This is a genomic window from Galbibacter mesophilus (assembly GCF_023721415.1).
GTDB lineage: Bacteria > Bacteroidota > Bacteroidia > Flavobacteriales > Flavobacteriaceae > Galbibacter > Galbibacter mesophilus.
The window spans coordinates 749,729-865,071 of the sequence record NZ_JAMQVC010000001.1 but is presented as its reverse complement, the minus strand read 5'-3'; the positions used below and the strand labels follow the sequence as shown (position 1 = coordinate 865,071).

Here is a 115,343-nt window from a genome sequence, read left to right as displayed (position 1 = left end):
TTTCTGAAAGCTGAAGTATTTCATCATAATTTGGAGTTAGAACAGTTATGTTTTTCAGTATTTCTTCGGAAAGAAAAGCTTCATAATGAAAATTGTATCCACTACTCGATTTTAAAACTGGATCTAAAACAACAGGAGCGTTCGGGATATACGTTTTTAACAACTGAAGAATTTCGAGTAAAATGGTTTTGCTCTGAACAATACCAATTTTAACCGCTGAAATTTCATATCGTTCTAATAATGTTTTAAGTTGTTTTGAGATAAACGAATTATCTACCCAAAGGCATTCTAAAAAAGAATCCTCCGTTTGAATGGTATTGGCCGTTTGTACTGCCAATCCGTAGCAACCGTTGGCCTCAATAGTTTTGATATCGGCTAACAGTCCGGCGCCTCCGCTGGGATCAAAACCGGCGATAGTAAGTACAAATGGCTTTTCACTCATAAATTTTTTTATATTTTTCTTTCATCAACAAAAAGTTTTCTAGTGGGTTATCCGACTTCCAAATATGTCCCAAAACGGCGACACCGCTAAACCCAAGTTTTTTGACTTCGGTTATTTTAGAATTATCAATGCCTCCAAGCGCTACAATTTTTTGTTGCAAACCGTTTACGCTAAATTGCTTTCCTGCATAATTTTCTTTGGAAATGGAGTTGAAAATCGGACTCAAAAAACAGTAATCGTAAAGAGTTCCTTCCTGTTTCAATTCAGTAACTGTATGAAAACCCGTGCTCACCATTTTTCCTTCCTTCTGAAACTTTTCAATATAAACTTTACGGTTCTCCAGCGTGCTTCTTTGTTTTTTCGTTAAATGGACTCCTTTAATCTTAAAAGTTTCGCACAGTTCATGATGTTGATGCAGCATCATTTTTCGATGATGCATTTCACTGAAATTCAACAACCACTTTTCTAGATCAGTTTTGCTCATAAAAGGTTTACGAACATGAAGGGTTTGCAAGCCATTTTCAAAAAGCGACTTCAAAACAGTAACTTCATTTTCCGTGTTTTCTTCCTTAGTGATGATGATCAGCATGACCCACAAAAAATTTTACAAATACACTTCGCTTCCTTTTTCTTTAAATTCCTCTGCTTTTTTCTTCATACCCTCTTCAATTGCCTCATGGGAATCCAATCCGTTTTCTTTGGCGTAATTCCGCACATCCTGCGTAATTTTCATCGAACAGAAATTTGGACCACACATGGAGCAGAAATGGGCCACTTTTGCGTTGTCCGAAGGGAGTGTTTCGTCGTGGTAAGCACGCGCCGTATCAGGGTCAAGCGCCAAATTAAATTGATCTTCCCATCGGAATTCAAAACGTGCCTTACTCATAGCATTATCACGATGTTGAGCGCCTGGGTGTCCCTTCGCCAAATCGGCGGCGTGAGCGGCAATTTTATAAGTAATAACGCCTGTTTTTACATCTTCTTTGTTCGGTAAACCTAAATGTTCTTTTGGAGTTACATAGCAAAGCATGGCGCAACCGTACCAACCAATCATGGCGGCACCTATTCCGCTAGTAATATGGTCGTAGCCAGGGGCGATATCGGTGGTTAATGGCCCCAGGGTATAAAAAGGCGCTTCACCACATTCTTTCAATTGCTTGTCCATATTTTCCTTGATCATGTGCATGGGGATATGCCCTGGACCTTCGATAAATGTTTGTACGTCGTGTTTCCACGCAATTTTAGTGAGCTCACCCAAGGTTTCCAATTCTGCAAACTGCGCATAATCATTGGCATCGGCGATACTTCCTGGACGGAGCCCATCGCCTAGTGAAAAAGACACGTCGTAGGCTTTCATAATTTCGCAGATCTCTTCAAAATGCGTATATAAAAAGCTCTCTTTGTGATGTGCCAAACACCATTTTGCCATAATAGAACCGCCACGGGAAACAATTCCTGTAACACGTTTGGCGGTATGCGGTACGTATTGCAAGCGAACCCCAGCATGAATGGTAAAATAATCGACTCCCTGTTCGGCTTGCTCGATAAGTGTGTCCCTAAAAATTTCCCAAGTTAGGTCTTCGGCCTTCCCGTTTACTTTTTCCAACGCTTGATAAATGGGAACGGTACCAATGGGAACGGGTGAATTTCTTAAAATCCATTCGCGGGTTTCATGGATGTTTTTTCCTGTGGAAAGATCCATAATATTATCGGCGCCCCAACGGCAAGCCCAAACAGCCTTTTCAACTTCTTCTTCAATGGAAGAGGTGACCGCAGAATTCCCAATATTTGCATTGATTTTCACCAAAAAGTTGCGCCCAATTATCATGGGTTCGCTTTCGGGGTGATTGATATTGCACGGAATTACAGCGCGACCACTAGCCACTTCCTGTCGAACGAATTCAGGAGTAATTTCCTTCGGAATGGAAGCGCCAAAACTTTCACCCGCATGTTGGGGAGCAATTTCCTTTATCTGTTGCAACTTTTGATTTTCACGAATGGCAATAAATTCCATTTCCGGCGTGATAATCCCCTTTCGAGCGTAATGCATTTGGGTTACATTTTTACCCGCTTTGGCACGTATCGGATTTTTCGTATGCTTAAAACGTAATTCGTCCAGTTTTTTGTTATTTAATCGCTCGTTTCCGTACGCTGATGATAGTCCGCTTAATTGTTCTACATCGCCGCGCTCCTCAATCCATTTAGCACGAATGGGTTTTAATCCTTTTCGAACATCTATTTCGGCGTTCGGATCGGTGTAAGGGCCACTGGTATCATAAACGAGAACCGGTTCGTTTTTTTCAGTGGTGCCGTTAAATTTATCCACGGTATCGCTAAGCGTAATTTGGCGCATGGGCACTTTTACATCCTTGTGGATGTTTCCATAGACATAAATTTTGTTTGAATTTGGGAAAGGTTCCCTGCTGATGTGTTTGTTTGATGCAGAATTTTCAGTCTTCATAATTTGTATTGTTGTTAGATTCTTATTGCGTTAGGGATTGAAGCGGCATCCTTTTAAATTGTTATTCTGAATTTGCCTGCCTGCCATGGTATTTCGGGTAGGGCGAAGAACAATTTAAAAGATATAGCGTAAAGCCTGACCTGTGTCCCGACCTTTAGCGTCGGGATGAAGGGAACGCCCTTGTTATCCACCTTGGGTTGCTTTAATAATTAAAATGTTGGCATTGTTATCCAACGGTTCTTCCCATTTAGATTTGGGCAAAACGCTGTTATTAAGTGCAACGGCTACTCCGTTGGCAGAAATATTTAAATGTGCCAGCAGTTCTTTTGCATTCAATGCTTTTTCAAAAGTATGTTCGGTGTTGTTTACGTTTACAGTGGTCATTTTTTACAATGTTTTACTGCAAACTTTAGGAGTGACTCCTATAAAAGAAGATGACGGAAATTTAACGAACGAACATTAAAAATACCGTTTTATAGCTACTTTGCGAGTAGGCTATCAACTTTTCCCTTCGCACGTCTTAACGCGATCAGGTTCCAAGGGTTTTATCTCAGCCGGCTTTCACGGCACCCCTAAAGTTTACTTATGAAACTCAAAGGTAATGATTTACATTTCAAACGCACAAATATTCTTGCGATGATTTAAAAAACATCTAACCTTTTAAGTATTGATTTGAAGCAGGGATTACGTTATCTTTGAGGTGCGATTATACAGCATGCCCATGAATAAAACCCCAATAGACATACAACTGCAAACACTACCTGATGGGCCCGGGGTGTACCAATTTTTCAACAAAGACGGAAAAATAATTTACGTAGGGAAGGCTAAAAATTTGAAGAAAAGGGTGTCTTCATACTTCCATAAAAATCATGAATATGGAAAAACGAGAGTCCTTGTAAAAAAAATTGAATCCATTAAACACATCGTAGTTCCTACGGAAACAGATGCCTTGTTATTGGAAAATAACTTGATAAAAAAGTATCAGCCGAGGTATAATGTAATGTTGAAAGACGATAAGTCTTATCCATGGATTTGTATTAAGAATGAGCGTTTCCCAAGGGTGTTTCCTACCCGGAATTTAATCAAGGATGGTTCGGAGTATTTTGGTCCGTACACGAGTATGAAAACTGTACGGACGCTATTGGATCTCATCAAAGGGCTTTATTTGTTGCGCACTTGTAACTACGATCTTTCCAAAGAAAAAATAGAGGCGGGCAAGTATAAAGTGTGCTTGGAATATCATTTGGGCAATTGTAAAGGTCCGTGCGAAGACTACCAATCGCTGCAGGAGTACGACCGGCAGATTGAAGCCATAAGGGAAATAATAAAAGGAAATTTTAAAGACTCTTTAAATCAGTTTAAGGCGCAGATGAAATCCCTTGCGGAAGAAATGCGTTTTGAGGAAGCTCAAAAAATAAAAGAAAAAATAGACGTGCTTGAAAACTATCAAGCCAAATCTACCGTAGTTAATCCTAAGATTAGTAACGTTGATGTTTTTTCCATTGTTTCAGATGATAGCTTTGGGTATGTTAATTTTCTTCAGCTTTCGTATGGGTCAATTATTCGTGCGCATACCGTTGAAATGAAGAAGAAATTAGATGAAAGTGATGAAGAATTGCTGGAACTTGCAGTGGTAGAATTAAGAACCCGTTTTAATTCGCAATCGAAGGAAATTTACTTGCCTTTTAAAGTAGATGTTCCGGAGGGGGTGAAAATAACGATTCCGAAATTAGGAGATAAAAAACGAATTTTAGAACTTTCCGAAAGGAACGCTAAATTTTATCGACAAGAACGATTTAAACAAATTAAAATAGTAGATCCCGATAGGCATGTAAAGCGCATAATGGGACAAATGAAGAAAGATTTAAGGCTTTCGGAAGAGCCTAGGCATATTGAGTGTTTTGATAACTCCAACATTCAAGGAACCAATCCGGTAGCGGCTTGCGTGGTCTTTAAGGATGGGAAGCCGAGCAAAAAGGAGTATCGCCATTTTAATATTAAAACGGTTACAGGTCCAGACGATTTTGCATCTATGGAAGAGGTGGTGCATAGACGCTATAAAAGATTGCTGGCAGAAGACGAGCCTTTGCCGCAGCTTATTGTAATTGATGGTGGTAAAGGACAACTTTCTTCCGCTTTAAAAAGTTTGGACAGGTTGGGGTTACGAGGTAAAATTGCCATAATTGGTATTGCAAAACGGTTGGAAGAGATTTATTATCCTGGGGATTCAATCCCAATGTATTTGGATAAAAAGTCAGAAACTTTAAAAATTATTCAACATTTACGAAATGAGGCACACCGATTTGGTATTACCTTTCACCGTAACAAAAGAAGTAAGGCGGCCATTAGCTCTGAACTGGAAAATATTGAAGGGATTGGGGAAAAAACAGCAAACGACTTATTGAAAAAATTCAAATCGGTAAAAAGAATAAAAGAAGCATCCCTGGATGAAATAGAGGCTGTCATTGGAAAGTCCAAGGCTGAAAAAGTGTTTAGTGCTTTTCAAACAAAATAATATACATGAAGAATAGGTTACTGCTAATAATGTTACTAATGTTGGCTGCCGTTGGATTTGCGCAGCAAGAGGAGAAAGCAGACCCAAAAGTTGGGTTGGTATTAAGTGGAGGAGGCGCTAAAGGCTTGGCGCACATTGGCGCATTAAAAGCTATTGAAGAAGCCGGAGTTCGCGTTGATTATATTGGCGGAACCAGTATGGGTGCCATTATTGGTGCTTTATATGCTGCGGGGTATTCTGCGCATCAATTGGATTCTATTTTTAAAGAAACCAATTTTGATATCCTACTTCAGGATAAAATTCCGAGGTCGGCCATGTCTTTTTATGAGAAAAGTAGCTACGAAAAATATGCATTAACCTTGCCTTTTGATAAATTCAAGATTTCTTTTCCTACCTCATTATCCAAAGGTCAGAACCTTTATAATTTACTTTCTAGATTGCTTTTTAATGTAAATGACGTAGAAAACTTCAGCGATCTTCCTATTCCGTTTTTTTGTATGGCAACCGATGTTGAAACCGGAGAACAGGTAAAACTGGATGAAGGTTATTTGCCAAGGGCACTCTCAGCCAGTGCTGCCATCCCGTCTTTTTTTGAACCGGTTCCTTATGGCGATAGGTTGTTGGTAGATGGCGGTGTACAAAATAATTATCCAGTTGATGAAGTATTGGCGGAAGGTGCAGATATAATCATAGGGGTCGATGTGCAGGACCCGCTGTTGAAGCGTGACAAATTAAAATCGGCCACCGATGTTTTGGTACAGATCAATTACTACAACACGGTAAATGATATGAAAGATAAGTTGAAAAGAACCGATGTCCATATAAAACCCAATATTGAACCGTACAATATTCTGTCCTTCAATCAGGGTATGAAAATTATTGAAAGTGGGTATGAAGCTGGTCAAAACAAATTACTTTCGTTGGATAGCATTGCCAAATTGCAAAAGCGGCCACCCATAAAACAATATCCTGGAAAGGCGGTGGATACTTTTCTAATTGACAGATTGTCTTTTCAGGGAAATGATAGTTACACGCGAGCTTATTTGAAAGGAAAGTTGAGGTATAAAACAGAAGAATACACCGATTTCGACCAAATAGATCAAGGGATGAGCAATTTAGCGGCCACCAATAATTTTAATAGTGTTCGCTACGAAATCAGACCTAATGAAGAAGGCTATAAATTAACTGTTCCAATTATTGAAAGAAGTACGAATATGTTCCTAAAACTTGGTGTTCATTATGACGGTTTGTATAAAACTGCGGGGATCGTGAACATTACCAAGAAGAACCTCTTTTTTAAGGACGATAATGTGTATTTTGACTTTATCATAGGGGATTACATTCGGTATAACTTTGAATACTATTTGGATAAAGGTTTTTATTGGAGTTTTGGGGTTAAGTCCCGTTTCAACTCGTTTGCAAAGGGCGTGGAGTTCGATTTTGTGCAAGGCAATGTTACAGAAGAGTTGCCTGATGTTAACAAGTTGGATATAGAAATCTCCGATTTTACCAATCAGCTTTATGCACAAACGGTATGGAAAGAAGAGTTTACCTTTGGTTTGGGAATAGAACATAAGTATTTGAAAATTGAAAGTGAAACCATTGCCACAGACGATAAGGAAGGTATTGTTATTGAAAATGATAATTATTACAGTGGCTATGGCTATTTAAAATTCGATACGCTAGACGATAAATATTTCCCTTCTAAAGGATTGTTTTTTGATGGTGATTTTCACTTGTACCTTTTTTCCAGCGGTTTTGAGGAGAAATCAGATAAATTTTCAATTGCAAAGGCTAAAATGGGTTTTGCGGTTCCGTTTGCCAGAAATATGTCATTCGATTTTTTTACGGAAGGTGGATTTAAAATAGAAAACACCAACGTACAAGCATTTGATTTTGTGCTGGGTGGTTTCGGAAATGATTTCATAAATAACATTACACCGTTTTTAGGATACGATTTTCTTGGTTTTGGAGGCGATAGTTATGTAAAAGCTACTTTTAATGCCGACTGGGAATTTGTGCCCCAAAATCACATTAACATAACCGCTAATATAGCGAATGCAGACGATCGCATTTTTGAATCGGGAGAGTGGTTCAGCCTTCCAGATTATACTGGATATGCTATAGGTTATGGGTACGAGTCGATTATTGGTCCGCTCCAAGCGAAAGCCGCCTACTCCCCAGAAGCTGGTGACCTTTGGTTTTACGTTAGCATCGGTTTTTGGTTTTAAGGTATTCTGAAAACAGAAAAAAGAACTGCTTCGTTCTAATTAAAAGCTCAAAGATGGATTATATTATTTCTTTAAGAATTCATTAGCGGAAATCCACATAAATTATTACGATATTTGTAGTATTCAAACGTTTTCGTTATGCCATTTTATCATAAATTAGGAAAGATACCACACAAAAGACACACTATTTTTAAAAAGCCAGATGGAAGCCTTTATTATGAACAGTTGTTCGGTACCATTGGTTTCGACGGAATGTCTTCCAATCTTTATCACGTTCATAGGCCCACGCAAGTGAAGGAAATAAAATCCAAGTTGGATGTTTCTCCGAAAATTGCAGAGGGTAATAATATACAGTCTTACCGATTTCACGGGTTTAAAATTCAACCTGAAGAAGATTTTCTTGAAAGTAGAAAATCCATTTTAACCAACTCTGATTGTACCATTCAACTCGCGGCACCCAAAAGTTCTACGGAAGATTATTTTTATAAAAATGCTGATGCCGATGAAATGATTTTCATTCATAAAGGAAATGGAAAACTAAGAACGCACCTTGGGAATATCGATTTTAAATATGGAGATTATCTAATTATCCCGCGAGGCATTATCTACAAAATAGATTTTGAAACGGAAGACAACAGGCTCTTTATTGTAGAATCTCGTAGGCCAATCTACACCCCGAAAAAATACAGAAATTGGTTTGGGCAACTTTTGGAGCATTCTCCATTTTGCGAACGCGATATAAGAAGACCTTCTGAATTGGAGACCCACGATGAAAAAGGCGACTTCTTAATGAAAATTAAAAAGCAAAACGAAATTTTTGATATGATTTATGCTACCCATCCGTTTGACGTGGTGGGCTACGATGGTTTTAATTATCCTTACGCATTGAGCATTCATGATTTCGAGCCCATAACTGGTAGAATCCATCAACCGCCACCTGTACACCAAACATTTGAAACAGATGCCTTTGTGGTTTGTAGTTTTGTGCCGAGGTTGTATGATTATCATCCAGAAAGCATTCCGGCACCTTACAACCATAGTAACATAGATTCAGATGAGGTGCTCTATTACGTGGATGGTGATTTTATGAGCAGAAACGATATTGAAAAAGGCCATATTTCTTTGCATCCCGCTGGAATTCCCCACGGACCACACCCTGGTGCTGTAGAACGAAGCATTGGTAAGACAGAAACAGAAGAATTAGCTGTTATGGTAGATACTTTTAAGCCTTTGCAGTTAACAAAAGAGGCCATGGAAATAGCTGATGATACTTATTACCAATCGTGGTTGGAGTAATCAATTACTAACAAGAGATAAAAAATTTTGAAATTTATACTATGTCACACGATACTACATCATTAAAATTAAAAAAAGAAGTAGAAGCTGCAGAAGATTTTTTGCCATTGCTCGGCACCGATTATGTTGAGTTATATGTGGGAAATGCAAAGCAGGCAGCGCATTATTATCAATCTGCGTGGGGTTTTCAACCCGTGGCGTATGCCGGACTAGAAACAGGAAGAAAGGATAGTGTTTCTTATGTTCTTCAGCAGGATAAAATAAGAATTGTTCTTACGTCCCCTTTAAAAGAAGGAGGTGAAATCAATGAGCATATAGAAAAGCACGGAGATGGTGTGAAGGTCGTAGCACTTTGGGTAGATGATGCTGCTAAAAGTTATGAAGAAACCACCAAACGTGGTGCAAAAAGCTTTATGGAACCCAAAACGTTGGAAGATAAACACGGTAAAGTGGTTCTTTCGGGAATTCATACTTATGGGGAAACAGTCCATGTTTTTGTGGAGAGAGGAGATTATGAAGGTGCTTTTATGCCAGGTTTCAAAGTATGGAACCCAGAGTATAGGCCGGAACCGGTTGGTTTAAAATTCATAGACCATATGGTGGGTAATGTAGGTTGGAACGAAATGAGAAAATGGTGCGAGTTTTATGCGAAAGTGATGGGATTTGCTCAGCTAGTTTCTTTTGATGACAAAGACATTTCTACCGATTACACAGCCTTAATGAGTAAGGTGATGAGTAATGGTAACGGTAGGATTAAATTTCCTATAAATGAACCAGCGGAAGGAAAGAAAAAATCACAAATTGAAGAATATATTGAGTTTTATAATGGTGCGGGGGTGCAACATATTGCATTGGCAACGGATAACATTATTGAAACGGTCAGCCAATTAAAAAGCCGTGGTGTTGAATTTCTCCATGTGCCAGACACCTATTACGATACTGTACTTGATAGGGTTGGAAAGATAGATGAAGATTTGAAACCGCTACAGGAACTGGGAATTCTTATCGATAGGGACGATGAAGGCTATCTTTTACAATTGTTCACCAAGCCAGTGCTGGATAGGCCTACTATGTTCATTGAAATTATTCAAAGAAAGGGAGCGAAATCCTTTGGAAAAGGCAACTTTAAGGCGCTGTTTGAAGCTATTGAAAGAGAGCAGGAAATGCGAGGAACGCTATAAATCAATCATTTTTTTGTCAAATTATTAATTACACATACAACAATTTGCTTACTCAATGTTAAAAAAGTTAAACTTATTTATTATGCTTGCATAACATTTGTATTGTGCTAACTTTGCACTCGCAAAAGGGGTGGTGCCCTTTGCAGACTTTAAGTAAAGTTTTCATAATTTAAAGTTTTGGTTGGTTAATGAAAAAAACTCGGCTTCGGTCGAGTTTTTTGCTTTTATACTATTTGCCTATTCATATCATAATTACATTAGTGCGAATTTGATATTTAGTCCATTTGATACTTTTGGAATAATAATTGTTAATTATAACCATAGAGAATTATAATGTAATTGAATTTATTATTTTTACACCAATAACGCTGATTATGAAGAAGATTTTAATAGCCCTAACCTTATTTTGGTCCACAGCATTTGTGAATTATAGCCAAAATGAAGAATTTAAATCGGATTCCTTTCAGACAGGGGAATGGTTCAAATTCCGTATTCATTATGGAATATTCAACGCCAGTTATGCCACCCTTGAAGTGAAAAACGACTACATACAAGGTAGAGAGGTTTTTCACGTTGTAGGGAAAGGTCAAACTACTGGTTTGGCAAGTCTTTTCTTTAAAGTAGACGATAACTACGAAAGCTACTTCGATAAAGAAACCGGGCAGCCTTATAAATTCATTAGAAAGATAGACGAAGGTGGTCACACAAAAGATTTGGAGATAAACTTCGATTATACTACCAATAAAGCCATTTTAGAAGATCATAAGCACGATACGGAGCAAAGTTTCAAAATAAATAAGAATGTGCAAGATCTTATTTCGGCTTTTTATTACATGAGAAATAAGGTAGACAGGCATAATTTAACCAAAGGACAGGAATTCGTTTCCGATATTCTTTTTGATGATGACGGTCTGTTTAAATTCAAACTGAAGTATTTAGGTCACGAGACTTTAAACACAAAGTTTGGTAAAATTAAGTGCTTGAAGTTTAGACCATACGTTCAGTCAGGACGTATCTTCAAAGAAGAAGAAAGTTTAACACTTTGGGTTTCTGATGATGAAAATAAAATGCCTATTAGGATAAAAGCAGATATTTTGGTGGGTTCTATTAAAGCCGATTTGGAAGCTTTTAAAGGATTGAAGCATCAGTTTAAAATTATTATGGATTAAATAAATGAACATAAAGCCAGAAATTGAAGCACAAATTGCAAAGCTAGAAGAGAAGTATAAAAATTCTGGACAAGACCTTAGCTCTTATCTCGACGGACTGCTTTATGAAAAGTATTTAACGTATTGGGATTATATCCATCTAGACACTTTATTGAGCCTTCAAATTCCGCGAACTCATTTTCCAGATGAAGAAATCTTCATCATGTACCATCAAATCACAGAATTGTATTTTAAACTCATTATCCATGAGCAAAAGCAGTTGATTGATGACAAAGTGCAGAAAGCAGAATTTTTGATCACTAAAATAGAGCGCATCAATAATTATTATAAAATTTTAATCAATTCCTTTAATGTAATGATTAATGGAATGGATCGCTCGCAATTTTTAAAATACCGAATGGCACTGCTTCCGGCTAGTGGTTTTCAGTCGGCTCAATTCAGGATGATAGAGATTTATTCTACACCGCTTTACAATTTACTTCCGCAGAAAGCAAAAGAAGAGTTCACACCGGATGCCCCTCTAGAAGTGCTTTACGAAAATATTTATTGGAAAAAGGGGGCGGTAGATACTAAAACCAACGAAAAAACGCTTACCTTAAAACAGTTTGAATATAGGTACACCCCAAGATTTATGAGAATTGCAAATGAGGTGAAAGGGAGTACTATTTATGAAAAATTCTTACATTTGCCGCGAGAAGTTAAAAATAACCCGTTGTTAATCAGTGCAATGAAGGAGTTGGATGTGAACGCCAATGTTAATTGGAACTTGATGCACATGGGAGCAGCCTATAAACATTTAAGTAAAGCTGAACAGACCATAGACGCCACGGGTGGTACGAACTGGAAAGATTATTTACCTCCAAGTTTTCAGAAAATTATATTTTTCCCAGAAATTTGGAGTGAAACAGAGAAAGCCGACTGGGGAAAGCAGTGGGTGGAGCATATGTTTAACCCTCAAACAAATTAATTGTAAATGCCAAAGAATGTATTCGCACTATTATGTATGGCACTTTTGGCCGTAGTATCGTGCAAAGATGAGAAGAGAGAAAAGGTTGAAGAAGCTAATGTTGTAAAAGCAGAAGATTTAGAACCTATTGAAGTAAAGGAATTTGGTTATAACCTCAATCAATACCTTGTAGTAAGAGATACCGTTAAAGCAGGTGATAGCTTTGGTGAAATCTTACAACGAAATAATTTAGACTATCCTCAGATTTATAATATTGTAGAGGGAGCTAAGGATTCTTTTAATATTGCTAGTCTACAAGTCGGGAAACCCTATACCCTTCTCTGCACCAAAGAAGATTCCCTTCAGGTGCCTAAATGTTTTATCTATCAACCCAATAGTATCGATTATGTGGTGGTAGATTTTGCCGATTCTACATTGGTTAAAAAAGGGAAAAAGGAAGTAAAGCTAGTTGAGCGCGAAGCTACTGGCGTTATCAACAGTTCTTTATATCAAACTTTACAAGAACAAGGATTAAGTCCGATTGTTGCGTATAAAATGTCCGATATTTATGCTTGGACAGTAGACTTTTTCAGAATACAGAAAGGCGACAGGTTTAAGGTTATTTACACTGAAAAATATATCGATGATTCAATTTACGCAGGTGTAGATAAAATAAAAGCAGCGTATTTTGAGCATAAAGGGGAGCCTTTTTATTCCTTTAGGTTTGAAACCGATTCTACCAAGCACATTGTAGACTATTTTGATGACAAAGCAAAGAATTTAAGAAGGGCGTTTTTAAAGGCACCTGTTCAGTTTAGTAGAATATCTTCAAGGTATAACTTAAATCGAAGAATAGCCTATTATGGAAATAAAGTACGTCCTCACAAGGGAACTGATTTTGCAGCCCCCATCGGTACTCCAATTTTGTCAACAGCCAACGGAACTGTTGTGGAATCCGCAAGAAGAGGTGGGAATGGAAATTATGTGAAAGTAAAACATAACAGTACGTATAGCACGCAATACCTTCATATGAGTAAACGTAAAGTACGTGTTGGAGATTATGTAAAACAAGGCGATGTAATAGGCTGGATTGGAATGACAGGTAATACCAGCGGCCCACACGTTTGCTATCGTTTTTGGAAGAACGGCAGGCAAGTAGACCCTTTTAGACAAGATTTGCCAAAGGCTGAACCAATAGGTGATTCGCTTAAAGTAAAATACCTTGCCCATATCGAACCATTTAAAAAGCGATTGGATTCCTTGGTATTTCCGAGTGAAGAAACCACAAATGAAGAAGAATTTTTAACAGAACTAAATCAGAAGAATGCCACTAGCAGCAGTAAATCCAACTAACCTAGACGCTTGGAAAAAGCTACAAGAACACTACAATACATTTCAACATACATCCATGAAGCAGTTGTTTGCCGAAGATTCGCAAAGGGCAAACAAATACACAATTCAATGGAATGATTTTTACCTAGATTATTCAAAAAACAGAATAAACGACACCACACACAAGCTTTTATTACAGTTAGCCGAAGAGACAAAGCTTAAAGAGGCAATCGATAAGTATTTTTCGGGAGATCTTATAAATGAAACCGAAGGCAGGGCCGTTTTGCATACTGCGTTGAGAGCAAAAAGCCGTGATAAAATTTTGGTGGATGGCGAAAATGTTGTGCCAGAAGTTTATGAAGTAAAAGGAAAGATTAAAAAATTTACCGAAAGTATCATTTCTGGTGAAAAGAAGGGATATACAGGTAAGGCCTTCACCGATGTGGTAAATATTGGTATAGGTGGTTCCGACCTGGGTCCTGCGATGGTTACGGAAGCACTTCAGTATTACGAAAACCATCTAAATGTGCATTTTGTGAGCAATGTGGATGGGGATCATGTGCACGAAACAATCAAAAAATTAGACCCGGAAACCACTCTTTTTGTAATTGTTTCCAAAACGTTTACTACACAAGAAACGCTTAGCAATGCTACAACTTTAAAGAACTGGTTTTTAAAATCAGCTTCCCAAAAAGATATTGCTGCTCATTTTGTGGCGGTTTCTACGAATCTTGAAAAAATTGCCGAGTTTGGAATTGATTCAGAAAATGTTTTCCCGATGAAAGACTGGGTGGGCGGTCGTTTTTCTTTGTGGAGCGCGGTCGGACTTTCGATTGCACTTTCCGTTGGTTTTGAAAACTTTGATAAGTTATTGGCTGGTGCCAATGCTATGGACGAGCACTTTAAAGAAACCCCGTTTGAGAAAAACATTCCGGTTATTTTAGGACTTTTAAGCGTTTGGTACAATAATTTTTACGGAGCGGAAAGCGAAGCTTTAATCCCTTATTCGCAATACCTTCATAGATTGGCTGCCTATTTACAGCAGGGAACTATGGAGAGCAATGGAAAGAGCGTGGACAGAAGTGGAAATCCTGTGAACTATCAAACAGGCACAATTATTTGGGGAGAGCCAGGAACCAATTCCCAGCATGCTTTCTTTCAGTTGATCCACCAAGGAACAAAATTAATTCCAGCCGATTTTATTGGGTTTATAGAATCGTTGCACGGAGATAAAGACCACCACGATAAATTAATGGCAAACTACTTCGCCCAGACCGAGGCCTTACTAAATGGCAAAACTGAAGCAGAGGTAAGAGCGGAATTGGAAGGTAAAAACCTTTCAGATGAAGAAATTAACAGCTTGTTGCCTTTTAAATTATTTGAAGGTAACAGGCCTACCAACTCTATTTTGATTGATAAATTAACTCCGCAAGCTTTAGGCGAACTTATCGCTATGTACGAACATAAAATTTTTGTGCAAGGGGTTATTTGGAATATTTTTAGCTACGATCAATGGGGTGTAGAACTTGGAAAGCAACTTGCATCAACAATTCTAAGCGATATAAAATCCGACAAAATTAGTGCCCATGATAATTCAACGTTAAATCTCTTAACGTTCTATAAGAAAGGGTAACACTAACTTTAACTTTTCGTAAAACGCAACACTTTAATATGCATACTATCAAAGTGTTGCGTTTTTTATTTACATTTGTATACATGTTAAATTATTTAACAATGGCTTAATCCCTGAATCTATTTTATATGAGACTTTTGTACGGATAAAATAAATCAGACAACATGAAAACAACTTACAATTGGATTTTAACAGCATTGTTCATTTTCGTTTCGTTTTGGGGCTTTGCCCAAGGGGTTGTAACTGGTAAGGTTATAGACCAAGATTTAGGAGAGCCTTTACCTGGGGCCGATATAGTGGTTAAAGGTACGAGCATAGGAACCACTACAGGTTTTGATGGAAATTTTACGCTTAATGTTTCTTCAAATACGGGAAAATTAACCGTTTCCTATGTCGGGTATTCTTCAAAAGATGTAAGTTATGCACTTACGGGTAGTTCTTTAAATTTAGGGACTATTTCAATAGCTATTTCTTCGGAAGAATTAGAAGGAGTGATTATTACAGGGGTTCAGGATATTGCAAAGGACAGAAAAACGCCCGTAGCGGTATCTACTGTAAAAGCAGCGGAAATTCAAGAAAAATTGGGTTCTCAGGAATTTCCTGAAATATTGAATAATACACCTTCCATTTACGCAACTAAAACTGGAGGTGGTTTTGGAGATGCGAGGATTAATATTCGTGGTTTTGACACACAGAATTCTGCCGTAATGATTAACGGAGTTCCCGTTAATGATATGGAAAACGGACAAGTATATTGGAGTAACTGGGCTGGTTTAAGTGATGTTGCTTCTGCAATTCAGGTACAGCGTGGTTTGGGATCGTCCAAATTAGCCATTTCTTCGGTTGGGGGTACCATTAATGTAGTTACTAAAAGTTCTTTAAGAGCAGAGGGTGGTTTTATAGGAAGCACAATCGGTAACGATGGTTATGTGAAATCTATAGGCGCCTATTCCACAGGATTAATGGATAGCGGCTGGTCTGCTTCAGCGCTGTTCAGTCGTACCGGTGGAGCTATGTATGTGGACGGTAGTGATTTTGAGGGATACAATTATTTTTTCGCTCTAGGTTACAAGCCTTCAGATAGCCATCAATTGGAATTTACGGTTACAGGGGCTCCACAATGGCATCATCAGAGGGATTTTGCGCCAACAATACGCGATTACATTCAGTACGGAAATGGAACTGATCCAGATAGACGATACAACAGTGATTGGGGATATAAAAATGGAGAAGAATACAACTTCCGAAGAAATTTTTACCACAAACCTATTTTGAGTCTTAACTGGAGTTGGAATATCAATTCTGCAATGACTTTGGAAACATCAACCTATGCTTCCTTTGGTAGAGGAGGAGGAACTGGTGAGATAGGAGAAATAAACGGACAGCGTCAGTTTCAACTTCCAAGAACAAGCGACGGCTTGATAAGAGTAGACGATATTGTAAATTACAACAGCGGACAGTTAGTGCCTGATTTTAGTCCGCAACCAAGGCAACAAATCAACGGTTTGTATTTAAACAACAGTGATTTAAATCCGAATGAAAACAATACCAATGGTATTACAAGAAGAGCCTCTATCAATTCTCACAACTGGTATGGTATTTTGGCTAATTTGAATACGGAGATAAACGATCAACTAACCTTAGATTTCGGAATTGATTTAAGAAATTATAAAGGATATCACTACAGAAGAGTAAATGACCGTTTGGGTGGAGATGCGTATCAGCAGACAGATGACAGAAATAATCCTGTAAACGACCCAACACAATCTAATATTTTCTTTGAAACTTATGATGCTAATCAACCTTGGTGGGTTTTTGGAGACATAGATGATGAAGAAAAAATTGATTACTACAATATAGGATATGTAAATTGGTTTGGTGTTTTTGGTCAAATTGAGTATGAATTTACTGAAAATGTGACTGGATTTATTCAGGGAGCACTATCCAATCAAGGATTTGCCCGTGAAGAATTTTTCAGCGAGGTACCACCGGCCAAAACCGATTTTGAAAATATTTGGGGCGGTAACATAAAAGGAGGTGTTAACTGGAATATAGATTCACATAACAATGTATTTGTAAACGGTGGGTATTATTCCAAGCAGCCTTTGTTTGATGCAGTTTTCATTAACTTCTCCAATTCTGTAAATCCTAATCTTACAAATGAGAAAGTTACAGGTGTGGAGGTAGGTTATGGCTACAGAAGCTCTATGTTTAGAGCCAATGTAAACCTTTACAGAACAAGTTGGGCAGATCGTTTCGAATCGGTTACTGCTACTTTTAATGAAGGACAGCCAGATGAAATCAGAGGAACTGCCAACCTTTTAGGAATTACCCAAGTGCACATGGGAGCAGAATTTGATGGTAGATTACAACTTGATCAACTTGGTATTAATGGAATGTTTTCTATTGGAAACTGGGAGTATAAAGATGATGTAAGTGCGACTTATTTTGACAATGATCAAGATCCTATTATCATAAATGGACAGCCTGCTGAAGAGGTTTTGGAGTTAGACGGTGTTAAAGTGGGAGATGCGGCACAATTAACAGCATTTTTGGGAGCAGACTATAGATTGTTTGAGTTCTTGAGCATAGATGCTGGCTACCGTTTTGCTGATAATCTTTATGCAGATTTCGATGCAACTGATATTGACGACCAAGGTGCATTGCAATTGCCTTCTTATGGGCTTTTAGATGCTGGATTGTCTCTTAACTTTCCATTATTTAAGGATAGTACTACTATGAACTTTAGAGTAAATGTAAATAATGTTTTAGATGAAACCTATATAGCGGAATCAGACACTAATATATTTGCGCAACCAGGTGATGATACTTATCAAGGAATTTCAACATCCAATAGAGTATTCTTTGGTTTTGGTAGAACATGGAATGCTAGCCTTCGCTTTAATTTCTAAAAAGAAAGAACTATAATTTTGCAAATCCCGACTTGGTAAAACCATCGTCGGGATTTTTTTATTTCTTTCTGAAGCGAAATACCATTTCCCGTTTGAAATTACTTCTATAAAACGCCCTTTTTTCCTTTTCTATTTCAGAATAAAAAGAAAACGTAGCTATGGCTATGCTTTAGTTTTCTTCTTCTTATAAAGAAAAAAATAAACATTTTTCTTTTTCGGTAATTTCAAATAAGAACTGGTATAATCAAGCTTTAATTCTTATTTTTGAGGAACTAACAAACATTTATATTTCATGTATACTGCATTAAATCACTTGCATTCCTATTGGGCCTATTTTACACTCTTAGTATTGGCTATTGCATTCTTGAATGCCATGGTAGGATATTTTAAAAATAAAGATTTCAGCATGGCTAAAGACTTGCGAATAAGCTTGTTCGCTCTTATTTTTACACATATTCAATTGCTTATCGGACTCATTCTGTATTTCGTGTCACCTAGATTTTCTGCTTGGCAAGATGGCGGTGTAATGGGTAACGATTTACTTCGATTAATTTTAATAGAGCACCCTTTTACTAATATTATCGCAGTTGCTTTGATTACAATTGGATGGAGCAAGCATAAAAAAGAAGTAAGTTCTAAGCGAAAATTTGGCAAAATAGCATTGTTTTACGGGATAGGATTGTTTTTAATTCTTTTACGTATTCCTTACATGCTTTGGTTTGATTAATTCGGAAGAGAGAAGGGTGGTTCTTAAAAGCGTTACTTAACTTCTTTTACCAAATAGATATACACCGGAAAGTGGTCGGAATATCCAGCGGTATATGCACCAGCGGCATAACTGCGCCATGGATATCCCTTGTACTTTCCGGTTTTTGTTTTTAAGTAATCGGCATTAAAAACACCAGCTTTCCAAAATTGATAACCGGTCTGGTTGCGGGTTAAATTTTCAGTGAAAAAAAACTGGTCGAAAAGACTCCATTTATCACGATATGCAAGCGATCCAATTCCTATTTTGTAAAGCTTCTCCATAGGGTTGTAGAGATTTTCATTCTCCAGTTCTTCCCGATTCCCTTTAGTTCTAAGTATTTTTTTAAAGGAATCATCGGTGGGATCATCGTTAAAATCGCCCATGCTTATCAATTTTATTTCAGGATTTTTCCAAGTGACGGAATCTATTATTTTTTTGTTCAATCGTGCAGCGGCTTCCCTAAAAGGCTTGCTTCTTTGTTCGCCCCCACTTCGGGACGGCCAATGGTTTACTATGAAGCAGAAAAGTTCGCTATCTAAATACCCATCTACCACCAATTGATCTCTCGTGTAATCGCGGTAACCCTCTTCATTATAAATTATCAGTTTCCTAAAAACAGATTCGTTTGGGATAAAACGGTCTTTTTTGTAGATAAGTGCTACATCAATACCTCTTTCGTCCGGGGAATCCTGATGAATTATTCCGTAATCTAATGTTTGAAGTTTGGGATGGTTTATCAAGTCTCTTACGACATTTATGTTTTCAATTTCTGCCAAACCTATGATGTCTGGAGATGAACCTGTGGTGCTGGTTGTAGTGTTGGAAAGTGTAGTTGCTATCCTTTCAATTTTACTTTTGTAGCGTTCTTTAGTCCATTTATACTTCCCTCCCGGCGTTCGGTCGTCATCAAATACAAGGGTATCGTTTTTTGTATCATATAGATTTTCAACATTATAAAAAACAATGGATGTTACGAGATAGTCCTTTGATTGGCAAATCAATTCATTAACTGCCAAATTAGTGAACAGTAAAATTAACGCACTTATTTTGACTTTATTTTCTATCATAAGTAGTAAATATACTAATTTGTATTATATTTATAGACTACAATGCTGAAAATGAGTGCTAAGTGTTTATTTTTCTATATTCTAATTATTCAAATGTCCTTTGCCCAGACAAAGGAAATTGAGGGTTTTATTTTTGATGCACGTTCCAATCAACCAATTTTTGGTGTAAACGTTTCTGTCGAAAATACATTCTTAAAATCCAATACCCTAAAAGATGGTTCTTTTTATTTCACAGAAGTTGAAAATGGTGATAATATTTTGGTTCTAAGGAAAGAAGGTTATCAATCAAAAAAGCTGCCATTCACCAAAAAATTCGGTCAAAAAATAAATTTTGGAAAAATACTATTGGAGGCAGACGTTAAGGATCTTCAGCATGAAAATACCGTAACACTTACTGAAAATGATTTTGTAGATGATGTAGATGCCGATTTTTCTGGGGGAATGCTCCAAGCTACTAGGGATTTGTTTCTAACCCGCGCAGCATTCGACTTTAGTTCTTCCTTCTTTAAAGTCAAGGGGTACGATTCTAAATATGGGGATTTAATGATAAATGGTCTCCCGATGAATCGTGTTTTCAATGGTCGACCGCAATGGAAGAATTGGGGCGGATTGAATGATGTATTTCGAAATCAAGAATATTTCAATGAAATAAATGCTAATCCTTATAGTTTTGGTGGCATTTTGGGAACAACAAATATTACAACGGATCCCGCAGCAATGCGTCCCGGATTTAGAATTTCTTCTTCTTTTTCAAATAGAACATACACAGGCAGATTAATGGCCACCTACAATTCGGGCGTAGGGAAAAATGGACTCTCTTACTCACTATCTGCTTCCAAACGCTGGGCAGATGATGGTTATATTGATGGAACTCTTTACGATGCATACTCTGTATTTGCTTCCGTCGGGTATCAAATAAATAAAAGAAATAATATTTATGCGACTGCATTTTACACTCCGAATCGGCGTGGTAAATCTGCACCAATTACGGAGGAGGTATTTGACTTGGTAGGCAGAAAATACAATCCGTACTGGGGTTTTCAAGATGGAGAAAGAAGAAATTCTCGGGTGCGGAACATTCAAGAGCCTATTGTGATGTTCAATTACAATTATACAGGGAAACACTTTTTGCTAAAGTTGGGGATTGGCCACCAGTTTGGAACCTTTGCCAGCAGTCGTTTGGGATATTTCGATGCTCCTAGTCCGAATCCCGATTACTACCGATACCTTCCAAGCATTTACATCAATAATTCATTGGGGGCCAATTTTGAAAACGCCAATCTGGCTGAAGAAGGTTTTAAGAATAATCCTCAGCTTCATTGGAATTCCTTATACCGAGCCAATGCATCCGGATCGAAGGAAGGGAAAAGCTCGTATATACTTTACGATGATACCACCGACGAAAATCAATGGTTCTTCAACCTTACTTCAAGTTATACCCTATCTCCTTTTATAAAATTGGATGCTGGAATTAGGGGAAAAACAAGTTTTACCGATAATTACGGTTTGCTAAAAGATTTATTGGGGAGCGATTACCACGATGACATCGATCCGTTTTCCAACACAAGAAATAATTTTAATGATCCATCAGCAAAGGGAGTAAACGACAAAATAAGTTACCATTATGAAATGACTTCCAGTTTGTATGATGCGTTTTTGCAGGCCAATCTAGAATTTGAAAGGATGAGCTTCTTCGTGGCAGCGCAGCTTTCTCAAACCGATTATCAACGTAACGGAATATTTTTGAATGAACGTTTTCCTCTTACTTCAGAAGGGAACAGTGAACCGTTGTCGTTTACCAATTACGGAGTAAAGTCTGGGGTCACCTATAAGTTCAGTAATCGTCATGTTGTAAATATTCAAGGAACTTATTTCACCGATGCTCCTACCCTTCAAAATTCATTCGTGAACGCTCGGGAAAACAATAAAACAGTAGACAGTTTGTCGTCCATAACGGTGTATTCGGGAACATTGAATTATCAATTGAGACTGCCTAAGATTACCGCTAAACTCACTGGATATTATACGAATTTTTTGAACGATACAGACATTAATTACTTCTACGTAGACGCTGGAGTGGGAAGTGATTTTGTGCAAGAAGTAGTTACGGGAATAGGTAAAAGACACGTAGGCGGCGAACTGGGTTTTAGTTATCAGGCAACTTCAGAAATAAAACTTACCGCCGTGGCCGCTTATGGAGATTTCCGTTATACCGACAATGCCAATGTAACTATCAATTTTGATACCGCTGGAGCCGAAGATGAACTTATAAATCTAGCTGGAGAACTTGATTTGGGGAAAGCCCGCATTAAAGATTATAAAATTTCGGCTGGCCCGCAAAAAGCATATTCAGTTGGTGTAGAGTACAGAAGTAGAAAATATTGGTGGGTGGGACTTACCGCTAATTACATGGATGATAATTACGTTGATATTTCTGGAATTAAACGTACCGATAGCTTTTTGCAGAACCCCGAAGGAGGAACCTTTCCAAATGCAACAAATGAAGAAGTGCAGAGGTTGTTACATCAAGAAAAATTACCAGCGATTTATTTGTTAAACCTTACCGCAGGCAAATCATGGCTTATTAAAAAGAAATACGTCAGTCTATTCGGAAGTTTCAACAACCTTTTTGATGTAACCTACCGCACAGGTGGTTTTGAACAGAGTAGAAATGCAAATTTTGGTCAAGCGTATGACGATGATTTAAGAGGCGCACCTCTTTTTGGAAACAAATATTGGTATGGCTTCGGAAGGACTTTTTTCATAAACCTCGCAATAAGTTTTTAATGGATAGAATTACTTACATACCATTCTTACTCATCAGTTTGTTTCTATTGATGAATAGCTGCGCGGAAGACGATAACTATAAAACACCAAACGATATTTGTTTTGACGAAAATTTAGTAGCTAATGCCACTTTTGAAGATGTTAAGGATCTTTATCAAGGTGAGTTGCTTGAAGTTCAGGATGACTTTATTATTGAGGGTTATGTGGTGTCTTCTGATGAAGAAAATAATTTTTTTGGACGATTAGTCATTCAGAATTCAGAAGAAAACCCAAGTTCAGGTTTTGAATTGAACTTAGATTTTCGAGATCTCTATCTTTTTTATCCCATCGGACAAAAGATTTTAATTAAAACAAAAGGCTTGTTTTTAGATAATGAAAACGGGGTTTTTAAGTTGGGGGGCGTATTTTCAGCTTTTGGAACATCTCAAGTAGGGAGATTGCCAGCTGCCAAAATCAATGAGCATATTTTTGTTTCCTGCGAACCACTAAAGAGTATTCAGCCTAAAGAATTTACCTTATCGCAACTGGATTCTACTGCTATAAATACGCTGGTTACAATTACGGGTGTAGAAGTAACCCCAGAAGATCTTTGTAAGCCTTTTGCTGAGCCAGAAGAAACAACCATACGAACACTCACTAATTGCGGAGAGAACAAACTTCTCATGGAAAGTAGTGGCTATGCCAATTTTCAATCCGTACTTATGCCTTTGGGAAATGGAAGCATCACGGGAGTACTTACTAGAAATAAAAAAGAATATATTCTTACTATTCGTGAGCTGGAAGATGTCGCGATGAATAACGCTCGCTGCAACGATGTGGAATTTTATTGCGAAACTCCAACGGCAAATGCTACTATTTCAGAAATCAAAGAATTGCACGAAAGTGATGCCGTCAAGATCTCTGAAAATTTAATTTTCTCCGGAACTATTACGGCTAACGATGCTTCAGGTAATTTTTATAAGGAAATATATGTTCAGGATGAAAGTGGTGGGATTAAAATTCTAGTAGATGAAACCAATCTTTCTGAAAAAGGCTTTGGCATAGGAGAGAATTTCACGATTTCCACAAAAGGAATGCAAATTGATAAAGTTAAAGGAGAATTCGTTTTAGGTTTAATCCATGAAGAAAATGAATTGGAAGGAATAGAAGAAGAAGATTTTTATCGCTTTTTCTATGCTGAAAATACTTTGGGAACGGTCACACCAGAATTGGTTTCTATAACCGAGCTTTCAGAGGAACATATTGGAAAGCTTGTTCAGTTGAATGATGTACAATTTGCTTCGGAAGGTACTTTTGTTGAGAACAACCGGGATACAGAAGCAATATTGACGGATTGTTTGGCCAATGAAATTGTCATGAATACTTCACGACGATTTTCAAAAGGTGAAAATGTCTTGCCGACTACAAACGGTAGTATTATCGGTATTTTACAATATGATGAAGGCTACACGTTTCGTATCAGAAGTGAAGAGGATGTTATAGGTATGATTAACCAGCCATGCAATGTTTTGGAAAGTGCAAAACAGGTTGCCATAATCGATTTACCACTTTACGCAGAAAGCTCTAAAACAATTTTAGACAATATTAAAATAAAGGGGACTGTAATCTCTGATGCCGCTTCTGGAAACCTTTCAGAAGAAAAAATGATTCTTCAGGATGAAACAGGTGGGATAGAGATTCGTTTTGATGCATCACATGAAATTCCGTTAAATACTTCGGTGGAAATTGCTTTGAGGAATGTAATCTTAACCTATGATGAAAAGGGAATTTTGGTAACTGAAATTCCTACGGATCACATTTTGAAATCACAATCAGGTAGTTTTATAAATCCCATAAAAGTCAATTTAAATGGATTATCATCGTATAATTACAATAATACTTTGGTGTTGGTCGATGGCTTTCAGTTTGAGGACGAAAACGGAGTATATTCAGAAAATAATGTAATTGCTAATTGCAACGAAACATTTACCATTCCGTTACTGCCCAGTGCTAACTTTTTGGGTGATTCCGTAGAAAATGGAAACGGGAAAATTGTTTTAATCCCGCTACGCGACCGTTTGTACGTAAGAAATAAATCCGATTTTCAGTTTGATGAACCTTATGAGGACTGTTCGCTTCAAAATACCAGCGAATTCGTATTCATTTCAGAAATAGCTGATCCCGATAATAGTTCTACAGCAAGCAACATGCGATTTATTGAGCTGTACAATTCCGGTTCAAAAGAGGTAAATCTATCTGGTTGGCAATTACGCCGATACACAAATGCCAATATGGACTATACTGAGCGCAGTGTAATAGACCTTTCTGCCCATACCATCCCGCCACAAAGCACATTTGTTATCGCCGCAGATTCACTTGCTTTTGAATCGGTTTACGGTTTTAAACCAACTATGGAAGGAGGTACGGGGGGTGCAGCTGATTCCAACGGTGACGACAATATAGAATTGGTAGACGGCAATGGCAAAGTTGTCGATGTCTTTGGCGTGCCAGGTGAAGACGGTTCTGGTACTAACCACGAATTTGAAGATGGAAGGGCTCTTAGGGCCTCCAACATAACTACTAATAACCCTACTTACACTTTTGAAGAGTGGATTATATATAACGACACCGGAGGTTCCGGTACTACACGACAACCGCAAATGGCACCACAAGACTTTTCTGCGGGGGTTAGGTAAATGCCTTAATGTAATAACCATAAATTTTTAATCATGAGTAAAGAAAAGTATGAAAACAAGTTGCCTATTTTGAAGGAAATACCTTCATCTGAAGTTAAATTGCCCAACATGCCAATTGATGCTTTTTTACAAGAAGCAGAAGATTTATATGTTTGGGTTCAACAAGATAAACACGCTTTGGGTCGTGTGGGACTGCAATGGAAAAAATTTGTAGAAGACCTGCCCAATAGAACGGGAGCTCTTAGATATACCCAATCGTTATGGGTAAGTGAACGTTACGGGAGGGATGAAGCTCGAAGAGAATGGGACTTGCTAGCGCCGGGAGCGTACAAGTTAAGAGATGATTTACTGGATGCGTTTCGCTTTGCGTATCGCCAGCGTCAAGATGTTTTAAATCGGGTAAAGGAAATAGCAGAGGGAAATGGTCACCCGGATATGATTCAGGATTTGAGTGATTTAGCTTCCTTGGGGATGAAAAACCTACAGGAACTCCAAAAAATTAAGTTGGATATGATGTTGTTCAACAAAGCTGCAGCAACGGCAACGCACATGGCCGACCTCTTAGCCAAATCCAATGAAAGTACCGCCGATAATACCGAAGAAAAAGATATGCGGGATCGGGCGTACACCCACGCATACGAGGCAGTGTCTGAGATACGGGCCACGGGTAAATACGTTTTTAGGGATAACGAAATAAGAAGAAAGGGCTATTTAAATAAGTATATGAAACGATATCGGTTGAAGAAATAGTCCCGCAATACGATTTCCACTTCCCTACACGAGGGGAGGGTCATGTGCCCGAGGGGAAGCGTTTATATAGTGAGGGGAAGATGAAACGGCCGAGGGAATCATCGTGAGAAGCGAGGGGAAGGTCATTAGTTCGTGGGAAATGCCCATACACCCGTGGGGCGATACATAAGTTTCAGGGGAGTGCGTTACCGAGAGGTTTTATATTTAAACAACTTCGGAAAAGTAAAAGCCAACAAGCTGTTGCGGCCTGTTGGGTTTTTTTATGCCTTCAAATTTTTTAAAAATTGAGAAATAGCAAGTACCTTTAGGCTATGTCAAAATCACTTAAAATAGCCGCCATCCAAACTCCGTTGATTTGGGAGGATCCCCAAGCGAACCGAGAAATGCTTCAGCAAAAAATAAAAGAAATTGAGGGAGTAGATTTAATAGTTCTTCCTGAAATGTTTACCAGTGGGTTTACTATGAACGCCTCAGCAGTGGCCGAAGACAGCAACGGAAAAACACTGCCATGGTTAAAAAAACTTGCTTCTCAAAGGAATAGCGCTATTACCGGAAGCGTCGCTTTTAAGGAAGATGGAAAATACTTTAATCGAATGTTTTTTGTAACCCCTTCTTCGGAAGTATTTACGTATGACAAACGGCATACTTTTACCCTTGCGGGGGAAGATAAAGTATATACTGTAGGTAAGGAAAAAACGATTGTAAATTACAAGGGATGGGCATTGTGTTTGCAAGTGTGTTACGATCTTCGGTTTCCTGTATTTGCTAGAAATGTGGAAGATTATGACGCGTTAATCTACGTGGCCAATTGGCCAAACAAACGTGTAAACGCATGGGATGTTCTACTAAAAGCACGTGCAATTGAAAACATGAGCTATTGTATTGGGGTAAACCGAATTGGACTCGACGGAAATGATTTTGAGTATACTGGGCATTCTGCAATTTACGATCCATTGGGAGCAACCGTGGTGTATAGCGAACAAGAAGAAACCTTGTATGCAGAATTGGATAAAAACCTCATTGAGAAATACAGAAACGGACTCAAATTCTTATCCGACCGAGATGCATTTACGCTATTGGATTGATGTTTGTTGTAATGTAAATAAGTAAAAAGGGAAAGAGTGAAAAGAGGAAAAAGTTGATTTTTTGAACTGTTTATTCGGTGAATTGACTAATTTAAATTTTTCGAGCTTCTGTCTCCCTTCTTCTAGCTTCCAGCCTCTAGCTTCGATTGCTGATTTGTTAAGTTGATAAGTCGCAAAGTTGTTAGCTGCTCGATTTTCTTGAAGAGCCTGAAATCCCTGCCAACTGATTACTGACCATTGGCTTCTATTTCTAGCATCTAACACCTAAAACCCAGCACCCCAAAAAACTACTGCAAAATAAACGTTTGTTCAATCTCCCAGTTGGCACGTAATTCTACCGGGTCGGGGTAATAGCTTATACGCTCGGGCTGAATTTTTTTTAAGTAATTTCCAGTGTCCCATTTTCCGTTTCCGTTGCTGTCGTGAATAACGCGGATGAGATACGTAGCCGGATCAATATTTCTAAACTCGTAAGCATATTTCTGCTCTTTTATAAAAAGCTCCTGTTTTACTTCTCCTTTATCATCGGTAAGCTGAAGGATTATAGGGTACTTGTCGACATTTTTCAGGTTAACACGCATGCTTCCTAAATCAGCTAAACTTTTTGTCGATGTGTTATAAGTAAGAGTGTCATTTACATCTCCATAAAAATCGGTAATGGCTCCGGGCAATAACTTCAATTGATATTTTTGATTGGGTTCTGTAGCCCATTTAAAACTCAACATGTTGTCGGCTTTATTAAGGTTTGCCGTAAAATCCAATTGCACAGAATCTTGATTTATAACGGAAACAAACTCTTGGTTATACGTTTCCATTGGTGTTGATGCGTATAACTTTAAAGAATCATTTAGACTGAATTTCTTACTTGCTTGGGCTACCACTAAAGTATCGGCATATAATTCTTTTATCCGAACGGTAAAGGTGTCTAAAGCCTTTTCTTTTCCAACTTTAAAAACGAGGGAGTCGGCTTCAAAAGGAGTGAAAAAGTAATGAAGGGTATCCGTTTTCATATCCTTAAAAATCCTGTAATCGTAATCAGCAGGTTTTTCAGATAGCAACTCTATTTCCATTCCTTTTGGGTCGCCTTCATACCCAAAAAAGAGTTTATTTTTAGCAATAAGGGAAGGTCTGGCAGGTTTGTAATCAGGAACTTCTTTAAACAGATTTAACCCGTAAATAGAATCGTTTGGTATTTCAACAAAATGATCGATAAATCCAATTTTATCGGTTTTAGGATCGAATTTATAATTGTTCGCCTTGTCCTTAATAGCAACCATACGATAAAGACCTTCTTTTAAATTGGTCAGTCGAAAGTTCACCGAGCTGTCGAGTGTGTTGGTAATGTAATTCGGCGGTTTTTGAAAAATTACGGAGTCTGTGTACGCTGAATCCACTTCATACAACATCACCGAAATAAATGGATCTGGTTTCTTTTGAACAGCGTCGATAACAAAACCTTCTACTTCCAAAGAATCAATATAATCACCGGTTGAAAAAGCATAGGTGAAGAATGAATATGGATTTTCTTCCGTATTATCTACCACACTTTGACCGAAATTAAAAACGTAAGTCGTGTTCTCCTTTAGGGTGTCTAATAATTCAATTTCCAGATATTTGCTCGCTCCCGATTGCGGGAAAATAAAAGGTTGGTTTTTTAGTGGAGGGGAAACGATTAGTTGTTTTTGAAGATCTTTCAGCTTAATGTATTCATCAAACGTAATTCTAATTTTATCTTCATCAAAATTAGTAGTGTTGTTTTCTGGATCCGAAGAAATAATATACGGGGCGTCTACATCTTTTGGGCCACCTTGCGGGGTTCCCCTTCTAGCGCAGCTAATGATACTAAGTAGAATACAAACAAAGAAACTATAACCAAAAAAGCGAGTAGCGTTCATAAAACCCAATTAAAGCTGCAAATTAACGATTATTTTTAGTAACGTTGAAATTAAGATAGGATTATAAAATAAGGTGATAATTGAAAATCTTTTCTTTTTGAATAAACCTATTTAGACTCAAGTTTGGAAGTTAAATTGAATATAAACCTATAATCTAATTAAGCTGTAATCGCAATGGTAGCAATGCTTATTTTTATGTTCTTATTTTTTGAAAATGCCTTAATACAGCGCTCCATTGTTGCACCGGTGGTAATTACATCATCTACAATAAGAATGTGCTTCTCATTTAAATTGGTTTCAGTAGTAACTATGTAATTGGATTTTTTACCGAAATTTCTCGAAAGACGGTCTTTTAGTGTCTGACTTTTGGAATAGGAGGTGTTAATCAAAATTTCTTCGGAATAGGTTGCTCCCAATGCTTTAGCAATTTCCTCGCCGAACTTAGAAACTTGGTTGTAGCCACGACTTTTAAGTTTTTTGGGATGCAAAGGCACTGGAATTACTAAATCGATATCGTTAAATCTTTTTGAAGCAGCCAGCTCTTTACCCATCCATTTTCCAAAGAAAATACCAATTTCTTCATGACCTTTATATTTTAAATGATGAATAAGCTGTTGTACGATTCCTTTTTTGTAATATCGCAAGAAGGAAGCGCCGTTTTCAATTTTTACCCTTCCGTATAAAATTTTTTCGGTTGGGTTGTCGTTTTCATTAATATATTGAGTGAGTGGGAGCTCATGCCTACAGGAAACACAAATAGAACCCGCATGCGGAGGGATAATTTTTGTACACCCTAAACAAGTGGTGGGAAAAAATAAATTTTCAAGATCATTTATTATCTTTACCGCTTTAATCAATTCTAATAGTTGAAGTTATATTCAAATCTAACTAATTTAAATGAGTGCTCAAAAAAAGCAGCTTGGCCAAAAAATAATACTCGGAGTCCTATTACTATGTATAGCCGCCCTAACGGGTTTCTCTTACTTTAATTATGTGGAAAGTGAAGAGAAAGTTACTTTTTTAGAAAATGCCAAGGGTATGATTGTCGAGGACTTGGAGAGTATTCAAAACGATTTGAACGAATTGGCGAAAGAAAACGATTCGCACATTAAAGAAATTGATTATAGCCGAAAGCGCATCGCCATGTTGATGGATTCTATTGAATTGTTGGAAGTAGATTACCAAATTTTAGGTCGCTACCGCAGGGAGCTTGCTGAAATCCGAAAGGAAAATAAAGAACTTCATAAAATTACAGATTCCATAAAAAAACAAAATTTCCTGTTGTCTAGGGAAATTGATAGTACAAAACTTCGGTACATAGAATTGGAACGGTATTCAAATGCGTTGAAAAGCGCTAACGAAAACCTTACCCAATTTACGGATTCTTTAATTAACGAAAACATTGCGCTTTCCATGCAAATAGATAAAAATCCAGCATTGAAAGTATCCAACTTAGCCGGATTTGCTTATAAAGTAAGAAGCAATGGAAAAGTTATAGAAACCAACAGGGTTTCTAAAACAGAACGTTTGCGGGCGTGTTTCAATGTTGCTCCAGGAACCTTGTTAAAGCCAGGGGAAAAAGAATTTTATATTCAATTTATCGATCCGAATAACAACATTCTGGGCAGCCGAAGCGCAGTTAGCTTCAACAATAAAAAGCTTATCTACAGTAAGAAAATCGTTATCGATTATGAAAACAAACCGCTCGGGATTTGCGATTATATAATTGTAAATAACCTCGGCATGGAAGGTGATTACAGGGTAAATGTTTTCTACGAAGAAAATTTACTGGCTTCGTCGGTTTTTAAGCTGAAATAAAAATTCTAATTCTCCTAAAAAGTATATTTTTGCGACATGGCAAATCAAGATGATCAATTTAAGAAAGTAATTTCCCATGCTAAAGAGTATGGGTATATTTTTCCATCTAGTGAAATTTATGACGGTTTAAGTGCCGTGTATGACTATGCACAAAACGGTGCAGAACTTAAAAAAAATATCCGCGACTATTGGTGGAAAGCAATGGTGCAAATGCACGATAATATTGTAGGAATAGATGCCTCCATATTAATGCACCCAACCACTTGGAAAGCTTCTGGGCACGTTGATGCATTTAACGACCCTTTAATAGACAATAAAGATTCAAAAAAGAGATATCGCGCAGATGTTTTGGTAGAAGATTATGTTGCCAAAATAGAAGCTAAAATAGACAAGGAAGTTGCAAAAGCGGAAAAACGCTTTGGTGATGCCTTTGATAAAGAACAATTCGTGGCTACCAATCCGCGTGTGGTTAAATATACAGAGCAGGCTCAGGCAATTTTAAAACGTTTGGGTCAATCTTTGGAAAAAGAAGATTTGGCAGATGTAAAAGCACTTATTGAAGAGTTGGAAATAGCCGATCCCGATACAGGAAGTAAGAACTGGACAGAAGTAAAGCAGTTCAACCTTATGTTTGGCACGAAATTAGGAGCTTCAGCAGACTCTGCGATGGATTTATACTTACGCCCAGAAACAGCACAGGGTATTTTCGTGAATTTCCTGAATGTTCAAAAAACGGGTCGTATGAAAATTCCTTTTGGAATTGCCCAAACAGGAAAGGCTTTCAGAAATGAAATCGTAGCAAGGCAATTTATTTTCCGTATGCGTGAGTTCGAACAAATGGAAATGCAATTTTTCATTAAACCCGGAACGCAGAAAGAATGGTACGATTACTGGAAAGAAACCAGATTGAAGTGGCATTTGTCACTAGGAATGGGCGAAGACAATTACCGATTCCACGATCATGAAAAATTAGCTCATTATGCTGATGCTGCTTCTGATATTGAGTTTAAATTCCCATTCGGATTTAAAGAATTGGAAGGGATTCACTCCAGAACCGATTTCGATTTGGCACAACATGAAAAATTCAGCAATAAAAAATTGCAGTATTTCGATCCTGAAGAAAACAAAAGTTACGTTCCATATGTTTTGGAAACGTCTATTGGATTGGATAGAATGTTCTTGGCTGTTTTTTCTAACTCGTTACAGGAAGAAGAACTTGAAAATGGTTCCACACGTACCGTTTTAAAACTTCCTGCAGTATTAGCACCTACAAAAGTGGCTATTTTACCATTGGTGAAAAAAGACGGACTTCCAGAAGTGGCCAAAGAGATTTTTGAGGAATTGAAATGGGATTTCAATGTAACTTATGATGAAAAAGATGCCGTTGGAAGACGTTACCGTAGGCAGGATGCAGCGGGAACACCATTCTGTGTTACGGTAGATCATGATACCTTGGAAGATCAAACCGTGACGATAAGACACCGTGACACCATGGAGCAAAAAAGGGTAAAAATTACCGAGCTTCGTGATTTGGTGAAAGAGGAAGTAGATGTAAGAAACTGGTTGATGAAAGTTAAATAAAAAGATAGAATTAAATCCGACAGCTTTTGAGAGCTCGTCGGGTTTAAATTAAGTTTATCAAACCCCGAAGGTTTTTAAAACCTTTGGGGTTTTGTTTTTTAAATCAATGAAGTTTTAGGATAGCATTTATTAATGAGAGTAACATAAAGTTCTATAACGGGCTTCGACAAGCTCAGCCTGACAAAAGGATTTTCTTTACTAATATAATCATGAATGAATCATTTAAAATTATATTGGTATCACGTTGAATTAAACCTCTAAAAAGTTACCGTGGCACCTACTAAAAAGTTTATACCCGCTTGTGGATAATAACCCGCACCATCTAGAGTTGAGATTGAGTTATCATCGTTGGTCACGTCAAAGGTGTAGTAATAGCCGTTGGAGATGTAGTCCACATCAAAAATATTATTTACCAGTCCGCTAAAAACAATCGATTTAAAAAAACTGTTCGTTTTTAGAGTGTATTGGAGATTTAAATCATTTACAAAATAATCGCTCAATTTTGAACTTTCAGCATCGATGTTCCCTAAATATTGCTCGGAAACGTATTTGGAGAGAAACGATACCTGAAAGTTTTCAGTAGGCATGTAAGTAAAATTGTTGCCCGCAATAAAGTTCGGTGAATATGAGATGTTGGTGTTGCCCAATTCCTGCAACTCACCATCTATTTGGGTTACAAAATCAATATTTTTATTGGTGCTAAGAGCGAAATTAGGTTGTATAAAAAATTGGTCACCTAACAATAAAGTGGCATCTACTTCCAAACCGAGTCGGTAGCTGTCGCCCACATTTTCCCTTAGGGGAGCTCCTACATCGTTTAACTCACCAGTAAGCACCAATTGGTTTTTATAGCGCATGTAATACGTGTTGGCGTTGATTTTAACTTTTGGGGTTGCATAACGCCACCCCAATTCAAAATCGTTTAAGGTTTCCGGTTCTGGGTCGCCGCTTTCATAATCGTTCCTATTGGGCTCGCGGTTTGCTCGCGCGTATGAGAAATAGAGTCTGTTATCGTCGTTAAGGCGGAAGGTAACACCGGCTTTAGGGTTAAAAAAATTAAATTCGTCATCCACCAATCCTGTTTCGTTTCCATTGGCCTTGTAAGTTACGCGACGGTACTGTAAATCTCCGTAAAGACTCAGTTTTTCAGTAAAATCGTACGTAAGCTTGGCGTAGGTATTAAAGTCGGTTTTATTAGAGGTGTCGTCGTAATAACGATCTCTAATTTCGCTATCGGTGGCATAGCGTGCCCAAATAACTTCTCCAAAATGGTCTCCTTCATATTGGTTCCAAGCACCTCCGGCGATAAACTCCATGTTTTCTTTTTGGTATTCCACAGAAAAAGTAGTTCCGTAGAAATCATTGTCCAGCCAGCGTCTACGGATATAATCCATAGAAGAAATCTCTTCACCATTTAAAGTGAAATTGTCTAAGCCTAAGAAACTAAGTTGAGAGTCTCCGGAAAACAGGACATTTGTGTAATACCAATCATCTACATATTCCTCAAAAAAGCCTCTACCATGCGTGTAATGAATGGCCAAATTGGTACTCCAGTTATTGTTTAAGCGTTCGTTCCAATGCAATTGAAAATGGTCTTGTTTGTAATCGTCTACTTGATTATCATAAAATCCTTCAAAATTACCTTCATCATCATACTTGACACCCGCTATGTTGAATCTTCTGTTGGTTTCAATATTGCCATCAAAACCACTTGCAGCTATGGTGGCGGAATCAAAACCAAACCAAGACTGGTACGTAATTTCATGGCCGCCAAAAACCAATGCTTTAATAAGCGTGTTTTCATCGGTGTAGGCACCTTGTAAAAAATACGATTCCAAATCGGAGGAAGCCCTATCGATATAACCGTCGGATTTAATTCTAGACAATCGTCCAGAAACCTCAATATGGTCGTTTAGCATACCAGTGCTAAATTTTATATTTGCTCTACGCGTATCGAAACTCCCAATAGAGCTGGAAATTTCAGCATATGGGTCTTTGGAAACGGCATCGGTTAAAAGGTTTAAACTTGCTCCAAAAGCACCCGCCCCGTTGGTGGAAGTTCCTACACCTCTTTGCAATTGTAAACTTTCTGTTGAAGAAGCAAAATCGGGCATATTTACCCAGAAAGTCCCGTGGGATTCGGCATCATTATATGGAATTCCATTTATGGTTACATTAACACGCGTGGCATCGCTACCTCGAACGCGAATTCCGGTATATCCTACTCCCGCTCCAGCATCAGACGTAGTAACTACCGAGGGCATATAGTTCATTAAAATAGGAATATCTTGTCCTAAATTTCTTGGCGCCATTTCTTCCGCAGTAAGGTTAGAGAATGTTACGGGAGTATCGGCGTTTACCCGAATGGCAGAAACCAATACTTCATCGAGCATTACATCTTCTTCGGCAATTTGAACATTCAAAGTAGTGTTTTCGGTTACTTGAATGGTTTTTACGATGGGTTGCTGAGCGGAGAAGTTAAATGAAAGTGTTTGCTTTCCTTCGGGAACCATCAGTTCATAGTATCCATCGGCATCGGTTTGTGTGCCATTTCCGCTTTCTTTATGAAGGACGGTAGCGCCCGGCAGTGGAATGTTCTCTTGATCGGTGAATACACCGGAAACCTTAAATTCTTGAGCATTGATACTGCTCACAGAAAAAAGTAAAAAGCTAATAAATGCGAATAAAAACTTCATTCGTAATTGTTTTACGAATAAAAGGGGTCATTATTCTGGTTTATATACTTGTTAAAAATGTTTCTTACAAGAATTGATGTAAGAATTTTGCTACTCACCTTACGGCAAGTTTTTGCCCTTTCCTAAACAGCATTACCTGTTCAAGGTTCTATGGGTATAATCTCAGCCTTTTTCTTGTTTTTTTGATAATAATTGATACAAAATTGAAGGAAAAAAGCACCCCTTTTGAGATGCCGCAAAAATACAAAACAAAGAAGTTTTAATTGAATTATTTTGATAAAAGTTTACCCCACTTTAATTACCTTTAGAAATTGAAAAAACACCTTGGGTTTCAGTGGTTCGTCCCAAATAGAATTGCTCAAGCAAAACACAATTAATGAAAGAATCTAAAAATAGAATTCCCTTAAAAGTTTTTTTAAGCTATTTAGCATTGATGTCGCTGGTTGTTGTAGTTGGTTGGATGGTTTACAAGGAGTTAACATCTTTTACGCAAGCCCAACGGGACGAAACCCTTGAGAAAAACAAAATACTACACATTGGAAAACTGCTCACATTGCTTTACGAAAGTGAAAGTTTTGCACGTTCAGCGGTACAATCAAATAATGGAGAACCTTATTATAGCTTTCTTCGGAAGAATGATTCAATTTCCTCCCAAATAGATTCCATTAAACGGCTTATCGATCAGCCACATCAACTTAAGTTGTTGGATAGTGTTTCGTATTTGCTTCAGCAGAAAGTAAAGAACATTAATGAACTCAGGCAATTGCGACTTAATGATACTTCAGAAAAAAATATTGAAACGGCCATTGAAAAGTTATCGAATATTGAAGATCAGTTGGGGAGATTATCTTTAAAGGACTTTGTGCAAGATCCTGAGAGCTTAGATGAAGATACTAAAAGACTTTTGCTGGAGCGCATTGATATTTACAACCGCTATATTCCGCGTGATTCCAGTAATTCGGTAGACCAAGAAACGTTGGATTCTATTGTGACGGCTTCACGGGAAATGCTTCAGAATGTAAAAGAGGAAGCTTCTTCCCAAAAATTGTATTATGCTTTTAAGGAAAGGCAGTTGTTGAAAAACGATCTCACCACATCGCAACAATTGCGGCAGATTCTTACTGCATTTGAAAATGAATTTATCATCAATTCACAACAACTCAATGCCGAAAGGGATAAAGTGCTTCAGCGCAGTATTCGGGTGGTTTCCGTAGCAGCAATTATTGGTGCCGTGTTGGTGGTGCTATTTTCGTTGATAATTTTAAGGGATTCTTGGAAAAGTCAGCAATACAAAAGGCAAATAGAAAAATCCAATGAACATAATAAACTATTGCTGAAAAGTAGGGAACAGCTTATTTCTATGGTGAGCCACGACCTACGTACTCCGTTAAGTACCATTGTTGGTTACACCGAATTGCTGAAAGGGGAAGATTTAACCGAAAAAGAATCGCATTATACAGATAGCATAAAAAATGCATCCAAATACGTAACGCAGTTGGTAGAAGACTTGTTGGATTTCAGTAAATTGGAATCTGGAAAAATCAAAATAGAGCATGTTTCTTTCAACTTACGCACTTTGGTAAAGGAAACTGCAGAAAGCGTACAATCTATTTATGCTGCCAAAGATATAGCGCTGGTTATTGATATCGATCCCACAATAGACAAATTGTTGTTGGGAGATCCGTTCCGAGTAAAGCAAATTCTTTCCAACCTTATCGGGAATGCTTATAAATTTACCGAAGCGGGAAGCATTACTATTAAAGCCAGATTGAAAAGCACCAGCGAAGGAAAGCAACTACTTACATTGTCCGTCACCGATACAGGTATTGGCATTAAAAAAGAAAAGCAGGATATTATTTTTGAAGAGTTTACGCAAGCGGATAATGATACCGAAAAGAAATATGGTGGTAGCGGTTTAGGACTTACTATTTCCAGAAAGTTAGCTAAGTTATTGGGTGGGAACCTTTATTTGGAAAGTAAAGAAGGTAAAGGTTCTACTTTTTCTTTTGTGTTCCCGGCGGAATTCAGCACACAGGAAATTGTTGAACAAACGGAGGAAATTCATGAAATCCCCGCTAATGACAAGCAATACACTGCAATTGTAATTGACGATGACGAAACTTTATTGCAATTAAATAGGGAAGTGTTGGAGAATAACAACATGAAGGTGCATAGCTTTAACAGTGGGAAAAAGGCTTTGGAGGAAATTAAAAATATTGACTACGATTTTATTATTACTGATATTCAACTACCCTCCTTTAACGGATTTTTCTTTGCGGAAACGCTCCGCTCAGAAGAGCAATATCGTTACAACGGTCAGCCTATTATTGCCGTTACCGGAAGAAGGGATTTAAACAAGAAAAGTTATATTGAAGCTGGTTTTGCAGAGTTTTTATACAAACCCTACGAGCCTAATCAACTTTTAAAAAGGATTAGTATGGTTTTAAATGAAGAAAGTGAAACTCCGGAAGCCGAAGAGACATTTCCAGAGCAGAAAGGTGCCACAAGCGAATTGTTTGATCTTAGTTCGTTGAGCTCTTTTTTAAGTGATGCAGAAGCTGTGCGGGAGATTTTGGAAGTTTTTAAAGAAACAACCGATGAGGATATTAAAAAATTAAAGGGAAAGGTAAAAGCAAAAGACTACGACGGCATACGTGGTATTGCACATAAAATGCAAACAATGTTTAAGCAAATAGATGCGCAGACTGTAATTCCGTTATTGGATTTCTTAGAGCATTTTAAAGAAGAGGAAAAAGATCAAGTTCCAACGGCTTATAAAACATTGAAGAAAAACATTAAACTCACCTTTAAAGCTATTGAAAAACATTTAAAGACTTTGTAAAAAGAATTAGACGAGAATTGCCAGACTCTTGGGATTCCATAGAAGCCATTTACGCAAATCTTGAAACCTTGCTAGGCATCAATTTCGTATTCTTTAATTTTATTGTAAAGCGTTTTTCGGGTAATATTTAGCAAACGTGCCGCCTTAGATTTGTTATTTCCAACTTCGTTTAGCGCATTAATTATCAAATCACGCTCATTATCTTTTGTGGAAAACGACTTAACTTGAGTATTCTCCTTGGGAGGATTGGTAATTTCCATTGGGAGGACATTCTTTTCAATAAGATCGCCTTGAGTAAGAAGTGCAGAACGTTTAATTACGTTTGACATTTCACGCAGGTTTCCTGGCCATTTGTACTGTTGGAAAATGGTAATTACTTCATCAGAAAAGCCCAGCACATTTTTGTCTAATTGCTCGTTCGCCATTTTTAAAAAATGATCAGCGAATAAAAGCAAGTCCTCTTTTCGTTCGTACAAATTGGGGACTTTAATGGAAAATTCATTCAGTCGGTGGTATAAATCTTCACGAAATATTCCCTTTTCCACTGCCTGCAATAAATCTTCATTGGTAGCAGTAATTAGTCTAATGTCCACATCAATTTCTTGATTGCTTCCAATGGGTTTAATTTTACGCTCCTGCAATGCCCTCAACAGCTGAATCTGATTCTCGTAAGAAAGATTCCCAACTTCATCTAAAAAAATAGTACCGCCATTGGCCGCTTCAAAATGGCCTACTTTGTTATTTACCGCTCCGGTAAAAGAACCTTTTACGTGTCCGAAAAATTCACTGGCAGCAATTTCTTTTGGAATGGCACCACAGTCTACTGCAATAAAACTAAAATCTTTTCTTTTGCTATTATCGTGTATGCGTTTCGCTACAACCTCTTTTCCGGTACCGCTATCGCCGGTAATTAAAACCGACATGTTTGTTGGTGCTACCAGTTTTATATACTCATTAAGTTTTAAAGAAGAACTGCTAATCCCGGTAACCGGTTTTTTTGAAGTTTTAGAAATACTCTTTTCAGCGGATTTAGAAACCGTTTTTGCCTTTACGGTTTCGGTGGACGCTGCAGGTTTTGCATCGTCCTTAAGTGCGTTCTTTATTACAATAAGCACTTCGTCTTGGTTAAAAGGTTTAGAGATATAATCAAAAGCTCCTTTTTTCATAGCTTTTACCGCGGTGGAAACTTCCGCATATCCTGTCATTAAAATCACAGGAGTATTCGGGTGTTTTTCTTTTACTTTGGTAAGTATGGAAATGCCATCGTCGTCTGGTAGACGGAGATCCGTAAAAACTAAATCGTAAGAAGAACTTGAAAGCTTTTTTTGGGCCTCTTCAGATGAATAACTGGTTTCTACTGTAAAATCGTTTTTCTTTAAAAAACGCTCCAGCATTGCCGAAAACGTTACGTCATCTTCTATTAATAAGATCTTTGGCATTCTATAACTGAATTTGTACAAAAATAGAAAGTTATACAATGCTACTCGTAAAAAAAATCATAAAAAAAGGATGGCTTTCACCATCCCCAAACAAAATATGACTTTGTTTTATGTTCACATTCTTTAAACTAACTTATTTGTCTTGAACTGAAACAATTTTTATTTCTGAATCCATTCCCCATCGGCGGTCGCATACAGATTAGAGGTTTGTCCTCCTACGATTACTTGAATCTTATACTCGTCTGCATCGTTTTTAAATGCTTTTGAAACTTCTATTCCTGGGAAATCAGCTTCAAGAGCATCGGTGATAGCTGTTGGCAGCTCTGATGCGTCGATGGGAGTGTAATCATCCTGATCTGCATAAATCTCTTCTGCAATTCCGTCGTGAAATATTACTGGTGTAGATGCAAAGGATGCAAAACTACCCAATGCCATTGCTGATGCTAATACTAACTTTCTCATATCTTTTTCTTTTTATTTGTTTATTTAAACTTTGTTTGCTTAGTATAGAGCCAATTTTGTACCAACTTGAAAACAAAAAATGTAAATTATTGAAAATCAAATACTTATTTATTTTATCAGAAAATAACCCATTAGGAAAGTGTATAAAAACTGTGTAAAAGGCATACAGAATTGGGTAATTTGTATACTTTCAAGTCCGCCTTTTCTTGACATTCAATGTCATCAATGAAACGATTCTTTTTATTTCTGAATATCGGAACGGCTGTTAATGCAAAGTGACTTCCTTGACATTATGAATTTTATGATAATAGAATCTAGAATAATTAGAATGATGATTTAAGATAATATCCTTCCGAAGAAAATTCAACCAATAAAAAAGGCTTGCCGATTACCGACAAGCCTTTTTCTTCAAACGTAATTAAAATAAACGAAGCTTACTTTTATTATTTTTGTATCCACTCTCCGCTTTCGTTAGCATAAAGGGTGGTAGTTTCTTCTCCCACCATAACTTCTAATTTGTACTCAGAAGCCTCATTCTTGTATGCTTTGGAAATCTCAGCTCCAGGAAAATCTGCTGCCAATGCATCAGAAACGGCTTGGGGAACCTCTGCTACTTCAATTTCCTGATATTCATCCTGTGCTACTGTTACAACTTCATTGTTGTTTAAAATGGTTGGTGTAGCTGCGAATGCTGTAAAACTACCTAGTGCTAATGCGGATGCTAAAATTAACTTTTTCATGATTTCTATGTTTTTATGATTATTATTTGTTTTCTGATAAGTATAAAACCAATATCATTCCAAATCCTCATAATAAACGTTGATTGCGTATAAAAATCTAAAAATCAGAACATTATAAAATAATGTACTTTTTTAAATTTTGATGCATTTGTATAAAATAGTGTGTATCGGTTGAAAAAGTGTGTAATAAATACACAGAAATCGATGTGTAATGTTCGGAATTACAGCGTTTTAGTTTTTTTGAATGAAGTCGTTTTAAAAAAATCAGGCACATTTGAATTGAGTCGTACAAATGTGCCTGATAGTATATTATTTGGAAGTTAACTATTCTTCTGGAGTCTGATCATTTAAAGGATCGATAGGTACATTTCCAGCATCCATAATTGCAGAATCAATTTCTTCCATAGGATTAACGTTATCATCTATCGCTGGTTGCCCTTGCGGAACTTGATTAGGTTGAGCAGCTCCCGGCCTTTGATAGAAGTGACTAAATCTTTCTAAAAACTCGTTGAAAGTCTTAGTTTCCGGCAACGCAAATTCTTTGTTATCGTTGGCAACAACAATATCCAATAAGCTTCGATACCTTTCTACATCGCTTACAATATCAGAAGCGTAGTTGTATTGGGTGTCTATGTCTAAATTGCTGTAGTAATGCAAGCTTTCTTGATATTTTTTAGCGATATCCTTAAATAGATTGCGCGCTTTTTCAGTTTCTCCAACCTTATAATAACCTTCTACGTAAGGTTCTAAGAAAACATAATAACCAAAGTAACCGAAAGGCATTTTCTCCATGGCCAAGTCCAATACTTCTTTTGCCTTTTCCGTTTTATTGGTTCTTATAAGTTTCTCCGTTAGTCGGGCCAAGTTGCCTCGGTAAGAAATACTGTTCTTGCGGGTTTCCGGATCGTGATATATATCCGGTGATTCAGAATTACCCCAATCCCAGTCCATCACGATATTGTACATAAGGTCTTCGTCAATACGACCCATTTCGTATGGATTGTTTTTATCGATTGGCGTTTTAATTGGCACCAGCTTGTACACCAAGCCATCCAATTGCAGATAGTCTTTCATCCAAAGATATTCGGCAGGATCAAAACTTCCGCCTGTAAAGTAAATAGGTCGCTCCCAATTGTTGTTTGCCAAAATGTCGAGCATTAAAATTCTATTTTTTGGCAATGCGCTCTTCGGAAGATCAATATCAATGTAATCTACAATTTTTGCAGAATCCTTTTCTTTTACCAATCCTTTATTAAGAACAGTTTCCTTATTAACGGGAACCCGAATTTTGTTTGTTGGGTAAAAAGGAAGGTTTAGGTAGCTCTCTGGATATTGAGAGGTATCGCCTCCACGTTTTTTAATGAGGTTTCTTATGGTATTGTCGTCGTTGCTAATCCAATCTATAAACCTTTTAATGTCCCAACGTTCATCGGTGAGTTGTTGGTAGTAAACTGCATCTCGAACACCGTACGCATACTTGTCATGCGTAAGTTGAGAAGGGATTGGTTTGCTTTGGTATGCAGTGCGCTTCATTTGGTCGATATACCAATCGGTGGCAAATAAACTGGTGTTTATGGTTCTAACATCCGTTCGGTAGCCTTCAATTTCCTGTGCATACCACAATGAAAAAGTGTCGTTGTCTCCAATGGTAAAGAGCATGGCGTCCTTATCTTCTTCAATAGAGTCTAAATAAGATTTTGCCATGGACTGCGCTGTGTAGCGATCGGAACGGTCGTGATCATCCCAATTCTGGTATGCCATCACCGATGGAACCGCCAAAAAGCAAATTACCGTAATTGCCGGAGCAAGTACTTTTGGAGAAAGGTATTTTTTAAATTCATCAAAAAGTGCGTACACACCCATTCCTATCCACATAGAGAACACAAAGAACGATCCAACCAAAGCATAATCACGTTCACGTGGTTCAAAAGGACGTTCGTTTAGATATACTTTCAAGGCGAGTCCCATAAAGAGGAAAAGTGTGAATAGCACCCAGAATTGTTGTTTACTCGACTTCAGCATAAAGATAAATCCGATTAGTCCGAGAATCAGCGGTAAAAAGAAATAGGTATTTCGCGCTTTGTTGTTCAAAACATCCGAAGGAAGGTTGTCTTGAGAGCCCAGCCTCATTTCGTCTATAAACTTTATGCCACTAAGCCAATTTCCGTGGTTATCCAATTTCCCCTGAATATCATCTTGACGGCCTGTGAAGTTCCACATAAAATAGCGCCAGTACATATATCCCATTTGAAATTCGAACAGGTAATGCATGTTTTGCCAAAAGGTTGGCTTCTCAATAACTAAAAATTCATTGAACTGTTTAATGAAGTTGAGGTATTCTTCCTCGTCTATAACGCCATTTTCCAAATCCCTTTTAAACTGACTTACAGCCGAGGTAAGTTGTTGTTCGCTTCGGTATTGCGGTTTAACTTTTATATTTACGGGTCCCGTAATTTTCATGTAATTGGCAGCGTGTTCACTGCTCCACATTCTTGGTAAAAAACCTTCGTGAGCACTGTTTGGTGCTACTCTGGAGTTTTCGTAGTTGTTTACAATTACATATTTTCCCGTTTTATAATCCCTTTCATATTTAGGTTTATCGTCTTTGTACGGATTGTCCGGATCTTGGCCAGCAAAAGCATCCGTGTACATCGGTCCATAGAAGAGATGTGTTTCGGGGTATTGCTCTAAATTATAATAAGCAAGTAATTGACGCGCATCCGTCGGGCTGTTCTCATTAATAACCGTTCCAGCGTTCGCACGAATGGGGACCATCACCCAAGTAGAGAAGCCAATCAGGATGAACATAACGCTTAAAATAATCGTGTTTGCTAAGACTTGGCCTTTTTTTCGGGTATAATTTAATCCGAAGTAAAACAATGCAATTATTAATAATCCTACTATTATGGTGCCCGAATTAAATGGCAAGCCGATGCTGTTAACAAAGAAAACCTCCAAATAGGCAAAAAGCTTCATGACATTAGGAAGTAATAATTTGAAGATGAAGAGTAGTATAGCAATGGAAACTACATTGGCAATAATAAACGACTTAGCATTGTAGTTTTTATAATTTTTAAAATAATAAATCATTCCGAGGGAAGGAATAGTCAAAAGGGCCATAAAGTGAACCCCGAAAGAAAGACCAACAACCAAGGAAATTAAAATGAGCCAACGGTTACCACGTGGAGTGTGCATTTCGTCTGCCCATTTCAAGCCCAACCAAACCATTAAAGATGTAAGTAACATGGCCATGGCATATACTTCCGCTTCTACGGCATTAAACCAAAAGCTATCCGAAAAGGTAAAAGCTAATGCGCCTACAAATCCACTTCCCAAAATAGCAATATAATGACCTATGGTTAAGTTTTCTTCGGAAAGCTCTCCGTTTTTCAAGGCTAATTTTCTAGTTATATTGGTGATGGACCAGAACATGAAAAGAATAGCAAATGCACTAGAGAAAACCGACATATGGTTAACCGTTACTGCTATCGATTCCGCTTCGGATGAAAACATCGCAAAGAATGCGCCCATCATTTGAAAGAAGGGTGCTCCAGGAGGGTGGCCTACTTGTAATTTAGCTGAAGTGGCAATATATTCACCGGCATCCCAAAAACTAGAAGTAGGTTCTACGGTTAGGTGATAGGTAATAAGTGCAATTAAAAAAACTATCCAACCTAAGATAGTATCCCATTTTTTAAATTGATTTGCAGACATGTAAATGTTTTTCTTGTATAGCAGGCGAATTTAATAAATATTAAGGGAAAGTACTTCACTTTTGATAAATGTTAACAGGCGATCGAAAAGCGGCAATAAAAAAATTAAAAAAAATATTTGTGCATCTAAAAGATTGTTATAAATTTGCACCTGCTTTTACGGATGAGCATCCAAAAAAGCTTGGTTTATTGGCCTATGGTGTAATTGGTAACACAGCTGATTTTGGTTCAGTCGTTCAAGGTTCGAGTCCTTGTAGGCCAACAAAAAAGTCCTAGTTTTTGCTAGGACTTTTTTTTGTTTCTATTTTGAAATTTTATTATCCTTTTTCAGGTACTTTTCAAGCCATTGATCTTGCTCCCAAATTACGTGCAGAACGCTTTCTTTAGCTCTATATCCATGACTTTCCCTTGGCAGCATCACTAGGCGTACAGTAGCGCCAAGCCCTTTAAGCGCGTTGAAATACCGTTCACTTTGCATTGGGTATGTTCCAGAATTGTTATCGGCTTCTCCGTGAATTAACAATAAGGGGTGTTTCATTTTTTCGGCATGCATAAAGGGAGACATGGTGTTGTATATTTCTGGAGCTTCCCAGTAGTTTCTTTCTTCACTTTGAAATCCGAAAGGTGTTAATGTACGGTTGTAAGCGCCACTTCTGGCGATACCGGCAGCAAATAAATCGGAATGTGAAAGTAGGTTGGCAACCATGAAAGCGCCATAACTATGGCCTCCAACAGCAACTTTGGTTCTATCGATGTAGCCCAATTTATCTACGGCGTCTATAGCTGCTTTTGCATTAGCTACAAGTTGTTCGCGAAAAGTGTCATTTGGTTCTTCGTCCTTTTCACCAATTATTGGAAAGGCAGCATCGTCTAAAACTACATATCCTTTCGCTACCCAGTAAATTGGAGAGCCGTAATAAAGGTAGGTGAAATCATTAGGGTTTTGAGTGTTTTGCGAGGCGCTGTTCTTGTCTTTGTATTCACGTGGATATGCCCATAAAATTAAAGGATTCTTTTCCTTTTTATTCATATTGTAACCAACTGGAAGGTATAGAGTTCCGGAAAGCTCCAAGCCATCGTCTCTTTTGTAAGTAATAACCTCTTTGTGTATGCCGGCTACACTTTCAAATGGGTTCTCAAAAAAGGTAAGTTGTTGAGGTTCTTTTTTGGAATTCAGTTTTCTAAAATAGTAGTTAGGATAGGTTGTAGGCGATTCTATTCTTGTGAGTACTCGGTTTTCTTCTGGTTTAAATTCGAGTAAGTCTTCTTTTTTGTTCTTCAAGCTAGAAGTGTATAGCCTTTCCTTTTTTAATGAGTTAAGATTGAATTTATCAATAAATGGGTGCTGTCCTTCTTCGGAATACCCCTCTCCCATCAAATATGTGTTTTTTTCTTTGTCCAAAAACAAAACATTCTGGTGGAATTCATTTTTGTGGGTTACAAAATTACCTGGATCACTATATTTATCTTGATAATTTCTGTCTTCTATAATTACCGGTTGTTTTTTGTTGTTGGAAGGGTTAAAAACATAAGTTTTTGTATTTCGGTTGTTCCACCAATAATCGTAAGCAACGGCCGTGGTGTTATTGCCCCATAATATTTGGGAAAATCTGTTTTTCGTTTTCAAAATCGACTGTCCTTCGTCATTAAAAGGAGCTTCTAGAGCAAATATTTCATCTCTAAATTCAGTCTCTTTTTCTGGGTCGCCTTCATCGAGTGCAACAGTGTAGATTAGTGTTGCCGGTTTGTCACGTCGCCATTCAAAATTTCTTTTTCCGGTTCTAACCGCCATAAAACCTTTTGGAAGTTCTTCTGTAAGAGGAGCCTTATTTACTTCGTTAACCATTGTTCCGTCTTTAGTGTAGATCAAGGTTATGGTGGGGAATCTGTAGTAAGGAACTAGGTAAGAAAATGGCTTCGAAAGTTTGCTTACCATCACGTATTCTCCATCAGGTGAAAATGAAATTCCACGATACATGTCGGTATCTTTCCACACAGAAATTTGACCGTCCAAAGAAACTTTGTGTAGTTTTGATAGCGCCAGTTGTTCAAAATTAAATTCATCGTTAGGGTTACTTAAGAGGTCTTGGTAGGTTCTGTTTTGTGCTTCTTTGCCATCATTGGTGGAAATTGTAGGTCCTGTTGGGATGCTGTTTTTGGTGTCAATAAGTTCTTTTCTGTCTTCGGGAGTGGTTTTAATGAGGAGGGATTTCCCGTCTTTAAACCAGTTGATGGAAGAACCTAAATTTGCGTTTATAAACGGAGTTTCAATTTTTCGTGCCGATTTTTTGTCGACATCGATTATCCAGAGTGAAACGCCTTCCGAATTCGTATTGGTAAAGGCAATTTTGCTTTCATCGGGAGACCACTCAATATTAGCGGCTCGCAGGTTTTCTGGCAAACCAGTAATCTCCTCAGCATTTTTGCTAGTTGTGTTTTTAATTTTTATGTCGTAGTAATATGAAGTTCTGCTTCCAATATTTTTCTTGGGGTTGATTCGCAGCCCCGCCAGCCGCAGTTCTTCTTCGGATAATTCTTCAATCGTGCTGTATCGGCTTCTGTAAAGCAGTATGATTTTGTTTCCCTCGCTATTCATATTAACGCGGGGAGCAAGTTCCACGTCTACAAGTTTTAGTAATTCCTCACTAGGTTTTTGGTAGGTGAGCTTTTCTTGTGCAAGACTGAAATTAAAGCATAGAACAATTAAAAAGAGAATTTTTTTCATTCGTTGTATTTTTTATAATATTTAAACAGAAGAGGTTATAAATTTAAGTAAAACAGTTTTATTAATTGTTAAAGGTTTTGGTCTGAAGTGATTTTTCTGATGGAATGCTTTTTAATATTTTAAAAGCATAAAATATTCAAACTTTGGCATCGTTGGGAAAGTGTGGTCGGATTCACGTTTTTGGTTACGTTAATCATTTTATTCATTTTTAGAAAGATAACTATATAAAGATTGAGTCAAGTATTTTTAGGTTTAAAAAAAATTGTATATTTGCAGCGTTGAAAGTGAATAATCTATTTCAGAGGGGACAAAAGTCCCCTCTTTTTATACTAATATTAGATGTTGAAAGAAAGGGTAACAACGCTTTTAAATGAAGTTTTTGAGGAGAAAAAATCACTTTTCTTGATAGATTTCTCCATAACCCCAGATAACAAAATCAAAGTGATTGTTGATGGTGATAATGGGGTTACTTTGAAAGATTGCATTGCGGTAAGCAGGCATGTAGAACACAATTTGGACAGGGAAGAGATGGATTTCTCATTGGAAGTGACTTCCCCAGGGGCTACAGAGCCTATTGTGAACAACAGACAGTACAAAAAAAATATTGGCAGAAAGTTTCAAATAACAACTGCCGAAGATAAATTTGAAGGAGAGCTCACTGCGGTAACCGATGAAGGAATACATTTACACTGGAAGGCTAGGGAGCCAAAGCCAGTAGGGAAAGGAAAGGTTACTGTAAAGTATGAAAAAGAAATCCCTTTTGCGGATATTGTGGAAGCTAAAGTGATGATAACATTTTAATTAAGAAATTGACATGGAGAATCTTGCATTGATCGAATCTTTTTCTGAGTTTAAAGACGATAAACTCATAGATCGTGTAACGTTAATGGCCATTTTGGAAGACGTATTCAGAAATGCCCTTAAGAAAAAATTTGGATCGGATGATAATTTTGATATCATTATAAACCCTGATAAAGGGGATTTGGAGATTTGGAGAAACCGAATTGTGGTTGCAGATGATGAAGTGGAAGACGACAACCAAGAGATTTCTTTAACTGATGCACGTAAGATTGAGCCCGATTTTGAAGTAGGGGAAGATGTGTCTGAAGAGGTGAAGTTGATCGATTTGGGTAGAAGATCTATTTTGGCATTACGTCAAAATCTTATCTCTAAAATCCACGAACACGATAATACAACTATCTACAAGCAGTTTAAAGACCTTATCGGTGAGATTTATACTGCTGAGGTTCATCATATTCGTCATAAGGCGGTTATTTTGTTGGATGATGAAGGGAACGAAATTATCCTTCCGAAGGACAAGCAAATACCTTCTGATTTCTTCCGAAAAGGAGAAAACGTAAGAGGTATCATTGAAGGTGTGGAGTTGAAAGGAAATAAGCCGATGATTATTATGTCTAGGACTGCGCCAGAGTTCCTTGAAAAATTATTCGAACAGGAAATTCCTGAAGTTTTTGACGGATTGATTACCGTGAAAAAAGTAGTTCGTATCCCAGGAGAGAAAGCGAAAGTGGCAGTAGATTCTTACGATGATAGAATCGATCCTGTTGGAGCTTGTGTGGGTATGAAAGGATCTAGAATTCATGGTATTGTTCGTGAATTAGGAAATGAAAACATAGATGTTATCAATTTTACCAACAATCCGCAGTTGTTTATTAGCCGTGCATTGAGTCCGGCAAGGGTAAGTTTGGTAACTTTGAACGACGAAACCAAACATGCTGAAGTTCTTTTAAAACCAGAAGAGGTTTCTAAGGCTATCGGTAAGGGTGGTTTTAACATACGTTTGGCCGGACAATTAACCGGTTACGAAATAGACGTGCTTCGAGAAGGAGTTGAAGAGGATGTTGAGTTAACAGAATTTTCTGATGAAATTGAAGCATGGATTATTGAAGAGTTCAGAAAAATAGGCTTGGATACGGCTAAAAGTGTTCTAGACCAAGAGGTAAGTGATTTGGTTAAAAGAACCGATCTTGAAGAGGAAACTATTCAAGAGGTGGTTAGAATTTTAAAAGAGGAGTTTGAAGATTAATTTCTTTACTTATTTCCAGTAAAAAGGGCTTGCCTGCGAGGTATTATTAATAACAAGGAATATTGCTTTTTTCTTCTTCGGAAGGAAAGTGCAAAAACAAAAAAGCTCACTTGTTGGGCGAATAAAATTTAGGATAATAAATATTATATGGCTGAAAGCGCAAAATTGAGGCTAAATAAAGTTTTAAGAGAGTTAAACATTTCATTAGACCGAGCGGTAGAGTTTCTATCGTCTAAAGGTCATGATGTGGAGGCGCGCCCTACCACAAAAATTACTAATGAGGTTTACAACGTTCTCTTGGATGAGTTTCAGACTGACAGGAGCAAGAAAGTAGCTTCTAAAGAAGTAGGGGAAGAAAAGCGTAAAGAAAAGGAGGCGATAAGGCAAGAGCTGGAGAAAGAGAATGAGCTAAAGCGCCAAAAACAAGAGGAGCAAGAGGTTGTTAAAGCAAAGGCAAATCTAACTGGGCCTAAGACAGTAGGTAAAATAGATCTTGATGGCAAGAAAGAGCAGCCTGCTGCTGAAGCCAAAGAGGAGTCAAAAGAGCAACAGCCGTCTGCCCCTAAACAAGAAGAAAAGGAGGAGAAAGTAGCTGCAAAAGCGGAAGAAAAGCCTGAAGTTAAAAAGGCAGAGGTGAAGGAAGAAAAGGTTGAAAAGCCTGTTGAAGCCAAACCAGAGAAAAAAGAAGAAACTCCTGTTAAGGCGAAGGAGGAAGCTCCAAAAGCGCCAAAACCAAAAGAAGAGCCTAAACCTGTTAAAAAAGAGCCTGAGGCTCCTAGAGAAACCAAAAAAATCATCGTTGATGGTGAAGAGGTGGATTCTGAACAGGTGAAAACAAAATATACCAAATTATCAGGGCCTAATTTTACAGGGGAAAAAATAGACCTTTCTCAATTCAATAAACCGAAGAAGAAGAAAGAAGAACCTAAAGGCAACGATAAAGGTGGAGATGATAAGAAAAAACGCCGTCGTAGAATAAGTAAGGACAATAACAATAATAAAGGTCCTAGACAAAATACTGGCGGAGGAAGGTTCTCTAAAGACCGAAACCAACGTGGAAAAGGTAGAAGAAATGCTCCTGTAGAAAAGGTAGAGCCAACGGAGGAAGAAGTTCAAAAACAAGTACGGGAAACCTTGGAAAAACTTCAAGGAAAGTCCAATAAATCCAAAGGGGCGAAGTACCGTCGTGAAAAGCGTGATTTCCACAGACAGAAATCTGAGAAAGAGCTTGCGCAGCAAGAAGCAGAAAGCAAAGTGCTTAAGGTTACCGAGTTTGTAACGGTAAGTGAAGTGGCAACTTTAATGGATGTTTCGGTTACACAAATTATTTCGGCTTGTATGTCATTAGGAATGATGGTAACAATGAATCAGCGTTTGGATGCTGAGACATTAACCATTATTGCAGATGAATTTGGTTACGAAGTTGAGTTCATTACTACAGATATTGAAGAAGCAGTTGAAGAGGTTCAGGATGATCCAAAAGATCTAAAAGATCGTGCACCAATTGTTACGGTAATGGGTCACGTAGACCACGGTAAAACGTCTTTACTTGATTATATCAGGGAAGAAAATGTAATTGCTGGAGAAAGTGGAGGTATCACACAGCACATCGGTGCTTATGGTGTTACTCTTAAGGGAGGTCAAAAGATTGCCTTTTTAGATACTCCTGGTCACGAAGCGTTTACGGCAATGCGTGCACGTGGAGCTCAGGTAACCGACCTTGCTATTATCGTAGTAGCTGCGGATGACGATGTGATGCCGCAAACAAAAGAGGCAATTAGTCACGCGCAAGCGGCTGGTGTGCCAATTGTTTTTGCTATAAATAAAGTGGATAAACCAACGGCAAATCCAGATAAAATTAAAGAAAGCTTGGCACAAATGAATCTTTTGGTAGAAGATTGGGGTGGTAAAATCCAGTCCCATGATATCTCTGCTAAAACAGGTCAAGGTGTACAAGAGCTATTGGAAAAAGTATTGTTGGAAGCTGAAATTTTAGAGCTGAAAGCAAATCCGAATAAAATTGCTAACGGTACGGTAGTAGAGGCTTACTTGGACAAAGGTAGAGGATATGTTTCTACTGTTTTGGTTCAGGCGGGTACTTTACGAATTGGAGATTACGTGTTGGCAGGAACGCACAGTGGTAAAGTGAAGGCTATGCAAGATGAGCGTGGAAACGACATCAAAGAAGCTGGTCCTTCAACTCCAATTTCAATTTTAGGATTGGATGGAGCGCCACAGGCGGGAGATAAGTTCAATGTGTATGAAGATGAGCGTGAAGCGAAACAGATTGCTACCAAGCGTACGCAGTTACAGCGAGAGCAGTCAGTTAGAACGCAACGTCATATTACGTTGGATGAAATTGGTAGGCGTATTGCATTGGGTGACTTTAAAGAGCTTAACATTATCTTGAAAGGTGATGTGGATGGTTCTGTGGAAGCCTTGACAGATTCGTTCCAGAAACTTTCTACGGAAGAAATTCATATCAATATCATTCACAAAGCCGTTGGACCAATCACTGAGTCTGATGTGTTATTGGCTTCTGCTTCAGATGCAATTATCATTGGGTTTAATGTTAGGCCAATGGGTAACGCTAGATCGGTTGCTGATAGAGAGGAAATCGATATCCGTACCTATTCAATCATCTACGATGCCATTAACGATCTTAAAGATGCGATGGAAGGAATGTTGTCTCCAGAGTTGAAAGAAGAAATTACAGGTACTGCAGAAATTAGAGAGACTTTCAAAATCTCTAAGGTGGGAACCATTGCAGGTTGTATGGTAACGGATGGTAAAATCTATAGAAACTCTGGTGTAAGATTAATTCGCGATGGAGTGGTTATCTTTACCGGTGAATTGGCTTCATTGAAACGATTTAAAGATGACGTTAAGGAAGTTTCTAAAGGTTATGATTGCGGACTTCAAATTAAGAACTACAACGACATCCAAGAGGGTGATGTAGTAGAAAGTTTCCGTGAAGTAGAAGTGAAGAAGAAATTAAAGTAATAAACGGACTTTAAATAAATTAAAAAGCGGCTTTTCAGCCGCTTTTTTTGTTTTGTTATAATAGCGTCATGTCACGCTAAAATGTGAATGATAACTGAGTTTAAGGCTGCAATAAAAATGCGCTTGGATACTCTTTTTTAACTTCCAGTAAATATCTGTCCGCTTCCAATCGTGTCCTGAATTTTCCAACACGCACTTTATAGTTTGGGGTTTCAAATACTATTTCGCTAGTTAAGTCTTCAAAAGCACCGTTAAAGTCGCGTTTTGCCTTCTCGGCTCCTTCAAGAGTTCCGTTGTAAATTTGAATGCGATAACGCTTTTCAGTAGCAGTTTTATTTAAAGTAGTTTTATAAGCAACTAGTTTTTCAATACGTGCGTCTTGTTCAATGTTTATTTTTCCTTTGGCCGGAGGTGTTTTAACATTGTTTTGTGCAAGGCAAAACCCGCTGAAAACTAGCGTGGAAATGGCCAATGCCATGGAATCTTTGTAGCCTAATATTCTCATAATGAATGCTGTTTTGTGCAAATGTAAATCTATTATTTTTTTTAAAGTGTATTTTTATTATTTAGAATTGGTATAAATTATGTGTTAACGCTTCTGTAACATTTCCCAAATCGAGTCTATGTCGTATTTTTGTGCTCGATTAAAAAAACGGTTTTTTATTCAGTTAAGTATAAAAGCCGTGCCAATTTATGATAGATAACACATATTCTAATATGAAAAAGGTGGTACACCGTAATTCAATTTCAAGAATTTTAGGTATCGGATTAGCATTTCTGCTATTTTTTACAACTTCTTTATTTGCTCAAGATCAAGCAGGGGATCCTGCTGAAGGAAAGTCATTGTTCAACACCTATTGTGCCGCTTGTCACCATTTGGACAGAAAGATGACGGGTCCAGCGTTAAGAGGTGTTGCTGAAAAGCATGACAGAGAGTGGTTGCAGAAATGGATTAAGAACAGTCAGGCTTTAATTAAGTCTGGAGATGAAGAGGCTGTTAAAATTTGGGAAGAGTATAAGCCTGCCGTTATGACGGCTTTTCCTCAATTGAGTGATCAAGATATTGATAATATTCTTGCTTATACATCAGCTCCTAAAGAAGAAAAGCCTGCTGCGGATGTTGCTGGTGCGAAAACTGCTGAAGGTGGTGCTGCTCAAGGCGGTGTTGGTAATGAAATTATTTTAGGGGCATTGATCCTGGTTTTTGGTGTTCTTGTAGTGATGTTGTTCTTGGTGAACAAAACATTACGAAGAATAGCAGAAGCTAACGGTGTTGTTTTTCCGGAGCAGGAAAAAAGAATGCCACTTTGGAAAGCTTTCGTTAAGAATCAATTTTTGGTATTGGTTTCGGTTATATTCTTGTTACTGGCTTCTGCATACTTTGCTTTTGGGTACTTTATGCAGGTAGGTGTAGATCAAGGGTATCAACCAATTCAGCCAATTCACTATTCGCATAGAATTCACGCGGGTGATAATGGTATCGATTGTAAGTACTGTCACTCTTCTGCAAGAACATCCAAGCATTCTGGAATTCCTTCTTTAAATGTTTGTATGAACTGTCATAAAAGTATTCCTGAGGTTGCTGAAGAAACAGCTACCGCTGAATATTCTAAAGAATTCTACGATGGTGAAATCGCTAAGCTTTACAAAGCAGTTGGTTGGGATGTAGAAAATCAAAGATATACTGGAGAGACGCAAGCAGTGGAATGGGTGAGAATCCATAATCTTCCTGACTTCGCTTACTTTAATCACTCACAGCACGTAACTGTGGGTAGAATCGCTTGTCAAGAATGTCACGGTCCTATTCAGGAAATGGAAATCGTTCATCAAGAAGCTCCTTTAACAATGGGTTGGTGTATAAACTGTCACCGTGAGACCAATGTTAAAATGGAAGGGAACGAATATTATAAAAAGATACACGAAGAGCTTTCAAAAAAATATGGTGTAGAAGAAGTGACGGCTGCACAATTAGGAGCTACGGAGTGTGCTAAGTGTCACTATTAAGAAATTCTCGAAAAGAGACTAATAATAAGAATCTAAGAAAGGCCTGTTTGGCGGGCTGATTAAAATAGTTAAATATAACATGGCATCAAACAAAAAATACTGGTCAAGTGTTGAGGAGCTTAATCCAAATAGCTCTATCGCTGAGACGCTTAAACAGAATGAGTTTGTTGAGGAAATCCCGAACGATGAGTTTTTAGGTGATAAAGATTCATTGGGTTCTTCGTCTACAAGTAGACGTGATTTTCTTAAATATGTAGGTTTCTCTACTGCTGCTGCTTCTTTGGCGGCTTGTGAAGGGCCTGTGAAAAAATCGATTCCTTACGTGGTTCAACCGGAAAGTATTATTCCGGGTAAAGCAAATTATTATGCTACCACTATTGCAGATGGATATGATTTTGCAAGCATATTGATCAAAACTCGAGAAGGTCGTCCTATAAAAGTTGAGAACAATACTGATGCAAAAGTAAACGGAGGAGCAAATGCAAGGGTTCATGCTTCTATTTTGGGATTGTATGACAGCATGCGCGTTCAAGGGCCTAAGGCAAACGGTGAGTACGTTTCTTGGGAAGACTTGGATAAAAGTGTTATGGCTGGATTAAACAGTGCCAACGCTGCAGGTAAACAAATTGTTTTGTTGACCCAAACTTACGCGAGTCCGTCTACAAAAAAGTTGATTGCTGAATTCTCTTCCAAATTTGGAAATGTAAAGCATGTTCAATACGATGCCATTTCAGAAGATGCTGCGCTAAATGCTTTTGAAGCTTCTTATGGAACTCGAGCTTTGGCGGATTATGATTTTTCTAAAGCGGAAGTAATCGTTTCTTTCGGTGCGGATTTCTTAGGAGATTGGCAAGGAGGAGGCTTTGATTCAGGGTATGCAAAAGGACGAATTCCTTCTGAAGGAAAAATGTCTCGTCATATTCAGTTTGAATCCAATTTAAGCTTAACAGGTGCAAGTGCCGATAAGCGAATTCCTTTGACTGCTTCTCAGCAAAAAGTAGCTTTAGCTAAATTCTATGGTTTCCTTAATGGAAAATCGGTAGGAGGAGAACTTCCTGCAAAAGTAGAAGAGGCTGTTAAGAATGCTGCTGCGCAAGTAGCGAGAGCTGGAAGAAATGCGGTTGTGGTTACGGGTATAAATGATGTTGATGCACAAAAAGTGGTTTTATCGATTAATGAAACCATTGGAAGTGTTGTTGTAGATACAGAGAATCCAAGATATACACGTCAGGGTAATGCTGCGCAAGTAAATGCTTTGGTGAAAGATATGAATGCTGGTAACGTTGGTGTGTTAATAACAAGTGGCGTAAACCCTGTTTATTCATTGCCAAATGCTGCTGAGTTTGAGGCAGGTCTATCTAAGGTAGGTCTTTCTGTTGCGTTTTCTTTAAAAGAAGATGAAACAGCTGCTAAAACGGGTTATATTGCTGCGGCTCCGCATTATTTAGAGTCTTGGGGAGACACAGAGATTAAAAAAGGACATTATGGTTTGATGCAATCAACTATTCGTCCGTTATTCAATACAAGACAGTTTCAAGATTCTTTATTGAAATGGATGGGTAGCGACGTTAGCTATCATGATTATATAAAAGATGCTTGGACTTCTTCAATTTTAGGTGGAAGTTCATGGGGTAGTGCATTGCACGATGGTGTTTTTGTTGGTTCTGGAAATGTTATTGCTGAAGAAAATTCAGAAGAAACTTCAGAAACAACAACAGATGCCGAGCCTGTAGATTCAGTTAATGCTGAAGCAGCGGTTGCATCTGTGGCTACAGCGGTGAGAAATCTTTCAGGAGCCACTACAAAAGGAATGGAGTTGGTGTTGTATCCTAAAACATCAATGGGAGATGGTCAACAAGCAAACAATCCTTGGTTGCAGGAATTGCCAGATCCAATTACTAGAAACACTTGGGATAACTATATTACCATTTCCTTGGCTGATGCGGAATCACTAGGATTGGAAAACTACACCGTTTCTAATGGTGGTTTAAATGGAGATTATGTGAAACTTACCGTAAATGGTGTTGTTTTAGATAAGGTTCCTGCTTTAATTCAACCAGGTCAAGCAAAAGGAACAATTGGTCTTTCTTTTGGATATGGTAGGTCCTTAGGTGTAAAAGAAGAAATGAAAACCGGAGTAAATGCGTATCCGCTTTATGTAGGTTTCAACAATACTCAAGAAGTTAAGATTGAGAAAGTTTCTGGTACGCATGAGTTTGCATCTGTGCAAATGAAGAGTACTATGGATGGAAGAAATGACATCCTTCGTGAAACATCTCTAGAGATTTTCAATACTAAAAATAGTCATGAGTGGAATCCTCAGCCAGAAGTTTCTGTAAATCACCAAGAGGTGCCTATCGCAGAAGCAGATTTGTGGACGAAGTTCGACTCTAGTATTGGTCATCATTTTAACCTTTCTATAGATTTAAATGCCTGTACAGGTTGTGGGGCTTGTGTAATTGCATGTCATGCAGAAAACAACGTTCCAGTTGTAGGTAAGAGTGAAGTGAGAAAGTACAGGGATATGCACTGGTTGCGTATTGATAGATATTATTCTTCTGAAGAAACATTTGACGGAGATGCGGCAAAAGTGGAAGCAGCGCCAAACTCTATTAGTACGTATCATGAGTTGGAGCATCCATCTGAGAATCCTCAGGTAGCATTCCAGCCTGTAATGTGTCAGCACTGTAATCATGCTCCTTGTGAAACTGTTTGTCCGGTAGCGGCGACATCACATGGTAAGCAAGGTCAAAACCAAATGATTTACAATAGATGTGTGGGTACTCGTTACTGTGCAAATAACTGTCCTTACAAAGTACGTCGTTTCAACTGGTTCTTGTACAGTGAAAATGATGAGTTTGATTTCCATATGAATGATGACTTAGGAAGAATGGTGTTGAATCCAGATGTAACTGTTAGGTCTAGAGGGGTTATGGAGAAATGTTCTATGTGTATTCAAATGACACAAAAAACAATTCTGGACGCCAAAAGAGAAGGTAGAGTTATTAAAGATGGTGAGTTCAAAACAGCATGTTCTGCGGCTTGTAGCACGGGAGCTATTAAGTTTGGGGATGTGAATGACAAGGAAAGTGAAATAGTAGAGTTGAAAGAAAACAACCGTATGTATCACTTACTTGGATTTAAAGGAACGCAACCGAATGTATTCTACCACACGAAAGTTAGAAATACAGAAGAAGCATAAAAAAAGAAATTAATAAGAATAATTATATAAAGTATTATGGCGTCGCATTACGAAGCACCTATACGTGAACCTTTAGTAACGGGAGAAAAATCTTACCACGATGTTACTGTAGACGTTGCTGCTCCTGTAGAAGGTAGGGCAAACAAACAATGGTGGATTGTCTTTTCAATAGCTTTAGTGGCCTTCCTATGGGGATTGGGCTGTATTATCTATACCATATCTACTGGTATTGGAGTATGGGGATTAAACAAAACCATTGGATGGGCTTGGGATATCACCAACTTTGTATGGTGGGTAGGTATCGGTCACGCAGGAACCTTGATTTCTGCTGTATTGTTACTTTTCCGTCAAAAATGGAGAATGGCGGTAAACAGATCTGCAGAGGCAATGACCATATTCTCGGTTGTTCAGGCGGGATTGTTTCCAATCATCCACATGGGGAGACCTTGGTTAGCTTATTGGGTATTGCCTATTCCAAACCAGTTCGGTTCTCTTTGGGTTAACTTTAACTCACCATTACTTTGGGACGTATTTGCGATCTCTACATATCTTTCGGTATCATTGGTATTCTGGTGGACAGGTTTATTGCCCGATTTCGCGATGTTACGTGATAGAGCTGTAAAACCTTTTCAGAAAAAAATATATAGTTTATTAAGTTTTGGATGGAGTGGTAGAGCGAAAGATTGGCAACGATTCGAAGAAGTATCTTTGGTATTGGCCGGTTTAGCAACTCCTTTAGTACTTTCTGTACACACCATTGTATCTTTTGACTTTGCTACTTCGGTTATTCCTGGTTGGCACAGTACAATTTATCCTCCTTACTTCGTAGCAGGGGCGATTTTCTCTGGATTTGCAATGGTACTTACGCTTCTTATCATTATGCGTAAAGTTTCCAATCTGGAAGCGTATATTACTAGAGTGCATATTGAGTACATGAACAAAGTAATCCTTTTAACGGGAGGTATTGTGAGTGTGGCGTATATCACAGAGTTTTTTATTGCATGGTACTCTGGAAGTAATTACGAAGATTATACCTACCTTTCTATAGGTGCGGCTACAGGTCCTTATTGGTGGGCTTTCTGGGCGCTTATTATTTGTAACTTCGTAGTTCCACAAACGCTTTGGATTAAAAAGTTGAGAAGAAACTATATGTGGTCTTTTATTTGTTCTATCATTATTAACATCGGGATGTGGTTTGAGCGTTTTGATATTATCGTGATTAACCTAAGTAAAGGTCACTTACCATCTTCATGGTCTATGTTCTCTCCAACTTTTGTAGATGTAGGTATTTTTTTAGGAACTATTGGATTCTTTTTTGTGCTGTTCCTTCTTTACGCTAGAACATTCCCTGTAATTGCACAGGCAGAGGTAAAAACAATTTTGAAATCTTCTGGTGAGCGTTATAAAAGATTACGCGATTCTGGAAATAGTTTGGTAGGTACAGCAGCAGATAACAGAACTTCTGATATTGCTGAAGTAACTAAGGAAACTTCTTCAGAAAGTATTGCTATTGATGCTGAAAAGCAAGCAAAGCTAATTGCGGCTCTTGGAACATTTAACGAAAAAGAAGATAAGGCAGACGACTTGAAGAAAATTGATGGGATTGGACCTGTGATGGAAAAGACACTTAACCAAATAGGAATCTATACCTACGAACAAGTAAGTAGAATGTCTGAAAAAGAATATAATCTTTTGGATGCGATAACTGGAAAATTCCCAGGAAGAGCACAAAGAGATGATTGGGCAGGTCAAGCAAAAAATTTAATAAAGTAATTTATGGCTTCAAAAGTTATACAAGCGATATACAATGATGACGACATTTTAATGTCGGCAGTAAAGCGTGTTAAAGAGGCGCATCATCATATTGAGGAGATTTATACACCTTTTCCTGTACACGGTCTAGATAAAGCAATGGGCTTGGCGCCAACAAGAATAGCCATAACATCTTTTATGTATGGATGTGTTGGTATTACGGTAGCTGTATTGATGATGAATTTCATCATGATTGAAGATTGGCCTCAAAACATTGGTGGTAAACCAAGTTTTAGTTTTATTGAAAACATGCCGGCCTTTGTACCAATTATGTTCGAAATGACGGTTTTCTTTGCAGCTCACTTAATGGTAATTACTTTTTATATGAGAAGTAAATTATGGCCATTTAAAAAAGCTGAGAACCCAGATGTAAGAACTACAGACGACCATTTTTTAATGGAAGTTACTTTGAATAACAACGAAGACGAATTAACACGACTTTTAGTTGACACAGGTGCAGTGGAAGTTAAAGTTTCAGAAAAGCATTAATTATACGAAATGAGAGTTTTTGTAAACATAGGGATTGTTTTGGGCATGGTTGCTTTGGTAACTTCATGTCAAGATAAATCGACACCAAATTATCAATACATGCCTAACATGTACGAATCTGTAGGGTACGAAACCTACCAGAAAACAGATGCATTTAGGAATGGTAAAGAAGCACAGTTGCCTGTTGAAGGTACGGTAGCGAGAGGACACATGCCTTACGAGTATCCAAATACTTTACAAGGGTATTCAGATGCTAAGGCAAACCTTACGAACCCAATGCCTTTTGAAACGTATAGAAATGCAGACTCTACGCTAACAGAAGATTACCTAAGAAAAGGAGAAGACCTGTTCAATATTTATTGTGCTGTTTGTCACGGTGAAAAGGGAGATGGTAAAGGTATCTTAGTTGATCGTGAAAAAATATTAGGGGTTCCTAGTTACGACGATGCAGGTAGAGCAATCACTGAGGGGAGTGTTTACCATGTAATCCGATACGGATTAAACGCCATGGGATCATATGCCAATCAACTTAATGAAGAGGAGCGTTGGCAAGTAACAGAATATGTTATGACCCTGAAAGCAGATTTAGAGAATAAATAATAAAAATCAAGTATCAAAAAGAAGAGATCAAGATATGTACACGTTTTCAAATAGATTAAAGATAGCCTCTATCGTTTTAATGATAGTTGGGATTCTTGGGATAGGATACGGTTTTATTAGTTCTCCATCTACTGTGGAAGAGGCAAAAGCTATGGTTGCTGCAGATGCGCACGGTCATGGTGGTGGTCATGGAGAAGGGCATCATGAGGAAGTTGGTACGCACCACGAACCTAAAGTTACACATCATGCAGAGGCCGAGGAAGGTCATCATGGTGAAGTGGCTCACGGACAGGATGCGGCCACGCACAGTTCCCATGATGAGCACACGTTGAGTAAATTGCAGAACCGTCCTTGGGCGGCAGTACTTATAGCTGCGTTTTTCTTTTTTATGATTGCTTTGGGAGCACTTGTATTTTATGCTATTCAGCATGTTGCGCAAGTGGGTTGGTCGCCATTGTTATTTAGGGTTATGGAAGCGATTAGCGCTTACCTTTTTCCTGGTGCGGTGATTTTGTACGTTTTCTTTGTACTTACTTCTGCATTTCACATGAACCATCTTTACATTTGGATGGATCCTGAAGTAATGGCACACGATGGAATACTTCAACTTAAAAAAGGATATTTAAACATACCGTTCTTCTTAATTAGATCGGCAATCTTTTTAGCTGGTTGGGTTTTGTATAGACACTTTGCAGTTAAAAATTCATATGCACAAGATGAAGCAAATGACAATACTTACTACAGAAAGAACTTTAAAATTTCAGTATTCTTTTTATTGTTCTTCTTCGTAACAGAGTCTATCATGGCTTGGGACTGGTTTATGGGATTAGAGCCACACTGGTACAGTACTTTATTTGCATGGTATGTTTTTGCAAGTATGTTTGTTTCGGCAGTAACTGTTATTGCGATGGTTACTATGTACCTAAAATCAAAAGGATTATTGGAGTATGTTAACGATAGCCACTTACATGATTTAGCTAAATTTATGTTCGGTCTAAGTGTTTTCTGGACGTATCTTTGGTTCGGACAGTTTATGCTTATTTGGTATGCGAACATCCCAGAAGAGGCTGGTTACTTCCTTACCAGAATAGAACATTATAATTTAGTGTTCTTCGGAATGTTATTGTTTAACTTTGTATTCCCATTCTTAGTGTTAATGAACAGTGATTTCAAACGTGTAAATTGGTTTGTAATGATGGCTGGTATTAGTATTTTGATAGGACATTACATGGATATTTTCCAAATAGTAATGCCTTCTACGGTGGGTGAATTGTGGAGTTTTGGAGTACCGGAAATTGGAAGCATACTTTTCTTCTTAGGCTTGTTTATCTTTGTAGTGTTCAGTGCACTTGCTAAAACACCGTCATTCGTGGCGAAAAGAAATCCATTCTTGGAAGAAAGTAAACACTTTCATTATTAATTAAATTTTAAAAAGTAAACAGGATATATACGATGACTGCTTTATTAACTATAATTGTTCTTCTACTTGTTGCGATTGCCATTTGGCAAATGACTAAGATTTTTGAATTGTCCCAAAGTGGATCAGACGATTCTCAGATCGCAAATGACAAAGACAACAAAATAAATGGGTATTTGATGTTTGGATTTTTAATCTTCATCTACCTCTTAACTATTTATTCTTTCTACGCATGGGGAGATGTGATTCTTGGAACACCTGCTTCTGAGCACGGGCCACAGTATGATAACCTTATGGGTATTTCTATGGCGCTAATCTTCTTTGTACAGATTGTAACCCAAGCGTTATTGTACTTCTTTGCTTACAAGTACAGAGGACAAGTGGGTAAAAAAGCGTTATTCTATGCAGATAATGACAAATTGGAATTTATCTGGACGATTATTCCTGTAGTTGTTTTGGCAGGTCTTATTCTTTACGGATTGTTCACTTGGACTACCTTAATGGACATCGATGAAGAAGAAGGAGATCCTATAATTATCGAACTTTATGCACAGCAATTTAACTGGAAGGCTCGTTATGCTGGTGATGACAATGTTCTTGGGCAAGCTAATGTTCGATTGATAGACATTAATAAAAACAATGTAATTGGTATTGATGAAGCGGATTCTTATGGAGAAGATGATATCGTTTCTCAAACTGAATTACACTTACCTGTCGGAAGAAAGGTAATCTTTAAAATGCGTTCGCAAGATGTGCTTCACTCTGCTTACATGCCGCATTTTAGAGCGCAAATGAACTGTGTTCCCGGTATGATTACGCAATTCTCTTTTACACCAACAATTACTACGGAAGAAATGAGATTGGATCCGGATATATCGGAAAAAGTTCAGAAGATAAATAAAATTAGAGCTGAAAGAAGAGCAAACGGAGACGATAATGCAGATGCATGGGAGTTTGATTATGTATTGCTATGTAACAAGATTTGTGGTTCTTCACACTATAATATGCAGATGAAGATTGTAGTAGAATCTCAAGAGGAGTTCGATGCTTGGTTGGATGGTCAACAAACTTTTAAAGAAACCATAGCATCCGCAGAGTAATAAATAATTTATCAAATTATATTAAAACATTAAAGTAAGAAAAGATTATGTCAGCACACGCATCAGATACGCACCTAGAAGATCACGCACATGATCATGGACATCATCATAAAGAAACATTTATAACTAAATATATCTTCAGCCAGGATCATAAAATGATCTCAAAACAATACCTTATCACCGGTTTGATAATGGGTGTTATCGGTATTGCTATGTCATTACTTTTCAGAATGCAGATAGCTTGGCCTGGTGAATCTTTTAAAACCTTTGAGGTTTTATTAGGGAAATGGGCACCAGACGGTGTTATGGATCCAAACATTTATTTGGCTTTGGTTACCATTCACGGTACAATAATGGTGTTCTTTGTTCTTACGCAAGGTTTGAGTGGTACATTTAGTAACCTTTTAATTCCGTTGCAAATTGGTGCTCGTGATATGGCTTCTGGATTTATGAACATGGTTTCTTACTGGTTATTTTTTGTTTCCAGTATCATCATGGTTATATCTTTATTTGTTGAAGCTGGTCCTGCAGCTGCCGGATGGACTATTTATCCGCCGTTAAGTGCATTGCCTCAAGCACAAGGAGGTTCTGGACTAGGAATGACACTTTGGTTGGTTTCTATGGCTATATTTATTGCTTCCTCTTTATTGGGGTCTTTAAATTACGTTGTTACTGTAATCAACCTTAGAACTAAGGGAATGTCTATGACTAGATTGCCACTTACTATTTGGGCTTTCTTTGTAACGGCTATTATTGGTATTGTTTCTTTCCCTGTACTTTTATCTGCAGCTTTGTTGTTGATTATGGATAGAAGTTTTGGTACTTCATTCTTCTTATCAGATATATTTATTCAAGGGGAGGTATTACATTATCAAGGTGGGTCGCCAGTATTGTTTGAGCACCTTTTCTGGTTCTTAGGCCACCCAGAGGTTTACATTGTATTGTTACCGGCATTGGGGATTACTTCAGAAATTATTGCTACCAACTCTAGAAAGCCAATTTTTGGATATAGAGCGATGGTTGCTTCTATATTAGCGATTGCATTTTTATCAACGATTGTGTGGGGTCACCACATGTTTGTATCTGGTATGAACCCTTTCTTGGGATCTGTATTTACATTTACAACCTTGTTGATTGCAATTCCTTCCGCAGTAAAAGCATTTAACTATATAACCACACTTTGGAAAGGAAACCTGCAGTTGAATCCAGCCATGTTGTTTTCTATTGGTTTGGTTTCTACTTTCATTACAGGGGGTTTAACAGGAATTATTTTAGGGGACAGTGCATTGGATATTAATGTACACGATACGTACTTCGTGGTAGCTCACTTCCACTTGGTAATGGGTATTTCTGCACTGTATGGTATGTTTGCCGGTATTTATCACTGGTATCCTAAAATGTTTGGAACAATGATGAACAAAAACCTTGGTTATATCCATTTCTGGATTACAGCTATATGTGCTTACGGGGTTTTCTTCCCGATGCACTTTGTGGGAATGGCAGGTGTTCCAAGACGTTATTATACGAACACTAACTTCCCGATGTTTGATGATTTAACAAACGTTCAAGTGGTGATGACAGTATTCGCATTAATCGCTGGTGCTGCTCAGTTGATATTTGCTTGGAACTTTGTTCACAGTATTTTCTACGGAAAGAAAGCACCTCAAAACCCATGGAATTCGAATACTATCGAATGGACAACTCCTGTGGAGCACATTCATGGAAACTGGCCTGGAGCTATTCCTGAAGTTCACAGATGGGCTTACGATTACAGTAAAACCAACGAGGATGGTGAATATGTGATTCCGGGACAGGATTTTGTTCCGCAAACCGTTCCTTTACAAGAAAATGAAGAAGAGTTGAATCACTAAGATTTTACTTTCAAAAATATTAGAAAGCCATTTGATAAGAATCAAATGGCTTTTTTTATAGAGTAAACCGTGGTACTTATATAATATCATTCTGTTTATGAAGTTTTTCTGCAGTTCATCATAAGCCTTTGCTTTTTATTTCTTCTACATACCGATGGATTACGAGGCTGGTTGATTTTGAAGCTATTTCGAATGTCGTAATTATTCATGATTAATACAGTTTATTTTCTCATAAATTGTTATTTTTACGGTTTAAATACACATTACATTATGGAAAATATTGAACCAGAAAAAATTATTTCATACGTAACTACTTACGGAATTCCAATTCTAAAAGCAATTTTAATCTTTGTAATTGGTTCTTGGGTTATCAAGAAAATCACCAAGACTCTTAAGAATTTAATGAGCAAAAAGAAGTATGATGAGTCATTGCAAAAATTCTTGGTAAGGCTGGTTTCCATGCTTCTGCAAGTCTTTTTGATTGTTACGGTTATTTCAACCTTAGGTGTAGAAACAACTAGCTTTGCAGCGATTATTGCCGCTGCTGGTCTTGCGGTAGGTATGGCTTTGCAGGGTTCATTAGGGAACTTTGCTGGCGGTGTTTTAATTATCATTTTTAAACCTTATGAGATTGGCCATTTGGTTGAGGCGCAAGGAGAACTAGGAGTGGTAAAAGAAATTGATATTTTCAATACTAAACTTATTACGCCACAAAATAAACTTGCTATAATCCCAAATGGGTCTATGGCTAATGGAAACATTGTAAATTACACAGTGGAAGGAAAAATAAGGGTAGATACTACCATTGGAGTAGGTTATGGCGAAGATATAAAGACTGCCAAAGAAGTACTTTTAGAGGTCCTAACTTCTAATCCGAAAGTTTTAAAAGCTCCGGCTCCTTCTGTGAATGTTTCAGAATTGGCGGACAGCTCCGTAAATTTCGCCGTAAGACCGTACAGTAAGCCAGAGGATTACTGGGATGTGTACTTTGAAACCATTGAAGGTTGCAAGTTAGCGCTCGATAAAGCAGGAATTGAAATTCCTTATCCTCATCAAGTTGAAATCCGTAGAAATGAAGCCTAAAAGCTAAATAGTAAGTTGTCTAAATTAAAAAACCCAGTCTGAAAGGCTGGGTTTCTTTATTACAATTCTTTCTTCGGTAAAAGCTAATGCTAAAGCATTATCTTAAGAACATTCGACTATTCCAGATTATTTACCGGCACTACTTCTAGTGCTAGCGTAGTTCCATCCGCTAAGGACCAATGCTTCATTTGGATGATCTACACCCTCTTCTATTCGGTCTGCACCTTCCAGGAGCTGCATTAAAACTGTTTTTCTGGTATTTTTGGATCGGTTTGGCATCGAGCCATGCAAGGTGAAGTAATGAAAAAATAAAACATCACCTGCTTTGGCCTCTAAAATTTTAGCCTTTTCAATCGGGTATTTTTCCAAGATTCCATGAATATCTTTTTCTTGACCGTTGGTGCCCTTCAATCTTCCAAGTTTGTGGCTGCCTTCGTACACACGTAGGCATCCCATTTCATCTGTGGCGTCAGAAACATGGACAATACCAGCAATCATAGTATCTTTTTCTGTAGGGAAATACGACCAGTCCTGATGCATAGGGAAGGGCGCACCGTTTGAAGCAGGTTTTTGAAATAATTTGTTATGATGCAATACAACATTCTCACCTAATATCGCTTTCGCATACTCGAGGAACTTAGGATGGAACATCGCTCTCATCCATTCGGAGGAATATTTATGCACGTTGTGAGTGTGTACAATGCGATCTTTACTGCTTTTAATGGTTTTTATAGCCTCTCCTTCCCAAGTGGCGTCGATTGCATCTGATGAGCGCTCTAATTGATGCACAATTTTGTCAAAGGAAGTTTCTAATGTCGCTATTTCATCTTTGGAAAAAACATTTTTTGCTAGATAATAACCTTTCTTATCAAACTCATTCTTAATAGCTTCAGCATTCATAAAATTTCGGTTTAGAGGAAATTAATTATATATAGTCATAATGACTATATAAATATACTGAAATTTTGTAGAATGATTAAATTTTCTTCAAAAAATAGTAGGAAACCACTAAAAACAAAAAACCCGATGCCTGGCATCGGGTTTTATTCCTATAAAGAAAAAATCCTTTAGGTATTAAGCTTTATCAGCAGCAGCGTCAACTTCCTCTTCTACTTCTTCAGCAGCCTCTTCAACACCTTCTTTAGTGTCTTCAGCAGCTTCTTCGATAGCATCACCAGTGTCTTCAGCAGCTTCTTCCATTGCAGCTCCAGTATCTTCAGCAGCTTCTTCTACATCTTCAGCAGCGCTTTCTACTGCATCTTCTGTTTTTTCTTTTGTAGTTTCTTTACAAGAAACAACTGTTAATCCCATTGCTAATACAAGAGCTAAACTTAAAATTACTTTTTTCATGGTTTTCTTTGTTTAATTATTTACTTAAATTTTGCAACACGAATGTAGTAATATATTTCATTCGTTAGCAAATAATTTTCGCACATTCTTGATAATTTTATAGATGCCGCAAAAATCATTTAAGTAATTTACGAATATAACTACCTATTTGGATCTTAGCACCCTTATTTTTATTTATATAAGTACTATTGATTGCACCAATTTTATTTAAATGGTCTTGATTATCAATAATATGACTTGCTCTTTCGAAAAAATCATTTTTATTTTTTATAGAAATAATTCCGCCTAATTTCACCAGTTTTTCTGCTTCAATAAAGCCCTCATAGTTTTTGCCAATGAGTACCGGAATTCCAAAAACGGCTGGTTCCAAAGTATTGTGAAGACCAGTGTTTCCCATTCCGCCTCCAACATACGCAATATCCGCATAACTATACACTTTGGTCAACAAACCAATGGTGTCTAAAATAAGTACTTCGTAATCACTTGTTGCTTTACCTTCTTTTTGTGAAAAAAGAATTGTTTTTTTGGTGATTTCCGTTTTTAACTTTTCAATTAATGCGGGCTTAATGTTGTGTGGGGCAATAATGTATTTTACTTTTCCTGAAGCATCTTCGTTTATATAGTCAATTAGAATTTTTTCATCTTCTGGCCATGTGCTACCAGCCACAAAGCATAATTTATCTTGTTTAAATTCTTCAACAAACTTCAAAGCATTATCACGCTCCAAAATTTCGGAAACCCTATCAAATCGTGTATCCCCACTAACAGTGACATTCGTAAAATTAATATTCTTCAGCAGTAATTTAGATGCTTCATCCTGAACGAAAAAATGATTGAAGGTCTGCAATGAATTCCTCATAAATCCACCATACCAATGGAAAAATGATTGTCGCTCCCTGAAAATTCCGGAAATAAGCAAGGTTGGCACGTTCTGTTTTTTCAGCTGAAAAAGATAATTTGGCCAAAACTCATATTTTACGAAAATAGCAAGCTCGGGCGATACAAATTTTAAAAAGCGTTTTGCATTTCGTTTAGTGTCCAGGGGAAGATAGCAAACAATATCAGCAACGGTAGTGTTTTTTTTCACTTCGTAACCGGAGGGCGAAAAAAAAGTGACCAAAATTTTATGATCCGAAAAATCTTTTTTCACTTCCTCAATTACAGGTAGCCCTTGCTCAAATTCGCCCAAAGAAGCTGTGTGAAACCAAATTACTTTGTCTTCTTTGCTAATCTGCCTATTTAATTTCTCAAAAACATCTTTCCGTCCGTTTACAAATAGCTTCAATTTATCATTGAAAATAGAAGTTATTTTCACAAAAAATGACGTTATATAAACCAGAATATTGTATAAAAAAAACACCTTACCTCTTTTGCGGCTAAAAATACGTTACTTTCTGTTAATAGATTAGGCATGGAAACTTAATTTTGTAATTTTGTTGTTACTTAAGACAGTATTTCCATGAGAAAAATACAAATGGTTGACCTGCAGGGTCAATATGAATTCATAAAAGAGAAAGTTAACAATTCCATTACTGAAGTTTTAGAGTCGGCCGCATTTATAAACGGACCGGAAGTACAGAATTTTCAAAAGGAATTGGAAGCATATTTAGATGTTAAACACGTAATCCCCTGCGCCAACGGCACCGACGCTTTGCAAATTGCCATGATGGGACTAGACCTTAAGCCGGGCGATGAAGTAATTACAGTAGATTTTACATTTGCAGCTACCGTAGAAGTAATAGCCCTATTGCAACTTACACCGGTTTTGGTAGATGTGGAACCAGATACTTTTAATATTGATATAGATGCGCTAAAAAAAGCGATTACTCCTAAAACTAAAGCCATAGTGCCGGTACACCTTTTTGGTCAGTGTCCAAATATGGAAGCCATTATGGAGATTGCAGATGAGCATAATTTATATGTTATTGAAGATAATGCTCAAGGAATTGGAGCCGATTACACCTTTAAAAACGGTAAAAAGCAAAAATCCGGAACCATCGGTCATGTTGGGGCGACTTCTTTTTTTCCATCTAAAAATTTAGGTTGTTATGGAGATGGAGGTGCTATTTTTACAAATGATGATAAATTGGCTCATACCCTTCGTGGTATAGTAAACCACGGAATGTACGAACGCTACCACCACGATGTTGTTGGTGTAAATTCGCGTTTGGATTCTATTCAAGCCGCTGTTTTACGTGCCAAATTACCACTTTTAGATAGTTACAACCAAAAAAGAAGGGAAGCGGCTATTAAGTATACTGCAGCTTTAAAAGATACCAATCATATTATTACTCCTTATTTGAATGCTCCTTGCGGAAAAGATGGGATTTGCGACACTTGTAACTGCCATGTTTTTCATCAATATACTTTACGTATTACCAACGGGAAAAGGGATGAGTTGGTGAAGTTTTTAAATGAAAATGGTATTCCATGTGGAGTTTATTACCCGATTCCACTGCATAAACAAAAAGCTTATCAAGACGAACGCTACAATGAAGCTGATTTCGAAGTTACCAATCGGCTGGTGAAGGAAGTGATTTCCTTACCAATGCATACCGAACTTGACGATGAACAAATAATTTTTATTACTAATAAAATCAAAGAATTCATAAACTAACCAAACAGACTTTCATGAAAATACTTGTAACCGGAGGACTCGGTTTTATAGGCTCGCACACGGTGGTAGAACTTCAAAACAAAGGCTTTGAAGTCGTGATAATAGACAACCTCTCCAACTCTTCTACGGATGTTCTTGAGGGTATTGCCGCTATCACTGGCAAAAAACCGTTGTTCGAAAAACTGGATTTGCGCGAAAAAGATGCGGTATCCCAATTCTTTAAAAAACATTCCGACCTTAAAGGTGTTATCCATTTTGCTGCTTCCAAGGCAGTTGGGGAAAGTGTGGAAAAGCCGTTGCTTTATTACGAAAACAATTTGAGCACGCTTATTTATTTGCTGAAAGAACTATCGGTAAAAGACGATACTTCTTTTATTTTTAGCTCTTCGTGTACGGTGTATGGGCAAGCAGATAACTTGCCAATAACGGAAGATGCGCCAGTTAAAAAAGCTGAATCTCCTTACGGAAACACTAAGCAAATCGGTGAAGAGATTATTCAAGACACGTGTAAAGTGCACAATAATATCAAAGCTATTTCTTTACGATATTTCAATCCTATCGGAGCACATGAAAGTGCGGAAATAGGTGAATTACCGTTAGGAGTTCCTCAAAACCTTGTACCTTTTATCACCCAAACCGGTGTTGGACTTCGGGAGCAACTTTCCGTTTTTGGTGACGATTATCCAACGGAAGATGGCACATGCATCCGTGATTATATTCATGTTGTGGATTTGGCAAAAGCTCATGTCGTTGCCTTGGAACGACTTATTGAAAATAAGAACAAACAAAATTACGAAGTATTTAATGTAGGCACGGGAACGGGAAGTTCTGTATTGGAAGTTATCAAGAGCTTCGAAAAAGTATCTGATAAAAAACTGAATTATAAAATAGTAGATCGCCGCCAAGGCGATGTCATCGCCGCTTATGCAGATACCACCAAAGCAAATAATGAGCTTGGCTGGAAAGCAAAATCTACATTGGATGAGGCAATGCAATCCGCTTGGAAATGGGAACAAAAAGTGCGATCTTAACGTGCGCAACATTAAAAATCACTTTATGAAGTTAACATCGTTCCTAGTTCTCTGTTTTTTATTCCTCAGTATTGGCAGCAATGCCCAAAATACATATCTCCATTGTGGCAAAGTTATCGATACCAAAAACGGTAAACTTTTAAAGGAAAAAACCATCGTGGTCTCAGGGAATAAAATAACGGATTTAAAAGATGGTTATCTTCAACCAAGCAACACAGATGATCAAATTATCGATCTAAAGGATAAAACAGTTTTGCCTGGGTTAATGGATTTTCATGTGCATATGGAATCTGAAACCAATCCCAACGCTTACTTACAGGAGTTTACCTTGAATGATGCAGATGTAGCATTTACCTCACAAGAAATTGCATTAAAAACCTTGATGGCAGGGTTTACAACGGTAAGAGATTTAGGGGGTAGTGGCGTAAACATAGCCTTAAGAAATGCTATTAACCAAGGGAAAGTTTATGGTCCACGTGTTTTTACTGCTGGGAAATCCTTAGCAACTACTGGTGGGCATGCAGACCCAACCAATGGTTACCGAAAAGATCTGCAAGGAGACCCAGGACCCAAGGAAGGCGTGGTTAATGGAGTCGATGAAGCGAAAAAAGCGGTGCGGCAACGTTATAAGAATGGAGCCGACCTTATTAAAATAACAGCCACGGGAGGTGTGCTGAGCGTCGCCAAAAACGGGCAAAATCCTCAATTTACTTTAGAAGAAATTAAAGCGATTTGCGAAACTGCTGCTGATTACGATTTCCATGTGGCTGCACATGCGCATGGAGACGAAGGTATGCAGCGTGCCATAAAGGGTGGTGTTAAAACCATTGAGCATGGTACTTTAATGAGCGATGAGACAATGGAACTTATGAAGGAACATGATGTGTATTTGGTTCCTACCATTACGGCAGGTAAATCGGTTTCTGAAAAAGCAAAAATAGATGGATATTACCCAGATGTTATTGTGCCGAAAGCGTTAAATATTGGTCCGAAAATTCAAAATACTTTTGGTAGAGCCTATAAAAAAGGGGTTCCTATAGCATTTGGAACTGATGCAGGAGTTTTTATCCACGGAGATAATGCTAAAGAATTTGGCTATATGGTAGAAGCTGGAATGCCAGCAATGGAAGCCATTCAATCGGCGACGATTACCAATGCAAAAATTGTTAAAAAAGAGAATGAATTAGGGCAAATTGCTCCTGGTTTTTTAGCAGATATTATTGCTGTGGAACAAAATCCGATAGACAATATTAAAACATTAGAGAATGTTGTTTTTGTTATGAAAGACGGTAAAATTTATAAGCAATAATTATGGCCACTTTAATAAAACGCTTAGCCATTTTAAATACATCCAGTGTAATTGCGGTCATTCTAGTTAATTACATTTCTCAGGCATTTCGCCTTAATGGAACTACAATCGGAGAAGTAAGCAGTCAATATGAAAACTTATTTACACCTGCGGGTTATGCGTTTTCAATTTGGGGAATAGTTTATTTAGGACTAATTGCCTTTGTGGCTTTTCAAATAAGAAGAGCATTTTTCAGTAAAAAAGCTTCGGAATTCATTCAAAAGATGGGTTATAATTTTGCTATTGCCAATATTGCCAATGCGCTTTGGGTGATTGCCTTTCATTACGACTTTATCCTTACTTCCGTATTTTTGATGCTCATAATTCTTTATTCTTTATTGAAAATAGTACTTTCCAATAATATGGAAAAGTGGGATGCTCCTATAGAAATTATTGCTTTTGTGTGGTGGCCAATTTGTATTTACTCTGGTTGGATTGCCGTTGCTACTATTGCCAACATTGCTGCATTTCTTACGAAAATCGGTTTTGATGGCGGCGGACTATCAGAAGTTTCTTGGACATTTTTAATGATAGTCATTGCTACAATTTTAAATATTCTGATGATTTTCAAAAGGAATATGAGAGAATTTGCCCTCGTTGGTGTTTGGGCATTGGTTGCCATTTATGTTAGACATCAAGAAACGCAAGAAAACATTGCTTTTGTAGCTCTGGGTGGTGCTGCAGTGATTGCTATATACGTTATGTTACACGGATTTAGAAACAGAGCTACTAGTCCGTTTGTTAAATTGAAACAGCGATTACGTTCCTAAACCATGCTTTGAATGTCACTCCCCCAACTTGGATAGGTTAAAACCATGCCCTTCAAATCAGTTGCTGTCATTCCGTTGTAAATTGCCATTGCGAATAAATTAATGACTTCTGCAGCTTGTGGGCCAACTAGATGAGCGCCTAAGATTTTTCCGGTATTTTTTTCTACGATGGTTTTATAGGCGTAAAATTCGGTATGAATTCGTTTAGCATTGAACCAATAGGGTACAGTGGCTGTCTTTATCTCAACCTCTTTTTTTAGTTTTTTACTCTCTTCTTCTGTAATTCCTACGGAAGCCACATTAGGCAGGGTAAACACCACCGAAGGAGTAACCTCCAAGGTTGCTTTTGTAGTATTCCCTTTAATAATATTTTCGGCAACCACCTTTGCTTCCTTAGTAGAAAAAGGTGTTAGGGGTAATGCATGAGCGGAGACATCGCCACATGCATAAACATTTTGGTTTGTAGTATTCTGAAGAAATGCATCTACTTCAATTCCTTTTTCATTGAATGAAACTTCACCTTTCTCCAAATTCAAATCTTCAATGGATGGAACCCTGCCAGAGGTATTGAAAACCATTTCTGCCTTCACCTCTTTTTCCTTCTTATCTTTCGTGTAGCTGAGTCGAAAATTCTTTTGCAGTTTTTCTACGGAAGTAACTTCAGCATCAAAAATGAATTTAATTCCGATTGCTTCTGAAGCTTTTACCAATATTTCCACCATGTCTTTATCAAATTTGGACAGCGGAGCTTCCAAACGGTCCACAACGGTTACGTCCACCCCAAAACGAGCTGCCATGTGCGCAAGCTCCATTCCAACATAACCTGCACCAACAAAAATCATGGATTTTGGAAGCGATTCCAAAGACAGAAAGTTATCGCTTGTGAGTAAATTACTCGCTCCAGTAATTTCCAATTTTCGAGGATGTTGACCGGTAGCGATTACAATTTTTTTAGCTTCTACTTTCTTACCTTCAACCAGTAGGGTATTTTTATCTAAAAACTCTGGCGATTGATGGTACATTTTTATACCTGCCTCTTCCAAATTTTCTTCTGTTCTCCTTGGGACTTTGGCCGTGAATTTCTTTTTAAATTCCATCACTTGCTTCCAATCGGTTTTTGGAAGTTCGCTAATTCCCTTCCCTTCCAAGTCGGTCGCCTTTTGAACAATTTCCGTAGCCGCTAAAATCACCTTTTTTGGATCACAGCCTCTATTTGCACAGGTCCCGCCAAATTCACGATTATCGGCAACAGCCACCTTTAACCCTTCTTTTGCACAGGCATATGCCACTCTTTGGCCTGCAACGCCACTTCCTACTACAAAAACGTCAAATGTATCTATCTTCATATCAAAAAGCTGTTTTCACTATCCCGCCATCAACTTTCAAGGCTGCTCCGTTGGTTGCAGAAGAAAGCGGACTTGCCACATAGGCTACCATATTGGCAACTTCTTGTGGCTCCGCAAAACGTTGCAACAACGAAGTGGGTCTTGCCTCATTAAAAAATTCTTTTTCCACACTTTCCCTTTCGCCTTCTTTTACATTGGCAAATTCTCTAACCCCTTCAGAAAGTGTCGGTCCGGGTAAAACAGAATTCACAGTAACATTGGTGCCTTTGGTGGTTTCTGAAATTCCTCTGGAAATAGCTAATTGAGCAGTTTTCGTCATTCCGTAATGCACCATTTCCTCAGGGATGTTAATTCCGCTTTCACTAGAAATAAATATAATTCTGCCCCAATCTTGTCTTTTCATGGCTGGTAGAAAGGCGCGCGATAAACGAACACCACTCATTACATTTATATTGTAAAATCGTTGCCAATCTGCATCTGAAATTTCCTCAAAAGGCTTGGGTTCAAAAATTCCGACGTTATTGATTAAAATATCTACACTTCCAATGCTATTAATGAGGGATTTTATCTCTTCAGGGCTTGAAAAATCGCAAGGAATCCCAGTAATTTTTGCGCCTTTCACTTCATCTTTAATTTTTTTCAATGCTTTATCGATGGATTCTTGACTTCGGCCATTTATTACAACTTCCGCCCCTTCATCAGCAAGAGTCTTCGCAATGGCAAAGCCAATCCCTTTGGTTGATCCCGATATAAATGCTTTCTTTCCTTTCAATTGTAAATCCATAACTTTTATTTTTTTATTTGAATGCTATCTTTTCTTGAATAATTTAGACGTCAAAAAGCAACTGAACTACTTTCAACACTTGTTAAATTATTCATTCAAAACCAGATATAAAAGCTTCTGACCTGTTTTAAGTTTAATTTAGCTTTTATAATACCCCTTCAATCTGTTATCTTTGCCGAAAATACGTTTAAGTGAGTAACAAGATAGCGTCGTCTGGCGGCTTACATCAGGTTATAACTGCCTATAAAGAATCCCTTCAGCAGCAGGAATTAGGGAGTTCTATTGCCAAATCCCAAAGTAAAACACATTTAAAAGGTCTCGTTGGTTCGTCTTTATCCATCGTAATTGCCAATGCATTTGAGGAAGCGGAAAAACCTTTTTTATTTATTCTGAATGATAAAGAGGAAGCTGCTTACCATCTAAACGACTTGGAGCAATTAGTGGGCGAAAAAGATGTTCTTTTCTACCCGGGAAGCTACCGAAGGCCTTATCAAATCGAGGAAACCGATAATGCCAATGTGCTTTTGCGCGCAGAAGTGCTTAATAGGATTAATTCCCGAAAACGACCCGCAATAATCGTTACGTATCCTGAAGCACTATTTGAAAAAGTGGTTACAAAAAAGGAGCTCGAACGTAGCACCCTTAAAATAAATCTAAACGATAAACTTTCTATCGATTTCATCAATGAAACGCTATTTGAATACAAGTTTAAACGAGTAGATTTTGTTACAGAGCCGGGGGAGTTTTCTGTAAGAGGTGGTATTGTAGATGTTTTTTCTTTTTCCAACGATGAACCTTACCGAATAGAGTTTTTCGGGGATGAAGTCGATAGCATCCGAACTTTTGATGTTGAAACACAACTTTCTACGGAAAAGCTTAAAAAAATCAATATTATCCCCAATGTTGAAAATAAATTGCTGGAAGAGGATCGTGAAAGTTTTCTGAAATACATCTCATCAAAAACAGTTGTGTTTTTGAAGAATACTGAACTGTTGTTTTCCAGATTAGACGGGTTATTCACTAAGGCGGAAGAAGCATTTAAAAATCTTTCCGAAGACATCAAACACGCCCCGCCAGCAGAACTATTTTGCACGGGCAATCTTCTAAAAAATCAACTGGAAAGCTATACTTCTTTAACGCTGAATCATCCGAAGCAAACGGATGGCAATTACGAAACTATTGAATTTAATACATCGCCTCAACCTTCTTTCAATAAACAATTCGATTTATTAATTGAAGACCTAAATACGAATCATTCCAAAGGATTTAAAAACTACATCTTCTGTGTAAGTGAACAACAGGCGAAACGTTTTCACGATATTTTCGAAGATGTGGATAAAGATGTGCATTACCAAACGGTGGTGTTTTCGTTCCATCAAGGGTTTGTGGACCAAGAAAATAAGTTGGTTTGTTATACTGACCATCAAATTTTTGAGCGTTACCATAAATTTCAACTGAAGAATGGCTACTCAAAAAAACAAGCCATTACACTTAAGGAACTCACCAATCTGGAAATTGGCGATTATGTAACTCATATTGACCACGGGATTGGAACGTTTGGGGGCTTACAGAAAATTCAAGTAGAAGGCAAATTACAGGAGGCTATAAAATTGATTTACGGAGAACGTGATATTTTATATGTAAGCATTCACTCCCTTCATAAAATTACCAAATACAACGGGAAAGACGGCAAAACTCCTAAAATATATAAGCTAGGCTCCAACGCTTGGAAGAATCTTAAGAAGAAAACCAAGACGAAAGTAAAGGAAATAGCTTTTAACTTGATAAAGCTGTATGCCAAGCGAAAAACGGAAAAAGGATTTCAATACGGTCCCGATAGCTACTTGCAAAATGAGTTGGAGGCTTCTTTTTTGTACGAAGACACACCAGATCAAAGTAAAGCGACCGAAGATGTTAAAAACGACATGGAGAGCGAACAGCCCATGGATAGGCTTGTGTGCGGGGATGTCGGCTTCGGAAAAACCGAAGTGGCCATTCGGGCGGCTTTTAAAGCAGTAGACAACGGGAAACAGGTTGCTGTGTTGGTGCCAACTACTATTTTAGCGTTTCAGCACCATAAAACGTTTACGGAACGTCTTGCCGATATGCCAGTCACCATAGAGTACCTTAACCGATTTAGAACTGCCAAAGAAAAACGAGAAACTCTGGAACGTCTTGCGGACGGAAAAGTAGATATCATCATTGGGACGCATCAATTGGTGAACAAAAATGTAAAATTTAAAGATCTCGGACTTTTAATTGTTGATGAAGAACAAAAGTTTGGGGTGGCTGTAAAAGATAAGCTGAAAACGATTAAAGAGAATGTAGACGTGCTTACGCTTACGGCAACGCCTATTCCAAGGACATTGCAGTTTAGTTTAATGGCGGCTAGGGATTTGTCGGTTATTACCACGCCTCCTCCTAACAGGTATCCTATTGAAAGCAATGTTATTCAACTGAATGAAGAAGTGATTCGTGATGCAGTATCCTATGAAATTCAGCGTGGCGGACAGGTGTTTTTTATTCACAATAGAATAGAAAATATTAAAGAAGTTGCTGGAATGGTTCAACGATTGGTGCCGGATGCCAAGATTGGAATTGGTCATGGACAAATGGATGGAAAGAAACTTGAACAACTTATGTTGAGTTTTATGCGTGGCGATTTTGATGTGTTGGTGGCAACCTCTATTATAGAAAGTGGTTTGGATGTTCCTAATGCGAATACTATTTTCATTAACAACGCTAATAATTTCGGACTGTCGGATTTGCACCAAATGCGCGGACGTGTGGGACGAAGCAACAAGAAAGCCTTTTGTTATTTTATTACGCCACCTTATTCTGTTATGACGGAAGATGCCCGTAAGCGAATTCAAGCGCTCGAACAGTTTACCGAATTGGGAAGCGGTTTCAATATTGCCATGAAAGACCTTGAAATACGAGGTGCTGGAGATATTTTAGGAGGTGAGCAAAGCGGATTCATGAATGAAATTGGGTTTGATACCTACCAAAAAATACTGCAGGAAGCTATTGAGGAGCTTAAAGAAAATGAATTTGCTGATTTATATGATGCTCCAAAAGAAGAGGATAAGGTGTATGTAAAAGACACCCAGCTGGACACCGATTTTCAATTGCTTTTCCCGGATGATTATATAAATGCCATTACCGAACGTTTAAACCTTTATAATGAATTAAGCAACGTAAAAACGGAAGAAGAATTACTAGCCTACGAACAACGACTTGTTGACCGTTTTGGAGAACTTCCCGAAGAGGCTACCGATTTGTTGAACAGTGTTCGTATAAAATGGTTGGCCACACAAATGGGACTGGAACGTATAATCTTAAAACAAGGAAAAATGGTGGGTTACTTTATATCAGACCAGCAAAGCTCCTTTTACCAAAGCGAACGGTTTAGAAACGTTCTGCAATACATTCAAACCCACCCTAAAATCGGAAAAATAAAAGAAAAACAAACCCGTAATGGACTCCGGTTACTCATTACCTTCGAAAATATCAAGTCCGTTGAGAAAGCTTTAAAAACTTTGCAGCCTTTTGCTACGACCGTTTATGCGGAATAAATGTCAAAATAATGCCCACAGAATGAAAAAAATACTCTTACTTGTTATAGTCTTTCCTTTTTTCGCTTTAGCGCAAAACCATATTTCTGGAACCCTATCGCCAAAAGGAAAGTTTAAGCAAGCATTTTTATATCAGGTTACTCCGAAATATCCTGCTTACATTTCCTACAAGAATGTGAGCGATGAAGGTAGAGTTGAAATCCCATTAGAAGAAAACCTTTCATCAGGAATGTATCGATTGGTGTTTGGTATTCCGCAAGACGAATATTATTTCGATTTCATTTACAACGGGAGTGAAGATATTACTTTTGAGTACAAAATGGGGGAGGGAGTGACTTTTCTAACTTCCGAAGAAAATATTATGCTTCAGGAGTATAATCAACGCGCCGATGAGGCGAAAGCTATGCTTCAGGAAGTATTTAAGCCTGATGTTTCCAAAGAAACTTTCTTTACGGTTTTTAAAGCCATTGAAGCGGTTCAGGACACCTATGAGAAGCAAAGTGAAGGTTTAATTGCTCATCAATTTATAAAAACGGGACGTATTCCCATGCCGGAAAAACAACTTTCCGCAAAGGAATATTTAGCATTGGAGAAGCATAATTTTTTTAATCATATTGACTTTAGCAATTCGGTGTTGCAACATTCTGATTATTTAATTAATGCTGCAACAATTTATGTATATCGATTTGCTGATAAAAATGACAATAATGCTTACAAACAAAACATAGATTTTATTGCTACTGAAATTGGAGAGAATGCAGTTCTAAAGAAAACTATTTTTGAATCTTTATGGGAAGATTTTTCTTCGGAAGAAAACACCGAAGTGGCCAATTACATTGCAGATAGCTATTTGCTGAAACTGGCGGAAGCTTACGGCGACCAAAAGTTGATAGCTAAGATAAATTCTTTTCAGAAAACGGGTATGGGGGCTAAAGCACCCAATTTTAATTTAGGGAATGGCAAATCTCTCCACGAATTATCAGACGCCAATCATTATCTACTGATTTTTTGGAGTAGCACCTGTTCGCATTGTTTAAAGGAAATTCCAGAGGTAAAACTCTTTTTGGAAAAGCAAAATATGGATGCTTCGAAACTTCAAGTGGTCGCTTTTGGTTTAGAAGACGATGCCAATCCTTGGAAAGATAACATAAAGGAATACCCGGAATTTATACATGTTTTCGGTTCTGGAAAATGGGACAATCAAACCGCCGTTGAGTATAGTATTGTTGCGACACCCACCTACTTTTTACTGAATGGCGACAAAAAAATCATTGCCAAACCAGAAACGTTAGAAGCATTGAAAAACGAAATTGAGAAGTTGTAATTTTTACGATGAAGTATGAAAAAACAATCGTCAACTCATAATTTGTAACTCAAAACGCACAACTTTAAAGTCCTTTCAAATCTTTTATCACTTTAAAAGCGATGTCAATCTGGTCTTCATTTACAATAATGGTGAATTCATTGGTGGTGGAAATCACTTCGTGTAAAATGATGCCTTCCCAAGCCAAACGTTGAAAAATGAAATAGTAGATACCGGGAATAATTACGTTTTCCTCTGGCAGTTTTACACTAATAGAAGAAAGCTTATCAATTTTTTGGGTTAGTTTTTCATCTTTAAAAAGCGACTCTACCACTTCGTTCATGGAATCACTCACCACGATATTGGTTTCGTTTACGCCACGTGAAGAAGTATAAAACACATCTTTGTTGTCATTAATTTCCTGTAATAAACGTGCTTGTTTATTTAAAATAGTATCTGAAATTAAAAAGGTATAATCGCTTAAAGACGAGCGCACGGTAATTTCCCCGATGTTTTTTAGGACTTTTAAAATTCGATGCGTCGCCCTAAATTCAAGTTCAGAAGAAAGGCGTTTTAAGGCCATAACTATTGCCCCATTTCTAACCTCTTTCCCTAATTGTTCTTCAATTTCTGGTTTGATGTTTCTTGATAAAGAAGTAAGGTTGATGATTCCTTGAGCCAAGGCGCTTTGCAAAAATGGCTTAGACTTAATGTAATTCTCTACGATTGATGATATTGTTTTCATTTATTTGGTTTGGTTTAAGGAGTGGTAAAATTAAGTCAACTTTTCTTTAAAAACAAAAAATAAAACGAAATGTTTTATTTATAACATTTTAAAGCGCTGAAAATTAATTAAATATAGTTTTTAACGTAAATAAACGCAATCGCTTTCGTAAAATGAGATGGGTGAAAAATCAGAAGAAATAAAAGGCATCTTCTATATGTTTTATGTCATATTGTTCCTTATCCTTAAAAACTGCTACAATATCAAATCGTGTTTCTTCATCAATAGCACGGTCTACCAAGTAAAAATCCATAGCCTTCACCATAAGTTTGATTTTCTTCTTGTTCACAAAGCTTTGCGGATCTCCATAGAAAAGGGAACTTCTCGCTTTTACTTCTACTGCGATTATAGTTTGATTAAATCGAGCAATAATATCAACTTCGGCTTTTTGGTAAGTAAAGTTGGTTTCTAATATCTCATAACCTTTGCTCACTAAAAGTTCAAGAGCCAATTTTTCTGCTTTTTTGCCAAACTCATTATGTGTAGCCAAATCTCAACAATTTATAGAAAATTATTCTTGAATATAGTGCTTTTTCAGCTATAAATAATTAGTTAACAACAAAGTATTTATTTCTTAAGAAAAAATGTTTACTTTTAGATGCCCTAAATTATTACTTAGAACGTCATCTTTTTTAGATTGCCCACCGTATATCTTTTAAAGCTGACCCATGTTCTATTAAAACCTAACAAAAGAATGCTAGCAAAAACCAACTGTAACGTAGCTTCGTTAGCTCCTCTTGGTCAACCCTTAGAGGACAAGCACATTTTACATTTATTCAGAAGAGCCGGTTTTGGAACTTCATTTGATACCATCCAATCGCATGTAGGTAAGACTGCTGAGCAATTGGCGACGGAAATTATTGATGAAGCCATTAATATGCCGCTAACGGCAGAACCCGAATGGGCGGCCTGGGATAATACCTTTTATCCTGCTGATGGAGATGAAAGCCGAGCAATAAAAAGAACCCAAATTAATGAATGGAAGGAAGCTTACGTAAACGATTTACGTGTAAACAACCTTAGAGATCGTTTGAGTTTCTTTTGGCACAACCATTTTGTTACAGAACTTAGGGAATACGATTGCCCTTCTTATTTACACGAATATATTACCCTTTTACAAACACATTCCGTAGGAAACTTTAGAACATTTGTATACGATATTGGTATTAATAATGCGATGTTGAAATATCTAAATGGTGACAAAAGTGGTAAGGGAAATCCTAATGAAAATTACGCCCGGGAGCTTTATGAGCTTTTCACTTTGGGTGAAGGAATTGGATATACAGAAGAAGATATTAAGGAAACTGCAAGAGCGCTAACAGGATATGTAAAGCGTGATGAAGGTTGTGGTCCCATACTTTTTAATCCGAATGCTTTCGATACAAAAACAAAAACAATTTTTGGTCTGACGGGTGCTTGGGGCTACGATGATGTAATTGCAATATTATTTGAACAACGGCCTCAGGAAATCGCCAATTTTGTCTGCGGAAAGCTTTACGAGTTTTTTGTAAATCCTATGCAAATTCCTGCTATAACCCAGCAATTGGCCGATACTTTTATCGCTAATGATTTTGAATTGGCGCCGGTGCTCGCACAACTATTTTCTAGTGAACATTTTTATGATGATGAGGCGCGAGGTGTAATTATTAAAAGCCATTTTGATGTGTTTTTTAATTTCTGCAATGAAACCGGTTTCCAAACCACTACCGACATGGTGATGGATGGAGAAAACATTTGTAGGATGATTGGTCAGGAAATGTTTAACCCAGTGGACGTTGCGGGTTGGCAGCGCGATAGGGATTGGATTGGACCTAGCACCTTAATTGGAAGGTGGAAAATGTTGGAGTTTTACATTGATGAAACTTTTGGTATGGATGAAGATCAATTCGCAAACCTAGCCTTGGATATAGCGGGCGGACCTGCAAATATAGATCCAGAAGATATTACCAGAAAAATTGTAGATTGGTTTTTACCATTTGGTTTTCATACTCCAGATGACTACAACATTGCTATCGATATTTTTAAAAACAGGGTTCCGCAAAATTATTTCGACGATGGGTCATGGAATTTACTTTCCCCATCCGTGCCGGGACAAGTTTTTGACCTTTTGCAACACCTCATCAAACAACCTGAATTTCAACTTAAATAACCTACGAGAACCATGTGCAATCATAACTATACACCCTTCAACAATAAAGAGAAACACGACGAGGAACACGAAAAATGGTCACGCCGCTCTTTTCTTCAAGCCTTGGGACTTGCAGGTTCTGGCTCCATGCTCTTGGGCGGGAATATTCTATCGGCTTCCGCGCCGTCTCCGTTAACATCGGCATTGAATGCTTCAGAAAACGACAACATTTTAATTCTTATTAGGCTTACTGGCGGTAACGATGGACTTAACACCATTATTCCAGCCTACGATTTTGATACGTATGCCAATTTCAGGCCTAAAATACATATTCCTTTCAACAACCTAACCCGATTGAACGATGCTTTCTATATGCCGAAATATATGGAAAACCTAGAAAAGTTATGGGGCGACGGTGGTATGAAAGTGGTTCATGGTGTGGGCTATGAAAATCATAACTTATCCCACTTTAGTTCTTCGGATATTTTTGCTTCTACGGATGTGAATAATCAAACCCGAACTGGCTGGATGGGGCGTTATTTTGATAACCACGGAGATTTTTCAAATTATTTACTGAATCCGCCTTCTGATCCGGCTGCAATTCAGGTTGGGAATATTGGAAACCTTATTTTTCAAGGAGACGATGTAAATTATGCGTTTACCATTAACAATGTAACCGAATTGGAACGTATTGCTGAAGAAGGTGTGGTACACAGCTTGTTGGACTTAATGCCTGATTGTACCTATGAGGAACAATTGTACTTTTTAAGAGGAGCTGCCAATACCACATACGAATATGCAGGGGTTATTTCTGAAAAATTTAAAGCTGCTTCCAATAGCGTAGAATTCCCAAATGGTTCTTTAGGAAGACAATTAGCTACCGTTTCTAGATTGATAAAAGGTGGTTTGGGAACGAAAATTTATATGGTAAGTCTTGGAGGTTTTGATACGCATTCCGCTCAGCCAGAAAGGCATCAACGCTTGATGACAGAAGTTGCTGATGCGGTAGATGCATTTTATCAAGATCTTGAAGCTGGCGGCCATCATAAAAGAGTATTAAGTATGACTTTTTCTGAATTTGGAAGAAGAGTTTACGAAAATGGTTCTTTTGGTACCGACCACGGAACGTCAGCACCAATGCTGCTTTTTGGTCCTGGAATTGAAGGCCAAGGATTTATTGGTGAACATCCTGATTTAAATGATTTAATTCGTGGAGGAAACCTTAAAAATTCAGTTGACTTTAGGGATGTGTATGCTTCCGTTATGTCCGAATGGCTTTGTATTGATAATAATTTGGTAAGCGCTGCACTAAACGGGCAAACAGCCTCTTTACTCGGACTCGGATTAACATGTTCTTCCGTAGATAATACGGTTATAGAAGGTCAAGGTCCCATAGTAGACGGCAGCGATCCAATGCCAGACATTATTGAGCCGGATATGCCAGAATTTGAAAATGCGACTACTTTTGAGCATTTTCCATCGTATGGGGAGGATAAAAATGTATACGTAAACTATACGGTTCCTACAGCGGCCCATTTGGTAATAAAACTGTACAACATTCTCGGTCAAGATTTAGGGACTATTGTAAACGAAATGTCTTTTGAAGGTCAGCATAAGGTGAATATCACCGAAGCCGCCAAGAAAACATTCAACCGCGGGCATTACATTTACAGCATCTCCTACAACGGTAAAAGCTATAGTAAATCCATTGTTTTAAGTTAAAATTGCTTAAAAATGGGGTGGAATTTTAACCTTACGGAATTGACGCTCTTTATGTGTTAAACTCTGTTGAAAATCCTTATTTTTGTGACTTCATAAATTTTGAGAATGTCACAGAAATATAACGATACAGCCCAAAACAGAGATAGATTCACCATTACTGCTGCCTTGCCATACACCAATGGTCCAATTCATATTGGTCACTTGGCGGGGGTTTATGTGCCAGCAGATATTTATGCACGCTATTTACGTTTAAAGGGGAAAGAAGTGGCTTTTATCTGCGGAAGCGATGAACACGGTGTTGCCATTTCTATGAAAGCTAAAAAAGAGGGCACAACTCCGCAAGAAATCATCGATAAATATCACGGAATTATCAAGAAGTCTTTTGCTGAATTTGGTATTTCTTTTGATAATTATTCACGCACTTCAGCGGAGATTCATCATCAAACAGCTTCGGAGTTTTTTAAGAAAATGTATGAAGATGGAAAGTTTATTGAAGAGGTTACAGAGCAGTTATATGATGAAGAAGCCCAACAGTTTCTGGCAGATAGATTTGTGGTGGGAACTTGTCCAAAATGTGGCCACGATGGGGCGTATGGCGACCAATGTGAAAACTGCGGAAGCTCGCTCAATGCTACGGATCTTATCAATCCAAAATCAACCATCACTGGATCCATTCCTGTTTTAAAGGAAACAAAACACTGGTTTTTGCCTTTAGACCAATACGATTCTTTTTTGAGGGAATGGGTTATAAAAGGCCATAAAAAAGATTGGAAGCCCAATGTTTACGGACAAGTAAAAAGTTGGGTCGATGAGGGGCTAAAACCGCGTGCCGTAACTCGCGACCTCGATTGGGGGATTCCGGTGCCGGTAGAAGGCGCGGATGGTAAAGTGCTCTATGTTTGGTTCGATGCGCCAATTGGTTATATTTCTTCTACTAAAGAGTGGGCTGCACGCGAAGGAAAAGATTGGAAACCATTTTGGGAAGATTCCAGACTTATCCATTTCATAGGGAAAGACAATATTGTTTTTCACTGTATTATTTTCCCAGCGATGCTTCAAGCGCATGGCGACTACATTTTGCCAGAAAACGTTCCCGCAAATGAATTTTTGAATTTAGAAGGAAATAAGCTTTCTACTTCCAAAAATTGGGCTGTTTGGTTGCATGAGTACCTTGAAGATTTTCCTGAAAAACAAGATGTACTTCGCTATACATTAACGGCAAACGCCCCAGAAACAAAAGATAACGACTTTACTTGGAAAGATTTCCAATCTAGGAACAATAACGAATTGGTAGCTATTTTTGGTAACTTTATCAACCGGGTAGTTGTTTTGAGTCAGAAGTATTACAATGGGGTAATTCCTCAAGCAGGAACTTTTTCCGAAGTAGATAAACAAACGCTTCAGGAACTAAAAAAGTATCCTGAAATTATTTCTAGTTCTATTGAAAAATACCGTTTTAGAGAAGCTTCTCAAGAGCTTATGAACTTAGCAAGACTTGGAAACAAGTATCTAGCCGATGAAGAGCCTTGGAAAGTAATTAAACAAGACGAAGAGCGCGTTAAAACCATTATGAACGTAGCGCTTCAAATAGCGGCAGGTTTAGCCGTAGTAAGTGAACCTTTCCTTCCATTTACTTCAGAAAAATTAAAGCAAATGCTCGCTTTCAGTAAGTTGGAAAGCGATTTACAATGGAACGATGTTGCAGAAAAGGAAATTCTACTTCCATCCGGACATACACTTGAGAAAGCATCCTTGCTGTTTACCAAAGTGGAAGATGAAGAAATACAAAAACAACTAGAAAAATTGGAAGCGACCAAAAAAGAAAATAACGCAGCACAGAAAGGGGAAACTGCTGAGGTGGTGCCTCAAAAAGACACCATCACTTTCGATGATTTTACAAAACTTGACATTCGGGTGGGGACTATTCTGGAAGCTGAAAAAATGCCTAAAGCCGACAAACTTTTGGTTTTAAAAGTAGATACTGGTATTGATAAGAGAACGATAGTTTCTGGTATTGCAGAACATTTTAAACCTGAAGAAATTATAGGTAAAAAAGTAACTGTTCTAGTAAACTTGGCACCTAGAAAACTACGTGGCGTTACCAGCGAAGGGATGATTTTAATGACAGAAAACAGTGATGATAAAATTGTTTTTATTAATCCTGATGAATCTGAAGTGCCAAACGGCAAAACGATAAATTAAGTAAGAAGCTCTAAACCCCAAAGGTTTTGAAACCTTTGGGGTCTTAAGAATCTTGAAATCAAAATGCTCAAAATAGCATATCATCCCATTTATCAACATCCTCTTCCGGAAGGACATCGATTTCCTATGGTTAAATACGATTTACTTCCGAAGCAACTTTTGCACGAAGGAATTGTAACCGAAGAAAACTTTTTCAAACCTTCTATACCGAATGATGAAGACATCCTTCGCGTACACACGCCAGCATATCTTAACGATTTAAAAAACCAAACGCTGGATGCCCGATCGGCTAGAAAAATCGGTTTTCCTCTTTCCGAGGCATTGGTCAATCGAGAAGTCATTATTGCGGATGGCAGCATGAAATGTTGTGAGTTTGCTTTGGAAAATGGAGTTTCCATGAATATTGCCGGCGGTACGCATCATGCGTATTCGGGTCATGGAGAAGCTTTCTGCTTGCTAAACGACCAAGCAATTGCTGCGAGATATCTTCAACACCAGAAACTGGCAGACAAAATTTTGGTGGTGGATCTCGATGTGCATCAAGGCAATGGAACTGCCGCCATTTTCGAAAACGATGAATCGGTTTTTACGTTTTCCATGCATGGAAAGAATAATTATCCTTTCAAAAAGGAAAAAAGCGACTTGGACATTGCTCTTGATGACGATTGTGGTGACGAAACTTACTTGTCCATTCTAGAAAAGGAATTGCCAAAACTAATTGCCAATCAAAAACCAGATTTTATCTTCTATCTCTGCGGAGTCGATGTAATTAAAGGCGATAAATTAGGACGACTCGGTCTGTCCATGGAAGGGTGTAAAAAACGGGACGAAATAGTATTGGAATTATGCAAGGAGCAAGGCATTCCCGTGCAATGTAGCATGGGTGGAGGCTATTCCCCAGACATCAAAACAATTGTGGCAGCTCACACCAATACTTTTAAGGTGGCGCAAAAACTTTATTTTTAATTAATTTCATCTAAACCCCAAAGCTTTTGAAACCTTTGGGGGCTAACTGATTATCATGAAAGCACTCATCAATTATATCTCCGGAAGAACTCAAATTACCAAAAAGAGTATTGAAAACACGGTTGAACTTATCAACCAAGACTGCACCATTCCATTTATCTCACGTTACCGAAAGGAAGCCACGGGAAATTTAGATGAAGTTGAGGTTGGTGATATCGTAAATCTTAAAAAGGAATTTGAAGCACTTCAAAAAAGAAAAGAAAGAATATTAAAATCGTTGGAGGAGCAGGAAGTTTTAACGGCCGAATTAAAAAGTAAGATTGATGCCAGCGACAACCTTGTGGAATTAGAAGACCTTTATCTTCCGTATAAAAAAACGCGAAAAACGAAAGCAGATACTGCTCGGGAAAACGGACTCGAGCCGTTGGCGAAAATCATCATGGCACAAAATGCCAACGATTTGGATTTTATTGCTGAGAAATATACCAGTAAAAATGTTGCATCAGCTGAAGAAGCGTTGGAAGGTGCGCGACATATTATTGCTGAATGGATAAACGAACGTATAGATATAAGAAATGCTTTGCGAAATCAATACAGTCGTCATGCGGAAATTACTACGAAGGTTGTAAAAGCTAAGCAGGAAGATGAGGACGCGCAGAAATTCCGCGATTATTTTGATTGGAACGAACCGCTTAAACGTTGTCCATCGCATAGGCTTTTGGCAATTTTAAGAGCCGAAAAAGAAGGCTTCATCAAGGTGAAAATTTCGGTTAATGAAGACCGAGCATTGGATTTTATGGAAAATAAAATTTTAAAATCCGATAACGAATGTGCTTCTCAAATAGAAATAGCCATAAAAGACGCTTTTAAAAGATTATTGGCACCTGCCATTGCAAATGAAACTTTGTCCAATGCCAAGGAAAAGGCAGACGATACGGCCATTACTGTATTCGCCAAAAATCTTCAGCAATTGCTTTTGAGTCCGCCCTTGGGCGAGAAAACCATTTTGGCTATAGACCCTGGTTTTAGAACGGGTTGTAAGATTGTCTGTTTGGACAAACAAGGAGGTTTGGTTCATAACGAAACGATTTATCCACATGCACCTAAAAATGAATCTACTCAGGCGATTAAAAAGATAAGTACACTCGTAAACGCCTACAAAATAGAAGCCATTGCTATTGGCAATGGTACCGCTTCGAGAGAGACTGAAACGTTGGTAAAAAGAATTCGGTTCGACCGGGATGTGAAGGTATTTGTGGTAAGTGAAGCTGGAGCATCGATTTATTCCGCATCCAAAATTGCGCGGGATGAATTTCCAAATTATGATGTAACGGTTAGGGGAGCTGTCTCCATTGGTCGTAGACTTTCCGATCCGCTGGCGGAATTGGTTAAAATAGAAGCTAAATCAATTGGTGTTGGTCAATATCAGCATGACGTCGATCAATCGAAACTGAAAGCTGCATTGGATAGGGTGGTGGAAAGTTGTGTAAATAAAGTTGGAGTAAACATAAACACGGCTAGTAAATCGTTGTTGAGTTATGTCTCCGGCATTGGTGAGAAGCTCGCTGAAAACATTGTAAACTACCGCGAAGAAAATGGTAGTTTTCCTTCTCGGGAAGCTATTAAAAATGTGCCGAGATTGGGTAATAAAGCTTTTGAACAAAGTGCTGCTTTCTTGAGGATTAAGAATGCTGAAAATCCGCTTGATGATTCAGCCGTTCACCCTGAGAGTTATTCCGTAGTGAAAAAAATGGCAACGGATTTAAAAGTGGATATTCAAGATTTAATTGGCAATGCAACCCTAATTAAGAGTATTTCTCTGGAAAAATATACCACGGAAAAAATAGGTTTGCCTACACTTAAAGATATTGTAAAAGAATTAGAAAAACCTGGTATCGATCCGCGTGAAAAAGCTAAAATGTTTGAATTCGATCCAAATGTGAAAACCATAAACGATTTGAAAGAAGGACAAATACTTCCTGGAATTGTAAACAATATTACCAATTTTGGGTGTTTTGTGGATATTGGGATTAAGGAAAGCGGACTCGTACATATTTCCCAACTTACCGATGGTTTCGTTACCGATGTAAATGAAGTGGTTACGCTTCAGCAACACGTAAAGGTTAAAGTGATGGAAGTGGACTTGGGCAGAAAACGTATTCAGTTGTCGATGAACTTCTAGGAAGTAAGTGTATAAATAGACTATTTATAAATTAGTCCTCCAAACGCCGAAAAAACGCTAGCCTAGCAGATAATTCTGTAATTTTATAAAAAATGACGTATTATGTTAAGTAAAAAAATTGAAGAAGCCCTAAATAAACAGGTTCGTGTTGAGGCCGAATCTTCTCAAATATATCTAGCCATGGCCTGTTGGGCAGAAGTAAAAGGCCTAGAAGGTGTTGCACAATTCATGTACGACCAATCGGATGAAGAGCGAGAGCACATGCTTAAATTGGTAAAGTTTATCAATGAAAGAGGCGGACACGCAAGGATTTCAGCTTTAAAAGAGCCAAATGTTACTTTTAAAAGCTTTAAGGAAATGTTTGAAAAGCTTTTTGAGCATGAAGTTTTTGTTTCTGAAAGCATTAACGATTTGGTGCACATTACATTGGAACAAAAAGATTATTCTACACACAACTTTTTGCAATGGTACGTAGCTGAGCAAATTGAAGAAGAAGCAATGGCGAGAACCATTCTAGATAAAATTAATCTAATTGGTGATGATAAAGGCGGTTTATATTTGTTTGATCGTGATATCCAGCAACTTACCGTTGCCAGCTCGGCTTCCACTCCAACCGATTAAATTTTAACATATTAAGATGTTAAAATTTTATTTAGATTAAGTTTAAATAAATATATTTGTCCACGGTAATCAATTTATTTTTCCGTTGGGTAAAAAGAAAAAAGATAAAGAAAAAAAGAAAAACAAAAAGATTAAAGAGCTAAAAGTAAAAGGCTTAAAATCGAAATGTTGCAATAAATATAAGAAAAGCGAATCGAAACGTTGTGGCCGTTGTCCTTGTTTCGATTTAGTAAAAGAAAAGGCTGCTTAATGGCAGTTTTATAAAAAAAGCGGATTTGAGAAAATCCGCTTTTTTTATTGGTTTCTAGTTGGACTTGCCAAGCATTAATAACTCATTACAGTTTACTTCGGTTATATATCGTTTTTCTCCCTTTTTGTCCTGATAACTTCGGGAAGTTAGCTTTCCTTCAATCGCCACTTCATTGCCTTTTACCAAGTATTTTTCAATAATTTCAGCTGTTTTACCCCAAGCCACAACGTTGTGCCACTGCGTATCTTTAATAATATCTCCGCTCTGGTTACGGTAGCTTTCATTAGTGGCTATGGAAAATCTGGCTAATTTTTTTCCGCTTTCCAAATTGATAATTTCCGGATCATTTCCTAAATTACCGATAAGCTTTACACTGTTTCTTAAACTGTTCATAATACTAAAATTTAAAAGGTTATACTTATTTTTTAATCGTACATTCGATTAGTTGAAATCAACAGTACAAAGATTGTTCAGCGCCGGTTGTTTACTCGGTTTTTACTTGGTTACTTTCGTTTAAATTCGGTTGTAATCATTTGTAAACGTTTGTAATTGATTATCGTAAAAGTGCTTGCTTTTAGCAAACATGATTGTGAGATAAAGAAGATGCTTAGAAATAAGAATTGTTATAAAAGGAAATTTACCCTATGGAAACCATCAGCAAAATAGAGTTGAGAAATCTTCGAATTGAAGATTATTTAGAGTTAAGGTCGTCTATGATTGAGGCGTACAGTGATTTGGACGATGATCCTTGGCGGGAGCATGAAATTGAAAAACTGCTCGCTATTTTTCCGCAGGGACAATTGGTGGTTTTGGTAGACGAAAAAGTTGTGGGTTGTGCACTGTCATTAGTTTTGGATGAAGATGATATTGATGAGAACCACACTTATGAAGAAATTACAGGTAATTATACCTTTTCTACACACAATTCGCAAGGCAACATTTTGTACGGGATAGATGTGTTTATCCATCCAAAATATCGTGGCTTACGTTTGGGTAGACGCCTTTACGACAAGCGAAAAGAACTTACGGAACAGCTGAATCTAAAAGCCATTGTTTTTGCCGGGAGAATTCCGAACTATAAGAAATATGCCGATGAAATTAGCCCGAAGCAGTACATTGAAAAAGTTCGAATGAAAGAGCTTTTCGATCCTGTGCTAGCCTTTCAATTAAGCAACGATTTTCACGTAAAGAAAATCATGAAAAATTATTTGGAAGGAGATACGCATTCGTTGGATTATGCCGTTTTGATGGAATGGAACAATATCTATTACGATAAGAGTCCGAAACTAATCAATGTAGACAAATCTGTTGTTCGCTTAGGACTTATTCAATGGCAAATGCGACCGCTTAAAAATTTGGACGCTTTGTTTGAGCAAGCTGAATTCTTCATTGATGCCGTTTCCGGTTACGAGAGTGATTTTGCCCTTTTCCCTGAGCTTTTTATAGCTCCCCTAATGGCAGATTACAACCACTTAAATGAAGCGGATGCCATCCGAGAGCTGGCTAAATACACGGAAGCTATCCATCAAAAGTTTAAGGAATTTGCTATCTCTTACAACATCAATATTATTACGGGAAGTATGCCGAATATTATTGATGGGAATTTATATAACTGCGGATTTCTATGCAAGCGGGATGGTTCTTCAGAAATGTACACCAAAATACACATAACTCCGAATGAAATTTCGCATTGGGGAATGAAAGGTGGCGATGTTATAAAAACTTTTGACACCGATTGTGGGAAGATTGGTATTATTATTTGCTACGATGTGGAATTTCCAGAATTAAGCCGACTCATGGCAGACGAAGGAATGCAAATATTATTTGTGCCATTTTTAACCGATACTCAGAATGGTTACACACGTGTGAAAAGCTGCTCTCAAGCCCGCGCTATTGAAAATGAGTGCTATGTTGCGATTGCAGGCTGCGTTGGGAATTTGCCGCGAGTAAACAATATGGATATTCAATATGCACAAGCAGCGGTATTGACGCCATCGGATTTTGCCTTCCCAAACAACGGTATTAAAGCAGAGGCTACGCCAAATACCGAAATGACACTTTTGGTAGATGTCAATTTAGAGTTGCTTAAAGAATTACATGAGCATGGTAGTGTTCGTATTTTAAAAGACCGAAGAACCGACCTCTACGAAGTGAGAAAAAAATAGTATATTTAGAGAAATTAATTTCTTTAAATTATTAATGAATAAGAGCTGTTTGGAATGCGGTGAAAAAATTGTAGGCAGGGCCGATAAGAAGTTCTGTAGTGATTACTGCCGGAATGCATACAATAATAAGTTGAACAAAGACAGTAAAAATCTGATTAGAAACATTAACAATCGCTTACGTAAGAACTATCGTATTTTAGAGAAGTTAAATCCTAACGACAAAACGAAAACCACCAAAACGCGCTTAATGGATTTGGGATTCGATTTTGAATATATCACCAATACTTATACCACAAAAAAGGGAACCACGTATTACTTTTTATACGACTTAGGCTACCTCCCTTTGGACAATGATTTTTATATGTTGGTGAGAAGAGAAAGGTAATTTTAATCTAATTGTATATTTCACGCAATAGTCAAAGATTAAGCCTTTAGCTTATTCAGTTTAAGAAAAAAAAATATCCCGACCGAAAGTGTCGGGATTAGCTCGGCTATGCAATTTCAATGCGCCTAAAGCTTTTGAAATTACAGCCTCGCTAATAATTCTGGCTTGCCAATTTTAAAGCAGCTACCACCACGTCTTTTCTACTAATTTGCCCTACCAGTTTACCGTCTTCCATGACCGGTAAACGTCTACGATGTCCTTTGTAAAATCTCGAAGCGGCATCAAAAATACTCATGTCGTGCGGTATGGTTTCCACCTCGCGTGTCATAAAATTCTCTACATTTTTTTCTAAAATAGGCATATTAAAATACCTACTTTCAGAGATTTGCTTCATACAATCTGCCTCAGAAATCATCCCAACCAAATGTCCGTCGCCATCACAAACTGGACCTCCGGAAATACGGTGCTTAATTAAAAGCTCCATTACTTCTAAAATTGATTGTTTCGGACTAAAAAGTACTAAGTTCTTTGTCATATAATCTTCAACCAAAATGGGAGCATGGTACTCCTTCTTTTGCTCTTCCCTCGCTCCTTGAAAACTTTTAATTCCCATACGTTCAAATTTTTAAAGTTGGTGTGAATTATAAATATAGCCAATTATTATGAAATAAAATAAGTTATTCGTAATGTTATAGTTATATTTTAAATATTCTTCAAACGCCTAGGGATTGATGAAAAAAGAGAATCTTTATTTTTTATATGTACATTTATGTAACTAATGAAACCAGCACTGTGAAAAAGTATACATCCATTCTCTCTTTTCTTGTTCTTTTACTTTTGGTTGCCTTTAGGTTCTATGACCTAGTTCCCCAAACGGAATATGCTCCTGAGAATTTTTCAACTGAAAAAACGCTTCAGCATATTAAAAATATTGCCGAAAAACCTCATTTTGTAGGTTCGGAAGCACATGAAGAAGTTAAACAATACATACTAACCCAACTAGAAGAAATTGGCCTTAATCCCGAAATACAAAAAGGGTTTACAAGTGGCGATTGGGGGAATGTTAGCTACGCGCAAAATATTATTGCAAAAATTGAAGGTTCTGGAAGTGGAAAAGCCTTGGTTTTGATGGCGCACTTCGATAGTAATCCGCATTCTTCCTTGGGAGCAAGTGACGATGGCGTAGGAGTAGCGGTAATTCTTGAAGCCGTTCGCAATCTTGTGAAAACGCAGGAAAATCCGAAAAATGATATTATAATTTTATTTACCGACGGGGAAGAGCTTGGTTTAAACGGAGCACAATTGTTTGTTGACAAACATCCGCTGGCAAAAGAAATAGGACTGATACTGAATTTGGAGGCGAGAGGAAGTGGTGGTCCCAGTTATATGCTGATTGAAACCAACGGTGGAAACAAAAACTTGATAACCTCTTTTGCGGAAGCACATCCACAATTTCCAGTTGCCAATTCGCTGGCATACAGTATTTATAAAATGCTGCCCAACGATACCGATTTAACGGTGTTTAGGGAACATGCGAACATCGATGGGTTCAATTTTGCTTTTATAGACGACCATTTTGATTATCATACGGTTAACGACAGCTATGAAAATGTAGATAGCAATACACTCCAACATCAAATTTCTTATGTGTTGCCCTTACTTGACTTTTATAAGGACTACGATTTAACCACGTTAAAATCAGATACCGATTATATCTATTTCGACATCCCTGTATTTAATTTTGTGTATTATCCTTTTGCTTGGATTTTTCCAATGTTAATTATTGCCTTTGTTTTGTTTATTGTCTTGCTAGTAGTTGGTATAAAAAATAAAACGCTTCTCTTTTCCGGCATTGCCAGAGGTTTTCTAGCATTTATAGTGTGCCTTTTGCTCGCTGGAGCACTTGGGTTTTTCAGCTGGCAAGCTTTGTTGAAGATATATCCGCATTATCAAGATATTTTACATGGTTTTACGTATAACGGACATTTTTATATAGCTTCTTTTTCTGCTTTAAGCTTTGCCATTTGTTTTTATGTGTATTCGAGATTCACTTCTGAAAAAGCAGCGAGCCTATTAATAGCACCGCTATTCTTTTGGCTTTTAATTTGTACTGCTATTGCCACATATTTAGAGGGAGCTAGTTTTTTTATAATTCCAGTTTTTGGAGCTTTAGCTTCCCTTTTTCTACTAATCAACCAAAAAGGCAAAAAAAGAACTCCGCTGTTATTTTTACTTTTCTTATGTGTTCCTGCACTTTGGATTTTAGCTCCGCTTATACAAATGTTTCCCGTTGGTTTGGGCTTAAAGATTTTGATTGCTTCATGTTTGTTGAGCGTTTTACTGTTCGGACTTTTGTTACCAGTTTTCAGCTTTTATAATAACAAAAAAAATTATGCACATTTGGGATTACTTATCGCCGTGTTGTTCTTTATTTCCGCACATTTTCAATCTTCAGTGTCCGAAAAAAGACCTCATCCTACCAGTTTGTTGTACGTTTTAGATGTAGATAATCAACAAGCGCAATGGGCCACTTACAATAAGGTGTTGGACTTTTGGACTGCTCAGTTTATTGATTTAAAAGAAAATACTTCCGAAGAAAAAATTAAATTCAGTAGTAAGTATGGTACCAAATTCACACATGTGGCTTCTGCTCCTGTTAAAAATATTCCTGCTCCTGAAATTACGATAGAAAGAGATAGCGTTTGGAATGGAAAAAGGCATGTAACTGTTTGCGTTACTCCACAAAGAAATGTAAACCGTCTTGAAATATTTACCGATAATACAACCATCGAAGAATGCTCCTTAAATGGTGTTTCTTTTTCTGAAAACTTCTTAAAAAGGCGAGATGACCGACTTTTAACATATTACATTAGTAATAATCATTATTCTGAATTAACTTTAGTATTCGATGAAAATGAAAAGCCAGTGCTTACATTTTACGAAGCCTCCAATGACTTACTGAACAACCCTCAATTTAGTGTACCCTCGAGACCAAAGAATGCCATCCCGATGCCATTTGTGCTAAACGATGCCGTAATGATTAAAAAAACTTTGAAATTATAATGCCAAAAAAAATTGCAGTTCTTGGGTGTGGTTGGTTAGGGCTACCTTTAGCTAAATCTTTTGTAAAAAAAGGATATCAAGTGAATGGTGCCACCACCTCTGTGGATAAAATACTATCTATCGCCCAACACAATATTAATCCGTTTTTAATTGCTGTACATCAAAACCATATAGAAGGTAACATCAGTTATTTTTTACAAGATGTAGACGTATTGGTTATTAACATACCTCCGCGAATTAGAAGCAATTCGAATACCAACTATCTCGGAAAAATAGAGACTTTGTCAAAAAAAATTGCTGAAAGCGATATCAAGAAGGTCATTTTTGCTAGTAGTTCCTCTGTGTATTCCAATATTCCTGAAATTGTTGATGAAAATACCGAGCCAAACCCTGAAACTGAAAGTGGTAAGCAGGTCTTAGCTTCCGAAGAGGTTTTAAAAGCCAATAATAGCTTTGAAACCACCATTATAAGATTTGGTGGATTGTATGGCAATAATAGACATCCAGTAAATTCTCTTTCGGGTAAAAAGAATCTCTCCAATCCAAATTCACCAGTTAATCTGATTCATTTAGAGGATTGTGTATCCATAATCAATACCATTATTGAAAAGGAAGCATGGGGAAAAACGTTTAACGCCGCAGCTCCAAGTCACCCTAGTAAGCAATCCTATTACACCAATCTAGCTGAAAAGCTTGGTATTGAGCCTCCTGAATACGATGAAAATAATTCAGAAAAAGGAAAAACCATTACATCTAAAAACTTGGATGCGTATCTTTCTTATACGTTTATTCATCCCGAGCTGGATTATTAAAGTTTACTGAAATAAAGAGCTGTATTTAGAATTATTTTCCTAAAAGTTTATCGTTTGATTTAGTGCGTTAAATTCCTTAACAGAAGTGAGATTTCATAGTTAAATCTAGGTTAAACACCTTGAAATCTTATATTTAAAAACCCGTTAATTTGTACTTTTACAATGTAAAACAAAAACAACAAGTTTTCTTTTAAAGAAGACTTTCAAGATAAAGTTAGGTTAGGTTTTTAAGTTAGTTTAGATTAGTTTATTAAAGGGGATTGTTCAACGGACAATTCCCTTTTTTTGTGCTTTTTATTGCTTTATCTTATATTACGCTTTTATTGAAATATTTTAATAGATTTGGTGAATTATGAAATCTATTTATCAAAAACAGACGCTATTCATTTAAAAATTATAATGATGAAAAAAACTACATTCGTTTTCCTGTTATTGTGTGCTTCAACTGTATTCAGTCAAAGTAAAAAGGAACTTACGGAACACTACCAAGCCTTTTATGAGCAAATGAAAATACAAGGCGACGTTCGGGGAGTAATCAATGCTTTAACCCATTTAAACGTCTTGGAGCCTAACCAAAAACGAACAGACACGCTCGCTTATTTCTACAGTAATTCTGGACAACATGTTCAGGCGGTTAATTTATTGGGAACGGAAAAAGACACGAAAGCCTCCAATTTGGCGGTAGAAGTAAAGGCTAGAGCCTTGAAAGCGTTGAATCAACCTCAACTGGCGGTACAGCAGTTTGATATCATGTTCAGCAGGCAACCCGATATTTACGTGGCGTATGATTTGGTTGATTTGAATTTGCAAATAGGGAAGATTGTAGAAGCGCAAACGTATATAAATTACGGACTGGAAAATGCACAAGAAAAAGATATGTTGCCTTTCTATGAGGCTAATCCTCCTTACCAAGTTCCGTTAAAAGCAGCCTTTAAATACCAAGAAGGTTTATTGAAGTATAACGAAAACAAAGCCAACGTAGATCAAGCTATCAACCTTATCGACGAAGCTATTGTGATGGCGCCAAACTTTAAATTGGCGAAACAAATACGTGAGCTTCTTCTTAACCAAAAAGAACTTAACCTTCAGGAGAAAACAAAGGCTTCCACTTCTCAAGATAAACAGTAATTCAGAGATTGAAAGATTAAAGGATTTAAAAATTAAAAGATTTAAGTTTTCATCCTATTGTTTATAAAGCATAAAAAACCCCGATAGCGTTTTGCTTCGGGGTTTTTTATTGTCTGATAACAATAAACTTACCAAATTTTAATACGCTCTTCTGGTTCTAAATACATAGAATCACCCTCTTTAATATCAAATGCTTGGTAGAAAGCGTCTATGTTAAGTAGTGGCTGTGTTGCTCTGTACATGCCAGGAGAATGCGGATCTGTTTTGATTCTGTTTTTAAGTGCCTCATCACGCATCTTTGTTCTCCAAACAGTTGCCCAAGACATAAAGAAACGTTGCTCCGGTGTAAATCCGTCTATCTTGCCAGGATTACCATGCTCTTTTAAATGAATTTGAAGTCCGTCGTAAGCGGCGTTAACACCACCAAGGTCTCCAATATTTTCACCCAAAGTAAATTTACCATTAATAAATACTTCAGGAAGTACTTCAATTCGGCTATATTGGCTTGCTAAAGAATCCCCTAAAGCATTAAACTGTGTTAGGTCTTTATCTGTCCACCAATTCACTAAATTACCATCTGCATCGAAATCTGCGCCGCTATCGTCAAAACCATGAGAAATCTCATGCCCGATTACAGCTCCCATACCACCATAATTCACAGCAGCATCAGCTTTGAAATTAAAGAATGGCGGTTGTAAAATTGCAGCTGGAAAAACGATTTCATTATAAGAAGGATTGTAATACGCGTTTACAATCTGTGGAGCCATAAACCACTCTGATTTATCAACTGGCTTACCAAGTTTATCAATGGTTTCAGCAAAATCCCATTTTGAAACATTCATGGAATTCTGGAAATAAGAACCACCTTCTTCAGCCGTTTTAATTTCTACGGAAGAATAATCCTTCCACTCATCTGGATAACCAACTTTTATAGTTGTTTTATTTAATTTTTCAATCGCTTTTTTCTTAGTGTCTTCATCCATCCAAGGCAAAGCTTTGATACGAATTTCGTAAGCTTTGATCACATTCGCAATCATTTCCTTAGCAGTTTCTTTCGCTTCTGGTGGGAATTTTTGATCCACATATAACTTTCCTAAAGCTTCCCCCATAGACCAGTTGATTGTTTGCAATGCTCTTTTCTCCAATGGTTCCTGCTCTTTGGCTCCGCGAAGTTCTTTGCTGTAAAATTCCCAATTAGCTTTGTCCATCGCCATTGACAAATTGCTTGCAGCATCATTTACCAAAGTCCAACGCAAATACGCCTTCCAATCTTCTATGTTGCTAGAACTAAAAACCTTTTCCAAAGATTTTGTATAAGCCACTTGACCGATATCGATAGTGTCCACGCTTTCTGCACCAATATCACTTAGGTATTTTTTCCAATCGATGGAAGGAACCATCTTTTGTAAATCAGTGATGGCGGTAGGGTTGTAGGTAGTTTTTGGGTCACGTCTTTCCACTTTATCCAGCATTTTTTCGGCTAAAGTAGTTTCCAATGCCAAAATACCCTTTGCTTGAGCAGAAGCCTCTTCTTCGCTGTAGCCTACAAATTGAAGCATCTTGGTGATATGAGCTACATACTTATCACGAATTTCTTGGGCTTCATCCCCTTCTTCAAGATAATAATCACGATCTGGCAGGCCTAACTTTCCAGCACCTAGACTAGCTACATTCTTGTTACTGTCTTTAGAATCTGCACCTACTCCAAACCTAAAGAAAGTGGCTCCTGTGTAAGGTGTCATTTCGGTAATGTAAGCTTGTAAATCCTCAAGATTTTCAATAGCGTTTATTTTATCCAAATACGGTTTTAATGGTGCAACACCTTGCTCATTTCTAGAAGCCGTGTCCACAATAGATTCGTACAAACGTACCGCTTTTGCTTGGTCAGATTTTGCATCCAAATTCGGGTCGTCTTTGGCTGCATTCAAGATGGCCAAGGCATCATCATCTGTGTTTTCCCGTAATTCGTTAAAACTACCCCAAGTAGTTTTGTCTGCTGGAATTTCGGTTTCATCTAGCCATTTACCGTTTACATATCTAAAAAAATCGTCTTTCGGACTCACGGTAGTGTCCATATATTGAAGGTTGATGCCAGGTGTTTCCTTAACCTCAGCAACTTCCTTCTTTTCTTCGGTCTTACAAGATGTAATGAATAAAACCGAAGCAAGCCCGTATATAACAGGCTGGTTTAAAGTAAATTTCATGTTCGAATAGTTTTTGTTATGAATTACTGCAATTTAAAACAAATTGTTAATATGCATAAATTGCAGTTAATTAATTAACAATTCGTTAAGATTTTTGCAACATCTTGGAAGTTTTATTGGAGTCTTTTTTATTGATAAAGTCTTCGTAGATTTTACTTTTCAATGTTTCTGCCAGCTGTTGTCGCATGGCATTATAGGCTTCAAGAACTTTTTTTCGAGAAATATTTACGGAGTCTAAAGGAGCACTCTCTTCCAATCTTGTCTGTAATTGATTGGTAAAAGTTTCAAACACAACCAATCTGCTTTTAACGGCAGGAATGTTGAATTTTGGAGGAAATAAAGAGTCTTTTTCAATCTCACCTTGCAATCTTTTAAATTCTTCAGCAAAATAAGTAAGATCCCCACTTTCCTGTTCTTGAAAACGCTCCATTAATACAGAAAGCTCGTTGAATTTTTTCCATTTATTTATTTCCGCTAATTTATCTTTATTGATAGATGTTATTTCGGGCAATTGAGAATATCCTTGCGCTACGGTTTCTTCAGCATCGTCTTTTTCTTGCTTCTTTTCTGAATCTCCGCAAGCGGTTAAAAAACCGCAAAGCATAATAAAAAGTATGGAAATATTAGTTTTCAACGTCATGCCATTTTAGTGCATCCAAAGATAAGGGAATTGTTGTATTATTTCCCATCGATGCCAAATTCCTGATCATAAATTTCGCGGTAGGTTTCAATGGTATCAATATCTATGACCAAATCGTCGGCTTGGATGGTTTTTACGTCCTGAAAATGGTTTTTTATGATGTCTTTTGCACCGTAATCACGATTAAGTGCTTTTAAATCATTAAAATATTCCGAAGAAAAAATAGCCGGCACCCCCACATTTCCGTGAAATCTGGAAGCCACGATATTCACCTTGTCTTGGTTAAAAGTATCCAACAACTGATTTAAATAAGCCGTGTTTACGAATGGTTGATCGGCAAGTATTATAAGGACTCCATCGTATTGTGATTTCTCAATTTCCGATACGCCAAAAGCAATAGAACTCCCCATTCCTTGTTCCCATTTTCGATGAAGAAGCACGGTTGATTCAATGTTAATGGTGTTGGTTATTAACTCTGCATTGGCTCCTAAAACCGTAAAAACATCTCCACGTTTTATATTGTTTGCGTTTGCAATAATGTATTCCAAAAGGGTTGAATTGCTCCAAGGCAATAATTGTTTGGGCTGTTTCATTCTTTTGGAAGCTCCTGCCGCAAGAATTATAATGGCAATTTTTTTCATTTTATAATGTAGTTCTTAGAAAAATTCTAACATTTTCAGCATAATCGTGTTCCAGAATATTAGATGTTCATTTTTTTCATCGATAAAAAAACGAACCAAAAAAATCTAGGCTAGCTATAAAAACATAAGAAAATGCTACGGAACCCTCTGCCACTGATAAAAATAACTCGCCCTCCTACGATCGGCCTCAAACAGATTTTTATCATTTGTCCAAACTGCTTCCTCGATTTTCAATATTTTTATAGACAGGCCAAAACAATAAATTAGGATTCTGATAACTTTTTAAGTATTAAGATACGCTTTTTGGATTCTAAAAACAAGGGTTTACGAATGTATCCTTCCGTTGCGTTCTTTTAATTGAAAGACGGTTTGCCCCCTGAAAACGGCTAATATTTCTGAAATAATTGAAACGGCAATTTCCTGCGGGGTTTCTGCTCCAATATTTATGCCAGCTGGAGCATGTATTTTTTCAAAAGAGAGTGGATTTACATCCGGTGAGTCTTCGATTATTTTTTGAAAAAGTTGCTCCCTTCGTTTTACGGGACCTAAAATTCCAATATATTTTATTTCACGTTCCAGCAGCTCCTTTAAAAACTGCAAATCTTTCGTAAAACTATGTGTCATTAAGATTACCGCGGTCTCTTCATCGATATTTTTGTAATCAAAATTCTGAGCTCTACTATTAATTACATCTAGTGCACCAGGGAAATTTTCCAAAGTTCTGGCATCATCTTCGGGGGCTACAATAATTACTTCCCAACCATTTAACGCTGCCAGTGCGCACAATTGTACACTATCATGTTCGGCGCCAATAATTATTAATTTTAAGGAAGGCTTTAATCGCTGGGTAAAAGTTTCTATTTTATTTTCTTCGGAAGTTTTCTCAAATCCTTCTGAAAGGGGAAAGTGTGTTCCGTTTTCAAAAAAAATTACGGAACCAAATGAAGCATCCGAACTTTCCTCTTTTTGAAAATAGGAGATAATTGAAAATGCTGTACGCTCTTTAATGGTCCGATTAAATTCGGTTAAAAAAGTTTCATTCAGCAGAAAGGGTTCAATTAGGATATATAAAATCCCTTCGCAACCCAATCGGTAGCGGCCGTCGTACATCATTACTTTTGCGATTCCACTTTTGAAAACCGTAGCGCTTTGCCTCAATATTTCTTTTTCAACACAACCACCACTTACGGCTCCCGTCATTTTACCATCTTCACGAATAAGCATGCGCACTCCTGGTCTTCGATAAGAAGAACCTTCTAAAGCGACAACGGTTACCAAGACGGTTTTTAGCTTGTTTTTCCGCGCTTTTAGGTGGCTTTCAACTATTTTTTGAAATTCGTGCGTCATACAATGCTATCTCGTGGAAACGAAGGGCACCACATCGCCTTTTTGGTACCCCGATTTTTTAGGTGCTAATTGAATAAATCCATCGGTGTGCACAAGACTGGTTAAATCTCCAGAACCGTTTTCCTTTATTAGAAAAGCTTTTCTTATTTCGTTTTCTTCATTCACTTTTACCTTTAGGAATAAAGTAAGGGGAGTTGTATTACTCATTTCTTCTCCCAGCACAATGAACCCTTTTGAATAGTTAAGCTGTAACGATTTGTTCAGCCAATCTTTAAAATAAATATGATAATTAGCAAACGTGGAAACCGGATTCCCCGGAAACGAAAAAATATAGGTGTTTGTTGCTCGATGAATACCAAACCAAAACGGTTTCCCAGGGCGTTGCTGCACTCGGTGAAATACTTTTTCTACACCAAGTTCTTCCATTGCTTCCGGAATAAAGTCGTATTTCCCTTTAGACACTCCTCCGCTCAGCATCAAAACATCGTTCTCGGTAAAAAGTTCTTGTAGCGTATTTTTAATTTCGTTCTTTTCATCATCAAGATGCAAGTGATGCGCCTGAATGTTTTCTTTCTGAAGGAGGGCATGCAGCGAGAGCATGTTAGAGTTTCGTATTTGATGAGGTGCAGGCTTCTCGTGAACAGCTACCAACTCATTTCCCGTTGAAATAAGCGTAATTTCTGGAAGCTTTTTTACTTTTACCTGTACTTTTCCTACAGCAGCCAATACGCCAATCTCTGCGGCTGTAATCTTTGTGTTTTGTTTAATTACGATATGGCCTTTTTCAATGTCACTCCCTTGCTTATGGATATTCTGCCCTTTTTCAACTTCCGAAAGTAATGTTGCTTTGCCATTTTCAATAGAAACTTCTTCATACATAATAACGGTGTCTGCGTTATCTGGCAACACAGCGCCAGTCATAATTTCTAAGCAATTTTCAGCGCTTTTTAAAGCAATCTGTTCCGTTCCTGCCGCTACAATACCTTCAATAGGAAACGTTTTTTGACCATTTTTCAAGGCACTGGAATGAATCGCAATTCCATCTTTGGTGACACGATGGAAAGGAGGGAAATCCCGATCGGCATAAATATCTTCTGCCAAAACCCTCCCTAAGCTGTTGGTTAAGAAAACACTTTCTTCCTTAAAAGAAAATGTATTTGTCATTACCATTGTATATGCCTCTTCGAATGAAATCATTTTTTTAATTTTTTGAATATCCGCTTACTGTCGCCTCGAGCGCCCGCCTACCAAGGTATTTCGCGCAGGCAGTCGAGAGGTTATCTATTTCTCAAACATTTAAAATAAGGTCTCGACTGCGCCTGTCTGCCGACTAAGGCAGGCTCGACCTGACATTTAAACCCGATTTATGAGTTATTACAGATATTTAGTTTAAATTTTATATTTTTTTCTGAATAGTCAACAATGAAGAGCTATTCCTTTAAAAATCAATTACCTGCAATCCGTTGTTTAGCAGTACCCGTAAACCTACCACAAAAACCAGAATGGCAGTTAAAAGTTTAATACCCCTTCCGCTAAGTTTGTTCAGGCTAAGCCGAATTCCAATTTGTCCACCAATAAAAACAACAGCTAGCAATATCAACCCTTCTTTCCAAGGAAAAACAAACATTTGGTTGGAAACGAGCCCTGCAATTCCCGAAACGGAATTTACCAGAATAAAAAAACTGGCCAATGCGGCAATTTTAATGGAAAAATCCCATCGCATATGATTTAGGATGGGCGCCAAAAAAATACCACCTCCAATGCCTACTAATCCCGATAGAAATCCTATTGCAGCGCCTAAAAAATACGTAACCCAAATAGGGTATTTCTTTGCTGTTAAACGCGTTTTCTGGTTTTTCTCTCTAATACTCTGCGTTCCCAACAAAAGTGCTGACGTCATTAAAGCCAACCCTAGAATGATAAAAAACACATATTCTTTCAACCTAAATGAAGCTCCTAGAAATGCTAATGGGATACTGGTTGCTACAAAGGGAATAAATTTTTTGGCATCAAAATGCCCTTTTTTATAATACAGATATGTACTACCTGAAACTACCACTAGATTGCATACGAGGGCAACTGAGCGAATCACAAAAAAACTAGCAAAAAACAGTGTCAGCAAGGCCAAATAACTGCTTCCTCCGCCAAAACCTACCGAAGAATATAGCACGGCAATAACGAAAAAGCACAGCGATAAAGCGATAAGTGACTCAATGGTTAATTGCATAGCGGTTGTAATTGTTAATTCCTCCCTCCAATTCAAAAATGGAAGAGTTTATCTTTTCTTTAAGAATGTCCACGGCTTTTTTACTGCGGACACCCGATTGACAAACCAAATAAACATTTTGGGCAGCATCTATTTCGTTGATTCTTTCTGAAAGTTCCTGCAACGGAATGTTTATTGAATTTTCAAAATGAAAAGTTTCATATTCCTGAGGAGTCCGAACGTCGATTATCTGTAAGGGCGATTTTTTATTTAAGTATGTTGAAAATTCGTCTACGGAAATAGTAAAATCGGTAGCGCAGGAAACATTTTCATAGGTTGATTGTAGTTCAGAAATGGCTAAATTTTCCGACTGTAAATCAAATGAAATTTGTTGATATTGCTGTTGTAGTCCGTCAAAAATCAAAAGCTTTCCAGCTAATGGTTTTCCGATGCCCGTAATCATTTTTACAGCTTCCAAAGCCTGTAAGTTTCCGATTATTCCGGGCACAACCCCCAAAACCCCATTTTCGTTACAATTTGGCATTTCATCGGCATTGGGCATATTGGGAAATAGGCACCTGTAGGTAGGTCCATTTTTGTAATTAAAAACACTCACTTGGCCCTCGAATTCATGCAAAGCACCATAAACAAAGGGCTTTTTAAGCAAAACACAAGCATCGTTTATTAAATATCGTGCAGGAAAATTATCGGTAGCATCTACCACAACATCATAGTTTTTTATGATTTCAAGTGCATTTTCTGAATGCAAGAAAGTAGGATGTCTATGTAATTCTGTTTCCGAATTTTGAGCTTGTAATTTTTCAGAAATCACATCCAACTTGGATTTTCCCACATCGCCTTCAGCATACATTACTTGGCGTTGTAAATTGGAAATATCTACGGTGTCGTTCTCCACGATACCCAATGTTCCCACGCCCATCGCATTTAAATATTGCAAAACAGGAACTCCGAGTCCGCCAGCACCAACCACCAAAACCTTGGCATGTTTCAATTTTTCTTGGGCCGTTCTTCCAAAACTTTTTAAAATGGTTTGCCGTATGTATCTTTTGTCGTTCACTTTTTCCGAAGCTTTTCAATTGCCTTCTTACGGTCGTCTTCCGTATTGGCATTTAAAAGTACGGCATCTTGCGTAGGATTCACAATTTTAGCATCATTATTCAACAAAAATTTAACAGGGGAGAATGAATTTTCTTCGGCAATAAAACGCATTGCCGCTCTAAGTCCGTTTGGTTCCCAAATGGCACAAAGCGGCTCAGGAAGATTGGTTTTTTCAGCAGCAAACACGGTTGCGACTTTACTCTTGTCACGTGCCTCTTTCAGACGTTTAAGATTTACAGCATCCATTAATGGTAAATCACAAGCCAATACCAACCAAGCTGCTTCACTATCGAAATTGTGAGCGCTTAGCAAACCGTTAAACGGACCTTCATATTTGTTTTCATCCACAATGGTTTTAATGTGTGGGGCAAACTGACTTTGTTGATTCTTACGAATACTCATAAAAACATCATCGCAAATTTCTTCCAATAATTCATAAACGTACGTACGTTGAGGTTTTCCGTGATAATTTATGAGGCCTTTGTCCTGTTGCATTCGCTTGCTATACCCCCCAGCCATTATCAGGCCGTAAAGTTTATCTGTTGAAGTCACTTTTCCCTCCAGATTTTTGGTCTAATTGAATATTGGTGATTTTTATATCATGGGAAAGCGCTTTACACATATCGTAAATGGTGAGTGCCGCCACGGAAACTCCAGTTAGTGCTTCCATTTCCACGCCAGTTCTTTCCGTGCATTTTACAGTAGATTTTATAATTAGCGAATTCCCTTTTGGTTGAATATCGATATGTACTTTGGAAAGGGCTAATTGGTGACAAAGCGGAATGAGATCAGCTGTTTTTTTTACCGCTTGAATGCCTGCAATAACTGCCGTTTGAATAATGCTTCCTTTTTTGTTGGAAAATTGATTCTGCGACAATTCAGCAAATACATCTTCAGGAAAAATAACTTCCCCTGAAGCCGTTGCCGTTCGTGCCTTTACCTTTTTATCAGAAACGTCTACCATGGTGGCTTCCCCGTGCTCGTTTATATGTGATAGTTTGTTCATTTGTTTTCTTAGTATTGAGTAATTAGTACAGAGTGGTTAGATTTTGATGATTTTTTAAAGGCTAATTGAATTTATATTCCACTAATATCCTTTATATCTTTGGACTTAAAGAACTCCAAGTATAATTTCCTTTTTCAACCCAAGATGTGGTGGTTGCCATTTGGGTAGAAAACTCTTCAAGAAATTTATCTAATAATAAATCGTGTGGATAGAGGAACCAACTCTCATTGTGCCGAAAAGCTATATAAAGGTCTTTTCCTATGTATTTTCTGTCAAATGTCAATCTTCCTTTAAGCTGTACTTTTAAATAAACATCTCCATCTATGTGTTGAGCAATAAAGTCTGCACCATTCCAATCATCGTTTAATTTAATTGTTGCAAAGCCATATTCAGCAAAAATCGACGAAACTTTTTGAAAATTATAAGTTTCTTTTTGCCGTGCGTTTAACTGCTTATAATCTATCCTTTTAAATTCCAATTATATAAATCTTATTAATCTTCAAATCTCCAAATCCATCAATTTTTCAACCATTGAATCTTTCAATCTTCCCTTCCCAGAGTAATGCGACTTCTCGCCGTGCTCGAAGTGACCTCCTAAAACTAGGTACCTCTAAAATCGTACTTCTAACTTCGGCTTATCCCCCAATGGAAGTCATGGAATTATTAAAAACCCCATCGTATTTTTGTTGCTCTTCAAAACCGGTTTTAGATCTATTGCCAATGGCGGCCAGAATGTGCTCTTGTACTTTTTCTTCGGAATTTTCACTTCTTAGGATTTCACGGATATTCATTCTTGGTTTTCCATACAAACAAGTTATTACATCGCCGGTTGCAGAAATCCGTAGTCGGTTGCAAGTCCCGCAAAAAGTTCTAGAAAAAGAAGGAATAAGTCCGAATGTACCTTTATGGCCTTTAATTTTATAATTGATGGAGGTTGAGGTTTTTTCTGAAGTCAGCTTCTCGATATCATTAAAATGCGTTTCAATATGATTGAAAATCGCTTTATAGTCCCATTTTATTTTATTGAATGTTTTAGAACCACCGTTAAAGGGCATTTCTTCCAAAAACCGCACAGAAAGTGGATAGTATTTAGTGAGTTCTACCAGCGGAATGATTTCTTCGATATTTTGGCCTTCTAGGGCAATGCAATTTATACGCACGTTAAATCCTTCAGAAATTAGCTTGATTACGTTTTCGTAAACCGTTTCGTACTGGTTCCTTCGGGTAATCCGCTCAAAAGCCTCCCGATTGATAGCATCTAAACTTACATTTATATTTTTTATTCCGAGTGATTTTAGCTCATCGATATAAGGCCCTATTAAAGTAGCGTTGGTGGTAACCGAAATATCCTTTAATCCTTTTAATGAAGCCAAATGCCTAAATAGAACCATTAAATCTTTGCGCACAAAAGGCTCACCACCTGTTAGCCGTATTTTATCTATGCCCTGCGCCACCATAATTGTTGAAAGCCTGCAAAGCTCTTCCATGGTAAACAGATTGTCCCGCTTTGCAAAATCAATCCCTTCCGCAGGCATGCAATAATTGCATCGTAAGTTGCAACGGTCTGTTACCGCCAACCGCAAGTAATTTATGACTCTATTGTGGTTGTCTATTAGCATACGCTTTTTGCTTTTCCTTAAAAAATTTGTTCATTTTTTTCATCGATAAAAAAACGAACCAAAAAAATCTAGGCTTGCTATAAAAATATAAGAAAATACTACGGAAACCTCTTCCACAGATAAAAAGAACTCGCTACGCTCAAACAGCTTTTTATCTTTAGTCCCACACTGCTTCCTTGATTTTCAACATTTTTCTAGGTAGGCCAAAAATCTTCAACAATTTAAAACCTAAAAAAGCTATTCTTTGTATAAAAGAGACAATTCATCAAAAAAGATTTTGAGTGCTATTGATTAAGAACATACAAAAATCCTTTAATCTTTCAATTTTTTCAATCTTCCTACTCTAGAAGAATCCAACTCCTAGCTGCGCTCGAAGTTACGCTGTAAAACATCGTACCTCTAAAATCGTAATTCTAACTTTTGCCTATCCACCACTAACGGGTGGGATTAAAGCAATTTCATCATCAATGGTGATGCGGTCTTCTTCTTTGGCGTATTTGTTGTTTACCGCCACGGCTATAGAAGAGAGCTTTTTTAGTTCTGGATATTTATCATTCAGAAAAGATTTTAAGGACTTTACGTCTTTAACATTGTCTTTTACACTTATGTAAAGCGTATCGGAACCTATAATTTCCTTTGTAATCCCGAACAATAAAACATTCATAACCCCTTAGTTTTCATTCAAATAATAATAAATAACAGTATCGGATTCGAAAAATTGAATTTCGACTCTTCAGTGTCTATTTATTAGGAACCTTTAAAGTACTCAAAGTTATGCTAATTACGAAAAATCACTTCCGTATTTAACAATTTTGTCGGCTTTTATGGAAATATATTTACTTTTTCAATAGGGATTTTGAAAGTTCTTCCAATGATTTTCCTTTGGTTTCCGGCATTAAGAATATTACAAACAGTAGTTGTAAAACCATCATCCCAGCAAAAAAGTAAAATATGTATGCAGGACCAACCGTTTCCGTGAAATAAGGAAAGAAATTGGTTATCAACGCAGCGCAAACCCAGTGGGTAGAACTTCCAAGGGACATCCCATAGGCACGGACTTTATTCGGGAAGATTTCAGAAATAAACACCCAAATTACGGCGCCTTGACCAATGGCATGTGAGGCAATAAATAAAAATGATAAAATTGGTACAATGCTTCCGCTAGTATTTCCTAAATCGAATGCCCTACCGATGAAAAACAGCGATACGATGTAACCAATGGAACCAATGTACATTAGTTTTTTACGACCACTTCTGTCAATAAGGTACATTCCGATTAACGTGAAAATTAAGTTCACAATTCCAATTCCAACCGTGGAAAATAGCGACGATTCACTTCCCAATCCGGCGGCCTTAAAAATTCTCGGGGCGTAATAAATTACCGAATTTATCCCCGAAAGCTGATTGAAAAATGCAAATAGGAAGGCCAAAAGGATTAAAAAGCTGTATTTTTTTGAGAAGAATCGTTCTTTCAAAGTTGTTTTTTTAGCATCTTCGTTAAGCGATATTTTTATGGATTCAAATTCTTCTTTGTAATTGGAGTCGTTTATCAACTTCAAAGTTTCCAAAGCCTCTTCTTCTTCTCCATGCTTGTCCAGCACCCAACGCGGACTGCGAGGCAATCTCTTCACCAATAGGGCAAATGCCAACGCTGGTAATGCTTCCACACCGAGCATCCAACGCCAAGCACTTTCTAAATTTAGCGTGCTTATTATGTAGTTGGAAACGTATGCCATTAAAATACCCAATACAAGATTTAATTGAAAGGATGCTACCAATTTTCCTCTATTTTGGGCTTGGGAAATTTCAGAAATATAAATTGGGGCAGTAACAGAAGATGCACCAACAGCCACACCACCAATAAATCTAAAAATGGCAAAAGAATAAACTTCTGGCGCTAATGCAGAACCTACGGCAGAGGCTAAAAATAAAATGGCAATCCAATATAAAGTGGTTCGCCTTCCAAATTTATCCGAAGGGAAACCGCCAAAAATGGCACCGACAAGGGTTCCGTAAAGGGCAATTGCAATGGCGAAACCATGCATTAAGTCGCTTAATTGCCAAATTTGTTGAATAGATTGTTCTGCTCCTGAAATTACTGCGGTGTCGAAACCGAAAAGAAAGCCACCGAGGGAAATAATGATGGCCCATTGTAAAACTTTACTCATAATTGGGTTTGGTTAGTCTAGTTTAGCTTAAAAATTTTAAAATTAAATTTTCCTTAATTTTTTATGATAATTACAACGCATAAAAACACATTGTAGTATCATTTTTTTAAAATTGCTGCGAAAGATAAGAATTCTATTGAAGTTCCAAAGCCTTTTTTAAGTCAAGTTCAGCTAATGAGTTTATTATCATATCTGGTTTAAAGGCGTAGTTGTTCAACTCTTCTTCCTTTGAAACCCCAGAAAGGGTTAAAATAGTGGTATATCCCAATTGCACGCCACCCAAAATATCGGTGTCCATGGTGTCGCCAATAATAATGGTTTCGCGGGCCTCCAGTCCTAGGTATTTTCTTGCAGAGCGCATCATTACCGGACTCGGTTTACCTACTGAGAAAGCCTTTTTACCAGTGGCTTCTTCAATCATGGCAACAATAGCTTTGATTCCTAAATTAGACCAACCTTTTTTCATCGGGGATGGGTCCAAATTGGTAGCTATTAATTTTGCTCCGGAAAGAATCATGTCCACCGCATTGTTTACCATTTCCAAAGTGAAATTTCGTCCTTCGCCAACCACAACAAAGTCTGGGTTTTGATTTACCATGGTGTAACCATGTTGGTGCAAACTGGTTATCAAGCCACCTTCGCCAAGAACGTATGCCGTTCCGTTGGGGTTCATAAAAGACAAGAAATAGGCCGTAGCCATGGCGCTGGTGTAAACATTTTCTTCTTTTATTTTAATGCCCATTCTCGCTACTTTGTTTACTGCATCCAATGGAGTACGCTGACTGTTATTGGTCATAAACAAAAATGGGATGTTCTCTTTTTGTAATTTTTTTATAAAAGTATCGGCGCCTGGAATTAGGGTGTCATTGCCATAAATTACACCGTCCATATCTATTAAAAATCCTTTTTTCATTTCAATGAAATTTTTTTCAGTTACATTTATCCACTTTAGAAAACCGTTTAATCATTGGCTTCAATGAGTAGAAATCGATGATTCGGTAATTATTTGTTTCTTACCTTCACCTTAAAAAACTAAATTACGATTTATAATTTTTTTGTGTAAGAAAGAGAATTAAAAACGTACAAAGGAATACTCCGATTTATTAAATCATTATTATACCTTAGAAAAACTATGGAAAACACATATTACGACCCAAAAGACTTAAAAAAATTCCCTAAAATTTCTGAATGGAGCGAAGAACTGGGCGCTAAATTTTTTGATTACTACGGAAAAGTTTTCGAAGAAGGGGCATTATCTGCTAGGGAGAAATCGCTAATCGCGCTTGCAGTTGCGCATGTTGTGAAATGCCCATATTGTATTGATGCCTACACCCAAGACGGATTGCAAAGAGGGATTACCAAAGAAGAAATGATGGAAGCCGTACATGCCGGAGCCGCGATAGAAAGTGGGGCAACATTGGTACATGGCGTTCAAATGATGAAGAAGTACGATAAATTATCGATGTAAAGTCTGCCAAAAAAGTAATCCAAATTCATGCCTGTAAAGTCAGAAAAAACTTTGCAAAAAATTTAATTTCAAGAACAAAATAGATGTCGACACAGTCGCTGCATAAACGTGAAAACGAACTTTCTAAAACTGAAACCCAACTAAAAATCCTTTCAAATGGGATTTTTCAGAATGGAGAATTGCCAACTTTTAAGGAGAAATTAGCAGAAACGAATCAGTTTCCTTTACAACCAAAAAAGTTAGAGATTCTGCAAATAAATGTTGGTTATATGTGCAATCAGGTATGCTCGCATTGCCATGTGGATGCGGGGCCAGACCGTAAGGAAATCATGACCAGAGAGACCATGCAGCAGTGTTTGGATGTTATAAAAACCACGGGTGCGCATACGTTGGATTTAACGGGAGGCGCGCCGGAAATGAATCCCAATTTTAGATGGTTTGTGGAAGAAGCATCCAAAGTTGGGATTAAGGATTTTATTGTACGTAGCAATTTAACCATTATCGAGGCAAATAAAAAGTATCACGATTTGCCAGAGTTTTTCAAAAAGCACAACGTTCATGTGGTTTCTTCCATGCCGCATTGGACAAGAGGGAAAACCGACAAACAGCGTGGCGAAGGTGTTTTTAATAAATCCATTGAAGCCTTAAAAAAATTAAACGCTGTCGGGTACGGAATGCCGGACAGTGATTTAAAATTGGATTTGGTGTACAATCCGGCGGGCGCTTTTTTGCCTACCAATCAAGCTTCGATGGAAAAAGACTTTAAAAAAGCATTGTTGGAGGATTTTGGTATTCAATTCCACAATCTTTTCGCCATCACCAACCTGCCAATTTCACGGTTTTTGGAATATCTCATTGCTTCAGATAATTACGAAGATTATATGTATAATTTGGTGGAAGCGTTTAATCCTTCCGCAGTGAGCAATGTAATGTGCACCAATACAATTTCAGTAAGTTGGGATGGTTGGCTCTATGATTGTGATTTCAACCAAATGCTGGAACTAAAAGTGGCAAGTAAAGTAAAACACATAAGCGAATACAACGAGGATATATTAAACAATCGTGATATCGTTATTTCTCAACATTGCTACGGTTGTACGGCGGGAGCGGGAAGTAGTTGCCAGGGAACGGTTGCCTAGAGTGCAAATCAATTTTTAAATTCACGAAAGCTTTATATGGTTGAAAAGAATAATGCATTGTTGATTTTTACCCGTAATCCAGAGTTGGGAAAGGTAAAAACCCGTTTGGCAAAAACGGTGGGGAATGAAAAAGCATTGGGAATTTATCTTTTTTTACTGAAACACACCCAGCAAATAGCCAAGAAAATAAATGGAGATGTCTTTGTTTTTTATTCTGAAGAAATTGCTGAAGATGATATTTGGAACGATGGAAAATTCAGCAAAAAAATCCAGAAGGGTAATAATCTTGGAGAACGCATGAAAAATGCTTTTGAAGAAATCTTCCGTTTGGGTTATAAAAAGGCGGTGATAATTGGCAGCGATTTATACGATTTGACAACACAACATATTGATGATGCTTTTCAAAAGTTGGAAATAAACGATGCCGTTGTTGGCCCTGCGCAAGATGGCGGATACTATCTTTTGGGGCTAAAACAATTGCATCCAACCGTTTTTCAGCAAAAAAAATGGGGCACAAATACGGTTTTAAGAGATACTTTACAATCTTTACATCCGCTTGATGTAGCTTTGTTGGAAGAACGTAATGATGTGGATGTGTACGACGATATAAAAGAGCATCCAGCATTTCAAAAATTTTTAAGCAAGTAATACCAAGATCAGTTGTTTAAAAATGATAAAAAAGTAAGAATTATGACGAAACAACAATTACACGAAACAGCCGCATATTTAAAAAGCAAAGGCTTTGAAAGTCCAGAAGTAGGGATTGTTTTAGGTACCGGACTGGGGAAATTAGTGGACGAAATTGAAAATCCAATCGTAGCACATTACAACCATATTCCATTTTTCCCTTTGGCAACCGTAGAATTTCACACTGGGAAATTGATTTACGGCGAAATTGAAGGCAAAAAAGTGGTGGTGATGCAAGGGCGCTTTCACTTATATGAAGGCTACGATTTTATCGATATTACATATCCTATTCGTGCCATGCATGAATTAGGAATTAAAAAATTATTGATATCCAATGCCGCGGGTTCGGTCAATTTGGATTTCAAGAAAGGCGATCTAATGATGATTGAAGATCACATAAATTTACAGGGAGGCTCGCCTTTGGCTTTTAAAGGAGTAAGTGAGTTTGGCGACCGGTTTGTGGACATGAGTGAGCCGTACGATCTTGAAATGTGCAAGGCTTTAGCTAAAATTGCCGATGAAGAAAACATTACCCTTCAAAAAGGGGTTTACGCTTCCGTAGTCGGACCTCAATTAGAGACGAAGGCTGAATATCGCTACCTAAAAATTATTGGAGCCGACGCCGTTGGGATGAGTACTGTGCCGGAAGTTATTGTTGCCAATCATTTACGTTTGCCGATTGCCGCAATTTCGGTAATTACCGACGAGGGCGATCCAGACAATCTTCAGCCGATTGATATTCAGGAAATCATTAAAATTGCGGGGGAAGCAGAACCAAAAATGATTACGCTTTTCAAG

At 37.7% G+C, this 115,343-nt stretch carries 87 protein-coding genes, 1 tRNA gene and 1 riboswitch (2 of these 89 running past the window's edge); of the genes, 51 read left to right on the top strand and 37 right to left on the bottom strand.

Annotated features, from left to right (window positions below):
* From NDQ75_RS03670 to thiS, 4 genes are all read right to left on the bottom strand, one after another.
* Positions 1 to 442: the 5' portion of a hydroxymethylpyrimidine/phosphomethylpyrimidine kinase gene (locus tag NDQ75_RS03670; RefSeq protein ID WP_202028023.1), read on the bottom strand. 302 nt of this gene lie to the left of the window's left edge; 442 of the gene's 744 nt are visible here — the first part of the coding sequence; its start codon is at positions 440 to 442; its stop codon lies off the left edge, out of view.
* Positions 435 to 1,031: a thiamine phosphate synthase gene (locus NDQ75_RS03665; RefSeq protein WP_202028022.1), complete on the bottom strand. Its 597-nt coding sequence runs from the start codon at positions 1,029 to 1,031 to the stop codon at positions 435 to 437. The genes NDQ75_RS03670 and NDQ75_RS03665 overlap by 8 nt, the downstream gene beginning before the upstream one ends.
* A gap of 15 nt (positions 1,032 to 1,046) precedes the next feature.
* Positions 1,047 to 2,903 (bottom strand): phosphomethylpyrimidine synthase ThiC, encoded by a 1,857-nt coding sequence (gene thiC / locus NDQ75_RS03660; RefSeq protein ID WP_202028021.1) that lies wholly within the window; start codon positions 2,901 to 2,903, stop codon positions 1,047 to 1,049.
* A 183-nt stretch (positions 2,904 to 3,086) separates the two neighbouring features.
* Entirely contained in the window at positions 3,087 to 3,287 is a 201-nt protein-coding gene (gene thiS / locus NDQ75_RS03655) for a sulfur carrier protein ThiS (RefSeq protein WP_202028020.1), read from the bottom strand.
* 105 nt (positions 3,288 to 3,392) lie between these two features.
* Positions 3,393 to 3,487, bottom strand: a riboswitch (TPP riboswitch).
* 137 nt (positions 3,488 to 3,624) lie between these two features.
* Here thiS and uvrC point away from each other — a divergent pair.
* The 10 genes from uvrC (at position 3,625) to NDQ75_RS03605 (ending at position 18,845) form a co-directional block, all read left to right on the top strand.
* Complete coding sequence (gene uvrC / locus NDQ75_RS03650) at positions 3,625 to 5,418, top strand: excinuclease ABC subunit UvrC (RefSeq protein WP_202028019.1); 1,794 nt, start codon at positions 3,625 to 3,627, stop codon at positions 5,416 to 5,418.
* Positions 5,419 to 5,423: 5 nt separating this feature from the next.
* On the top strand, positions 5,424 to 7,649 hold the full coding sequence (locus NDQ75_RS03645) for a patatin-like phospholipase family protein (RefSeq protein ID WP_202028018.1): 2,226 nt from the start codon (positions 5,424 to 5,426) through the stop codon (positions 7,647 to 7,649).
* A 138-nt stretch (positions 7,650 to 7,787) separates the two neighbouring features.
* Positions 7,788 to 8,945: a homogentisate 1,2-dioxygenase gene (locus NDQ75_RS03640; protein ID WP_202028017.1), complete on the top strand. Its 1,158-nt coding sequence runs from the start codon at positions 7,788 to 7,790 to the stop codon at positions 8,943 to 8,945.
* A 41-nt stretch (positions 8,946 to 8,986) separates the two neighbouring features.
* A complete protein-coding gene (gene hppD / locus NDQ75_RS03635; RefSeq protein ID WP_202028016.1) occupies positions 8,987 to 10,126 on the top strand; it encodes a 4-hydroxyphenylpyruvate dioxygenase in 1,140 nt (379 codons plus the stop codon).
* Positions 10,127 to 10,500: 374 nt separating this feature from the next.
* Complete coding sequence (locus NDQ75_RS03630) at positions 10,501 to 11,295, top strand: DUF3108 domain-containing protein (RefSeq protein ID WP_202028015.1); 795 nt, start codon at positions 10,501 to 10,503, stop codon at positions 11,293 to 11,295.
* A 4-nt stretch (positions 11,296 to 11,299) separates the two neighbouring features.
* The gene (locus NDQ75_RS03625) at positions 11,300 to 12,262 is read left to right on the top strand and encodes a tryptophan 2,3-dioxygenase family protein (protein ID WP_202028014.1); all 963 of its coding nucleotides are present in this window, start codon (positions 11,300 to 11,302) and stop codon (positions 12,260 to 12,262) included.
* Between the two features lie 6 nt (positions 12,263 to 12,268).
* The gene (locus tag NDQ75_RS03620; protein ID WP_202028013.1) at positions 12,269 to 13,594 is read left to right on the top strand and encodes a peptidoglycan DD-metalloendopeptidase family protein; all 1,326 of its coding nucleotides are present in this window, start codon (positions 12,269 to 12,271) and stop codon (positions 13,592 to 13,594) included.
* Positions 13,566 to 15,206: a glucose-6-phosphate isomerase gene (gene pgi, locus NDQ75_RS03615; RefSeq protein ID WP_202028012.1), complete on the top strand. Its 1,641-nt coding sequence runs from the start codon at positions 13,566 to 13,568 to the stop codon at positions 15,204 to 15,206. Before NDQ75_RS03620 ends, pgi begins: the two co-directional genes overlap by 29 nt.
* Positions 15,207 to 15,370: 164 nt before the next feature.
* Positions 15,371 to 18,118: a TonB-dependent receptor gene (locus NDQ75_RS03610; RefSeq protein WP_202028011.1), complete on the top strand. Its 2,748-nt coding sequence runs from the start codon at positions 15,371 to 15,373 to the stop codon at positions 18,116 to 18,118.
* A gap of 292 nt (positions 18,119 to 18,410) precedes the next feature.
* Entirely contained in the window at positions 18,411 to 18,845 is a 435-nt protein-coding gene (locus NDQ75_RS03605; protein ID WP_202028010.1) for a hypothetical protein, read from the top strand.
* A 32-nt stretch (positions 18,846 to 18,877) separates the two neighbouring features.
* On the opposite strand, the gene NDQ75_RS03600 is transcribed toward NDQ75_RS03605, so the two are convergent.
* A complete protein-coding gene (locus NDQ75_RS03600; protein WP_202028009.1) occupies positions 18,878 to 19,933 on the bottom strand; it encodes an endonuclease/exonuclease/phosphatase family protein in 1,056 nt (351 codons plus the stop codon).
* Positions 19,934 to 19,984: 51 nt separating this feature from the next.
* Here NDQ75_RS03600 and NDQ75_RS03595 point away from each other — a divergent pair, with 51 nt between their 5' ends.
* The 4 genes from NDQ75_RS03595 (at position 19,985) to NDQ75_RS03580 (ending at position 27,230) form a co-directional block, all read left to right on the top strand.
* Positions 19,985 to 22,720: a carboxypeptidase-like regulatory domain-containing protein gene (locus NDQ75_RS03595; protein WP_251762013.1), complete on the top strand. Its 2,736-nt coding sequence runs from the start codon at positions 19,985 to 19,987 to the stop codon at positions 22,718 to 22,720.
* Positions 22,720 to 25,395 carry a DUF5689 domain-containing protein gene (locus NDQ75_RS03590; protein WP_202028007.1) on the top strand — a complete coding sequence of 892 codons (2,676 nt, stop codon included), beginning with the start codon at positions 22,720 to 22,722 and terminating at the stop codon, positions 25,393 to 25,395. Before NDQ75_RS03595 ends, NDQ75_RS03590 begins: the two co-directional genes overlap by 1 nt.
* A gap of 33 nt (positions 25,396 to 25,428) precedes the next feature.
* Complete coding sequence (locus tag NDQ75_RS03585) at positions 25,429 to 26,145, top strand: hypothetical protein (RefSeq protein WP_202028006.1); 717 nt, start codon at positions 25,429 to 25,431, stop codon at positions 26,143 to 26,145.
* 311 nt (positions 26,146 to 26,456) lie between these two features.
* Positions 26,457 to 27,230, top strand: coding sequence for an amidohydrolase (locus NDQ75_RS03580; RefSeq protein ID WP_202028005.1), 774 nt, complete (start codon positions 26,457 to 26,459; stop codon positions 27,228 to 27,230).
* A gap of 287 nt (positions 27,231 to 27,517) precedes the next feature.
* Here NDQ75_RS03580 and NDQ75_RS03575 read toward each other — a convergent pair whose 3' ends face one another.
* Positions 27,518 to 29,125 (bottom strand): Ig-like domain-containing protein, encoded by a 1,608-nt coding sequence (locus NDQ75_RS03575; protein WP_202028004.1) that lies wholly within the window; start codon positions 29,123 to 29,125, stop codon positions 27,518 to 27,520.
* A 158-nt stretch (positions 29,126 to 29,283) separates the two neighbouring features.
* Positions 29,284 to 29,982, bottom strand: coding sequence for a ComF family protein (locus NDQ75_RS03570; RefSeq protein ID WP_207190430.1), 699 nt, complete (start codon positions 29,980 to 29,982; stop codon positions 29,284 to 29,286).
* 40 nt (positions 29,983 to 30,022) lie between these two features.
* Here NDQ75_RS03570 and NDQ75_RS03565 point away from each other — a divergent pair, with 40 nt between their 5' ends.
* A complete protein-coding gene (locus NDQ75_RS03565) occupies positions 30,023 to 30,943 on the top strand; it encodes a hypothetical protein (RefSeq protein ID WP_202028003.1) in 921 nt (306 codons plus the stop codon).
* Between the two features lie 36 nt (positions 30,944 to 30,979).
* On the top strand, positions 30,980 to 32,524 hold the full coding sequence (locus NDQ75_RS03560; protein WP_202028002.1) for a glycine--tRNA ligase: 1,545 nt from the start codon (positions 30,980 to 30,982) through the stop codon (positions 32,522 to 32,524).
* Between the two features lie 257 nt (positions 32,525 to 32,781).
* Here NDQ75_RS03560 and NDQ75_RS03555 read toward each other — a convergent pair whose 3' ends face one another.
* On the bottom strand, positions 32,782 to 35,220 hold the full coding sequence (locus NDQ75_RS03555; RefSeq protein WP_202028001.1) for a TonB-dependent receptor: 2,439 nt from the start codon (positions 35,218 to 35,220) through the stop codon (positions 32,782 to 32,784).
* 376 nt (positions 35,221 to 35,596) lie between these two features.
* On the opposite strand from NDQ75_RS03555, the gene NDQ75_RS03550 reads away from it, so the two are divergent.
* Positions 35,597 to 38,062 carry an ATP-binding protein gene (locus NDQ75_RS03550; protein ID WP_202028000.1) on the top strand — a complete coding sequence of 822 codons (2,466 nt, stop codon included), beginning with the start codon at positions 35,597 to 35,599 and terminating at the stop codon, positions 38,060 to 38,062.
* A gap of 71 nt (positions 38,063 to 38,133) precedes the next feature.
* On the opposite strand, the gene NDQ75_RS03545 is transcribed toward NDQ75_RS03550, so the two are convergent.
* From NDQ75_RS03545 to NDQ75_RS03530, 4 genes are all read right to left on the bottom strand, one after another.
* Positions 38,134 to 39,501, bottom strand: coding sequence for a sigma-54-dependent transcriptional regulator (locus tag NDQ75_RS03545; protein ID WP_202027999.1), 1,368 nt, complete (start codon positions 39,499 to 39,501; stop codon positions 38,134 to 38,136).
* A 159-nt stretch (positions 39,502 to 39,660) separates the two neighbouring features.
* Complete coding sequence (locus NDQ75_RS03540; RefSeq protein ID WP_202027998.1) at positions 39,661 to 39,963, bottom strand: hypothetical protein; 303 nt, start codon at positions 39,961 to 39,963, stop codon at positions 39,661 to 39,663.
* A 443-nt stretch (positions 39,964 to 40,406) separates the two neighbouring features.
* Positions 40,407 to 40,703: a hypothetical protein gene (locus NDQ75_RS03535; protein WP_202027997.1), complete on the bottom strand. Its 297-nt coding sequence runs from the start codon at positions 40,701 to 40,703 to the stop codon at positions 40,407 to 40,409.
* A gap of 324 nt (positions 40,704 to 41,027) precedes the next feature.
* Positions 41,028 to 44,417 (bottom strand): glycosyltransferase family 117 protein, encoded by a 3,390-nt coding sequence (locus tag NDQ75_RS03530; RefSeq protein ID WP_202027996.1) that lies wholly within the window; start codon positions 44,415 to 44,417, stop codon positions 41,028 to 41,030.
* 189 nt (positions 44,418 to 44,606) lie between these two features.
* Between NDQ75_RS03530 and NDQ75_RS03525 the strand changes: the two genes are divergently transcribed.
* Positions 44,607 to 44,678, top strand: a tRNA-Gln gene (locus tag NDQ75_RS03525).
* A 39-nt stretch (positions 44,679 to 44,717) separates the two neighbouring features.
* Here the strand turns inward: NDQ75_RS03525 and NDQ75_RS03520 are convergent.
* Positions 44,718 to 47,141, bottom strand: a complete 2,424-nt coding sequence (locus tag NDQ75_RS03520) for an alpha/beta hydrolase family protein (RefSeq protein ID WP_202027995.1) — start codon at positions 47,139 to 47,141, stop codon at positions 44,718 to 44,720.
* A 339-nt stretch (positions 47,142 to 47,480) separates the two neighbouring features.
* Here NDQ75_RS03520 and rimP point away from each other — a divergent pair, with 339 nt between their 5' ends.
* The 3 genes from rimP (at position 47,481) to infB (ending at position 52,191) form a co-directional block, all read left to right on the top strand.
* Entirely contained in the window at positions 47,481 to 47,942 is a 462-nt protein-coding gene (gene rimP / locus NDQ75_RS03515; protein WP_202027994.1) for a ribosome assembly cofactor RimP, read from the top strand.
* 13 nt (positions 47,943 to 47,955) lie between these two features.
* A complete protein-coding gene (gene nusA, locus NDQ75_RS03510) occupies positions 47,956 to 49,188 on the top strand; it encodes a transcription termination factor NusA (protein WP_202027993.1) in 1,233 nt (410 codons plus the stop codon).
* Positions 49,189 to 49,335: 147 nt separating this feature from the next.
* Complete coding sequence (gene infB / locus NDQ75_RS03505) at positions 49,336 to 52,191, top strand: translation initiation factor IF-2 (RefSeq protein ID WP_202027992.1); 2,856 nt, start codon at positions 49,336 to 49,338, stop codon at positions 52,189 to 52,191.
* Positions 52,192 to 52,291: 100 nt separating this feature from the next.
* Here the strand turns inward: infB and NDQ75_RS03500 are convergent, their stop codons facing one another.
* Positions 52,292 to 52,696 (bottom strand): SPOR domain-containing protein, encoded by a 405-nt coding sequence (locus NDQ75_RS03500; protein WP_202027991.1) that lies wholly within the window; start codon positions 52,694 to 52,696, stop codon positions 52,292 to 52,294.
* 212 nt (positions 52,697 to 52,908) lie between these two features.
* Between NDQ75_RS03500 and NDQ75_RS03495 the strand changes: the two genes are divergently transcribed.
* The 9 genes from NDQ75_RS03495 to NDQ75_RS03455 all read left to right on the top strand — a co-directional run bounded on the left by NDQ75_RS03495 (position 52,909) and on the right by NDQ75_RS03455 (position 65,769).
* Positions 52,909 to 54,195, top strand: a complete 1,287-nt coding sequence (locus NDQ75_RS03495; protein ID WP_202028676.1) for a c-type cytochrome — start codon at positions 52,909 to 52,911, stop codon at positions 54,193 to 54,195.
* Positions 54,196 to 54,274: 79 nt separating this feature from the next.
* A complete protein-coding gene (locus NDQ75_RS03490) occupies positions 54,275 to 57,397 on the top strand; it encodes a TAT-variant-translocated molybdopterin oxidoreductase (RefSeq protein WP_202027990.1) in 3,123 nt (1,040 codons plus the stop codon).
* Positions 57,398 to 57,433: 36 nt separating this feature from the next.
* Entirely contained in the window at positions 57,434 to 59,170 is a 1,737-nt protein-coding gene (gene nrfD, locus NDQ75_RS03485; RefSeq protein WP_202027989.1) for an NrfD/PsrC family molybdoenzyme membrane anchor subunit, read from the top strand.
* Positions 59,171 to 59,173: 3 nt separating this feature from the next.
* Positions 59,174 to 59,698: a DUF3341 domain-containing protein gene (locus tag NDQ75_RS03480; RefSeq protein WP_202027988.1), complete on the top strand. Its 525-nt coding sequence runs from the start codon at positions 59,174 to 59,176 to the stop codon at positions 59,696 to 59,698.
* Positions 59,699 to 59,707: 9 nt separating this feature from the next.
* Positions 59,708 to 60,298 (top strand): c-type cytochrome, encoded by a 591-nt coding sequence (locus tag NDQ75_RS03475; protein ID WP_202027987.1) that lies wholly within the window; start codon positions 59,708 to 59,710, stop codon positions 60,296 to 60,298.
* 34 nt (positions 60,299 to 60,332) lie between these two features.
* A complete protein-coding gene (locus tag NDQ75_RS03470) occupies positions 60,333 to 61,718 on the top strand; it encodes a quinol:cytochrome C oxidoreductase (RefSeq protein WP_202027986.1) in 1,386 nt (461 codons plus the stop codon).
* Between the two features lie 32 nt (positions 61,719 to 61,750).
* Positions 61,751 to 62,815 carry a cytochrome c oxidase subunit II gene (locus NDQ75_RS03465; RefSeq protein ID WP_202027985.1) on the top strand — a complete coding sequence of 355 codons (1,065 nt, stop codon included), beginning with the start codon at positions 61,751 to 61,753 and terminating at the stop codon, positions 62,813 to 62,815.
* A gap of 47 nt (positions 62,816 to 62,862) precedes the next feature.
* Positions 62,863 to 64,686: a cytochrome c oxidase subunit I gene (locus NDQ75_RS03460; RefSeq protein ID WP_202027984.1), complete on the top strand. Its 1,824-nt coding sequence runs from the start codon at positions 62,863 to 62,865 to the stop codon at positions 64,684 to 64,686.
* A gap of 270 nt (positions 64,687 to 64,956) precedes the next feature.
* Positions 64,957 to 65,769 carry a mechanosensitive ion channel family protein gene (locus NDQ75_RS03455; RefSeq protein ID WP_202027983.1) on the top strand — a complete coding sequence of 271 codons (813 nt, stop codon included), beginning with the start codon at positions 64,957 to 64,959 and terminating at the stop codon, positions 65,767 to 65,769.
* A 126-nt stretch (positions 65,770 to 65,895) separates the two neighbouring features.
* Here NDQ75_RS03455 and NDQ75_RS03450 read toward each other — a convergent pair whose 3' ends face one another.
* The 3 genes from NDQ75_RS03450 to NDQ75_RS03440 form a co-directional block, all read right to left on the bottom strand.
* Positions 65,896 to 66,669, bottom strand: coding sequence for a phytanoyl-CoA dioxygenase family protein (locus NDQ75_RS03450; RefSeq protein ID WP_202027982.1), 774 nt, complete (start codon positions 66,667 to 66,669; stop codon positions 65,896 to 65,898).
* Positions 66,670 to 66,843: 174 nt separating this feature from the next.
* Complete coding sequence (locus NDQ75_RS03445) at positions 66,844 to 67,119, bottom strand: hypothetical protein (protein WP_202027981.1); 276 nt, start codon at positions 67,117 to 67,119, stop codon at positions 66,844 to 66,846.
* Positions 67,120 to 67,234: 115 nt separating this feature from the next.
* Positions 67,235 to 68,479, bottom strand: a complete 1,245-nt coding sequence (locus tag NDQ75_RS03440; protein WP_202027980.1) for a 3-deoxy-D-manno-octulosonic acid transferase — start codon at positions 68,477 to 68,479, stop codon at positions 67,235 to 67,237.
* Between the two features lie 99 nt (positions 68,480 to 68,578).
* On the opposite strand from NDQ75_RS03440, the gene NDQ75_RS03435 reads away from it, so the two are divergent.
* Genes NDQ75_RS03435 through NDQ75_RS03420 form a run of 4 tightly spaced genes read left to right on the top strand, consistent with a single transcriptional unit; the run spans position 68,579 to position 72,885 of the window.
* The gene (locus NDQ75_RS03435) at positions 68,579 to 69,736 is read left to right on the top strand and encodes a DegT/DnrJ/EryC1/StrS family aminotransferase (RefSeq protein WP_202027979.1); all 1,158 of its coding nucleotides are present in this window, start codon (positions 68,579 to 68,581) and stop codon (positions 69,734 to 69,736) included.
* Between the two features lie 14 nt (positions 69,737 to 69,750).
* Positions 69,751 to 70,767: a UDP-glucose 4-epimerase GalE gene (gene galE, locus NDQ75_RS03430; protein WP_202027978.1), complete on the top strand. Its 1,017-nt coding sequence runs from the start codon at positions 69,751 to 69,753 to the stop codon at positions 70,765 to 70,767.
* Between the two features lie 25 nt (positions 70,768 to 70,792).
* Positions 70,793 to 72,076: a metal-dependent hydrolase family protein gene (locus NDQ75_RS03425; protein ID WP_202027977.1), complete on the top strand. Its 1,284-nt coding sequence runs from the start codon at positions 70,793 to 70,795 to the stop codon at positions 72,074 to 72,076.
* A gap of 2 nt (positions 72,077 to 72,078) precedes the next feature.
* Complete coding sequence (locus NDQ75_RS03420) at positions 72,079 to 72,885, top strand: tryptophan-rich sensory protein (protein ID WP_202027976.1); 807 nt, start codon at positions 72,079 to 72,081, stop codon at positions 72,883 to 72,885.
* Here the strand turns inward: NDQ75_RS03420 and NDQ75_RS03415 are convergent.
* Together NDQ75_RS03415 and NDQ75_RS03410 are read right to left on the bottom strand one after the other, a co-directional pair.
* A complete protein-coding gene (locus NDQ75_RS03415; RefSeq protein ID WP_202027975.1) occupies positions 72,882 to 74,231 on the bottom strand; it encodes a dihydrolipoyl dehydrogenase family protein in 1,350 nt (449 codons plus the stop codon). The two genes, NDQ75_RS03420 and NDQ75_RS03415, sit on opposite strands and share 4 nt — an antisense overlap.
* 1 nt (position 74,232) lies before the next feature.
* Positions 74,233 to 75,015 carry an SDR family NAD(P)-dependent oxidoreductase gene (locus tag NDQ75_RS03410; RefSeq protein ID WP_202027974.1) on the bottom strand — a complete coding sequence of 261 codons (783 nt, stop codon included), beginning with the start codon at positions 75,013 to 75,015 and terminating at the stop codon, positions 74,233 to 74,235.
* 191 nt (positions 75,016 to 75,206) lie between these two features.
* Between NDQ75_RS03410 and mfd the strand changes: the two genes are divergently transcribed.
* Together mfd and NDQ75_RS03400 are read left to right on the top strand one after the other, a co-directional pair.
* Positions 75,207 to 78,590 carry a transcription-repair coupling factor gene (gene mfd, locus NDQ75_RS03405; protein WP_202027973.1) on the top strand — a complete coding sequence of 1,128 codons (3,384 nt, stop codon included), beginning with the start codon at positions 75,207 to 75,209 and terminating at the stop codon, positions 78,588 to 78,590.
* A gap of 22 nt (positions 78,591 to 78,612) precedes the next feature.
* Positions 78,613 to 79,914, top strand: a complete 1,302-nt coding sequence (locus NDQ75_RS03400) for a TlpA family protein disulfide reductase (protein WP_202027972.1) — start codon at positions 78,613 to 78,615, stop codon at positions 79,912 to 79,914.
* A 64-nt stretch (positions 79,915 to 79,978) separates the two neighbouring features.
* On the opposite strand, the gene NDQ75_RS03395 is transcribed toward NDQ75_RS03400, so the two are convergent.
* Positions 79,979 to 80,638, bottom strand: a complete 660-nt coding sequence (locus tag NDQ75_RS03395) for an aspartate kinase (protein ID WP_202027971.1) — start codon at positions 80,636 to 80,638, stop codon at positions 79,979 to 79,981.
* 169 nt (positions 80,639 to 80,807) lie between these two features.
* Complete coding sequence (locus tag NDQ75_RS03390) at positions 80,808 to 81,167, bottom strand: YraN family protein (protein ID WP_202027970.1); 360 nt, start codon at positions 81,165 to 81,167, stop codon at positions 80,808 to 80,810.
* A gap of 204 nt (positions 81,168 to 81,371) precedes the next feature.
* On the opposite strand from NDQ75_RS03390, the gene NDQ75_RS03385 reads away from it, so the two are divergent.
* From NDQ75_RS03385 to NDQ75_RS03360, 6 genes are all read left to right on the top strand, one after another.
* Complete coding sequence (locus NDQ75_RS03385) at positions 81,372 to 82,826, top strand: DUF1800 domain-containing protein (protein WP_202027969.1); 1,455 nt, start codon at positions 81,372 to 81,374, stop codon at positions 82,824 to 82,826.
* 12 nt (positions 82,827 to 82,838) lie between these two features.
* Entirely contained in the window at positions 82,839 to 84,527 is a 1,689-nt protein-coding gene (locus tag NDQ75_RS03380) for a DUF1501 domain-containing protein (protein WP_202027968.1), read from the top strand.
* Positions 84,528 to 84,632: 105 nt separating this feature from the next.
* A complete protein-coding gene (gene metG, locus NDQ75_RS03375) occupies positions 84,633 to 86,729 on the top strand; it encodes a methionine--tRNA ligase (RefSeq protein ID WP_202027967.1) in 2,097 nt (698 codons plus the stop codon).
* Between the two features lie 63 nt (positions 86,730 to 86,792).
* The gene (locus tag NDQ75_RS03370) at positions 86,793 to 87,695 is read left to right on the top strand and encodes a histone deacetylase family protein (RefSeq protein WP_202027966.1); all 903 of its coding nucleotides are present in this window, start codon (positions 86,793 to 86,795) and stop codon (positions 87,693 to 87,695) included.
* Between the two features lie 55 nt (positions 87,696 to 87,750).
* A complete protein-coding gene (locus NDQ75_RS03365; protein ID WP_202027965.1) occupies positions 87,751 to 89,877 on the top strand; it encodes a Tex family protein in 2,127 nt (708 codons plus the stop codon).
* Positions 89,878 to 89,979: 102 nt separating this feature from the next.
* Positions 89,980 to 90,498: a ferritin gene (locus NDQ75_RS03360; RefSeq protein WP_202027964.1), complete on the top strand. Its 519-nt coding sequence runs from the start codon at positions 89,980 to 89,982 to the stop codon at positions 90,496 to 90,498.
* A 304-nt stretch (positions 90,499 to 90,802) separates the two neighbouring features.
* Here NDQ75_RS03360 and NDQ75_RS03355 read toward each other — a convergent pair whose 3' ends face one another.
* Complete coding sequence (locus NDQ75_RS03355) at positions 90,803 to 91,141, bottom strand: single-stranded DNA-binding protein (RefSeq protein ID WP_202027963.1); 339 nt, start codon at positions 91,139 to 91,141, stop codon at positions 90,803 to 90,805.
* Positions 91,142 to 91,392: 251 nt separating this feature from the next.
* On the opposite strand from NDQ75_RS03355, the gene NDQ75_RS03350 reads away from it, so the two are divergent.
* Positions 91,393 to 92,913, top strand: coding sequence for a carbon-nitrogen hydrolase family protein (locus NDQ75_RS03350; protein WP_202027962.1), 1,521 nt, complete (start codon positions 91,393 to 91,395; stop codon positions 92,911 to 92,913).
* 34 nt (positions 92,914 to 92,947) lie between these two features.
* Complete coding sequence (locus tag NDQ75_RS03345; protein WP_202027961.1) at positions 92,948 to 93,298, top strand: hypothetical protein; 351 nt, start codon at positions 92,948 to 92,950, stop codon at positions 93,296 to 93,298.
* Between the two features lie 151 nt (positions 93,299 to 93,449).
* On the opposite strand, the gene NDQ75_RS03340 is transcribed toward NDQ75_RS03345, so the two are convergent.
* On the bottom strand, positions 93,450 to 93,911 hold the full coding sequence (locus tag NDQ75_RS03340; RefSeq protein ID WP_202027960.1) for a CBS domain-containing protein: 462 nt from the start codon (positions 93,909 to 93,911) through the stop codon (positions 93,450 to 93,452).
* A 179-nt stretch (positions 93,912 to 94,090) separates the two neighbouring features.
* On the opposite strand from NDQ75_RS03340, the gene NDQ75_RS03335 reads away from it, so the two are divergent.
* From NDQ75_RS03335 to NDQ75_RS03325, 3 genes are all read left to right on the top strand, one after another.
* A complete protein-coding gene (locus NDQ75_RS03335; RefSeq protein WP_202027959.1) occupies positions 94,091 to 96,361 on the top strand; it encodes a M20/M25/M40 family metallo-hydrolase in 2,271 nt (756 codons plus the stop codon).
* Positions 96,361 to 97,173 carry an SDR family oxidoreductase gene (locus NDQ75_RS03330; RefSeq protein ID WP_202027958.1) on the top strand — a complete coding sequence of 271 codons (813 nt, stop codon included), beginning with the start codon at positions 96,361 to 96,363 and terminating at the stop codon, positions 97,171 to 97,173. The genes NDQ75_RS03335 and NDQ75_RS03330 overlap by 1 nt, the downstream gene beginning before the upstream one ends.
* A 399-nt stretch (positions 97,174 to 97,572) precedes the next feature.
* Positions 97,573 to 98,301 carry a hypothetical protein gene (locus NDQ75_RS03325; RefSeq protein ID WP_251762012.1) on the top strand — a complete coding sequence of 243 codons (729 nt, stop codon included), beginning with the start codon at positions 97,573 to 97,575 and terminating at the stop codon, positions 98,299 to 98,301.
* A gap of 128 nt (positions 98,302 to 98,429) precedes the next feature.
* Here the strand turns inward: NDQ75_RS03325 and NDQ75_RS03320 are convergent, their stop codons facing one another.
* The 14 genes from NDQ75_RS03320 to NDQ75_RS03255 all read right to left on the bottom strand — a co-directional run bounded on the left by NDQ75_RS03320 (position 98,430) and on the right by NDQ75_RS03255 (position 112,164).
* Positions 98,430 to 100,505: a M13 family metallopeptidase gene (locus NDQ75_RS03320; RefSeq protein ID WP_202027956.1), complete on the bottom strand. Its 2,076-nt coding sequence runs from the start codon at positions 100,503 to 100,505 to the stop codon at positions 98,430 to 98,432.
* An 85-nt stretch (positions 100,506 to 100,590) separates the two neighbouring features.
* Positions 100,591 to 101,139, bottom strand: a complete 549-nt coding sequence (locus NDQ75_RS03315) for a hypothetical protein (protein ID WP_242513651.1) — start codon at positions 101,137 to 101,139, stop codon at positions 100,591 to 100,593.
* A 44-nt stretch (positions 101,140 to 101,183) separates the two neighbouring features.
* Positions 101,184 to 101,786 carry a nucleotidyltransferase family protein gene (locus tag NDQ75_RS03310; RefSeq protein ID WP_202027954.1) on the bottom strand — a complete coding sequence of 201 codons (603 nt, stop codon included), beginning with the start codon at positions 101,784 to 101,786 and terminating at the stop codon, positions 101,184 to 101,186.
* A gap of 324 nt (positions 101,787 to 102,110) precedes the next feature.
* Positions 102,111 to 103,133 carry an XdhC family protein gene (locus NDQ75_RS03305; protein WP_202027953.1) on the bottom strand — a complete coding sequence of 341 codons (1,023 nt, stop codon included), beginning with the start codon at positions 103,131 to 103,133 and terminating at the stop codon, positions 102,111 to 102,113.
* 6 nt (positions 103,134 to 103,139) lie between these two features.
* Entirely contained in the window at positions 103,140 to 104,330 is a 1,191-nt protein-coding gene (locus NDQ75_RS03300) for a molybdopterin molybdotransferase MoeA (RefSeq protein WP_202027952.1), read from the bottom strand.
* A 241-nt stretch (positions 104,331 to 104,571) separates the two neighbouring features.
* Positions 104,572 to 105,360, bottom strand: a complete 789-nt coding sequence (locus tag NDQ75_RS03295; protein ID WP_202027951.1) for a sulfite exporter TauE/SafE family protein — start codon at positions 105,358 to 105,360, stop codon at positions 104,572 to 104,574.
* A complete protein-coding gene (gene moeB, locus NDQ75_RS03290; RefSeq protein ID WP_202027950.1) occupies positions 105,344 to 106,417 on the bottom strand; it encodes a molybdopterin-synthase adenylyltransferase MoeB in 1,074 nt (357 codons plus the stop codon). The genes NDQ75_RS03295 and moeB overlap by 17 nt, the downstream gene beginning before the upstream one ends.
* Positions 106,414 to 107,010 (bottom strand): NTP transferase domain-containing protein, encoded by a 597-nt coding sequence (locus NDQ75_RS03285; RefSeq protein ID WP_251762011.1) that lies wholly within the window; start codon positions 107,008 to 107,010, stop codon positions 106,414 to 106,416. Before NDQ75_RS03285 ends, moeB begins: the two co-directional genes overlap by 4 nt.
* Entirely contained in the window at positions 106,994 to 107,464 is a 471-nt protein-coding gene (gene moaC, locus NDQ75_RS03280) for a cyclic pyranopterin monophosphate synthase MoaC (RefSeq protein ID WP_202027949.1), read from the bottom strand. The genes NDQ75_RS03285 and moaC overlap by 17 nt, the downstream gene beginning before the upstream one ends.
* Positions 107,465 to 107,555: 91 nt before the next feature.
* Complete coding sequence (locus NDQ75_RS03275) at positions 107,556 to 107,942, bottom strand: hypothetical protein (protein ID WP_202027948.1); 387 nt, start codon at positions 107,940 to 107,942, stop codon at positions 107,556 to 107,558.
* 157 nt (positions 107,943 to 108,099) lie between these two features.
* Positions 108,100 to 109,083, bottom strand: coding sequence for a GTP 3',8-cyclase MoaA (moaA, locus tag NDQ75_RS03270; RefSeq protein ID WP_202027947.1), 984 nt, complete (start codon positions 109,081 to 109,083; stop codon positions 108,100 to 108,102).
* Positions 109,084 to 109,507: 424 nt separating this feature from the next.
* On the bottom strand, positions 109,508 to 109,747 hold the full coding sequence (gene moaD, locus NDQ75_RS03265) for a molybdopterin converting factor subunit 1 (RefSeq protein WP_202027946.1): 240 nt from the start codon (positions 109,745 to 109,747) through the stop codon (positions 109,508 to 109,510).
* A gap of 172 nt (positions 109,748 to 109,919) precedes the next feature.
* Complete coding sequence (locus NDQ75_RS03260) at positions 109,920 to 111,251, bottom strand: sugar porter family MFS transporter (protein WP_202027945.1); 1,332 nt, start codon at positions 111,249 to 111,251, stop codon at positions 109,920 to 109,922.
* A gap of 133 nt (positions 111,252 to 111,384) precedes the next feature.
* Positions 111,385 to 112,164, bottom strand: a complete 780-nt coding sequence (locus NDQ75_RS03255) for an HAD-IIA family hydrolase (RefSeq protein ID WP_202027944.1) — start codon at positions 112,162 to 112,164, stop codon at positions 111,385 to 111,387.
* A 219-nt stretch (positions 112,165 to 112,383) separates the two neighbouring features.
* On the opposite strand from NDQ75_RS03255, the gene NDQ75_RS03250 reads away from it, so the two are divergent.
* The 4 genes from NDQ75_RS03250 to NDQ75_RS03235 all read left to right on the top strand — a co-directional run.
* The gene (locus NDQ75_RS03250) at positions 112,384 to 112,719 is read left to right on the top strand and encodes an arsenosugar biosynthesis-associated peroxidase-like protein (RefSeq protein ID WP_202027943.1); all 336 of its coding nucleotides are present in this window, start codon (positions 112,384 to 112,386) and stop codon (positions 112,717 to 112,719) included.
* Positions 112,720 to 112,802: 83 nt separating this feature from the next.
* Positions 112,803 to 113,858 (top strand): arsenosugar biosynthesis radical SAM (seleno)protein ArsS, encoded by a 1,056-nt coding sequence (gene arsS, locus NDQ75_RS03245; RefSeq protein WP_202027942.1) that lies wholly within the window; start codon positions 112,803 to 112,805, stop codon positions 113,856 to 113,858.
* Positions 113,859 to 113,894: 36 nt separating this feature from the next.
* Complete coding sequence (locus NDQ75_RS03240; protein ID WP_202027941.1) at positions 113,895 to 114,506, top strand: TIGR04282 family arsenosugar biosynthesis glycosyltransferase; 612 nt, start codon at positions 113,895 to 113,897, stop codon at positions 114,504 to 114,506.
* A gap of 42 nt (positions 114,507 to 114,548) precedes the next feature.
* On the top strand, positions 114,549 to 115,343 hold the 5' portion of the coding sequence (locus tag NDQ75_RS03235; RefSeq protein WP_202027940.1) for a purine-nucleoside phosphorylase. Its footprint extends 21 nt past the window's final position; the window shows 795 of its 816 coding nt (coding positions 1-795); the start codon lies at positions 114,549 to 114,551; its stop codon lies off the right edge, out of view.

What these genes read in the sequence shown, in the direction of transcription:
- NDQ75_RS03665 (WP_202028022.1), bottom strand. Translation starts at nt 1,031, where the DNA reads ATGCTGATCATCATCACTAAGGAAGAAAACACGGAAAATGAAGTTACT.
- thiC (WP_202028021.1), bottom strand. Translation starts at nt 2,903, where the DNA reads ATGAAGACTGAAAATTCTGCATCAAACAAACACATCAGCAGGGAACCT.
- thiS (WP_202028020.1), bottom strand. Translation starts at nt 3,287, where the DNA reads ATGACCACTGTAAACGTAAACAACACCGAACATACTTTTGAAAAAGCA.
- uvrC (WP_202028019.1), top strand. Translation starts at nt 3,625, where the DNA reads ATGAATAAAACCCCAATAGACATACAACTGCAAACACTACCTGATGGG.
- NDQ75_RS03645 (WP_202028018.1), top strand. Translation starts at nt 5,424, where the DNA reads ATGAAGAATAGGTTACTGCTAATAATGTTACTAATGTTGGCTGCCGTT.
- NDQ75_RS03640 (WP_202028017.1), top strand. Translation starts at nt 7,788, where the DNA reads ATGCCATTTTATCATAAATTAGGAAAGATACCACACAAAAGACACACT.
- hppD (WP_202028016.1), top strand. Translation starts at nt 8,987, where the DNA reads ATGTCACACGATACTACATCATTAAAATTAAAAAAAGAAGTAGAAGCT.
- NDQ75_RS03630 (WP_202028015.1), top strand. Translation starts at nt 10,501, where the DNA reads ATGAAGAAGATTTTAATAGCCCTAACCTTATTTTGGTCCACAGCATTT.
- NDQ75_RS03625 (WP_202028014.1), top strand. Translation starts at nt 11,300, where the DNA reads ATGAACATAAAGCCAGAAATTGAAGCACAAATTGCAAAGCTAGAAGAG.
- NDQ75_RS03620 (WP_202028013.1), top strand. Translation starts at nt 12,269, where the DNA reads ATGCCAAAGAATGTATTCGCACTATTATGTATGGCACTTTTGGCCGTA.
- pgi (WP_202028012.1), top strand. Translation starts at nt 13,566, where the DNA reads ATGCCACTAGCAGCAGTAAATCCAACTAACCTAGACGCTTGGAAAAAG.
- NDQ75_RS03610 (WP_202028011.1), top strand. Translation starts at nt 15,371, where the DNA reads ATGAAAACAACTTACAATTGGATTTTAACAGCATTGTTCATTTTCGTT.
- NDQ75_RS03605 (WP_202028010.1), top strand. Translation starts at nt 18,411, where the DNA reads ATGTATACTGCATTAAATCACTTGCATTCCTATTGGGCCTATTTTACA.
- NDQ75_RS03600 (WP_202028009.1), bottom strand. Translation starts at nt 19,933, where the DNA reads ATGATAGAAAATAAAGTCAAAATAAGTGCGTTAATTTTACTGTTCACT.
- NDQ75_RS03595 (WP_251762013.1), top strand. Translation starts at nt 19,985, where the DNA reads ATGAGTGCTAAGTGTTTATTTTTCTATATTCTAATTATTCAAATGTCC.
- NDQ75_RS03590 (WP_202028007.1), top strand. Translation starts at nt 22,720, where the DNA reads ATGGATAGAATTACTTACATACCATTCTTACTCATCAGTTTGTTTCTA.
- NDQ75_RS03585 (WP_202028006.1), top strand. Translation starts at nt 25,429, where the DNA reads ATGAGTAAAGAAAAGTATGAAAACAAGTTGCCTATTTTGAAGGAAATA.
- NDQ75_RS03580 (WP_202028005.1), top strand. Translation starts at nt 26,457, where the DNA reads ATGTCAAAATCACTTAAAATAGCCGCCATCCAAACTCCGTTGATTTGG.
- NDQ75_RS03575 (WP_202028004.1), bottom strand. Translation starts at nt 29,125, where the DNA reads ATGAACGCTACTCGCTTTTTTGGTTATAGTTTCTTTGTTTGTATTCTA.
- NDQ75_RS03565 (WP_202028003.1), top strand. Translation starts at nt 30,023, where the DNA reads ATGAGTGCTCAAAAAAAGCAGCTTGGCCAAAAAATAATACTCGGAGTC.
- NDQ75_RS03560 (WP_202028002.1), top strand. Translation starts at nt 30,980, where the DNA reads ATGGCAAATCAAGATGATCAATTTAAGAAAGTAATTTCCCATGCTAAA.
- NDQ75_RS03555 (WP_202028001.1), bottom strand. Translation starts at nt 35,220, where the DNA reads ATGAAGTTTTTATTCGCATTTATTAGCTTTTTACTTTTTTCTGTGAGC.
- NDQ75_RS03550 (WP_202028000.1), top strand. Translation starts at nt 35,597, where the DNA reads ATGAAAGAATCTAAAAATAGAATTCCCTTAAAAGTTTTTTTAAGCTAT.
- NDQ75_RS03545 (WP_202027999.1), bottom strand. Translation starts at nt 39,501, where the DNA reads ATGCCAAAGATCTTATTAATAGAAGATGACGTAACGTTTTCGGCAATG.
- NDQ75_RS03540 (WP_202027998.1), bottom strand. Translation starts at nt 39,963, where the DNA reads ATGAGAAAGTTAGTATTAGCATCAGCAATGGCATTGGGTAGTTTTGCA.
- NDQ75_RS03535 (WP_202027997.1), bottom strand. Translation starts at nt 40,703, where the DNA reads ATGAAAAAGTTAATTTTAGCATCCGCATTAGCACTAGGTAGTTTTACA.
- NDQ75_RS03530 (WP_202027996.1), bottom strand. Translation starts at nt 44,417, where the DNA reads ATGTCTGCAAATCAATTTAAAAAATGGGATACTATCTTAGGTTGGATA.
- NDQ75_RS03520 (WP_202027995.1), bottom strand. Translation starts at nt 47,141, where the DNA reads ATGAAAAAAATTCTCTTTTTAATTGTTCTATGCTTTAATTTCAGTCTT.
- rimP (WP_202027994.1), top strand. Translation starts at nt 47,481, where the DNA reads ATGTTGAAAGAAAGGGTAACAACGCTTTTAAATGAAGTTTTTGAGGAG.
- nusA (WP_202027993.1), top strand. Translation starts at nt 47,956, where the DNA reads ATGGAGAATCTTGCATTGATCGAATCTTTTTCTGAGTTTAAAGACGAT.
- infB (WP_202027992.1), top strand. Translation starts at nt 49,336, where the DNA reads ATGGCTGAAAGCGCAAAATTGAGGCTAAATAAAGTTTTAAGAGAGTTA.
- NDQ75_RS03500 (WP_202027991.1), bottom strand. Translation starts at nt 52,696, where the DNA reads ATGAGAATATTAGGCTACAAAGATTCCATGGCATTGGCCATTTCCACG.
- NDQ75_RS03495 (WP_202028676.1), top strand. Translation starts at nt 52,909, where the DNA reads ATGAAAAAGGTGGTACACCGTAATTCAATTTCAAGAATTTTAGGTATC.
- NDQ75_RS03490 (WP_202027990.1), top strand. Translation starts at nt 54,275, where the DNA reads ATGGCATCAAACAAAAAATACTGGTCAAGTGTTGAGGAGCTTAATCCA.
- nrfD (WP_202027989.1), top strand. Translation starts at nt 57,434, where the DNA reads ATGGCGTCGCATTACGAAGCACCTATACGTGAACCTTTAGTAACGGGA.
- NDQ75_RS03480 (WP_202027988.1), top strand. Translation starts at nt 59,174, where the DNA reads ATGGCTTCAAAAGTTATACAAGCGATATACAATGATGACGACATTTTA.
- NDQ75_RS03475 (WP_202027987.1), top strand. Translation starts at nt 59,708, where the DNA reads ATGAGAGTTTTTGTAAACATAGGGATTGTTTTGGGCATGGTTGCTTTG.
- NDQ75_RS03470 (WP_202027986.1), top strand. Translation starts at nt 60,333, where the DNA reads ATGTACACGTTTTCAAATAGATTAAAGATAGCCTCTATCGTTTTAATG.
- NDQ75_RS03465 (WP_202027985.1), top strand. Translation starts at nt 61,751, where the DNA reads ATGACTGCTTTATTAACTATAATTGTTCTTCTACTTGTTGCGATTGCC.
- NDQ75_RS03460 (WP_202027984.1), top strand. Translation starts at nt 62,863, where the DNA reads ATGTCAGCACACGCATCAGATACGCACCTAGAAGATCACGCACATGAT.
- NDQ75_RS03455 (WP_202027983.1), top strand. Translation starts at nt 64,957, where the DNA reads ATGGAAAATATTGAACCAGAAAAAATTATTTCATACGTAACTACTTAC.
- NDQ75_RS03450 (WP_202027982.1), bottom strand. Translation starts at nt 66,669, where the DNA reads ATGAATGCTGAAGCTATTAAGAATGAGTTTGATAAGAAAGGTTATTAT.
- NDQ75_RS03445 (WP_202027981.1), bottom strand. Translation starts at nt 67,119, where the DNA reads ATGAAAAAAGTAATTTTAAGTTTAGCTCTTGTATTAGCAATGGGATTA.
- NDQ75_RS03435 (WP_202027979.1), top strand. Translation starts at nt 68,579, where the DNA reads ATGAGAAAAATACAAATGGTTGACCTGCAGGGTCAATATGAATTCATA.
- galE (WP_202027978.1), top strand. Translation starts at nt 69,751, where the DNA reads ATGAAAATACTTGTAACCGGAGGACTCGGTTTTATAGGCTCGCACACG.
- NDQ75_RS03425 (WP_202027977.1), top strand. Translation starts at nt 70,793, where the DNA reads ATGAAGTTAACATCGTTCCTAGTTCTCTGTTTTTTATTCCTCAGTATT.
- NDQ75_RS03420 (WP_202027976.1), top strand. Translation starts at nt 72,079, where the DNA reads ATGGCCACTTTAATAAAACGCTTAGCCATTTTAAATACATCCAGTGTA.
- NDQ75_RS03415 (WP_202027975.1), bottom strand. Translation starts at nt 74,231, where the DNA reads ATGAAGATAGATACATTTGACGTTTTTGTAGTAGGAAGTGGCGTTGCA.
- NDQ75_RS03410 (WP_202027974.1), bottom strand. Translation starts at nt 75,015, where the DNA reads ATGGATTTACAATTGAAAGGAAAGAAAGCATTTATATCGGGATCAACC.
- NDQ75_RS03400 (WP_202027972.1), top strand. Translation starts at nt 78,613, where the DNA reads ATGAAAAAAATACTCTTACTTGTTATAGTCTTTCCTTTTTTCGCTTTA.
- NDQ75_RS03395 (WP_202027971.1), bottom strand. Translation starts at nt 80,638, where the DNA reads ATGAAAACAATATCATCAATCGTAGAGAATTACATTAAGTCTAAGCCA.
- NDQ75_RS03385 (WP_202027969.1), top strand. Translation starts at nt 81,372, where the DNA reads ATGCTAGCAAAAACCAACTGTAACGTAGCTTCGTTAGCTCCTCTTGGT.
- NDQ75_RS03380 (WP_202027968.1), top strand. Translation starts at nt 82,839, where the DNA reads ATGTGCAATCATAACTATACACCCTTCAACAATAAAGAGAAACACGAC.
- metG (WP_202027967.1), top strand. Translation starts at nt 84,633, where the DNA reads ATGTCACAGAAATATAACGATACAGCCCAAAACAGAGATAGATTCACC.
- NDQ75_RS03370 (WP_202027966.1), top strand. Translation starts at nt 86,793, where the DNA reads ATGCTCAAAATAGCATATCATCCCATTTATCAACATCCTCTTCCGGAA.
- NDQ75_RS03365 (WP_202027965.1), top strand. Translation starts at nt 87,751, where the DNA reads ATGAAAGCACTCATCAATTATATCTCCGGAAGAACTCAAATTACCAAA.
- NDQ75_RS03360 (WP_202027964.1), top strand. Translation starts at nt 89,980, where the DNA reads ATGTTAAGTAAAAAAATTGAAGAAGCCCTAAATAAACAGGTTCGTGTT.
- NDQ75_RS03355 (WP_202027963.1), bottom strand. Translation starts at nt 91,141, where the DNA reads ATGAACAGTTTAAGAAACAGTGTAAAGCTTATCGGTAATTTAGGAAAT.
- NDQ75_RS03350 (WP_202027962.1), top strand. Translation starts at nt 91,393, where the DNA reads ATGGAAACCATCAGCAAAATAGAGTTGAGAAATCTTCGAATTGAAGAT.
- NDQ75_RS03345 (WP_202027961.1), top strand. Translation starts at nt 92,948, where the DNA reads ATGAATAAGAGCTGTTTGGAATGCGGTGAAAAAATTGTAGGCAGGGCC.
- NDQ75_RS03340 (WP_202027960.1), bottom strand. Translation starts at nt 93,911, where the DNA reads ATGGGAATTAAAAGTTTTCAAGGAGCGAGGGAAGAGCAAAAGAAGGAG.
- NDQ75_RS03330 (WP_202027958.1), top strand. Translation starts at nt 96,361, where the DNA reads ATGCCAAAAAAAATTGCAGTTCTTGGGTGTGGTTGGTTAGGGCTACCT.
- NDQ75_RS03325 (WP_251762012.1), top strand. Translation starts at nt 97,573, where the DNA reads ATGATGAAAAAAACTACATTCGTTTTCCTGTTATTGTGTGCTTCAACT.
- NDQ75_RS03320 (WP_202027956.1), bottom strand. Translation starts at nt 100,505, where the DNA reads ATGAAATTTACTTTAAACCAGCCTGTTATATACGGGCTTGCTTCGGTT.
- NDQ75_RS03310 (WP_202027954.1), bottom strand. Translation starts at nt 101,786, where the DNA reads ATGAAAAAAATTGCCATTATAATTCTTGCGGCAGGAGCTTCCAAAAGA.
- NDQ75_RS03305 (WP_202027953.1), bottom strand. Translation starts at nt 103,133, where the DNA reads ATGACGCACGAATTTCAAAAAATAGTTGAAAGCCACCTAAAAGCGCGG.
- NDQ75_RS03300 (WP_202027952.1), bottom strand. Translation starts at nt 104,330, where the DNA reads ATGATTTCATTCGAAGAGGCATATACAATGGTAATGACAAATACATTT.
- NDQ75_RS03295 (WP_202027951.1), bottom strand. Translation starts at nt 105,360, where the DNA reads ATGCAATTAACCATTGAGTCACTTATCGCTTTATCGCTGTGCTTTTTC.
- moaC (WP_202027949.1), bottom strand. Translation starts at nt 107,464, where the DNA reads ATGAACAAACTATCACATATAAACGAGCACGGGGAAGCCACCATGGTA.
- moaA (WP_202027947.1), bottom strand. Translation starts at nt 109,083, where the DNA reads ATGCTAATAGACAACCACAATAGAGTCATAAATTACTTGCGGTTGGCG.
- moaD (WP_202027946.1), bottom strand. Translation starts at nt 109,747, where the DNA reads ATGAATGTTTTATTGTTCGGGATTACAAAGGAAATTATAGGTTCCGAT.
- NDQ75_RS03260 (WP_202027945.1), bottom strand. Translation starts at nt 111,251, where the DNA reads ATGAGTAAAGTTTTACAATGGGCCATCATTATTTCCCTCGGTGGCTTT.
- NDQ75_RS03255 (WP_202027944.1), bottom strand. Translation starts at nt 112,164, where the DNA reads ATGAAAAAAGGATTTTTAATAGATATGGACGGTGTAATTTATGGCAAT.
- NDQ75_RS03250 (WP_202027943.1), top strand. Translation starts at nt 112,384, where the DNA reads ATGGAAAACACATATTACGACCCAAAAGACTTAAAAAAATTCCCTAAA.
- arsS (WP_202027942.1), top strand. Translation starts at nt 112,803, where the DNA reads ATGTCGACACAGTCGCTGCATAAACGTGAAAACGAACTTTCTAAAACT.
- NDQ75_RS03240 (WP_202027941.1), top strand. Translation starts at nt 113,895, where the DNA reads ATGGTTGAAAAGAATAATGCATTGTTGATTTTTACCCGTAATCCAGAG.